Source organism: Saccharothrix coeruleofusca, from assembly GCF_017876325.1.
GTDB classification, from domain to species: Bacteria; Actinomycetota; Actinomycetes; order Mycobacteriales; family Pseudonocardiaceae; genus Actinosynnema; species Actinosynnema coeruleofuscum.
The window spans coordinates 7,211,219-7,319,747 of sequence record NZ_JAGINV010000001.1 but is presented as its reverse complement, the minus strand read 5'-3'; the positions used below and the strand labels follow the sequence as shown (position 1 = coordinate 7,319,747).

At 73.2% G+C, this 108,529-nt stretch carries 116 protein-coding genes (2 of these 116 cut by a window edge); 57 read left to right on the top strand and 59 right to left on the bottom strand.

Annotated elements, in window-relative coordinates:
* The 3 genes in view from JOF41_RS34045 to JOF41_RS34035 are tightly spaced (at most 18 nt apart) and all read left to right on the top strand, a layout consistent with a single transcriptional unit that may run on beyond the window.
* Positions 1 to 367: the 3' end of a class I SAM-dependent methyltransferase gene (locus JOF41_RS34045; protein ID WP_209623783.1), read on the top strand. The gene continues 506 nt to the left of window position 1, outside the view; only the last 367 of its 873 coding nucleotides appear in the window; the start codon falls outside the window, past its left edge; its stop codon occupies positions 365 to 367.
* A gap of 18 nt (positions 368 to 385) precedes the next feature.
* Positions 386 to 1,198 (top strand): DUF1684 domain-containing protein, encoded by an 813-nt coding sequence (locus JOF41_RS34040; protein WP_209623782.1) that lies wholly within the window; start codon positions 386 to 388, stop codon positions 1,196 to 1,198.
* On the top strand, positions 1,195 to 1,557 hold the full coding sequence (locus JOF41_RS34035) for a nuclear transport factor 2 family protein (protein WP_189221006.1): 363 nt from the start codon (positions 1,195 to 1,197) through the stop codon (positions 1,555 to 1,557). The genes JOF41_RS34040 and JOF41_RS34035 overlap by 4 nt, the downstream gene beginning before the upstream one ends.
* Positions 1,558 to 1,560: 3 nt before the next feature.
* Here JOF41_RS34035 and JOF41_RS34030 read toward each other — a convergent pair whose 3' ends face one another.
* Complete coding sequence (locus JOF41_RS34030; protein WP_209623781.1) at positions 1,561 to 2,544, bottom strand: GlxA family transcriptional regulator; 984 nt, start codon at positions 2,542 to 2,544, stop codon at positions 1,561 to 1,563.
* 102 nt (positions 2,545 to 2,646) lie between these two features.
* On the opposite strand from JOF41_RS34030, the gene JOF41_RS34025 reads away from it, so the two are divergent.
* Complete coding sequence (locus JOF41_RS34025; protein WP_209623780.1) at positions 2,647 to 3,312, top strand: HD domain-containing protein; 666 nt, start codon at positions 2,647 to 2,649, stop codon at positions 3,310 to 3,312.
* Positions 3,313 to 3,358: 46 nt separating this feature from the next.
* On the opposite strand, the gene JOF41_RS34020 is transcribed toward JOF41_RS34025, so the two are convergent.
* Positions 3,359 to 4,225, bottom strand: coding sequence for an alpha/beta fold hydrolase (locus JOF41_RS34020; protein ID WP_209623779.1), 867 nt, complete (start codon positions 4,223 to 4,225; stop codon positions 3,359 to 3,361).
* Positions 4,226 to 4,309: 84 nt separating this feature from the next.
* Between JOF41_RS34020 and JOF41_RS34015 the strand changes: the two genes are divergently transcribed.
* The 3 genes from JOF41_RS34015 to JOF41_RS34005 all read left to right on the top strand — a co-directional run bounded on the left by JOF41_RS34015 (position 4,310) and on the right by JOF41_RS34005 (position 5,668).
* Positions 4,310 to 4,903, top strand: coding sequence for a CGNR zinc finger domain-containing protein (locus JOF41_RS34015; RefSeq protein ID WP_209623778.1), 594 nt, complete (start codon positions 4,310 to 4,312; stop codon positions 4,901 to 4,903).
* 79 nt (positions 4,904 to 4,982) lie between these two features.
* Entirely contained in the window at positions 4,983 to 5,279 is a 297-nt protein-coding gene (locus JOF41_RS34010; protein WP_189221011.1) for an ArsR/SmtB family transcription factor, read from the top strand.
* A complete protein-coding gene (locus JOF41_RS34005; protein ID WP_276530085.1) occupies positions 5,276 to 5,668 on the top strand; it encodes a VOC family protein in 393 nt (130 codons plus the stop codon). The genes JOF41_RS34010 and JOF41_RS34005 overlap by 4 nt, the downstream gene beginning before the upstream one ends.
* A 42-nt stretch (positions 5,669 to 5,710) precedes the next feature.
* Here JOF41_RS34005 and JOF41_RS34000 read toward each other — a convergent pair whose 3' ends face one another.
* The gene (locus JOF41_RS34000; RefSeq protein ID WP_189221012.1) at positions 5,711 to 6,121 is read right to left on the bottom strand and encodes a VOC family protein; all 411 of its coding nucleotides are present in this window, start codon (positions 6,119 to 6,121) and stop codon (positions 5,711 to 5,713) included.
* A gap of 5 nt (positions 6,122 to 6,126) precedes the next feature.
* On the bottom strand, positions 6,127 to 6,615 hold the full coding sequence (locus tag JOF41_RS33995; RefSeq protein ID WP_209623777.1) for a helix-turn-helix transcriptional regulator: 489 nt from the start codon (positions 6,613 to 6,615) through the stop codon (positions 6,127 to 6,129).
* A 45-nt stretch (positions 6,616 to 6,660) separates the two neighbouring features.
* On the opposite strand from JOF41_RS33995, the gene JOF41_RS33990 reads away from it, so the two are divergent.
* Both JOF41_RS33990 and JOF41_RS33985 read left to right on the top strand, forming a co-directional pair.
* A complete protein-coding gene (locus tag JOF41_RS33990; RefSeq protein WP_189221014.1) occupies positions 6,661 to 7,293 on the top strand; it encodes an RNA polymerase sigma factor in 633 nt (210 codons plus the stop codon).
* Positions 7,286 to 8,527, top strand: a complete 1,242-nt coding sequence (locus JOF41_RS33985) for a hypothetical protein (RefSeq protein WP_209623776.1) — start codon at positions 7,286 to 7,288, stop codon at positions 8,525 to 8,527. Before JOF41_RS33990 ends, JOF41_RS33985 begins: the two co-directional genes overlap by 8 nt.
* A gap of 76 nt (positions 8,528 to 8,603) precedes the next feature.
* On the opposite strand, the gene JOF41_RS33980 is transcribed toward JOF41_RS33985, so the two are convergent.
* The 3 genes from JOF41_RS33980 to JOF41_RS33970 all read right to left on the bottom strand — a co-directional run bounded on the left by JOF41_RS33980 (position 8,604) and on the right by JOF41_RS33970 (position 10,738).
* Positions 8,604 to 9,776, bottom strand: a complete 1,173-nt coding sequence (locus JOF41_RS33980; protein ID WP_209623775.1) for an alpha/beta hydrolase family protein — start codon at positions 9,774 to 9,776, stop codon at positions 8,604 to 8,606.
* 82 nt (positions 9,777 to 9,858) lie between these two features.
* Positions 9,859 to 10,263, bottom strand: a complete 405-nt coding sequence (locus JOF41_RS33975) for a MarR family winged helix-turn-helix transcriptional regulator (protein WP_306344634.1) — start codon at positions 10,261 to 10,263, stop codon at positions 9,859 to 9,861.
* 136 nt (positions 10,264 to 10,399) lie between these two features.
* Complete coding sequence (locus JOF41_RS33970; RefSeq protein ID WP_229794849.1) at positions 10,400 to 10,738, bottom strand: helix-turn-helix domain-containing protein; 339 nt, start codon at positions 10,736 to 10,738, stop codon at positions 10,400 to 10,402.
* A 95-nt stretch (positions 10,739 to 10,833) separates the two neighbouring features.
* On the opposite strand from JOF41_RS33970, the gene JOF41_RS33965 reads away from it, so the two are divergent.
* Positions 10,834 to 11,064, top strand: a complete 231-nt coding sequence (locus JOF41_RS33965; protein WP_189221018.1) for a transcriptional regulator — start codon at positions 10,834 to 10,836, stop codon at positions 11,062 to 11,064.
* Positions 11,065 to 11,756: 692 nt separating this feature from the next.
* Here the strand turns inward: JOF41_RS33965 and JOF41_RS33960 are convergent.
* The 3 genes from JOF41_RS33960 to JOF41_RS33950 all read right to left on the bottom strand — a co-directional run bounded on the left by JOF41_RS33960 (position 11,757) and on the right by JOF41_RS33950 (position 13,298).
* Positions 11,757 to 12,059 (bottom strand): hypothetical protein, encoded by a 303-nt coding sequence (locus JOF41_RS33960; protein WP_189221019.1) that lies wholly within the window; start codon positions 12,057 to 12,059, stop codon positions 11,757 to 11,759.
* Positions 12,043 to 12,282, bottom strand: a complete 240-nt coding sequence (locus JOF41_RS33955) for a DUF397 domain-containing protein (protein WP_189221020.1) — start codon at positions 12,280 to 12,282, stop codon at positions 12,043 to 12,045. The genes JOF41_RS33960 and JOF41_RS33955 overlap by 17 nt, the downstream gene beginning before the upstream one ends.
* A gap of 134 nt (positions 12,283 to 12,416) precedes the next feature.
* On the bottom strand, positions 12,417 to 13,298 hold the full coding sequence (locus JOF41_RS33950) for a Sco1979 family transcriptional regulator (protein ID WP_189221021.1): 882 nt from the start codon (positions 13,296 to 13,298) through the stop codon (positions 12,417 to 12,419).
* 189 nt (positions 13,299 to 13,487) lie between these two features.
* On the opposite strand from JOF41_RS33950, the gene JOF41_RS33945 reads away from it, so the two are divergent.
* On the top strand, positions 13,488 to 14,321 hold the full coding sequence (locus JOF41_RS33945) for an SAM-dependent methyltransferase (RefSeq protein ID WP_189221022.1): 834 nt from the start codon (positions 13,488 to 13,490) through the stop codon (positions 14,319 to 14,321).
* On the opposite strand, the gene JOF41_RS33940 is transcribed toward JOF41_RS33945, so the two are convergent.
* The gene (locus JOF41_RS33940; RefSeq protein WP_189221700.1) at positions 14,285 to 14,647 is read right to left on the bottom strand and encodes a winged helix-turn-helix transcriptional regulator; all 363 of its coding nucleotides are present in this window, start codon (positions 14,645 to 14,647) and stop codon (positions 14,285 to 14,287) included. The genes JOF41_RS33945 and JOF41_RS33940 overlap by 37 nt on opposite strands.
* 70 nt (positions 14,648 to 14,717) lie before the next feature.
* Here JOF41_RS33940 and JOF41_RS33935 point away from each other — a divergent pair, with 70 nt between their 5' ends.
* Positions 14,718 to 15,344, top strand: a complete 627-nt coding sequence (locus tag JOF41_RS33935) for an NAD(P)-dependent oxidoreductase (RefSeq protein ID WP_189221023.1) — start codon at positions 14,718 to 14,720, stop codon at positions 15,342 to 15,344.
* Positions 15,345 to 15,354: 10 nt separating this feature from the next.
* On the opposite strand, the gene JOF41_RS33930 is transcribed toward JOF41_RS33935, so the two are convergent.
* The 4 genes from JOF41_RS33930 to JOF41_RS33915 form a co-directional block, all read right to left on the bottom strand.
* A complete protein-coding gene (locus JOF41_RS33930) occupies positions 15,355 to 15,492 on the bottom strand; it encodes a hypothetical protein (RefSeq protein ID WP_189221024.1) in 138 nt (45 codons plus the stop codon).
* A gap of 99 nt (positions 15,493 to 15,591) precedes the next feature.
* Positions 15,592 to 16,389 carry an alpha/beta fold hydrolase gene (locus JOF41_RS33925; RefSeq protein ID WP_189221025.1) on the bottom strand — a complete coding sequence of 266 codons (798 nt, stop codon included), beginning with the start codon at positions 16,387 to 16,389 and terminating at the stop codon, positions 15,592 to 15,594.
* Positions 16,386 to 17,105: an SRPBCC family protein gene (locus JOF41_RS33920; RefSeq protein WP_189221026.1), complete on the bottom strand. Its 720-nt coding sequence runs from the start codon at positions 17,103 to 17,105 to the stop codon at positions 16,386 to 16,388. The genes JOF41_RS33925 and JOF41_RS33920 overlap by 4 nt, the downstream gene beginning before the upstream one ends.
* A gap of 1 nt (position 17,106) precedes the next feature.
* A complete protein-coding gene (locus JOF41_RS33915; RefSeq protein WP_189221027.1) occupies positions 17,107 to 17,694 on the bottom strand; it encodes an ArsR/SmtB family transcription factor in 588 nt (195 codons plus the stop codon).
* A 105-nt stretch (positions 17,695 to 17,799) separates the two neighbouring features.
* Between JOF41_RS33915 and JOF41_RS33910 the strand changes: the two genes are divergently transcribed.
* Positions 17,800 to 18,486, top strand: a complete 687-nt coding sequence (locus JOF41_RS33910; RefSeq protein WP_209623774.1) for a DUF2306 domain-containing protein — start codon at positions 17,800 to 17,802, stop codon at positions 18,484 to 18,486.
* Here the strand turns inward: JOF41_RS33910 and JOF41_RS33905 are convergent.
* Positions 18,476 to 18,955 (bottom strand): methylated-DNA--[protein]-cysteine S-methyltransferase, encoded by a 480-nt coding sequence (locus JOF41_RS33905; protein WP_189221701.1) that lies wholly within the window; start codon positions 18,953 to 18,955, stop codon positions 18,476 to 18,478. The two genes, JOF41_RS33910 and JOF41_RS33905, sit on opposite strands and share 11 nt — an antisense overlap.
* Positions 18,956 to 18,973: 18 nt before the next feature.
* A complete protein-coding gene (locus JOF41_RS33900) occupies positions 18,974 to 20,437 on the bottom strand; it encodes a DNA-3-methyladenine glycosylase 2 (RefSeq protein ID WP_209623773.1) in 1,464 nt (487 codons plus the stop codon).
* A gap of 492 nt (positions 20,438 to 20,929) precedes the next feature.
* On the opposite strand from JOF41_RS33900, the gene JOF41_RS33895 reads away from it, so the two are divergent.
* On the top strand, positions 20,930 to 24,979 hold the full coding sequence (locus JOF41_RS33895) for a WD40 repeat domain-containing protein (RefSeq protein WP_209623772.1): 4,050 nt from the start codon (positions 20,930 to 20,932) through the stop codon (positions 24,977 to 24,979).
* Here JOF41_RS33895 and JOF41_RS33890 read toward each other — a convergent pair.
* Complete coding sequence (locus tag JOF41_RS33890) at positions 24,958 to 26,838, bottom strand: S53 family peptidase (protein WP_307867638.1); 1,881 nt, start codon at positions 26,836 to 26,838, stop codon at positions 24,958 to 24,960. The genes JOF41_RS33895 and JOF41_RS33890 overlap by 22 nt on opposite strands.
* 300 nt (positions 26,839 to 27,138) lie before the next feature.
* On the opposite strand from JOF41_RS33890, the gene JOF41_RS33885 reads away from it, so the two are divergent.
* Positions 27,139 to 27,672 (top strand): DUF2165 domain-containing protein, encoded by a 534-nt coding sequence (locus tag JOF41_RS33885; protein WP_209623770.1) that lies wholly within the window; start codon positions 27,139 to 27,141, stop codon positions 27,670 to 27,672.
* A 118-nt stretch (positions 27,673 to 27,790) separates the two neighbouring features.
* On the opposite strand, the gene JOF41_RS33880 is transcribed toward JOF41_RS33885, so the two are convergent.
* The 4 genes from JOF41_RS33880 to JOF41_RS33865 form a co-directional block, all read right to left on the bottom strand.
* Positions 27,791 to 29,281, bottom strand: coding sequence for a carboxylesterase/lipase family protein (locus tag JOF41_RS33880; RefSeq protein WP_244989762.1), 1,491 nt, complete (start codon positions 29,279 to 29,281; stop codon positions 27,791 to 27,793).
* Complete coding sequence (locus JOF41_RS33875; RefSeq protein WP_244989761.1) at positions 29,278 to 29,850, bottom strand: TetR/AcrR family transcriptional regulator; 573 nt, start codon at positions 29,848 to 29,850, stop codon at positions 29,278 to 29,280. The genes JOF41_RS33880 and JOF41_RS33875 overlap by 4 nt, the downstream gene beginning before the upstream one ends.
* A 127-nt stretch (positions 29,851 to 29,977) precedes the next feature.
* The gene (locus JOF41_RS33870; protein WP_189221034.1) at positions 29,978 to 32,356 is read right to left on the bottom strand and encodes a helix-turn-helix transcriptional regulator; all 2,379 of its coding nucleotides are present in this window, start codon (positions 32,354 to 32,356) and stop codon (positions 29,978 to 29,980) included.
* 8 nt (positions 32,357 to 32,364) lie between these two features.
* Entirely contained in the window at positions 32,365 to 33,648 is a 1,284-nt protein-coding gene (locus JOF41_RS33865; RefSeq protein ID WP_189221035.1) for an Hsp70 family protein, read from the bottom strand.
* A 247-nt stretch (positions 33,649 to 33,895) separates the two neighbouring features.
* Between JOF41_RS33865 and JOF41_RS33860 the strand changes: the two genes are divergently transcribed.
* The 4 genes from JOF41_RS33860 (at position 33,896) to JOF41_RS33845 (ending at position 38,945) form a co-directional block, all read left to right on the top strand.
* Entirely contained in the window at positions 33,896 to 34,801 is a 906-nt protein-coding gene (locus JOF41_RS33860; RefSeq protein ID WP_209623768.1) for an IniB N-terminal domain-containing protein, read from the top strand.
* 94 nt (positions 34,802 to 34,895) lie between these two features.
* Positions 34,896 to 36,704, top strand: coding sequence for a dynamin family protein (locus tag JOF41_RS33855; protein ID WP_189221703.1), 1,809 nt, complete (start codon positions 34,896 to 34,898; stop codon positions 36,702 to 36,704).
* Positions 36,701 to 38,071, top strand: a complete 1,371-nt coding sequence (locus JOF41_RS33850) for a hypothetical protein (RefSeq protein ID WP_209623767.1) — start codon at positions 36,701 to 36,703, stop codon at positions 38,069 to 38,071. The genes JOF41_RS33855 and JOF41_RS33850 overlap by 4 nt, the downstream gene beginning before the upstream one ends.
* A 46-nt stretch (positions 38,072 to 38,117) precedes the next feature.
* Positions 38,118 to 38,945: a PhzF family phenazine biosynthesis protein gene (locus JOF41_RS33845; protein WP_209623766.1), complete on the top strand. Its 828-nt coding sequence runs from the start codon at positions 38,118 to 38,120 to the stop codon at positions 38,943 to 38,945.
* Positions 38,946 to 38,953: 8 nt separating this feature from the next.
* Here the strand turns inward: JOF41_RS33845 and JOF41_RS33840 are convergent, their stop codons facing one another.
* Entirely contained in the window at positions 38,954 to 39,766 is an 813-nt protein-coding gene (locus JOF41_RS33840) for an SDR family oxidoreductase (RefSeq protein ID WP_209623765.1), read from the bottom strand.
* 95 nt (positions 39,767 to 39,861) lie between these two features.
* On the opposite strand from JOF41_RS33840, the gene JOF41_RS33835 reads away from it, so the two are divergent.
* The 4 genes from JOF41_RS33835 to JOF41_RS33820 all read left to right on the top strand — a co-directional run bounded on the left by JOF41_RS33835 (position 39,862) and on the right by JOF41_RS33820 (position 42,988).
* Entirely contained in the window at positions 39,862 to 40,236 is a 375-nt protein-coding gene (locus JOF41_RS33835; protein ID WP_189221040.1) for a winged helix-turn-helix transcriptional regulator, read from the top strand.
* Between the two features lie 153 nt (positions 40,237 to 40,389).
* A complete protein-coding gene (locus JOF41_RS33830; RefSeq protein WP_189221041.1) occupies positions 40,390 to 41,454 on the top strand; it encodes a gamma-glutamylcyclotransferase family protein in 1,065 nt (354 codons plus the stop codon).
* Positions 41,455 to 41,560: 106 nt separating this feature from the next.
* Positions 41,561 to 42,196, top strand: a complete 636-nt coding sequence (locus JOF41_RS33825; RefSeq protein ID WP_209623764.1) for a DUF4232 domain-containing protein — start codon at positions 41,561 to 41,563, stop codon at positions 42,194 to 42,196.
* Entirely contained in the window at positions 42,197 to 42,988 is a 792-nt protein-coding gene (locus JOF41_RS33820; protein ID WP_189221043.1) for an alpha/beta fold hydrolase, read from the top strand.
* A gap of 34 nt (positions 42,989 to 43,022) precedes the next feature.
* On the opposite strand, the gene JOF41_RS33815 is transcribed toward JOF41_RS33820, so the two are convergent.
* On the bottom strand, positions 43,023 to 43,769 hold the full coding sequence (locus tag JOF41_RS33815; RefSeq protein WP_209623763.1) for an SDR family NAD(P)-dependent oxidoreductase: 747 nt from the start codon (positions 43,767 to 43,769) through the stop codon (positions 43,023 to 43,025).
* 33 nt (positions 43,770 to 43,802) lie between these two features.
* On the bottom strand, positions 43,803 to 44,537 hold the full coding sequence (locus JOF41_RS33810; protein WP_189221045.1) for an ESX secretion-associated protein EspG: 735 nt from the start codon (positions 44,535 to 44,537) through the stop codon (positions 43,803 to 43,805).
* 480 nt (positions 44,538 to 45,017) lie between these two features.
* Between JOF41_RS33810 and JOF41_RS33805 the strand changes: the two genes are divergently transcribed.
* The 7 genes from JOF41_RS33805 (at position 45,018) to JOF41_RS33775 (ending at position 51,636) form a co-directional block, all read left to right on the top strand.
* Entirely contained in the window at positions 45,018 to 45,926 is a 909-nt protein-coding gene (locus JOF41_RS33805) for a hypothetical protein (RefSeq protein WP_209623762.1), read from the top strand.
* A gap of 150 nt (positions 45,927 to 46,076) precedes the next feature.
* Complete coding sequence (locus JOF41_RS33800; protein WP_189221047.1) at positions 46,077 to 46,337, top strand: hypothetical protein; 261 nt, start codon at positions 46,077 to 46,079, stop codon at positions 46,335 to 46,337.
* A gap of 1 nt (position 46,338) precedes the next feature.
* Positions 46,339 to 46,590, top strand: a complete 252-nt coding sequence (locus JOF41_RS33795; RefSeq protein WP_189221048.1) for a hypothetical protein — start codon at positions 46,339 to 46,341, stop codon at positions 46,588 to 46,590.
* 1 nt (position 46,591) lies between these two features.
* Positions 46,592 to 49,360 (top strand): FtsK/SpoIIIE domain-containing protein, encoded by a 2,769-nt coding sequence (locus tag JOF41_RS33790; protein ID WP_209623761.1) that lies wholly within the window; start codon positions 46,592 to 46,594, stop codon positions 49,358 to 49,360.
* A complete protein-coding gene (locus JOF41_RS33785; protein WP_189221050.1) occupies positions 49,360 to 49,749 on the top strand; it encodes a hypothetical protein in 390 nt (129 codons plus the stop codon). Before JOF41_RS33790 ends, JOF41_RS33785 begins: the two co-directional genes overlap by 1 nt.
* A gap of 150 nt (positions 49,750 to 49,899) precedes the next feature.
* A complete protein-coding gene (locus JOF41_RS33780) occupies positions 49,900 to 50,625 on the top strand; it encodes a GNAT family N-acetyltransferase (protein WP_209623760.1) in 726 nt (241 codons plus the stop codon).
* 9 nt (positions 50,626 to 50,634) lie between these two features.
* Positions 50,635 to 51,636 carry an NADP-dependent oxidoreductase gene (locus tag JOF41_RS33775; protein ID WP_189221051.1) on the top strand — a complete coding sequence of 334 codons (1,002 nt, stop codon included), beginning with the start codon at positions 50,635 to 50,637 and terminating at the stop codon, positions 51,634 to 51,636.
* Between the two features lie 42 nt (positions 51,637 to 51,678).
* Here the strand turns inward: JOF41_RS33775 and JOF41_RS33770 are convergent, their stop codons facing one another.
* Genes JOF41_RS33770 through JOF41_RS33760 form a run of 3 tightly spaced genes read right to left on the bottom strand, consistent with a single transcriptional unit; the run spans position 51,679 to position 54,277 of the window.
* Entirely contained in the window at positions 51,679 to 53,511 is a 1,833-nt protein-coding gene (locus JOF41_RS33770) for a WXG100 family type VII secretion target (RefSeq protein WP_209623759.1), read from the bottom strand.
* Complete coding sequence (locus JOF41_RS33765) at positions 53,508 to 53,816, bottom strand: type VII secretion target (protein WP_189221053.1); 309 nt, start codon at positions 53,814 to 53,816, stop codon at positions 53,508 to 53,510. The genes JOF41_RS33770 and JOF41_RS33765 overlap by 4 nt, the downstream gene beginning before the upstream one ends.
* 17 nt (positions 53,817 to 53,833) lie before the next feature.
* Complete coding sequence (locus tag JOF41_RS33760) at positions 53,834 to 54,277, bottom strand: YbaB/EbfC family nucleoid-associated protein (protein WP_189221054.1); 444 nt, start codon at positions 54,275 to 54,277, stop codon at positions 53,834 to 53,836.
* A gap of 193 nt (positions 54,278 to 54,470) precedes the next feature.
* Between JOF41_RS33760 and JOF41_RS33755 the strand changes: the two genes are divergently transcribed.
* From JOF41_RS33755 to JOF41_RS33745, 3 genes are read left to right on the top strand one after another with little or no spacing between them, the layout of a single operon-like run.
* Positions 54,471 to 54,731, top strand: a complete 261-nt coding sequence (locus JOF41_RS33755) for a helix-turn-helix transcriptional regulator (RefSeq protein ID WP_189221055.1) — start codon at positions 54,471 to 54,473, stop codon at positions 54,729 to 54,731.
* 19 nt (positions 54,732 to 54,750) lie between these two features.
* Positions 54,751 to 55,662, top strand: a complete 912-nt coding sequence (locus JOF41_RS33750; protein WP_372448507.1) for an ABC transporter ATP-binding protein — start codon at positions 54,751 to 54,753, stop codon at positions 55,660 to 55,662.
* Positions 55,659 to 56,849 (top strand): ABC transporter permease, encoded by a 1,191-nt coding sequence (locus JOF41_RS33745; protein WP_209623758.1) that lies wholly within the window; start codon positions 55,659 to 55,661, stop codon positions 56,847 to 56,849. Before JOF41_RS33750 ends, JOF41_RS33745 begins: the two co-directional genes overlap by 4 nt.
* A 66-nt stretch (positions 56,850 to 56,915) precedes the next feature.
* On the opposite strand, the gene JOF41_RS33740 is transcribed toward JOF41_RS33745, so the two are convergent.
* From JOF41_RS33740 to JOF41_RS33730, 3 genes are all read right to left on the bottom strand, one after another.
* Positions 56,916 to 58,229, bottom strand: a complete 1,314-nt coding sequence (locus JOF41_RS33740) for a citrate synthase (protein ID WP_189221057.1) — start codon at positions 58,227 to 58,229, stop codon at positions 56,916 to 56,918.
* 267 nt (positions 58,230 to 58,496) lie between these two features.
* Positions 58,497 to 59,435: a carbohydrate kinase family protein gene (locus JOF41_RS33735; RefSeq protein WP_209623757.1), complete on the bottom strand. Its 939-nt coding sequence runs from the start codon at positions 59,433 to 59,435 to the stop codon at positions 58,497 to 58,499.
* Positions 59,432 to 60,031 (bottom strand): TetR/AcrR family transcriptional regulator, encoded by a 600-nt coding sequence (locus JOF41_RS33730; RefSeq protein ID WP_189221059.1) that lies wholly within the window; start codon positions 60,029 to 60,031, stop codon positions 59,432 to 59,434. The genes JOF41_RS33735 and JOF41_RS33730 overlap by 4 nt, the downstream gene beginning before the upstream one ends.
* A gap of 83 nt (positions 60,032 to 60,114) precedes the next feature.
* Here JOF41_RS33730 and JOF41_RS33725 point away from each other — a divergent pair, with 83 nt between their 5' ends.
* A complete protein-coding gene (locus JOF41_RS33725; protein ID WP_209623756.1) occupies positions 60,115 to 61,257 on the top strand; it encodes an acyl-CoA dehydrogenase family protein in 1,143 nt (380 codons plus the stop codon).
* Positions 61,258 to 61,632: 375 nt separating this feature from the next.
* Here the strand turns inward: JOF41_RS33725 and JOF41_RS33720 are convergent, their stop codons facing one another.
* Positions 61,633 to 62,826 (bottom strand): amidohydrolase, encoded by a 1,194-nt coding sequence (locus JOF41_RS33720; protein ID WP_209623755.1) that lies wholly within the window; start codon positions 62,824 to 62,826, stop codon positions 61,633 to 61,635.
* A 19-nt stretch (positions 62,827 to 62,845) separates the two neighbouring features.
* Positions 62,846 to 63,718, bottom strand: coding sequence for an aldose 1-epimerase family protein (locus JOF41_RS33715; RefSeq protein ID WP_209623754.1), 873 nt, complete (start codon positions 63,716 to 63,718; stop codon positions 62,846 to 62,848).
* Positions 63,719 to 63,774: 56 nt separating this feature from the next.
* Here JOF41_RS33715 and JOF41_RS33710 point away from each other — a divergent pair, with 56 nt between their 5' ends.
* Complete coding sequence (locus tag JOF41_RS33710; protein ID WP_209623753.1) at positions 63,775 to 64,344, top strand: TetR/AcrR family transcriptional regulator; 570 nt, start codon at positions 63,775 to 63,777, stop codon at positions 64,342 to 64,344.
* Positions 64,341 to 65,156 (top strand): MBL fold metallo-hydrolase, encoded by an 816-nt coding sequence (locus JOF41_RS33705; protein WP_209623752.1) that lies wholly within the window; start codon positions 64,341 to 64,343, stop codon positions 65,154 to 65,156. Before JOF41_RS33710 ends, JOF41_RS33705 begins: the two co-directional genes overlap by 4 nt.
* Before the next feature lies 1 nt (position 65,157).
* Here JOF41_RS33705 and JOF41_RS33700 read toward each other — a convergent pair whose 3' ends face one another.
* Positions 65,158 to 66,540, bottom strand: a complete 1,383-nt coding sequence (locus JOF41_RS33700) for an APC family permease (RefSeq protein ID WP_209623751.1) — start codon at positions 66,538 to 66,540, stop codon at positions 65,158 to 65,160.
* A gap of 70 nt (positions 66,541 to 66,610) precedes the next feature.
* A complete protein-coding gene (locus JOF41_RS33695) occupies positions 66,611 to 66,850 on the bottom strand; it encodes a hypothetical protein (protein ID WP_209623750.1) in 240 nt (79 codons plus the stop codon).
* A gap of 94 nt (positions 66,851 to 66,944) precedes the next feature.
* On the opposite strand from JOF41_RS33695, the gene JOF41_RS33690 reads away from it, so the two are divergent.
* Both JOF41_RS33690 and JOF41_RS33685 read left to right on the top strand, forming a co-directional pair.
* Entirely contained in the window at positions 66,945 to 67,784 is an 840-nt protein-coding gene (locus JOF41_RS33690; RefSeq protein ID WP_276515726.1) for a helix-turn-helix domain-containing protein, read from the top strand.
* A gap of 12 nt (positions 67,785 to 67,796) precedes the next feature.
* Positions 67,797 to 68,006 carry a DUF397 domain-containing protein gene (locus JOF41_RS33685; protein WP_209623748.1) on the top strand — a complete coding sequence of 70 codons (210 nt, stop codon included), beginning with the start codon at positions 67,797 to 67,799 and terminating at the stop codon, positions 68,004 to 68,006.
* A 58-nt stretch (positions 68,007 to 68,064) separates the two neighbouring features.
* Here the strand turns inward: JOF41_RS33685 and JOF41_RS33680 are convergent, their stop codons facing one another.
* Both JOF41_RS33680 and JOF41_RS33675 read right to left on the bottom strand, forming a co-directional pair.
* Positions 68,065 to 68,586: a transposase gene (locus tag JOF41_RS33680; RefSeq protein ID WP_209615493.1), complete on the bottom strand. Its 522-nt coding sequence runs from the start codon at positions 68,584 to 68,586 to the stop codon at positions 68,065 to 68,067.
* Entirely contained in the window at positions 68,583 to 69,119 is a 537-nt protein-coding gene (locus JOF41_RS33675) for a winged helix-turn-helix domain-containing protein (RefSeq protein WP_189223275.1), read from the bottom strand. Before JOF41_RS33675 ends, JOF41_RS33680 begins: the two co-directional genes overlap by 4 nt.
* A gap of 733 nt (positions 69,120 to 69,852) precedes the next feature.
* Here JOF41_RS33675 and JOF41_RS33670 point away from each other — a divergent pair.
* Positions 69,853 to 70,608: a hypothetical protein gene (locus JOF41_RS33670; RefSeq protein WP_189221068.1), complete on the top strand. Its 756-nt coding sequence runs from the start codon at positions 69,853 to 69,855 to the stop codon at positions 70,606 to 70,608.
* A 7-nt stretch (positions 70,609 to 70,615) separates the two neighbouring features.
* Here JOF41_RS33670 and JOF41_RS33665 read toward each other — a convergent pair whose 3' ends face one another.
* The gene (locus JOF41_RS33665) at positions 70,616 to 71,875 is read right to left on the bottom strand and encodes an MFS transporter (protein ID WP_189221069.1); all 1,260 of its coding nucleotides are present in this window, start codon (positions 71,873 to 71,875) and stop codon (positions 70,616 to 70,618) included.
* Between the two features lie 72 nt (positions 71,876 to 71,947).
* On the opposite strand from JOF41_RS33665, the gene JOF41_RS33660 reads away from it, so the two are divergent.
* Complete coding sequence (locus JOF41_RS33660) at positions 71,948 to 73,549, top strand: polysaccharide lyase family 8 super-sandwich domain-containing protein (protein ID WP_209623747.1); 1,602 nt, start codon at positions 71,948 to 71,950, stop codon at positions 73,547 to 73,549.
* A gap of 48 nt (positions 73,550 to 73,597) precedes the next feature.
* Here the strand turns inward: JOF41_RS33660 and JOF41_RS33655 are convergent, their stop codons facing one another.
* The gene (locus JOF41_RS33655; protein ID WP_209623746.1) at positions 73,598 to 74,398 is read right to left on the bottom strand and encodes an SDR family NAD(P)-dependent oxidoreductase; all 801 of its coding nucleotides are present in this window, start codon (positions 74,396 to 74,398) and stop codon (positions 73,598 to 73,600) included.
* Positions 74,399 to 74,460: 62 nt separating this feature from the next.
* Here JOF41_RS33655 and JOF41_RS33650 point away from each other — a divergent pair, with 62 nt between their 5' ends.
* Complete coding sequence (locus JOF41_RS33650; protein ID WP_209623745.1) at positions 74,461 to 75,051, top strand: TetR family transcriptional regulator; 591 nt, start codon at positions 74,461 to 74,463, stop codon at positions 75,049 to 75,051.
* A 63-nt stretch (positions 75,052 to 75,114) separates the two neighbouring features.
* Here the strand turns inward: JOF41_RS33650 and pdxH are convergent, their stop codons facing one another.
* Entirely contained in the window at positions 75,115 to 75,771 is a 657-nt protein-coding gene (gene pdxH / locus JOF41_RS33645) for a pyridoxamine 5'-phosphate oxidase (RefSeq protein WP_189221073.1), read from the bottom strand.
* A 142-nt stretch (positions 75,772 to 75,913) separates the two neighbouring features.
* On the bottom strand, positions 75,914 to 76,660 hold the full coding sequence (locus JOF41_RS33640) for an urease accessory protein UreD (RefSeq protein WP_209623744.1): 747 nt from the start codon (positions 76,658 to 76,660) through the stop codon (positions 75,914 to 75,916).
* 77 nt (positions 76,661 to 76,737) lie between these two features.
* Between JOF41_RS33640 and JOF41_RS33635 the strand changes: the two genes are divergently transcribed.
* Entirely contained in the window at positions 76,738 to 77,265 is a 528-nt protein-coding gene (locus JOF41_RS33635) for a DUF4232 domain-containing protein (RefSeq protein ID WP_209623743.1), read from the top strand.
* Here the strand turns inward: JOF41_RS33635 and ureG are convergent.
* The 7 genes from ureG to JOF41_RS33600 all read right to left on the bottom strand — a co-directional run bounded on the left by ureG (position 77,235) and on the right by JOF41_RS33600 (position 82,346).
* Positions 77,235 to 77,930: an urease accessory protein UreG gene (gene ureG, locus JOF41_RS33630; protein WP_209624617.1), complete on the bottom strand. Its 696-nt coding sequence runs from the start codon at positions 77,928 to 77,930 to the stop codon at positions 77,235 to 77,237. The genes JOF41_RS33635 and ureG overlap by 31 nt on opposite strands.
* Positions 77,931 to 77,934: 4 nt before the next feature.
* A complete protein-coding gene (locus JOF41_RS33625) occupies positions 77,935 to 78,588 on the bottom strand; it encodes an urease accessory protein UreF (protein WP_209624618.1) in 654 nt (217 codons plus the stop codon).
* Between the two features lie 29 nt (positions 78,589 to 78,617).
* Entirely contained in the window at positions 78,618 to 80,327 is a 1,710-nt protein-coding gene (locus JOF41_RS33620; protein WP_209623742.1) for an urease subunit alpha, read from the bottom strand.
* Entirely contained in the window at positions 80,324 to 80,632 is a 309-nt protein-coding gene (locus JOF41_RS33615) for an urease subunit beta (RefSeq protein ID WP_372448539.1), read from the bottom strand. Before JOF41_RS33615 ends, JOF41_RS33620 begins: the two co-directional genes overlap by 4 nt.
* A 58-nt stretch (positions 80,633 to 80,690) precedes the next feature.
* Positions 80,691 to 80,993, bottom strand: a complete 303-nt coding sequence (locus JOF41_RS33610; protein ID WP_189221077.1) for an urease subunit gamma — start codon at positions 80,991 to 80,993, stop codon at positions 80,691 to 80,693.
* Positions 80,994 to 81,081: 88 nt separating this feature from the next.
* Positions 81,082 to 81,570: a nitroreductase/quinone reductase family protein gene (locus tag JOF41_RS33605; RefSeq protein ID WP_189221078.1), complete on the bottom strand. Its 489-nt coding sequence runs from the start codon at positions 81,568 to 81,570 to the stop codon at positions 81,082 to 81,084.
* Entirely contained in the window at positions 81,567 to 82,346 is a 780-nt protein-coding gene (locus JOF41_RS33600) for a glucose 1-dehydrogenase (RefSeq protein ID WP_209623741.1), read from the bottom strand. Before JOF41_RS33600 ends, JOF41_RS33605 begins: the two co-directional genes overlap by 4 nt.
* Before the next feature lie 145 nt (positions 82,347 to 82,491).
* On the opposite strand from JOF41_RS33600, the gene JOF41_RS33595 reads away from it, so the two are divergent.
* Positions 82,492 to 83,136 (top strand): TetR/AcrR family transcriptional regulator, encoded by a 645-nt coding sequence (locus JOF41_RS33595; protein WP_189221080.1) that lies wholly within the window; start codon positions 82,492 to 82,494, stop codon positions 83,134 to 83,136.
* 104 nt (positions 83,137 to 83,240) lie between these two features.
* Here the strand turns inward: JOF41_RS33595 and JOF41_RS33590 are convergent, their stop codons facing one another.
* A complete protein-coding gene (locus JOF41_RS33590; RefSeq protein ID WP_189221081.1) occupies positions 83,241 to 83,735 on the bottom strand; it encodes an RICIN domain-containing protein in 495 nt (164 codons plus the stop codon).
* Positions 83,736 to 83,912: 177 nt separating this feature from the next.
* Between JOF41_RS33590 and JOF41_RS33585 the strand changes: the two genes are divergently transcribed.
* The 3 genes from JOF41_RS33585 (at position 83,913) to JOF41_RS33575 (ending at position 86,067) form a co-directional block, all read left to right on the top strand.
* Positions 83,913 to 84,191: a helix-turn-helix domain-containing protein gene (locus tag JOF41_RS33585; protein ID WP_189221082.1), complete on the top strand. Its 279-nt coding sequence runs from the start codon at positions 83,913 to 83,915 to the stop codon at positions 84,189 to 84,191.
* Positions 84,192 to 84,370: 179 nt separating this feature from the next.
* On the top strand, positions 84,371 to 84,802 hold the full coding sequence (locus JOF41_RS33580; RefSeq protein WP_209623740.1) for a DUF5980 family protein: 432 nt from the start codon (positions 84,371 to 84,373) through the stop codon (positions 84,800 to 84,802).
* Positions 84,803 to 84,948: 146 nt separating this feature from the next.
* Positions 84,949 to 86,067, top strand: a complete 1,119-nt coding sequence (locus JOF41_RS33575; RefSeq protein WP_189221084.1) for a citrate synthase 2 — start codon at positions 84,949 to 84,951, stop codon at positions 86,065 to 86,067.
* A gap of 47 nt (positions 86,068 to 86,114) precedes the next feature.
* Here JOF41_RS33575 and JOF41_RS33570 read toward each other — a convergent pair whose 3' ends face one another.
* Genes JOF41_RS33570 through JOF41_RS33560 form a run of 3 tightly spaced genes read right to left on the bottom strand, consistent with a single transcriptional unit; the run spans position 86,115 to position 88,854 of the window.
* Positions 86,115 to 86,771 (bottom strand): hypothetical protein, encoded by a 657-nt coding sequence (locus JOF41_RS33570; RefSeq protein WP_189221085.1) that lies wholly within the window; start codon positions 86,769 to 86,771, stop codon positions 86,115 to 86,117.
* Positions 86,772 to 86,810: 39 nt separating this feature from the next.
* Positions 86,811 to 88,094, bottom strand: a complete 1,284-nt coding sequence (locus JOF41_RS33565; RefSeq protein WP_209623739.1) for a hypothetical protein — start codon at positions 88,092 to 88,094, stop codon at positions 86,811 to 86,813.
* On the bottom strand, positions 88,087 to 88,854 hold the full coding sequence (locus tag JOF41_RS33560; protein WP_244989758.1) for an ABC transporter ATP-binding protein: 768 nt from the start codon (positions 88,852 to 88,854) through the stop codon (positions 88,087 to 88,089). The genes JOF41_RS33565 and JOF41_RS33560 overlap by 8 nt, the downstream gene beginning before the upstream one ends.
* Positions 88,855 to 89,479: 625 nt before the next feature.
* Between JOF41_RS33560 and serC the strand changes: the two genes are divergently transcribed.
* The 4 genes from serC (at position 89,480) to JOF41_RS33540 (ending at position 92,613) form a co-directional block, all read left to right on the top strand.
* Positions 89,480 to 90,613, top strand: a complete 1,134-nt coding sequence (serC, locus tag JOF41_RS33555; RefSeq protein ID WP_209623738.1) for a phosphoserine transaminase — start codon at positions 89,480 to 89,482, stop codon at positions 90,611 to 90,613.
* Positions 90,614 to 90,844: 231 nt separating this feature from the next.
* Positions 90,845 to 91,702: a septation protein SepH gene (sepH, locus tag JOF41_RS33550; RefSeq protein WP_189221089.1), complete on the top strand. Its 858-nt coding sequence runs from the start codon at positions 90,845 to 90,847 to the stop codon at positions 91,700 to 91,702.
* Positions 91,703 to 91,781: 79 nt separating this feature from the next.
* The gene (locus JOF41_RS33545) at positions 91,782 to 92,192 is read left to right on the top strand and encodes a hypothetical protein (RefSeq protein WP_209623737.1); all 411 of its coding nucleotides are present in this window, start codon (positions 91,782 to 91,784) and stop codon (positions 92,190 to 92,192) included.
* Positions 92,185 to 92,613, top strand: coding sequence for a hypothetical protein (locus tag JOF41_RS33540; protein WP_209623736.1), 429 nt, complete (start codon positions 92,185 to 92,187; stop codon positions 92,611 to 92,613). Before JOF41_RS33545 ends, JOF41_RS33540 begins: the two co-directional genes overlap by 8 nt.
* Before the next feature lie 19 nt (positions 92,614 to 92,632).
* On the opposite strand, the gene JOF41_RS33535 is transcribed toward JOF41_RS33540, so the two are convergent.
* Positions 92,633 to 92,860 carry a hypothetical protein gene (locus tag JOF41_RS33535; RefSeq protein WP_209623735.1) on the bottom strand — a complete coding sequence of 76 codons (228 nt, stop codon included), beginning with the start codon at positions 92,858 to 92,860 and terminating at the stop codon, positions 92,633 to 92,635.
* Between the two features lie 108 nt (positions 92,861 to 92,968).
* Between JOF41_RS33535 and JOF41_RS33530 the strand changes: the two genes are divergently transcribed.
* Both JOF41_RS33530 and JOF41_RS33525 read left to right on the top strand, forming a co-directional pair.
* Positions 92,969 to 94,732 (top strand): ABC transporter ATP-binding protein, encoded by a 1,764-nt coding sequence (locus JOF41_RS33530; protein ID WP_229794860.1) that lies wholly within the window; start codon positions 92,969 to 92,971, stop codon positions 94,730 to 94,732.
* On the top strand, positions 94,729 to 96,606 hold the full coding sequence (locus JOF41_RS33525; protein ID WP_209623734.1) for an ABC transporter ATP-binding protein: 1,878 nt from the start codon (positions 94,729 to 94,731) through the stop codon (positions 96,604 to 96,606). The genes JOF41_RS33530 and JOF41_RS33525 overlap by 4 nt, the downstream gene beginning before the upstream one ends.
* A 10-nt stretch (positions 96,607 to 96,616) precedes the next feature.
* Here the strand turns inward: JOF41_RS33525 and JOF41_RS33520 are convergent, their stop codons facing one another.
* Complete coding sequence (locus tag JOF41_RS33520) at positions 96,617 to 97,261, bottom strand: DUF2537 domain-containing protein (protein ID WP_209623733.1); 645 nt, start codon at positions 97,259 to 97,261, stop codon at positions 96,617 to 96,619.
* Between the two features lie 39 nt (positions 97,262 to 97,300).
* On the bottom strand, positions 97,301 to 98,086 hold the full coding sequence (locus JOF41_RS33515; RefSeq protein WP_209624613.1) for a TrmH family RNA methyltransferase: 786 nt from the start codon (positions 98,084 to 98,086) through the stop codon (positions 97,301 to 97,303).
* A 195-nt stretch (positions 98,087 to 98,281) separates the two neighbouring features.
* On the opposite strand from JOF41_RS33515, the gene JOF41_RS33510 reads away from it, so the two are divergent.
* From JOF41_RS33510 to JOF41_RS33495, 4 genes are all read left to right on the top strand, one after another.
* Entirely contained in the window at positions 98,282 to 99,778 is a 1,497-nt protein-coding gene (locus JOF41_RS33510) for a glutamate-cysteine ligase family protein (RefSeq protein ID WP_209623732.1), read from the top strand.
* Positions 99,779 to 100,103: 325 nt separating this feature from the next.
* The gene (locus JOF41_RS33505; RefSeq protein WP_189221098.1) at positions 100,104 to 100,772 is read left to right on the top strand and encodes a hypothetical protein; all 669 of its coding nucleotides are present in this window, start codon (positions 100,104 to 100,106) and stop codon (positions 100,770 to 100,772) included.
* A 187-nt stretch (positions 100,773 to 100,959) separates the two neighbouring features.
* On the top strand, positions 100,960 to 102,546 hold the full coding sequence (locus tag JOF41_RS33500) for an ABC-F family ATP-binding cassette domain-containing protein (RefSeq protein WP_443705770.1): 1,587 nt from the start codon (positions 100,960 to 100,962) through the stop codon (positions 102,544 to 102,546).
* Between the two features lie 4 nt (positions 102,547 to 102,550).
* Positions 102,551 to 102,961 carry a hypothetical protein gene (locus JOF41_RS33495; protein WP_189221100.1) on the top strand — a complete coding sequence of 137 codons (411 nt, stop codon included), beginning with the start codon at positions 102,551 to 102,553 and terminating at the stop codon, positions 102,959 to 102,961.
* A gap of 39 nt (positions 102,962 to 103,000) precedes the next feature.
* Here the strand turns inward: JOF41_RS33495 and JOF41_RS33490 are convergent, their stop codons facing one another.
* The 3 genes from JOF41_RS33490 to JOF41_RS33480 are packed head-to-tail and all read right to left on the bottom strand — an operon-like array spanning position 103,001 to position 106,252.
* Positions 103,001 to 104,317, bottom strand: coding sequence for an MFS transporter (locus tag JOF41_RS33490; RefSeq protein ID WP_209623731.1), 1,317 nt, complete (start codon positions 104,315 to 104,317; stop codon positions 103,001 to 103,003).
* 4 nt (positions 104,318 to 104,321) lie between these two features.
* A complete protein-coding gene (locus JOF41_RS33485; RefSeq protein WP_189221102.1) occupies positions 104,322 to 104,753 on the bottom strand; it encodes a MarR family winged helix-turn-helix transcriptional regulator in 432 nt (143 codons plus the stop codon).
* A gap of 47 nt (positions 104,754 to 104,800) precedes the next feature.
* Positions 104,801 to 106,252, bottom strand: a complete 1,452-nt coding sequence (locus JOF41_RS33480; protein WP_189221103.1) for an NCS2 family permease — start codon at positions 106,250 to 106,252, stop codon at positions 104,801 to 104,803.
* Between the two features lie 76 nt (positions 106,253 to 106,328).
* On the opposite strand from JOF41_RS33480, the gene JOF41_RS37535 reads away from it, so the two are divergent.
* Entirely contained in the window at positions 106,329 to 106,604 is a 276-nt protein-coding gene (locus JOF41_RS37535) for a DUF2530 domain-containing protein (protein WP_229794861.1), read from the top strand.
* A 67-nt stretch (positions 106,605 to 106,671) separates the two neighbouring features.
* Here JOF41_RS37535 and JOF41_RS33470 read toward each other — a convergent pair whose 3' ends face one another.
* Positions 106,672 to 108,529: the 3' portion of a sacsin N-terminal ATP-binding-like domain-containing protein gene (locus JOF41_RS33470; RefSeq protein ID WP_209623730.1), read on the bottom strand. 962 nt of this gene lie beyond the right edge of the window; only the last 1,858 of its 2,820 coding nucleotides appear in the window; the start codon falls outside the window, past its right edge; the stop codon is at positions 106,672 to 106,674.

Sequence of the window (108,529 nt, the reverse complement as noted above, 5' to 3'; positions counted from 1 at the left end):
CGAGGACGCCCCCGAGGAGCGCCCCGGCCTGGAGGAGCGCTGCCACGCCGTGACCGAGGGCCGCCACGCCGAGCGGATGCCCCACCGCGGCGCCGACTGGGGACCGAGGCTGACCGCGGCCGGCTTCACCGTCGAGGGCGAGCGCACCCTCAGCGTCCACATCGAGCAGTCCCGGTCCGAGGCCGTGGCCCGCTACGCGCTCAACGGTTTGCGGCGAATCCGCGAGGTCGTCGCCGACGCGCTGCCCGCCGACGACCTCGCCGCGCTGGACCGGCTGCTCGACACCGACGGCCCGCACAGCCTCCTGCGCCGCGACGACCTCGCGGTGCGCACCGAGCGGACCGTGTGGGCCGCACGCCGAATCTGAGAACGGAGAAGGGGAACCATGAGCGGGACCGAGCAGGCGAGCCGACCGCCCGCCGAGCACGAGGCGTGGCGCAGGAGCAGGTGGGAGGAGATCGCGGGCCCCAACGGCAAGGCCAAGGTGGTCGCCAACGGCCGGGTGGCGGGCCGGGAGCCGCGGACCGTCGCCGGTGTCCCGGGGCGGTGGAGCGTCACCGAGGCGGGCGCGCTGACCGTGACGGCCACCGCCGGGGACGGCCTGCGGGTCAACGGCGAGGTGGTGGACGGGACGGTCGAAGTGCCCTCCGGCAGCTCCCTGGAACTGCCCGAGGGACGCGCGGGCTTCGCGGGCGGCGCGGACGGGTTCTACGGGCTGGTCGTGATGGACCCGCTGGCGCTCGAGCGCTCCGGCCTCAGCGGCGTCGACGCCTACCCCTACGACCCGGCCTGGGTCTTCGAGGGCCGGTACCGCGCGGCTCCGGAGGGCCGCCGCGTCGAGGTGGGGCGTCTGACGAGCCCCCGCAGCACGGAGGCCGTCCTGGCCCCCGTCGACCTCGTCGTCACCATCGACGGCACCGAGCACGTGCTGACCGTGCTGGAGGACATGCCGGGCCAGCGGCTGGTGGTCTTCACCGACGAGACCAGCGGGGACGGCACGCCCGAGATCGGCCGCTGGCTGGTGCTGCCCCCGCTCGACCCCGGCAGCGCGGTGACCGTCGACTTCAACCGGGCGACGCTGTCGCACCACCACCTGTCCCCCACCGTTTTCACCTGCCCGCTCGCGCCCGCCGGCAACCACCTGCCGATGCGGGTCGAAGCGGGAGAACGCGCTCTCACCCGAGGAAGTGACGCATGAGCCAGGAGCTCGAGGACAAGGCCATCACCTACCTGCGCCACCTGGAGGCGCGCGACTGGGCGGCCGCGCGGGCGATGTGCGCCGACACGGCCACCGTCTGGCACAACGACGGCAAGGGCGACGAGACCATCCAGGACAACATCGGCGGGATGGAGGCGCAGATCGGCTCGATCGAGTCGATGCGCTACGAGGTCGTGCGGCAGTTCGCCCGGCCCGGCGAAGTCCTCCAGCAGCACGTGATCCACGTGTCCACTGTGGACGGCACGCGCGGGCAGGTGCACGCCGCGGTGTACTTCCGCTTCGAGGACGGCCTGATCACCCGCATCGAGGAGTACGCCAACTTCGTGCCCGCGTCCTGATCGTCAGTCCGCGGGTGCGCGGCCTTCCAGCGGCTGGGCGCGGAAGGTCCTGCGGTAGGCGTGCGGCGAGGTGCCGACGATCCTGCCGAAGTGGTGGCGCAGGGTGTTGGCCGCGCCCAGCCCGGCCTCCCGCGCCACCTGCTCCACCGGCAGGTCGGTGGTCTCCAGCAGCTGCTGCGCGCGCCGGACGCGGGCCCGCAGCAACCACCGCATCGGCGCGCTGCCCACCTCCTGCTGGAACCGGCGGCTCAGGCTGCGCTGGCTCAGCCCCGCGTGCCGGGCGATGCCCGCCAGGGTGAGCGGCTGGCTCAGGTTGGCCTCCAGCCAGGCCAGGGTGGGCTGGAGCGAGGCGTCGGGCTCGGAGGGGTCGACGTGGCGGAGGAACTGGGCCTGGCCGCCGTCGCGCTGCGGCGGCATCACGATCACCCTGGCGACCTCGGCGGCCAGCGCCGCGCCGTGGTCGCGGCGCAGCAGGTGCAGGCACAGGTCCAGGCCCGCCGCCACGCCCGCCGAGGTGAGCACCGCCCCCTCGTCGACGAACAGCACCGACGGGTCCACCTCGACCTCGGGGTGGCGGCGGGCCAGCTCGGCGGCGTGCTTCCAGTGCGTGGTCGCCCGCTTGCCCGCCAGCAGGCCGGTGCGGGCCAGGTCGAACGCCCCGGTGCAGATCGACGCGACCCGCGCGCCCCTGGCCGCCGCCGCCCGCACCGCGTCCAGCGCCTCCTCCGGCGGGTCGTCGAGGAAACCGGTGCGGGCCAGGAGGAACACCGTGTCGGCGGCCTCCAGCCCGGCCAGTCCCTCCAGGCCCCACGGGGCGCGGAAGGCCAGCCGCCCGGACTCGACGTGGACCGGGTCTTGGGGGGAGCAGACGCGCACCTCGTAGGGAGGTCCGCCGACCCAGCCGGTGGCCGTCTCGAACACCAGGCACGGAATCGTCAGCTCGAACCCCACGGTGCCGTCGAGGGCCAGGACAGCGATCACGGTCATGGCAAGATGTTAGCGACATACGGCCTTCTGGCCACTGGTTGCGCCGGGGCGGACCGGACACGATCAGCGGTGTCCGGAACGACCACACCGCTTGGAGCGCCGATGTCCGCCCTGCGCGAGAACGCCTTGCACGAGAAGTTCGACCTGCCGGGGACCGACCTGGCCCGCGCCGCCTGCCAATTCGCCGAGGAGCAGGAGGAGCCCTACCTGTTCAACCACAGCGTGCGCAGCTACCTGTACGGCCGCGCCCTCGGGGAGCACCGGGGGCTGCGCCCCGGCGCCGACTACGACGACGAGCTGCTGTTCCTCAGCTGCGTGCTGCACGACCTCGGGCTGAGCGCCCAGGACCGGGGCGACCAGCGGTTCGAGGTGGGCGGCGCGGACGCGGCGGCCCGGTTCCTGCGCGAGCGGGACGTGCCCGAGGAGCGCGTGGAGGTCGTCTGGGACTCCATCGCCCTGCACACCAGCCTGGGCATCGCCTCCCGCAAGCGGCCGGAGATCGCCCTGCTGCACCTGGGCGCGGGCGCCGACGTCGCCGGGGACGGCCTGGACCTGGTCCCCGCCGACCTGGTGACCGAGGCGGAGGACCTGCTGCCCCGGCTCGACCTCATCACGTCGATCACCGACGCCATCGTCGAGCACGCCAAGGCCGACCCGCGCCGTGCCCCGCTGGGCACCTTCCCCTCCCTGCTGGTGGCCGAGTTCGCCCCCGAGCACGCCCGGTCGAGCTGGCGGCAGGTCGTGGCCGCGCACACCGCGTCCCACTGAAAGGGGCGCAGGGAAGGGGCGCCGGGAAGGGGTGCAGGGAAGGGCGCTACCGGCTCGCCGCGGTGTCGAGGAAGTCGGCGATCAGCGGGGCGATGGCGGGCAGGTGGTCCTCCAGGGCGAAGTGGCCGGTGTCGAACAGGTGCAGCGCGGCATCCGGCACGTCGCGCAGGTAGGCCCGCGCCCCGGCCTCGGTGAAGAACGGGTCGTTGACGCCCCAGGCGATCAGCGTCGGCGGGCGGTGCTCGCGCAGCCACGCCTGCCAGTCCGGGTAGGACTCGACGTTGCGGTGGTAGTCGTAGGCCAGGGCGAGCTGGGCCCGCTTGCGCCCCGGCTGGTCGAGGAAGAACTGGTCGAGCAGCCAGCCCTCCGGCGCGACCAGCGCGGGGTCGGCGGTGCCGCCCTCGTACTGGGCGCGGGTCGCGTCGAGGGTGAACAGGTCCATGATGGTGCGCTCGGCGCCGGGGGTGTCGGGGGTGAGGGCGATGAAGTCCCGCGCCGCGTCCGACAGGCCCTCGGCGTAGGCGTTGCCGTTCTGCACGACCAGCCCGGTGATCCGCTCCGGCGCGCGCAGCGCCAGCCGGAAGCCGACGGGTGCGCCGAAGTCGAACAGGTACAGCGCGAAGCGGGTCAGGCCCAGGCGGTCCACGAAGCCCTCGACGACGTCGGCGAGGCGGTCGAACGAGTAGGTGAAGCCGTCCGGGGCGCGGGTGTGGCCGAAGCCGGGGTAGTCGGGCGCGATCAGCCGGTAGCGCGCGCCGAGGGCGTCGAGGAGTCGGCGGAACTGGTGCGAGGCGGACGGGAAACCGTGCAGCAGCAACAGGACCGGCGCGTCCGGCCGGTCCGGCAGGGACTCCCGGTAGAAGACCTCCACCCCGTCGACGAGGACGTGGCGGTGGGCGACGCGAGCGAGCATGTCACATGCCTCCTTGGCGCGATGATGCGTTAGTTATAGCTCTGTTGATCTAACGGGTCAATCGCCCTTGGTAGCATTAGTCACATGAGTGACGCCGAACCGCTCACCGGTGAACCCCTCGCGCTGGACCTGGTCAACACCCGTCCGGCGACCGAGGACGGCCGCGCCGACCTGCTCGACACGCCGGAACGGCTGGCCGCCTGGGTGGCCCGACAACCCGCGCTCCACGTGGAGGCGGGCGACGCCGCACCGACGGCGGCCGACCTCGCGCCCGTGCACGCCGCGCGGGAGCAGGTCGACGCGGTCGTCCGGGCGCTGCTGGGCGGCGGCAGGCCGCCGGAGGCCGCCCTGCGCGGCCTGACCGAAGCCCAGCGCGCCGCGCCCGCCGTGCGGGAGTTGGCCTGGGACGGCGCGACCGTCACCGCGACCGCCCGGCGTGACGGCGGGCTCGGCGTCCGACTGGCCGCCCGGCTCGCCGAAGCCGCCGCCGACCTGCTCACCGACCCCGCGATCGGCCGCCTCAAGGAGTGCGAGGCGGACGGGTGCGTGATGCTCTTCCTGCCCGCGCACCCCCGCAGGCGCTGGTGCTCCCCGACCCGCTGCGGCAACCGCGCCCGCGTCGCGCGCTACTACCAGCGCCAGAAGTCGCGAACCGAGCGTTCGGACACCACGAACTGAGCGTTCGCGCGTCACGAACCGAGCGTTCGGGACGAGCTACCCTTGACAGGCAAGTGGGGACTTGCCTATAACTGGACCGGTGGACGCCGACGCCGAACTGTTCAAGGCCATCGGTGACGCGACTCGGCGCACCATCCTGGACGAGCTGACCGAGAAGGACGGTCAGACGCTGTTCGAGATCTGCAGCAGGTTGACCATGAAGCACGGCTTGGGCTCCTCGCGGCAGGCCATCTCGCAGCACCTCGCGGTGCTCGAACAAGCAGGGCTGGTGCGCACCCGGCGGCAGGGCCGGTACAAGTTCCACCACCTCGACACGAGCCCGCTGCGCTCGATCGTCGAGCGGTGGCCCATCGACAGGGAGGCACCGAACCCGTGATCCGCGTCAGCATCACCAGCGTGTTCGTCGACGACCAGGCCAAGGCGCTGGCCTTCTACACCGAGAAGCTGGGCTTCACCAAGAAGACCGACCAGCCCGCGGGCGAGTTCCGCTGGCTCACCGTGGTCTCCCCCGCCGACCCGGACGGCGTCGAGCTGCTGCTGGAGCCGGACGCCCACCCGGCGGCCCGCCCGTTCAAGGAGGCACTGGTCGCCGATGGCATCCCGTTCACCCAGTTCACCGTGGACGACGTGCACGCCGAGGTCGAGCGGCTCAAGGGGCTGGGCGTGGAGTTCACCCAGGAGGCGACCGACCTGGGCCCGGTGGTCACCGCCGTGCTCGACGACACCTGCGGCAACCTGATCCAGCTCGCCGCGCTGAAGGAGTAGCCGCTCGTGGGGCACCGGGGTCCTGCCCCGGTGCCCCACCGCTCAGCGCAACTCCTGGATGCGGACCAGGTTGCCCGCCGGGTCGCGGAAAGCGCAGTCCCGCACCCCGTACGGCTGCTCGGTCGGCTCCTGGACGACCTCCGCGTCGCCCGCCTGCACCTTCTCGAACGTGGCGTCGAGGTCCTTGGTGGCCAGCAGGATCCAGCCGTAGGTGCCCTTGGCCATCATCTCGGTGATGGTGCGGCGCTCGTCCTCGGTCATGCCGGGGTCGGCGTCGGGCGGCGCGAGCAGGATGGAGGTGTCCGGCTGACCGGCCGGGCCGACCGTGATCCAGCGCATCCTGCCCTGCCCGACGTCGCTGCGGACCTCGAAGCCCAGGACGTCCCGGTAGAAGGCCAGCGACGCCTCCGGGTCGTCGTGCGGCAGGAAGCTCGTGTGGATGGTGATGTCCATGGCGGTCACGCTAGGCGCGGCCAGGCGGCCCGCGCTTCTCGATTCCTGACCGGTCTGGTCACCTGCTTGGCCACGCACGACGGCAGCCCCTCGGTCGCGCGCGCGGCCTCGCGCCGGTAGGCGCTGGGCGACATGCCGACCAGCTCGGAGAAGCGGGTGCTGAAGGTGCCCAGCGACGAGCAGCCGACCGCGAAGCAGACCTCGGTGACGCTGAGGTCGCCGCGGCGCAGCAGCGCCATCGCGCGCTCGATGCGCCGCGTCATCAGGTAGGAGTACGGCGACTCCCCGTAGGCCAGCCGGAACTGGCGGCTCAGGTGCCCGGCGGAGATGTTCACGCCGCGGGCGAGCGCCTCGACGTCCAGCGGCTGCGCGTACTCGCGGTCGATCCGGTCGCGGACGCGACGCAGCAGCGCCAGGTCGCCCAGGCGCTGCTCGGCGGTAGGTCTGCTGGTCACCAGCGCATCCTGCCACGTCAAAGGTGTGACCCAAGGCATACGGCCGCGCCGCAGCACTGCCCGCCGCGCGCCCTCATACAGTGCATGACGCAAGCTTCGACGGAGTCGAGCGGGGTGTCGGCATTGGACAGCGCCCCCGGCACAGGCCCCCCTCCCGAGTCCGACGCCGACCTGTGGAACCGCGTCGCGGCGAGCGGGCCGGAGGCGCACGCCGCGTTCACCGAGCTGTTCCAGCGGCACGCCGAGGCCGTGTGGAACTACGCCTACCGGCTCACCGCGTCCTGGTCGCAGGCCGACGACCTGCTCTCCACCGCGTTCCTCAACGCCTGGCGCACCAGGGGAAGGGCGGTGCTGACCAGGGACTCGGCCCGCCCGTGGCTGTTCACCGTCACCGCCAGGCTGGCCCGCGACGAGCGGCGGGCCGTCGCGCGGCGAGCAGCGCTGCGCCAACTGCTGTCCCGCACCCCCGCCGAGCGCGACCACGCCGACGCGGTCGCCGAGGGCGACCTCGCCGAGCGCCGCCTGCGGCGCGTGCTGGCCGCCGTGGACCGCCTGCCGCGCGCCGAGCGGGAAGTCGTCCGGCTGTGCCTGCTCGGCGAGGTCTCCACGGCCGACGCGGCGCGGCTGCTCGGCATCGCCGAGGCCAGCGTCCGCTCCCGGACCTCGCGCGCCCGCGCCCGGCTGCGCGCCATGATCGAGGAGGACCCCGATGACTGACCTGGACCTGCCGCCCGGCAGTCCGCTGCCCGACGGCGTGCGCGACGCCGCGCTCACCCGCCTGCGCGCCGGTTTCGACGCGCCGCCCCCGCGTCGGCTGCCGCTCAAGGTCGCCGCCGTCGCGGTGGCCGTGGCCGCCACGACCGCGCTGGCGGTGCAGCTCGTCGACCGCGACGGGACGGCGTCGACCGCCGCGAGCCGCGCCGACATCCCGGAACTGGCGCTGTCCGACGCCGGCTCCGACTACGACCTGCGCACCGGGTCGGTTCCGGAGGGCGCGGCGTGGCGCTGCCACGCCGGGGGCACCGGGCTGCCGCCGGTCGAGGGGTGGACCCCGGTCGCCACGGCCTCCCGCCACGGCGTGGACGTGATGGCGTTCGGCACCGGGGCGGGGACCGTGTTCTGCGAGACCACCCCGGCCTCGGTCACCGTGTCGCCGCCGGTGGCCGATCCGGGCGCGCTCACCCTGGCGTTCACCACGTCCACCGGCTCGCTGGCCGGGTTCACCGGGGACGACCCGCGCCCCTTCACCCTCGCCGGGGACCGGGCGGCGGACCGGCGGGCCGTCGCGGCGCGGTCCGGCCGGATCTTCTTGGTGCCCAACGGTTTCCTCCCGACGGGGCCGGTGGTCGCGCAGCCCGAGGTGACCGGCGCGGCCGACTTGGTCCAGCGGTTCGAGCTGGCCACGCCGCCGCCGTCCCCGGCGGTCGTGGACCGGCCTCGCGCCCCCGAGGAGCGCGACAGCGCCGAGGGACGCCGGTTGGGCGAGTGCCTGGACGGCAGGCCGGTGCCGGACCCCGCCGCCTGGCGGGCCGGGCAGGCGGTCGCGCTGGGCGCGGCCGAGTCCGCGCAGCTGGGCCACTACGGCGACCTCCTGCTGCTGTGCCACCAGGACCGGACCGTCCAGGTGCACGACCTGGGGAGGAAGCCTCAGGTGTCCGGCGCGACCCTGCGCGGCGTGCGGGTCTTCCACGGCTTCGTCGACTCCCGCGACGAGAGCGGAACCGCCTACACCAGCTCGAACACCGTGGCCGTGATCGCCGTGCCCACCGACCCGCGCGTCGCGTCGGTGACCGTCGAGGGCCCGGACGACGCCGATGTGACGGCCGCTCCGGTGGCGGGTTCGGTGGTCCTGCCGGGGATCACGCTGAACGAGGCGGGCTCGACGGTGGTGCGGCTCGTCGTCCGGGACGCCTCCGGCGCGGTGCTGGAGGAAGTTCGGCAGGAGCTGTGAAACCCGCTGTGAAACCGGTTCTGTGAAACCGGTTCTGTGAAACCGGTTCTGTGAAACCGGTTCTGGAAACCGCCGCTCACCCGAGGAATCGCACGTCCGGGTGAGCGGCGGACGGGCCGTCCAGCAGCCGCTGCGGCTTGTGCCGCAGGTGCTGGTCGAAGAACGCGGTCAGGTAGGCCCGCTGGGCCGCAAGAGCGCGCACCGGGTCCACGGTCCCGATGATGGGGTGGACCACGGCCGGGTCCAGTCCGAGGCGCGCGACCAGGCCGGGCAGCAGCGCCTGGTGGTCGGTGTAGGTGAAGTGCTCCCCCGCCGGAATGTGCAGCTGGCGGCTCCACCCCCGATGGTTGCGCAGGAACTCCTGCCAGGAGGCGTCGGAGGCGGCGCTGTGGTCACCCGCGCTCATGAACAGGAACGGCCGGTCGAGCCCCTCGTCGGCGACTCGGCCGAAGTCGCGGTCGGACTGGGAGTAGCCCATGCTGCCGTCGAGGTCGGCCCCGGCGTCGATCCGGCGGTCGGACACCATGGTCTCCCCGGCGGTGAACCCGCCGCCGGAGTGGCCGAACATGCCCACCTCGGACAAATCCAGCGCCAGCCCCAGCCCGCGCGGCAGCGCGCGCCGCGCGGCGTCGGGGTTGCCTCCCCCGGCCAGGACCTCGAGCTGGTCGAGGACGAACCGGGTGTCCTGGACGCGGGTCGCCATGATCCGCTTGGACACCTCGACGCTCGACGGCGGCAGGGCGCGCCGGGCCACCCTGCCGTCGGGGAACGCCACGGCGGGCGCTTCGTGGGTGTGGTCGAGGGAGACCACCACGTAGCCCCGGCTCGCCAGCTGCTCGGCCAGCGCGGTGCCGAACGCGCGGGACACGCCGCGACCGGGTGAGTAGAGCACGACGGGGTGGCGGCCGATCGCGGGCGTGCCGGCGGAGGAGTGCGTGGGGAAGGTGTAGTCCAGCTCGCCGGGGTCGACGCCCACCACCGCGGCGTCCTCGGCGGCCACGACCTCGGCGACGGGCGGCGGCGTGAACCGGGCCGGTTCGCCGGTGCGCGAGGACGGGTAGCGGATGTCGACCACCAGCTCCCGCACCGCGCCGGGCACCCACGGGTCCTGGCGGGTGTGGTCGACCAGGTGCAGTTCGGTGATCCCGACCGGGTGCGGACCGGTCGGCTCCGGCAGGGTGGCGGTCGGCGCGGCGGGGGCCGGTGCGGCCACCAGCGCCGCCAGAGCGAGAGCGCCCAGGGAGTTCATGCCCCGAAGCCAAGCAGCGGGTGGGCGCCATCGCATCGGGACGATCACCCAGCGCAGCCCTGAACCCGCCGTCCAGTCCCGGTCAGGGGCCGCTCTCGTCGGAGGTCGCGAAGACCGCGGGCACCCGGTTGTCCGCCACCACCCGGCTCAGCAGCTCCGCCAGCCTGCGCCGGTCGTCCTCGTCCAGGCAGGCGGGCAGCGCCTCGATCCGCCTGCGCGCCTCGGCGTGGAAGTTGCCCGCCACCCCCGCGCCCTTCGCGGTCAGCGCCACCCGCACCGCGCGGCCGTCCAGCGGGTCCTGCTCGCGGCGCACCAGCCCGCGCTGCTCGCTGCGGTCGACCAGCCCGGTGAGGCTGGACTTCGCCAGTCCGAGCACCTCGCCCAGCTCGCCCATCCCGTAGGGCTGGAGCATCAGGACGCACAGCAGTTGCCCCTGCTGCGCGGTCAGCCCGAGCCTGCGGCCCACGTCGGCGTACGCGGAATTCACTAAAAATGCGGAGCGCACCAGGGCGGCAGCGAGTCCCAGTTGATCTCCCGCGCCTTTTCGCACGCGGTCAGGGTACGACAACCGACGCAAGCGCGCGGGAAATTCGCCTGGAGAAGTGAATTTTCCAATTACCCGCTCAGACTTTGCCGTCCGCGCGCCGGAGGCGGCGGCCCAGCTCGGCCAGCAGCTCCTCGTCGGTGAGCGCCGCCGGGTCGGGCCGGGTGCGGCGCAGCTGGGCCTCCTGCTCGGTGAGCAGGCCCGCCGCCACCATCACCTCCAGCGGGCTGGCGCCGAAGACGCGGGCGATCGTGCGCGCGTTCTCGATGGAGACGCTGCGGCCCCGCCGCCAGTCGGTGAAGCGGCTGCGGTCGATGCCGGTGTGCCGCGCGAGGTCGCCGGTGGTCCAGCCCTGGTTGTCCAAGTTGGCCTGGACGTACTGCCACCAGGACGACGGGGTGCTCTCCTCTGCGGCCACGGGCCGACATGTTACGTGCGCGCACGCAACGTCCACCATGCGCTACTGTCCGCGCACACACCGGACGTTGGGTGTCCACACAGCACGGGACGGCAATGCCGAACACCATCAAGCTGCGCGCCGAGGCGTTCACCGAGGCCGCGCGACGGGCGGGTTTCCGCTCCGATTACGCCCTGGCCAAGGCGATGGACGTCAACCGGTCCACGGTGACGAGAGTGGTCGACGGCTACCTCAAACCCGGCCCGGCGTTCATCGGCGGCGCACTGGTGGCGCTGGCACCCCTGCGCTTCGAGGACCTGTTCGAAGTCATCCCTTCGGGGGAGTGATCGCGGGCGCGGGCGCTCGGCGGACGGGCGCTCCCCCGGCGCGGCTCGGCTCGCCACCGCCCACGCGCGCGACGCGCGGGTGACGTGCCCGCCCGTGGACGGCGACGCATTCACCGGACCGCCTGCGAGGGCCTCCCCCGGCGGTCCGGGGCGCTCGACGCCGCGTCGACGATCCTCGACGCGGGGTGCGGACACCGGGCGGCCCAGCGGCGCGGAGCCCCGCGCGGCCAGCGGATCGGCGACCCCGCGGCGGCGGCCCGGCGCGCGGCGGCGCGACGGGAAAGGGCGGTCCATGGCGGCAGCATCCACCAGGCGAAAGCGCTTGGCAATCCGTTCCGGCTGCCGATCAAATGGCCATCGTGATTACCGGTGGATTAATTCCAAAATACCAACCCGATGAGATTCCCACTGCGGCGACTTCTCACGGACGGTGCGCGAACGGACGATCAGGTTCACCCGAACGGGGCGACACGCTCCGGTCGAACGCCTGTTCGATCCTTCCACAGCTGTGGACAGGGCTGTGGACAACTCGACTTCCGCCGCAGCGGTGGTCGTCACCGCGAGCGGGGCCCTGGGCGGAGCAGGACCGGCGACGACCACCGCCGCGGCCGCGACGAACGGGGAGCACGGGACGGGCCGGAGCGCGGTGGGCCCGTCCCCTGACGCCTCTCCCCAGGTCGGTTCGTCGGAGATCAGGGGGTGCGGTCGTCCGGGAGCTCCAGCAGCTCCTCCAGCACCGCGGCGGCCGGGCCGCGCCTGCGCCAGGCGAACCGCGTGGGCGAGAACAGGTTCGCCTCGTCCTCGGGCACCCGCATGGCCAGCGCGTCGTCCTCGGTGTGCAGTCGCACCACGTCGATGACGGTGCCGTGGGCTCGCACGCCGACCACGGCGGTCAGCTCGCCGCGCGCGTTGCGCGGGTGCAGGAACTGGAAGCCCCGGTTGATCAGCTGGCGCAGCTGCCAGGTCGTGCGGGAGGCATCAGCCGATGAGGTCATCGAACTCACCGTCCTTGGCGCCCGCGACGAAGGCGGCGATCTCGGCGCGGGTGTAGACCAGCGCGGGCCCCTCCGGGAAGCGGGAGTTGCGCAGGGCGATGGCGTCGTGATCGACTTCGGCGAGCTCCACGCAGTTGCCCACGGCGCCGCTGTGGGTGCTCTTGCGCCAGTCGACTCCGCGCAGCTCGGTAGCGGACACACCGTTGCGGGCCTTGGTGATCATCAACACCCACCTACCTCGGTCGAGGTTGCATCTGCACGTGCATTTGAGCGTGCACGGACGCTAGCACCGGTGGGTGCACGGGTAAACGCACGTGCAACCGCAGCGGCGGAATCTCCCCCTCAAGGAGGAAAACGCTAAAGCTCAGCGCGTCGCTTCGCGAGCAGCTGCCTGCTCCGATCGGGCGTCTCGGCGTCCACGGTCAGCCGATCGAACACCCGGCCGTACATCTCCAGCTCCTCGCGCTTGTCCAGGTAGAGCGCGCCCGCCAGGTGCTCGACGTAGACGATGTCGGGCAGGTCCGGCTCGCCGAACCGGAGCACGGAGAACGGCCCCTCCGCGGCGTACCCGCTCAACTCGTACGGCACCACCTGCAGGGTGACCTGCGGCTGCTCGGTGACCTCCAGCAGGTGGTCCAGCTGCTCGCGCAGCACCCGCCTGCCGCCGATCGGCCGGTGCAGCACCGACTCGTCGATCACCGCCCACAACCGCGGCGCGGTCGGCCGCCACAGGATCTTCTGCCGGTCCATCCGCAGCTTGACGCGCCGCTCGACCTCCGCCGTGGCCAGCTCCGCCCGGCCGTGGCTGGCGATGGCCCTGGCGTAGTCCTCGGTCTGCAGCAGGCCGGGCACGAACTGCGTCTCGTAGGTCAGGATGCGGGCGGCCGCCTCCTCCAACCCGACGTAGTCCTGGAACCAGTCCGGCATCAGGTCGCTGTAGCGGTGCCACCAGCCGGGCTCGTTGGACCGGCGGACCATCGCCAGGAACTTCTCCCGCGCGTCCTCGTCGGTCATCCCGTACATGGTCAGCAGGTCCGTCACGTCGCGGACCTTCAGACCGACCCGGCCCAGCTCCAACCTGCTGATCTTGGAGTCGGAGCCGCGGATCTGGTAGCCCGCCTCGGCGCGGGACAGGCCCGCGGCCTCCCGGAGCCTGCGCAGCTGGGCGCCGAGCACGATGCGCAGCGCGGTCGGGCCGGTGTCCCGATCACCCGAGCGGGAGGGGTCATCCGTGGTCATGGCAGATCCTCCCTCTGGACTACTCCCACCCGAACAGCGGTTGCGGTGGTGAAGGGTGAAATCGCATCGTCGCCGAACGTACACCCACGACCGCTCGTCCAGCGCCGCTCGACAGGTTCCTGCCCGATGGACTCCGCGGTCGTCCCGTGGTGCACAGCTGCCGCCCCGAACGCTCTGAGAGGTCACCTCATGCGCGGTCCGTCGTCGGACGCTCCCGCTCCCGCCTACATCGACACCTCGAAAGCCAGCATCGCCAGGGTCTACGACGCCTTCCTCGATGGCAAGGACAACTACGAGATCGACCGGGAAGTGCTGCGCCGGGTGCGGCGGGTGGCGCCCGAGGCGTCCACCCTGGCCGTGGACAACCGGCAGTTCCTCATCCGCGCCACCAGGTTCCTGGCCGCCCGCACCGGCATCACCCAGTTCCTCGACTGCGGCTCGGGCCTGCCGACCGCGGAGAACACCCACCAGGTGGCGCAGCGGATCAACCCGGAAGCGCGGGTGGTCTACGTGGACAACGACCCCGTGGTGCTCGCGCACGGCCGCGCGCTGCTGGAGGAGAACGACCGGACGCACTTCTCCGCGGCGGACATCTTCAACCCGCGCGAGACCCTGGAGGACCCGGTGGTGCGCGAGCACATCGACTTCAGCGAGCCGGTGGCGCTGCTGCAGATGGGCACGCTGCACCACTACAACGGCGAGTCGCCCACCGTGCGGGAGATCATGGCCGAGTACATCGAGGCCCTGCCCTCCGGTTCCTACGTCGGCATCAGCCACTTCTTCGACCCGGAGACCGAGGAGCACAGCGCCATCGCGCGGCGCATGGAGGAGACCTTCCTGCACAGCCCGATGGGCAGCGGCCGGTTCCGCACCCGCCGGGAGCTGGAGGAGCTGTTCGAGGGCCTGGAACTGGTGCCGCCCGGCCTGGTGATCTGCGCCGACTGGTGGCCGGACGGCCCGAACCTGACTCCGCTGGACGCGGTGTCCTACTGCATCGCGGGCGCGGTGGGCCGCAAGCCCTGATGCCGCTCGCGGGCGCGCAGCAGCGCGTCGAGGTTGTTCTCGCACCACGTCCCCACGGCGTCGATCAGCGGCAGCAGGCCGCGCCCCAGCCCGGTCAGCTCGTACACCACCCTCGGCGGGTTCTCGTCGTGGGCGGTGCGCGTGACCAGGCCGTCGCGCTCCATCGCCCGCAGCGTCTCGGTGAGCACCTTCGGCGTGACGCGGCGCAGCGGCACGCGCAGCTCGCCGAAGCGGCGCGGTCCGCCCTCCAGGCAGCGGATCACCATGCCGGTCCACTTGTCGCCGATCCGGACCGGCACCGACGACGGGCAGTACGAGGGGAACATGTCGGGGTCGAGGCTCACCCGGCCCAGTTTCCTTGAAGTGACCGGCGGGGGTGGCCCTAGCGTCCGTCCCATGGGACGGATCGTGGTCTTCGGCGCGGGCGGGCGAGCCGGTCGCGCGGTGGTGGACGAGGCGAGGGCGAGGGGGCACGAGGTGACGGCCGTGGTGCGCGACCCGCGGCGGCACCCCGGCGTGCGCGGGGACGTCACGGACCCGCGCTCGGTCGCGGAGCTGGTGGCCGGGCACGACGCGGCGGTGCAGGCCGCGACCCCCGTCACCGGTCCGCACCAGGTGGCGGGCGACTGGGACCGGGCCTTCTTCACCAAGGCGGCCGACGCGCTGCTGGCCTCGGGGGTGCCCAGGCTGGTGGCGGTCGGGCTCTTCGCCGACCTGCGCGCGCCCGGTGGCGGCCTGGTGATGGACGACCCGGCGCTGTTCCCGCCGGAGCTCAGGGCGTTCGCGCAAGCGCACGCCGACGGGTTGGCGCGGTTGCGCGCCTCGGCCACCGGGGTGGACTGGGTGGTGCTCACCCCGCCCGCCGAGCTGTTCACCGGCGAGCGGACCGGGCGCTACCGCCTCGGCGGCGAGGAAGCAGGCGGCGCGGCACTGTCCTATTCGGACTTGGCGGTGGCGGTGGTGGACGAGGCGGTCCGGCCCCGCCACCACCGCGAGCGCGTCGCCGCGCGCGGGGCGCGGTGAGCGGGGGCGGTCACCGGTGGGCGCCGCCGCCCGCGGGCGCGCCGGGCTCGCGGAACAGGCCCTCGTAGGAGCGCGGCTGCTCGACCTGGGCGATCGGCGCCTGCGGCTCGGGGGTCTCCAGGTGGCTGAACAGCTCCTCGGTCGTCAACGACCCGCTCCGTTCTCGTGCTGGGGATGGCAGGACGGAGACAGGATCGGCTCCTCGCGCACCGCCGAAACCGCCGATTCCGCACCCGGTAGGGGGTTTTCAGCGGGCGAGGAAGTCGACCAGGACCGGCCCCAGGACGTTCGCCTTCACCATGTGCGTCTGGCCGGGCAGCACGCGCAGTTCCGCGTCCGGCAGCACTTCGGCCAGCTGGGCCTGGGAGTTGCGCATGTACTCCGGGCTCTTGCCGCCCGCCAGCACCAGCACGGGCGCCTTCACCCCGTCCCACCGGCCCGCCGGGATCGGCTCGCCGTGCTGGAACTCCGACACCAGCGCGATGTCGTGCGACAGGGTGGGCGCGGCGGCGGTGAGCTTCTTCCACGGCGGCATGATCGGCAGCACGGCGGTGACCAGGGCGGGCGTGCCGACCCAGCGCATGAAGGTCTTCACCGCCTCACCTCGGCGGTCGGCCGCGATGAGGGCCGCCATCCGCGCGGGCAGTTCCGGGTCCATCGGCTCGTGCGTGCCGTCCACGACGAGCGGCGCCTCGTAGAGGGCCAGCTTGTCCACCGGCACGCCGCGGTGCGCGGCCTCCAGCGCCAGCACCGCGCCGGAGGACACGCCGACCAGGTGCGCCCGGCCACCCGCCAGTTCCACCAGGGCGGCGAGGTCCTCGACCTCGCGCTCGACGGCGTAGGGCCGGGTGTCGCCGCTCTCGCCGCGACCGCGCCGGTCGTAGGTGTGGACGGTGAAGTGCGGCGCGAGCGCTTCGGCGAGCTTGGCGCTCGGGCCGAACCCGCGCGAGCACAGGGCACCGTCCACGATGATCACAGCCGGGCCGGAACCCGTTGCACCGCAAGCGATCCGGGTGCCGTCCGCGGACGTGGCGAAGGTGGTCACGACAGGTCTCCGATCCAGGAAGCCCACACCCGCTCGGTGTCGGCGTCGACGGGGGTGAAGAAGTGGTGCATGGCGGTCAGGCCGCCTTGCGCGCCGCGGAAGAACCGGTAGAGGGCGTCCTCGGCGCGCACGCCGACGGTCTGCGCGTTGGCGAAGTAGACGACCCCGTCCGCGCCGTCGAGCCGGACGCGGTCGCCGGTCTCGGCGGGCCGGTCCAGGCCCAGCGCGCGGCCCAGCGCGGTCCAGGTGGCCGCCCAGTCGGCCACCGGCGGGCCGAACGCGGTGACGGGCGTGGCGGCGCGGCCCGCGAAGTGCCGCAGGTACTGCACCAGGGTGGCCCAGAACATCTCGCCGCCCGCCAGCATCGCCTCGTACTCGTCCTCCCAGTCGTCGCCGGGGAGGAAGCCGCTGGTGACCATGCGGAGCACGGTGCTGCCGCGGTCGCGGCCCTCGACGAGGAACTCGTAGGCGACGAACCGCCCGTCCGGGGCCTTCTCGCCGCCGTAGGCCAGGTGCTCCCCCGGTTCCCAGGCGGTGATCGGGTGGGTCGGCTGGTAGCCGCCGAACGCCGAGCGCACCGCCACGCCCGGCTCGACCTCGTTGCGCCCCATGAACCACGAGTCGATGCCCGGCCCGGTGGCGATGGCCTGCCACACCTGCTCCGGTGTCACGCCGTCCAGCTCGACCTCGTTGACGGCCTCGAACTCCCGCCCCATGTCAGCGCTCCTTGCCGGTGCTCGGGTGCACCGCGACGACGACGCGGTGCGCGCGTCCCCCCGCGGCGGATTCGTCGTGGTACTTGGCCACCAGGGCGGTGACCGACGCGGCCAGCTCCTCGGCGAACGCCGCCCGGTCGGCCGCGGAGGCGAAGCGGACCTCGCCGTCGAGCGCGAACGTGGCCACCCGCTTGCCCGCCCTGGCTGCCCCGGTGACCAGGTCGCCGACGTCGCGCACCAGCCGCGCGGCCACGGCCAGCAGCCAGCGCGCGGACAGCCGGTCCGGCGAGCGGGCCGGGTCGGGCTGGACGGCGGCCAGCGCGACCGGGGAGATCACGTAGGAGGCCGCCGTGGCGCGCATGACGCGCTCGGTCACGTTGCCCCGCCGCCGCTCCTCGGCCAGCTCGACCAGGCCGTGCCGCTCCAGGGCGCGCAGGTGGTAGTTCACCTTCTGCCTGGGCAGCCCCACCTTGGCCGCCAGCGCCGTCGCCGACGCCGGTTCGGCCAGCTCGGCCAGCAGCCGGGCGCGCACCGGGTCCAGGGAGACCTCGGCCGCGGCCGGGTCCTCGATCACCGCAACGTCCATCACGCGACACAGCCTGCTACCGACAATTTTATTTGTCAAGACAGCGCTTGTTGTCGGTGGTCAGCGCTCGGTGCGCGCGCGGTCAGCGCCGCCGACGACCGTGGCGGCATGAGGACCAAGTGGTACCGGCGCCCGTGGGTCGCGCCGTTCGCGTTCGTCGTGGTGGCCTTCGTGGCGTTCTCGCTACCCCCTTACCTGTCGCTGGACCGGGCCCAGTCGCGCGTCCCGCAGCCGGGCGACCACACGTGGCACTACCCCGCCCTGGTCGGCCACGTCGTCTTCGGCGCCATCGCGCTGACCACGTGCGTGGTCCAGGTGTGGCCGTGGTTCCGGCAGCGCTTCCCGGTGGCGCACCGGCGGATCGGCCGCGCCTACGTCCTCGCGGGCGTGCTGCCCGCCGGGGTGCTGGCGGTGGCGGTCGGCTCGGTCAGCCCCTTCGGACCCAACACCCAGGTCAGCAACGTGCTGATGGGCCTGCTGTGGCTGGCCTTCACGGTCGCGGGCTACCGGGCCGCCCGGCGACGGCGGTTCGCCGACCACCGGCGGTGGATGATCCGCAGCTTCGCGCTCACCGCGTCGATCATCAGCAACCGGCTGTGGACCGCCGTGGGGGTCATCGTGCTCTCGCCAGGGCTGGAGACCACCTTCGGCGGCAGCGAGGTCGCGCTCACGCAGGCGATCGCGGGCCTGTCCGCGTGGGCGGGCTGGGTGATCCCGCTGCTGGTGGCCGAGTGGTGGCTGCAGCGGCCGGGCAAGCGCGGCCCCCGGCCCGCCGCGCAGCCGGTCAGCGCCTGAGGGAGCGCTCGAAGTCCAGCAGGTGCCGCTTGCGGTCCAGCCCGCCGCCGTAGCCGGTCAGGCCGCCGGTCGAGCCGATCACCCGGTGGCACGGCACGATGATGCCGATCGGGTTGCGCCCGTTGGCCAGGCCGACCGCCCGCGCGGCGGTCGGCCTGCCCATGCTCCGCGCCAGCTCGCCGTAGGACACCGTCTCCCCGTAGGGGATCTCGCGCAGCGCGGACCACACGGTCCGCTGGAACGGCGTGCCGCGCAAGGACAGCGGCAGGTCGAACGACGTGCGCTCGCCCGCGAAGTACTCCGCCAGCTGGGCGACCGCTTCGCCGAACGGCTCGGCGTCCGGCTCGCCGAACGTCGCGTCGTCCGGCCGGTAGCGCTGGTCGGTCATGTAGAGGCCGGACAGCGCGCCGTCCGTCGCGACCAGCGTCAGCGGGCCGACCGGGCTGTCGACCGTGGTGTGCGTCATCAGTGGCTCCCTGGAGGTCCTTCAGGCGGGCAGCCGGTTGACCGCGTGGTCACCGGTGGCCCAGAGGTGTTGGACGGCGTAGGCCCGCCACGGGCGCCACGCCCTGGCGCGCCCGGTCAGCGCCGCGGGCGTGGCGGGCAGGCCGAGGGCGCGCGCGGCGGCGCGGACGCCCAGGTCCGACGGGATGAAGGCGTCCGGGTCGCCCAGCGCCCGCATGGCGATCACCTCGACCGTCCACGGGCCCAGGCCGGGCAGCGCGGCCAGCCCGGCCCGCGCCTCGGCCCAGTCCGCGCCCGCCCCCAGGTCGATCCGCCCCTCGGCCAGCGCCCGCACCAGCCCGGTGAACGCGTCCCGCCGCGCCCCTGGCACCGCCAGCGCCGACGGGTCCAGCTCCAGCAGCGCGGCGGGCGTGGGGAACAGGTGGGTCAGCCCGCCGTCGTCGGGCACCGGCTCACCAGCGGCGAGCACCAGCCTGCCCGCGTGCGTGCGCGCCGCCGCGGTGGACACCTGCTGCCCGAGCACCGCGCGCACGGCGAACTCCTCGGCGTCCGCCGTGCCCGGCACGCGCCTGCCCGGCGCGCGGCGCACCAGCGGCCGCAGCAGCGGGTCCGCCGCCAACTGCTCGTCCACCGCCACCGGGTCGGCGTCCAGGTCCAGCATCCGCCTGCACCGGGCGATCGCGATGGACAGGTCGCGCAGGTCGGCCAGCGCCAGCAGGCAGGCCACGTGGTCGCCCCCAGGGCGCAGCGACACCACGCCGTGCCCGTGCGGCAGCCGCAGCGTGCGGCGGTACGCGCCGTCCCGCCACTCCTCCACGCCTGGCACCGCGGTCGCGGCCAGGTGGCCGAACAGGTTGTCCGGGTGCAGCGGCGCGCGGAAGGGCAACCGCAGCGGCAGCACCCCCGGCACGCCGCCCGCCGGACCCCGCCGCCGCGCGCGCAGCTCGGTCGGGGACAGGCCGAAGACCTCGCGCACCGTCTCGTTGAACGCCCGGACGCTGGCGAACCCGGCCGCGAGCGCGACCTCGGCCATCGGCAGCGCGGTGGTCTCGATCAGCAACCGGGCGGTCTGCGCGCGCTGCGCCCGCGCCAGCGCCAGCGGCCCCGCGCCCAGCTCGGCCACCAATTGCCGCTCGACCTGTCGAACGCTGTAACCCAGCCGCGCGGCCAGACCCGGCACCCCTTCCCGGTCGACCACGCCATCGGCGATCAACCGCATCGCCTTGGCCACCGAATCGGCGCGGTGGTGCCACAGCGGAGAACCGGGGCTGGCGTCCGGGCGGCATCTCTTGCAGGCGCGGAATCCGGCCTGCTGGGCCGCCGCCGCACTCGGATAGAAACGCATGTTCTCGACTTTGGGCGGCGCCACCGGACAACTCGGGCGGCAGTAGATCCGGGTGGTCACGACGGCGGTGAAGAACCACCCGTCGAATCGGGCGTCCCTCGCCTTGACCGCCCTGGCGCAGCGTTCCGCGTCTTCGTGCACGGCACCAGCATCGGGCAGGCGGACGCCGGTGGCCGGCGGAAATGCGACAGGGAGGGGAACGAGGTGATCACCGCACCGCGCCGTGCGGTGATCACCCGGTCTCGCGGGGCCGCGGACCCCGCCGCGCCGGGCCACTCCCGGCTGTCACGGATCGTCACCGGCGGGAAGCCGGTCGATCCCCCTTACCCCCGGTGGGCGAGGAAGGTCGCCGCACCGTTCCAGCGCGCGGGCCGGTCCGGTGCGCACCGCCGAGAAGACCCCCAGGACTCCTCGGCGAACGATGAACCCCTCGCCGTGATAGTTGCCTGCGAAACCACTTTGTCCGGTCCCTTCGCACAACCCGACGACGTCAGCACGCCGTCAGGACCACCTTGGCAGCGCGAGTCGTTAGGGTGGTCCCAAGGGGGTACCGCCGGTCGGCAAACGACCAGTTCATGCGCTCACACCCGGTTTTCCGGTCCGGAAGGCCGGACGCGAGGAGGCCAGCTGCGGATGGCGAGTTCCGGTCGGGGGTCGGGGTCGCGGGCGGTTTTCGCGGAGCGGTTCGCGCTGCTCTACGCCGAGGCGGGCGATCCTCCCCTGAAGCGGGTGACCGAGTCGGTGGCCCGCGCCCGGCGCGCCGACGAGCGCGGCCGACCGGTCAGGGCGAGCGCCCAGCGGGTCAGCGACTGGCGGCGCGGGCGCAACGTCCCGGCCCGGTTCTCAGCACTCTCGGTAGTCCTCGAAGTCCTCATCGGCGAGGCCCGCAAGACCCACCCGCAGCCCGCCGCGCCCGGCCTGTACGACCTCGAAGCGTGGCACTCGCTGTGGGAGCAAGCGCTGTCCAGCCCGGTCGCCGCGGCCGAGGAGGAAGAGCCTCCCAGCACCGGGGAAATCGGCGTCTGCCCCTACCGCGGATTGGCCGCCTTCCAATCCGAGGACGCCAACTGGTTCTTCGGCAGACAACGCAGCACGGCCGCCCTGGTGTCCCGCCTGGGCAGCGCCGCGGAAACCGGCGGAATCGTGATGCTGGTCGGCGCCTCGGGCGCCGGGAAATCATCACTGGTGCGCGCCGGGGTGATTCCCGCGATTCGTGAGGGCGCCCTTCCCGTGACCGGTTCGGAGAAATGGCCCGCGGTGGTCATGACGCCCAGGGCCGATCCCCTCGCGGAATTGTCCAGGCACATTCCCGAACTGGCCGACGTCCTGCGGGTGGCGCTGCGCGCCGAGGGCGCGGACCAGGAACCCGCCGGGGCGGAGTCGTTCCCCGGCCAAGCGCTGCTGGGGGTGCTGCGCTACGCCGGGCGCATCCGCGCCGCGTTCGCCGCCTACGCCGCGCGGCACGGCGCCGAGCGGGTCGTGCTCGTGGTCGACCAGTTCGAAGAGGCGTTCACGCTGTGCGGCGACGAGAGCCTGGTGCAGGTCTTCGTGCACGCCCTCAGCGCCGCCAGCACCCCGGCGGTGCCCGGCGGCGCCCCGCCCGCGCTGGTCGTGCTCGGCGTGCGGGCCGACTTCTACGGCCGCTGCCTGGCCTACCCGGAACTGGCCGACGCGCTGCAGGACCGGCAGATGGTGCTCGGCCCGATGACCTCGGCCGAACTGCGCGAGGCGGTGTCGCGCCCGGCCAAGGCCGCGGGCCTGCACCTGGAGCCGGGGCTGGTCGAGCTGATGCTGCGCGACCTGGGCGTGCGCAGCGGACGCGCCCCCACCCGCGGCCAGGGCGCCTACGACGCGGGCGCGCTGCCGCTGCTGTCGCACGCGCTGCTGGCCACCTGGCAGCGCAGGCAGGCGGGCAAGCTGACCATCGCGGGCTACCGCGCGGCGGGCGGCATCCAGGGCGCGGTGGCGGCCACCGCCGAACGCGCCTGGGCCGACCTGGACCCGTCCGCCCAGCAGGCCGCCCGCCCGCTGCTGCTGCGGCTGGTGCGCGTCGGCGAGGACACCCAGGACACCCGGCGCCGGTCCACCCGCAACGAGCTGGTCGAGCAGGCCGCCAACCGCGCCGCGGGCGAGGAGGCGCTGGAGGTGCTGGCCAGGGCCCGGCTGGTGACCCTGGACGCGGGCTCGGTGGAGATCACCCACGAGGCGCTGCTGCAGGCGTGGCCCCGGCTGCGCGGCTGGATCGACCAGGACCGCGAGGGGCAGCTGCTGCGCCAGCGCCTGGAGGAGGACGCGGCGAGCTGGGCCGCGCACGACCGGGACTCCTCGCTGCTGTACCGGGGCGCCCGGCTGGAGACCGCGCGGCACTGGGCCGACGCGGTCGGCCCCGGCGGGCTGACCGGCACCGCGCAGGACTTCCTGGCCGTGTCCACCCAGCACCGCAAGCGGGCCACCTGGGGCAGGCGCAGCGCGGTGGCCGCGGTGGTGGTGCTGGCGCTGATCGCGGCCACCGCCGCCGTGGTGGCCGTGCGGCAGCGCGACGACGCGGTGTTCCGCCAGGTCGTGGCCGAGGCCGACCGGCTGCAGGAGACCGACCCGTCGCTGTCGGCGCAGCTGGCGCTGGCCGCGCACCGGATGCGGCCGCAGGACCAGTCGGTGGTCAAGCGGCTGCTGTCCACCCAGGTCACCGCGCTGGCCACCCCGCTGGCGGGGCACCAGGGCGCGGTGTACCTGACCACGTTCAGCCCGGACGGCAGGACGCTGGCCACCGCCAGTTACGACAACACCGTGCGGCTGTGGGACGTGCGCGACCGGGACGACCCCAAACCGCTGGGCCAACCGCTGGTCGGGCACCGCGAGTGGGTCAGCTCCGCGGTGTTCAGCCCCGACAGCAGGACCCTGGCCACCGCGGGCAACGACGGCACGGTGCGGCTGTGGGACGTCACCGACCCCGCCGCGCCCCGCGCGCTGGGCCCGCCGCTGGAGGGCCGCGGCGGCACCATCTACCTGCTGGCGTTCTCCCCCGACGGCCGCACCCTGGCCACCGCCCAGGAGGACCACAACGCCCGGCTGTGGGACGTCACCGACCCGGCCGCGCCCCGGCAGCTCGGCCAACCGCTGGGCCTGCACTCGGCACCGGTCCGCTCGATCGCGTTCAGCCCCGACGGCGCGCTGCTCGCGGTCGGCGGCGACGACACCACCGTGGTGCTGTGGAACGTGCTGGACCGCGACCGGCCCCGGCCCACCGGCACCCCGCTGACCGGGTTCGACGGGACCGTGCACTCGGTGGCGTTCAGCCCCGACAGCCGCACCCTGGCCGCGGGCAGCGAGGACCGCACGGTGCGGCTGTTCGACGTCTCGGACCCGGCCTCCCCCCGGCCGGTGGGCAAACCGCTGACCGAGCACAAGGGCGGGGTGTGGTCGGTGGCGTTCAGCCCCGACGGCAACCTGCTGGCCTCCGGCAGCGAGGACGGCACCACGCGGCTGTGGAACGTGACCGACCCGGCGCAGGTGCTGTCCCTGGGCACACCCATGGCGGGCCGCAACGGCATCGTCTACGCGGTGGGGTTCAGCCCGGACGGCCACACCCTGGCCACCGGCAGCCAGGACCACGTGGTGCGGCTGTGGTCGCTGCCCAAGACAGTGCTGGTCGGCCACTCCGCGCGCACCATCGGACCGCGCATCACCCCCGACGGCAAGACCCTGATCTCCGGCAGCGAGGACCGCACGCTGCGGATCTGGGACGTGTCCGACCCGACCTCCCCTCGCGGCGTCGAGCCCGGCGCGCCGGAGCAGGACGACGTGGTGTGGGCGCTGGCGATCAGCGACGACGGCCGCACCATGGCCAGCGCCAGCGACACCAGCGTGCGGCTGTGGGACCTGACCGACCCCAGGTCGCCGACACCGCTGGGCGACCCGCTGCGGCTGCGGACCCGCTACAGCTCGCCGATCGCGTTCCGCCCCGACGGCCGCGTGCTGGCCACCGGCGACGACGACACCTCGGTGCGGCTGTGGGACATCAGCGACCGCGCCCACCCGCGCGAACTCGGACCGCCGCTGCTGGGCCACCAGGGCTACGTGCACTTCGCGCAGTTCACCCCGGACGGCCGGACCCTGATCACCGGCAGCGCCGACCAGACCATCCGGCTGTGGGACGTCACCGACCCGGCCGCCGCCAAGCCGCTGGGCGACCCGCTGGAGGGGCACACCAGTCCGGTGCGCTCCGGCGACATCCGCCCCGACGGCCGCGTGCTGGCCACCGGCAGCGACGACAAGACGATCCGGCTGTGGGACATCGGCGACCCGGCCCACCCCCGGCCGCTGGGCGACGCGCTGACCGGGCACTCCGAGGCGGTGGTCGCGCTCGCGTTCCACCCCGGCGGGCACACCCTGGCCAGCGGCAGCGCCGACCGGACGCTGCGGCTGTGGAACCTGGCCACGCCCTCCCGCGCCGAGTCGCTGGACCAGGTGCTGGAGGGGCACGAGGGTGCGCTGCGGGACCTGGACTACAGCCCCGACGGCAAACTGCTGATGTCCACCAGCACCGACAGCACCGTCCGGCTGTGGGACCTGGACCAGCAGCGCACCATCGACCGGATCTGCGCCAAGACCAAGGGCGTGATGACCGAGGAGGTCTGGCGCAAGCACCTGCCGCAACTGGACTACGAACCGCCCTGCGGCTGAGGCGTGCCCCGGAACGAGTCGATCAGCTCTCGGGTCGGTGAGCCGAGGCCGGTCGCCGTGTTGTAGCCGGGGGCGAAGTCGAGGTTGGCGTTCTCGTACTGGCCGGGGGTGACCAGCCTGACGGAGCCGTGGCGGTTGACGGCGAACGCGATCGTGTCCGGTGTTCCCGCCGGGTTGTCGTGGACGCGGCGGAACTGGTGCCCGCGCGCGTAGAGCGCCGGGTTCGCGAAGCCGAGCGGACCCCTGGCCTGCACGATGAGGGCCGCGACGCCCGCGAACAGCGGAGACGCCAGGCTGGTGCCGCCACCGTTCTCCTCGACGTAGCCCAGGCTGCCGTCGAGGTGGTACTGGGTCAGCCCGATGAGCAGACCGAGGTCCGGGTCGGCGAGGGCGGAGACGTCGGGAATGGCGCGCCCCCGCGGGCTGCCCGCGAAGGTCGCGGGCACGACACCGCGCTGGTAGAAGGGTTGGCCGAACACGGTGCTGACGCCGCCGCCGGTCGCCTTCTCCTGGTGGCCGGGTGGTTCGGGGTCCCAGCGCGTGCCGTCCGCGGACAGGTCGGTGTACTCGGTCGCCCAGACGACTTCCCACAGGTGGCTGTTCCGCGGGCCGATGGCCAGGGTGGTGCCGCCCACCGCGGTGACCCAGGGGCTGGACGACGGGTACTCGACGGTCCGCACACCGTCGACGAGGCCACCGCCCGAGTCGCCGCTGGCGAAAGCGAACGTGATGCCCTCGACGGCCGCCTCCTGGAACAGGCGCTCGTACGCGGCGATCGCGTCGGGCGCCCAGCCGGGGGTGAAGCCGCTGAGGACCGAGCCCGACACGACATCCGCCAGCCGCCGGTCCACGATGGTGGCGATCGCGTCCAGCACCGGATCTCCCCACTGAGTCCTCGAACCGACCACGTAGGCGATGTTCGCCTCCGGCGCCATCGCGTGCGCGGCCTGGATGTCCATGGCGAACTCGCCGCTGACATCGGCCGTGCTCGCGCCAGGCGCGACGTGCGCGGTGAACTGCCCCGGCGCGAGGGTGGGCTCACCGTGCTCGGCGGCGAAGCGGTTCGCGTCGGCCAGCGCGTTGACCTCGTAGCTGGAGCCGATGATGCCGATGGTCGCGCCTCTGCCGGTCAGCCCGGTGCCGGTGATCCCGTAGGCGTCGCGCACCTGCTTCGGCGTGTAGCCGCACGGAGCCCACTGGGCGGGACGCCCGTAGGCGGGCGGGAGGTCGGTGGCCGGGGTGTCGCCGAAGTGGGCGGGGCAGGGGTTGGTCGGCGCGGCGGTTCGGCGCGCGGCTTCGTCCGGCGTGCGCGTCCGGTTCGCCGGGAGGGCACCGCTGGACACGGGGATGTCGGGCTTGCCGGGCTTGCCCGCGGTGAGCCCGGTGACGGCGAGGACGTCGGCCGCCACGTCGGCGGGCACGGTGATCGGGTCCACCGCCGCGCGGTACGGCGTCCCGCCGAGGGTGTAGTTCGCGAACCGCGTGCCGAAGGCGGCGGTCGCCTGGGCGACGGTTCCGCTCACGACGACGCCCAGGGAGCTGACCGCGTCGACGGCCAGACCGGTGTCGCGCAGCCAGGCGGTGACCGCGTCGATCCGCTGCCGCGCGGGACCGAAGCGGGCACGTGTCCGCTCGGGTGTCAGGAACCGGCCGTAGCGGGGGTCGGCCGGGTCGGACACCGCGCGCGCGTAGTCGGCCAGGCCGTTGGCATCGCCCCTGAAGAACACCTGGGCGGTGAGTCGCGTGGCCGGATCGGTCGGCCCGGTGTGGGTGCCCTCGCGGAGCACCCGGTCCGACCTGGTGTCGGTCAGGCGTTCCACGGGCACCCGATCCGGCTGGTCCGCTCGCGCGGCGCTCACCCCCGGAAGGCTGACGAGCGCGGCGGTGAGACACCCCAGCACCGCGTAGAGGCGACGTTTTCTCCGCATTTCTCTCCTCTGCGTGACAACACTGCGACGCCTGGTACACGCGAGGGGTCGCACGGAGGTTGCTCCGGGCGACTTGGCTGGGGGGCAGCGTCCGCCACGGTGCCCGAACGCTCGGTTCGCGGTGCCCGAACGCTCGGTTCGCGGGCGGGGCCTGCGTCAACCCGCAGCGCCGGACCGGGTCCTGGCACTGGTCCTCATGGATTTCCCGACCGGAGTGACTAAGTTCCGACCATGCGTTTTTTGGCACGGGTGGGGAGCCCGGAGACGGCGATCGCGGTGGTCACCGCGATCACCGCGCTGTACATGAGCCTCGTGGTGCTGGGCAACGTCACCGACTACGAGACCAACCGCGCGTTCGTCGAGCACGTGTTCGCGATGGACACCACGTTCAAGTCGTCGAACACGATGTGGCGCGCGATCACCGCGCAGGGTCTGGTCACCGCGGCCTACCTGCTGATCATCGCCTGGGAGGCGTTGACCGCGCTGGTGCTGCTGGCGGCGCTGGTGGCGTGGCTGAGGGGCCGGGTGACGACCGCGCGGCGGCTGTCCTCGGCGGGCTGGGTGATGCAGGTGCTGCTGTTCGGGGGCGGGTTCATCGCCATCGGCGGCGAGTGGTTCCTCATGTGGCAGTCGTCGGACTGGAACGGGCTGAACGCGGCTCTGCAGAACTTCCTGATCGCCTCGGTCGGCCTGATCCTGGTCCACGCGACCGGCAACCGCGCCGCGACGCGGGAGGGCCTGGCGCGGGAGGACCTGGCGGGCTGAGCACGGTCGAGGTCGGGACGGTGAGCGGTCACCGCCCCGACCTCGACACCCCCAGTCACCCAACGCGCCCGCTCAGGGTGGCGGCCCGACTTGGGAGAAACCTTGAGCGGAACTGGCCTCAGCGTCCCTCCCAGAACCCGAGCCGGTGCGTGGTCCGGTAGTCCACCCCCTCGATGGCGTTGGGCGCCAATGACTGGACGTGCCCGCCGTGGTCGAAGCGCGGCCATGCGGGCAGTCCGTCGCCGTTGGGATCGCCGCTGCGGGCGAAGTTGGTCCAGTACCGGATCATCTGGTCGGACAGCTCGCACTGCTCGGGGGTGAACTTGTTGCCCGGTTCGACGAACAGGTAGCCGATGTCGGAGTTGTGCCCGGCGCCGTCGGCGGAGGCGCGCGGGTCGGCGAACTCGAAGGCGTACACCGGGTTGTGGGCGGACAGGAACCGGTGCTGCTGCCACGTCGGCCGCGCCCACACGCGGTCGGTGAGGACCTGCGCCCAGGCCCGAGTGGCGTCGGGGTAGTCCGACAGCGGGTACTCGGCCAGCACGTCGGGCGCGTGCGCGCCGAACGCGGCTTCGAGTAGGTGCGGGTACTCCTCGCGGGCGACCTCGCCGCGGAACACGCGGACCAGGGAGCGGTGCTCGTCCTTGGTGTTCCCGGCCAGCACGGGCACCTCGGCGAACTCCCCCCGGCCCAGCACCTCGTCCGGCGGGCCGCCCTGGAAGGGCATGGCCTGGAAGATGTTCATCACGTCGGGGTGGTCGAGCACCCGCTCCACCGGCTGGGCGCGCAGGCACGCCACGTCCGCGCAGTTCAGCTCGGCGGCGACCGCCGCGCCCAGCGCCTCGATCTCCGCCGGCGGCCGCCACGCCAGCCAGGGCAGCGCGGGCAGGTTCGGGAACCACGCCCCGGCGGGCAGGTCGACCAGGGTGAACGAGCTGTGCAGGGCAGCCTTGTCGAACAGGCCGCGCGAGTGCGGTGACATCAGGTGCGCGGCGACGGCGGTGGCCCCGTAGGAGACCCCGAACAGCGTCACGTTGTCCGCGTCGCCGCCGAACGCGCCCGCGTTGCGCCGCACCCAGGCCAGCGCGGCCCGCTGGTCCATGAGCCCGAACTCGCCCGAGCCCGCCAGGCCGGGCATCCCGAACCCGCCGAAGACGCCCAGCCGGTAGTTGACGGTCACCACGACCGCGTCGCCGAGCACCGCCAGCCGCGCGGCGTCGAAGAAGTGGCCCGCGCCGATCGCGCCGTCGCCGTGCAGCCACACCAGCACCGGCCTGCGGCCTCGGGTGGAGGGCGTGGTGACGTTGAGGAACAGGCACTCCTCCTCGGTGGAGCGCAGCTCCGAGTAGGGCGAGCCCACCTGTGGGCACGGGCTGCCGGGCGCGGTGGCGTCCAGCACCCCCGGCCACGGCCGCGCCCGGTGGGGCGCCTCCCAGCGGCCGGGCTTGGCCGCGTACGGGATGCCCTGGAACAGCAGGTGGTCGGCTTTCCGCAGGCCGCGGACCACGCCGGTGTCTGTTTTGGTCGTGTGGTCGTCCATCGCTTGCCCTCCGCTCGTCGCGCCCAGCAGCAGCACCAGTGCCAGTGCGAGCGCGAGGTGGCGCGTCATCTTCTGGTGGCGAGCTCGACCGCGATCAGCAGTTCGCGCTCGCACAGCTCGATGTCGACCGCCGCGTCGTCGGCCGCCCTGGTCAGCACACCGGTGCGCAGGGCCAGCAGGAAGATCGACATGATGTCCGGGTCGAAGTCGCGGAACTCGCCCGCCGCCTGACCCGCGCGCAGCAGGTCGGCCATCTTGCGGTGGTCCCCCTCCGCCACCTCGCGCTCCGACACGTGCGGGCGCAGCCGCAGGAAGGCGACCGCCTCCGCCCGGTGGGCGGCCATGAACCGCAAGTTGGCCGACAGGAACGCCCGCAGCTCGCCCGCGGCGGTGTCGGCCCGGTCGAGCCGTTCCAGCACGAAGGTGGTGAACCGCCGCAGCACCTCCGCGAAGACCTCGTCCACCAGCTCCTGCTTGCCCTTGAAGTGGTAGGAGATCAGGCCGGTGCTGCTCAGCCCCGCCCGCTGGGCGATCCGCTTGAACGAGGTGGCCTGGTACCCCAGTTCGGCGACGACTTCGATGGCCGCGGCGATGATCTGCGCCCGCCGGGCCTGTTCCGTCACCGATTTTGCTCGCATGAGCAAAATTTAGCACGACCGAGCAAGACAAGGCCAGGACCAGCGGGTACAGCAGCAGGGCAGGAGTGATCATGCCGTCCAGTGTCGAACAGGTGTTCGACACCCGGCAAGATCACGATCGAGTGGTCTACCCCAGCAGCTGGCGGAGCTGGTCGAGCAGCTCGGCCCGGCTGGAGCAGCCCAGCCGCTGGCGGATGCGGGCCATGTGGTGCTCGACGGTCTTCGCCGAGATGAACAGCCGGTCGCCCACCTGCTTGTAGGTCAGCCCGCTGAGCACCAGCTCGGCCACCTCGCGCTCGCGGTCGCTGAGCTTGCCCACCTCCGCCGGGCCCTCCGCGCCCGCCTCGGCGGCCCGCTTCGCGCCGACCGGCCGCCCCTGCAGCAGCCGGGCGCAGTCCAGCAGCCGCACCATGGCCTGCCGGTCGGAGGTGCGGATCGCGGCCTGCCCTGCCAGCCGGGCCGCGTCCCACCACTGCCCCGCCACGTGCAGCCCGCGCGCGGCCCGCTCCACCCGGTCCGGGTCGACCTTGCCCGCCAGCACGTCCAGCCAGCTCTCCGCGGCGGCCGAGACGATCGCGCAGTACCGGCCGCGGTCGCGGTTGGCGGCCAGCTCGGCGGCGTGCTCCTCGGCCGCGCCCGCCTCCTCGGCGATGATCGCCGCGTGCAGGCCGCTCCAGTGCAGCGGCACCGACCACAGCGGCGGGTCGCCCAGCTGCCGCAGCAGCTCCCGCGCCCGCGCCAGGTGCGGGGCCAGCCGGTGCTGGTCGCGCAGCCGGGCCGCCGCGGCGGCGAACTCGCCCAGCGGCAGGAAGGTGAACAGGTCCACCGGGTGCCGCAGCACCGCCTCGCACGCCTGCTCCCAGGTGCGCTTCAACGCCGCCAAGTCGCTGTTGCGGCGCGCGATGCCCACCTCCAGCGCCACCGCGAACACCCAGTCCCTCGGCTCCAGCGGCCGACCGACCTTGCGCAGGGCGACCAGCACCTCCCTGGCCCGCACCAGGTCCCCGCGCAGCATCGCCGCCCACGCGCGCAGCAGCCGGTGCCGCACCGACATCAGCCCGCCGCCCAGCGAGGTGGCGATCGCGCGGTCCAGCACCGATTCCGCGACGCCCAGCTCCCCGCTGTGCAGCGCGACCAGCGCGGCCAGCGCGGCGGGGGTGTCCGGCAGCAGCACCGCGCCGCCTGCCGGTTCCAGCAGCCCGGCAGCGCGGACCAAAGTGGACAGAGCGGTGGTCGGCTCCTCGGTGACGGACTCCAGAACTCCTTGCGCCATCAGGAAAGCGCCGCCCTCGAGCATCGTCGGCGGCGCCACCGGCAGTGCGGCGGCGGGCAGCCTGCCGGTGCCGATCTGGCCGACCACGGCGAACGCGGTCGAGGTCGCGCTGGGCGACCAGCGGTGCAGCTCGGTGCTGCGGGCCAGCTGGCCCCGGTGCGCCAGCGCGATCGCGGCGACCTCGGCGGCCGGGCCGCGGTGCTGCCGGTCGCCCGAGGAGATCACCTGGTCGGCCAGCCGCAGCGCGGCGTCCAGGTCACCGGCCATGGCCGACGCGGTGGCCCGGTGGACCGCCGCCTCCGGCGACGGCGAGCCCGCCGCGCCGAGCAGCCGGGCGGCCAGCGCGGGGTCGGTGGGAAGCGCTTCCCGCGCGGCGGCCTGGAAGGCGGCGGCCACCGAGGGGCCGCCCGCGCCGGAGCCGAGCAGCGGGCGCACCAGCTCCAGCACCGGGCCGCCGGAGCGCAGCTGGATCTCGGCCAGCCGCTGCCGCACGGCGATGCGCCGGTCGGTGCGGCTCAGCGCCGCCACGGCCGCGCGGGCCACCGGCAGCAGCGTGCCGTCCTGGGCCAGCAGCCCGGTCGCCCGACCGGCCTCGATCACCTCGCCGACCGCGTCGAAGTCCTTGTCCAGCAACGCGGCCAGCAGGTCCAGCCGCAGCGCCGCGCCCGCCTCGGCGGCCAGCAGGAACTTCTGCACGTCGGTGTCCAGCCAGTCCAGGTCGGCCCGGAACCGCCCGATCACCTCGGCGGTGAGCTCGGGCGCGGTCAGCGCCGCCAGCCGCGCCACGAACCGGGGCACGCCGCCGGTCTGCTGGTGCACGAAGTCCACCACCGCCCGGCCCGCCGAGGCGGGCAGCGCCTGGCGGACCTGGTCGCGGCTGAACGGGGCGGGCGTCAGCGCGGGCCGCGCCCGCCCCAGCGACTCCGCCAGCGCGGCCAGCGCGCGGGAGCGCGGCCACGGCCGGTAGGCGACCACGACGCGACCTCCGCCGCGCTCGACGGCCGAGCGCAGGGCCAGCAGGTCGGCCTCGGGCAGCAGGTGCGCGTCGTCGACGATGGTGACGTCCACGCCCGCCTGCGCGTACGCGCGTTCGACCTCGCCCAGGACCGTTGTCTTGCCGTAGCCGCCGGGGGCCAGCACGCCCAGCCTCATGGGCGCCGCCGGGTCGGCGGCGATGGCGTCCAGCAGCTGCCTGGTCGCCTGGTCGAGCACGGGCCTGGTGGGGATCGTCATGCGGTGGCTCAACGGCCGTCCTCGTCGTCGGGGGAGCGGGAACCGCGGGACCGGCCGCTGACCGCGAAGCCGCGCACGACGCGCTTGACCGAGCGGCGTTCGGGCAGGTCCAGCGGGGTGATCTCGACCGGGGGGCGGGGTGGCGGCGCGGCGATCTCCGCGTCGTCCAGCTCCAGCGCTCCCACGGGGAAGCGCAGCCGCGGGTCGTCGCCGCGCGCGAGCACGGAGGTCTCCACGGGTTCGGGCTCGTCCTCGGGGCCGACCAGCAGCCGCCGGGCGGCCAGCGCGGCGCCCTTGACCACCGAGGTCTCCGGGGCGGCCTCCAGCGCCACCCGGCCGGGGACGGACGCGGCGATCAGCGGGATGCGGGCGCTGCCGCCGACCAGGACCACCGCGTCCGGGGTGGTGCCCCGGCAGGTCCGCCGCAGGGACTCCACCGCCTGCTCGACGGCGGGGCGGATCAGCTCCTCGAACCGCGCCCTGGTCAGCACCACCTCGACCGGTCCGGTGGGCAGGTGCACCGGGACGGCCGTCTCCGGCGTGCCGGACAGCACCCGCTTGGCGGCCTCGCAGTCGCGCCGCAGCCGGGCGAGCAGGCTCAGCGCGCGCGGGTCCTCGGCGTCGAGCTCGCCCAGCGCGCGGCCGAGCTCGGTGCGCACGTGGGACAGCACGGCGTCGTCGAAGTCGGCCCCGGCGTCCTGGTCCACGCCCTCGGTCCAGGACAGCAGCTCGAAGCCCCGGTCGGGGGCGCGGCGCACCAGCGCGGCGCTGAAGGCGTGGCTGCCCATGCTGAACACGCCGACCGTGCTCGCCGGGCCGCGCGCGAAGACGTGGTTCTCCGCGGCGGCGAGGGGTTCGGCGAGCAGCGTCACCTCGGGCAGCCCCATCGCCCGCAGCGCCCCGTGCACCAGCCCCTTGGCGTGCGGCCCCCACCCAGGGGGGTGAGTCAGGACGACGTGCGAGGCCCGCTCGCCCTCCCGGTCGGCGACCTGCCTGGCCACCCAGGCGACCATCAGGGCGGTCAGCTCCTCGGGCGCGCACAGCTCGGAGCCGAGCACGACCGGCACCTCGTCGCCGACCCGGCGCAGGAACCCGGTGGCGGTCCGGCGGGGGTCGCCCGGCTCCCCCACCGCGATCGTGCCGTCGGGGGTGAGCTGCAGGAACGAGGCCACGCCGCCGCCCGGTCCGCCGAGGCCGACCACCTCTGGCTCGGCCCGCCCGGCGCCGCCGAGCCTGCACACGGCCGCCGCGGTGCGCGTGGTGCCCACGTCGACCCCGAGGACGTACGGCAACTCGGAGCCTCCTTCGGTCACCTGTTCGCAGTAGGGCTCCCACTACCTACACGCGGGATCGGGGGGTCACAACTTCAGCCCCTAATCCCCTAGGGAGTGAACGAGAACCACCCCAACGTGGTTTCGGCATCTACTGGGAGCAATCCCCGATGGCCCGGTCCGCCACTCTCCGTACGTTGGGACCAACCCGCCGGGCCACCCCTGCCGGCCTGGCACCCGCGCCCCATCTGACCAGGAGAGTTTCCACATGGGCACCAGCCCCAACACGCTGCACGACTTCGTCCTCGAGCTGCTCAGCGACCCCAAGGCGCTGGAGGCGTTCCAGGTCGACGCCGAGGGCTCGCTGGCCGCGGCGGGCCTGAGCGACATCAGCGCCCTGGACGTGCAGGAGGTCATCCCGCTGGTCCTGGACTACGCGCCGACCGCGGGCCTGCCCGCCCTCGACGGCGTCGTGCTCAACGACCTGCCGCTGGACGTGGTGGAGGACGGCACCGCGGGCGCCATCACCCAGCTCCAGGCCGTGGCCCAGCAGCTGTCCCTCGCGGGCGTGCCGAGCACGTCCGACGTGAACCTCGCGGTGGCGGGCGCGCTCACCGCCGACGCGAACGGGCTGGACGCCTTCGGCGGCCTGTCCAGCTGGGGCCTGGTCGACGCGGTGGCCTCGGTGGACGCCACCGTCGCGGGGGACTTCTCCGCGGTGGGCGACGTGACCGACACCCTGGACGGCACGCTGCACACCACCACCGGCCAGGTCGACGACCTCGCCGACACGGCGACCGCCGCCGCCCACGGCGCGGTCGCCTCCGTTGGTGGGGTCACCGGTCCGCTGCCCGGCACGGAGGGCCTGACCAGCCACGTGTTCGGCACGGTCGACACGCTCAACGGCGTGGTCGACGGCGTGACCGGTGACCTCACCGGCAACCTGGGCGTGGACCAGACCCTGGGCCACGTCACCTCCCACGTCACCTCCCACGTGACCTCCCACGTGACCGAGGTGACCTCCGCGGCGCCGGTGGCGCCCGTGGTGGACACCGTGGCCGAGGTCGCCAACCACACCGGCGTGGACGACGTGGTGGGTCACGTCACCGGCAAGGTGGACGCGCTGGACGTCCCGGTCGTCGACTCGCTCGGCGTGGACGACCTGCTGTTCTGAGCTCGGTCGAGCCTCGGGAGGGCCCGCTCGTCCACCGGACGGGCGGGCCCTCCCCTTTCACCACGGACGGTCAGCAGGCACACTCTTTCGGGTGATGTCTGCGCCTTGGCTCGACGTGCTCGACGACACGATCAGGGCTTGCGCCGCGCACAACAGACCCGACCTGGCCGCCCGGCTGCGCGAGAAGCGGGCCAGCCAGCTCGACCCCAAGCTGCGGGTGCTGGTCGTCGGTGAGGCCAAGCAGGGCAAGAGCCAGCTCGTCAACGCGATGATCAACGCCCCGGTGTGCGCCGTGGGCGACGACGTCACCACCACCGTCCCCACCTTCGTGCAGCACGCCGAGACGCCCTCCGCCGCGCTGGTGCGCGGGGTCTCCATCGCCAACACCCCCACCGAGCGCATCCCGGTGCCCATCGACCAGGTCGCCCAGCAGGTCAGCGCGGGCCGCCCCGGCGAGCTGCTGGCCGCCGAGGTCGGCATCCCCCGCGCCCTGCTGACCTCCGGGCTGGTGCTGGTGGACACCCCCGGCGTGGGCGACCTGCGCTCGGCGCGCACCGCGAGCACGTTCACCGCCCTGCTCCAGGCCGACGCGGTGCTCATGGTCTCCGACGCGACCACCGAGCTGACCGCCTCCGAGCTGGAGCTGCTCAAGCAGGTGATGACCTCCTGCCCGAACGTCACCGTGGTGCTGACCAAGATCGACATCGCGGCGCAGTGGCGGCGCGTGGTCGAGCGCAACCGGGCCCACCTGGCGCGGGCGGGCGTCACCGCCAAGCTCATCCCGGTCTCCTCCGCGCTGCGGCTGCGCGCGGCCAAGACCGGCGACCGCGAGCTCAACGCCGAGTCGGGGTTCCCCGAGCTGCTGGCGTGCGTGCAGCAGGACATCGTGGCCGCCGCCGACGTGCTGGCCCGCCGCACCGTCGCGGTGGCCGCCGCCTCGGCCATCAAGCAGCTGGTCGCGCCGCTGCGGGAGGAGCTGTCCAGCCAGGGCTCGCGCGGCACCCAGGACACCATCGCGGCGCTGCACGAGGCCCAGCGCCGGGTCGACGAGCTGCGCCGCCGCTCCGCCCGCTGGCAGACCGTGCTCGCCGACGAGATGGCCGACCTGGTCTCCGACATCGAGTACGACCTGCGCGACCGCACCCGCAAGATCCTGCGCGAGGTGGACCGGACCTTCGAGACCGCCGACCCGATGCTGGGCTGGGACCGGTTCGAGCGCTGGCTGGAGGACAACCTCACCGAAGCCGCCACCACCAACTTCGCCTGGCTGCTGGACCGCTCGGAGTGGGTGGCCGAGAAGGTCGCCCGCAGCTTCCCGGTGCACCGCGAGGACCTGCTGCCCGAGTCGGTGTTCCCCGACGACGTGCTGGACCGGGTGTCCAAGATGGACCGCCCGGTGATCGAGAAGTTCAGCATCAGCCAGAAGTTCTTCACCGGCCTGCGCGGCTCCTACGGCGGCCTGCTGATGTTCGGCCTGGTCACCAGCCTGGCCGGGATGCCGCTGATCAACGCGATCTCGCTGGGGGCGGGGGCGCTGTTCGGCGGCAAGTCCATCATGGACGAGGGCGACCAGCGGCTCAAGCGCCGCCAGGCCGCCGCCCGCCAGGCCGCGCAGCGGCACGTGGACGACTTCTTCGTCAAGTTCAGCAAGGATTGCCGGGACGCCGCCCGGCACATCCAGCGCAGCCTGCGCAACCACTTCAGCACGCTGGCCGAGGAGATGCAGGAGACGCTGCTGGAGTCCGCCCGCAGCGCCCGCCGTGCGGTCCAGGACGACGCCACCGAGCGCGAGCGCCGCACCAGGGAGGCCAAGCGCGAGCTGGACGCGCTGGTCCAGCTCTACCAGCGGGTCCAGGCACTGGCGGCGGCGCCGGGCCAACCGCCGCTGGGGATCAGCGCGTGAACCTGGAGGATCGGGTCCAGGCCCTGCTCACCGAGGCGCTCGGCGTCTACCGCGACAGCCCTCGGGCGACCGCGTGGCTGCGCGGGCACCTGGCGCGGTTGGCCGAACCGGTGCGCGTCGCCGTCGCGGGCGCGCCGCTGGCGGGCAAGTCCACTGTGGCCAGTGCCCTGGTCGGCGAGGAGTTCGCGCCGCGCGCCGCGTTCACCTGGTACCGCGACGGCCCGCAGCCGCGCGCCCAGGCCGGACCGCACGAGGTGCCCGTGGTGCGCCGCGACGGCAAGGTGTTCGTGGAGGCCCCGACGGCGGACCGGGTGGTGGTCGACTGGCCGTCGCGGTCGCTGCGGGACGTGGTGGTGATCGACGCGCCCTCGGGGGCGCCGGTGGAGCAGGTCTACGGCGAGGCGGACGCGGTGCTGTACCTGACCCGGCACCTGCACACCGCCGACCTGCACTACCTGCAGGCCGCCCACGACCACCCCATCGCGCGGGCCACCCCGGTCGGCACGGTGCTGGTGCTGGCGCGCGCCGACGAGATCGGCGGCGGGCGGATCGACGCGCTGTCCTCGGCCAAGCAGATCGCCCGCCGCTACCGGCGCGAGCCCCGGATCAGGCCGCTGTGCCAGAACGTGGTCGCGGTCGCCGGGCTGCTCGCCGTGGCCGCGCGGACGCTGCGCGACGACGAGTTCGCCGCGCTGGCGGCGCTGGCCTCGCTGCCGCGCGCGGAGCTGGACGACCACCTGCTGTCCGCGGACCGGTTCGTCGGCGAGGACTTCCCGGTGCGGCTGGCCTCCCCGGTGCGGCAGCGGCTGCTGGACCGGTTCGGGCTGTTCGGCGTGCGGCTGACCAGCACCCTGGTGCGGCAGGGGTTCGACACGCAGGTCAAGCTGACCGGGCAGCTGGTGCAGCGCAGCGGCCTGGGCGAGCTGCGCGACTCGATCGGGCAGTACTTCACCGAGCGGCGCGAGGTGCTCAAGGCGCGCTCGGCGCTGCTGGGCCTGGACGTGGTGCTGCGCGCCGAACCCCGGCCCGCCGCGCGGGCGCTGGTCGCGGCGGTGGAGCGGGTGCTGGCCTCGGCGCACGACTTCCGGGAGCTGCGGCTGCTGGCGGCGCTGCAGGGCGGGCGGACCCGGCTGCCCGCCGAGCTGGACGCCGAGGCGGCGCGGCTGGTCGGCGGGCTGGGCACGAGCCTGCCCGCACGGCTGGGGATGGAGCACGAGCCCACCCCCGGCGAGGCGCGGCAGGGCGTGCTGGAGGCGTTGGGGCGCTGGCGCGAGCAGGCCGCCAACCCGGCGCTGGACCAGGCGCAGCGGCGCGCGGCGGAGGTGGTCGTGCGCAGCTGCGAGGGGATGCTCGCGGCGCTGGCGTGACGCCCGACTCCTGGACTCGGCCGACCGCGCCGGTCAGGCTGTGCGCATGACCGAGCGCACGACCGAAGTGCTCCGCTACGCGGCGTTCACCACCGACCCGGCGGGAGGCAACCCCGCCGGGGTGGTCCTCGACGCCACCGGCCTGGCCGACGAGGACATGCTCTCGCTGGCCGCATCGGTGGGCTACTCCGAGACCGCGTTCCTGCTCCCCACCGACGACCCGCGCGCGTTCGGCGTGCGGTACTTCAGCCCGCTGGTGGAGGTGCCGTTCTGCGGGCACGCCACCGTGGCGGCGGCGGTGGCGCTGGGCGGGTCCGGCGTGGTGCGGTTCGCCACCCGCGCGGGCGAGGTGGAGGTGGCGGCGGCGGCGGGCCGGGCCACGCTGACCAGCGTGGCGACCTCCTCCCGCGCCGCCTCCGAGGAGGACGTGGCGCGGGCGCTGCGGGCGCTGGGCTGGTCCGCCGACGACCTCGACCCGCGCTACCCGGTGCACTGGGCGTTCGGCGGGTCGCACCACCTGGTCGTGGTGGCCGGGACCAGGCAGCGGCTGGCCGACCTGGACTACGACTTCGACGCGCTGGCCGACCTGCTGCGGGAGCGCGACGCGGTGACCGCGCAGCTGCTCTTCCAGCGGGCCGAGGACGTGTTCGACGCGCGCGACCCGTTCCCGGTCGGTGGCGTGGTCGAGGACCCCGCCACCGGCTCGGCCGCCGCCGCGTTCGCGGGCTACCTGCGGGAGCTGGGCCTGGTGGACCGGCCGAGGGCGATCACCCTGCACCAGGGCGAGGACATGGGCCGGCCCAGCCTCCTGCTGGTGGAGGTCTCCCCCGACGACCCCCGCGCCCGCGTCTCCGGCTCCGCCGTCCGCCTCTGACCCCGCCCCTACAGAGCCTGCTGGATGCTCCTGGGGGTGCGGCCCAGGAGCTTCTCCAGGTCGGGGCGGACCTCCGACAGCACGCCCTTGGCGATGTTGGCCTCGATGTCGGCCAGCAGTTCCGCGAGGAACTCCGGCAGCCCGAAGGAGGCCAGCTGGGCCTGCCGCTCCTGCGGCGTGATCGCGCGGTGCTCGACGCCGCCCAGCTCGGCCAGTTCCGCGAAGCTCCAGGCGGTGGGCCCGGTCAGCTCGTAGGTGGCGTTGTCGTGGCCGTCGGAGGTGATCACGACGGCCGCCGCCTCGGCGAGGTCGTCGCGGGAGGCGCTGGCGATCCGGCCGTCACCGGCCGCGTGCACCAGCGCGCCCTGGGCCAGCGCGGGCGTGTAGTTCTCGTGGTACATGCCGTTGCGCAGGAAGGCGTGCGGGATGCCGGTGGCGCTGATGGCCTCCTCGGTCGCCTTGTGGACCTTGGCCAGGATCAGCGGGGAGGTGTCGGCGTCGGTGACGCTGGTGTAGGCGATGAAGGACACGCCCGCTTCCTTCGCGGCGGCGACGGCGGCCCGGTGGGCTTCCACGCGCTCCTCGTCGGGGCCGTCGATGGAGACGAGCACGAGCTTGTCCACGCCCGCGAAGGCAGTGCGGAGGGTTTCGGGGCGGGTGAAGTCGCCGTGCCGCACGTCCACCCCCCGCGCGGCGAGCGCGCTCGCCTTCTCCGGGTCGCGCACCGAGACGGCCAGTTCGGCGGCCGGGATGCGGTTCAGGACGTGCTCGACGATCAGGGAGCCGAGGTGGCCGGTCGCGCCGGTGATCAACGTGGTCATGGCGGACACGTTAGGAAAACCGCTCACTATTCGTAAGTACCCACCTTGAAGTGGGGTACTTACGAATACGAAAGCATCCAGCTAGGCTGCCCTTCATGGCCCTGACAGGTGACGTGTACGACCACAACTGCCCCTCCCGCGTGATCGCCGACCACGTGACCGGCCGGTGGGGCAGCCTGGTGCTGGGCAAGCTGCTGGAGGGCACCCTGCGGTTCTCCGCGCTGCGCCGCGAGGTGCGCGGGGTGAGCGAGAAGATGCTGGCCCAGACGCTGCAGGCGCTGGAGCGCGACGGGCTGGTGCGGCGCGTGGTGCACCCGGTGATCCCGCCGCACGTGGACTACTCCCTCACCGAGCCGGGCAGGCAGATCGCCCTGCGGATCAAGGGCATGTTCGAGTGGATCGAGCAGAACCTGCCGACCCTGCTGGCGGCGCAGCGGGAGTACGACGACCGGCGCATGGCGAACGTGTGACAGGTCACATGGACCCCTCCGAGCTTTGCTGGGCCGAATTGGGCAATTTCTCCTGAGCTGACCCGACTCGGACCGCCCACAGATCGGAGGGGTTGCCGAAGGGGTCGGTCCGGCAAAAGGTGAATTCCCTGTGAGCTTTGCCAGAATGAAGGGATGACGCAGCCGTTCACCGACGACCGGCACCCGGCGGAGCCCTATCCGGGAGCCCGGCCGGGGCACTGCTTCGTGCACCTGGACGGGGCGGGGTGGCCGGTCACCCCGGACCCCGGCGCCGACTCGGGGTGGCGGGTCGCCCCCGACGGGGTGGACCTGGACGAGTGGCTGGCCCGGCACGGCGAGCCGCCGCTGGCGGGCCGGATGCCGGTGCTGGCCTACGGGTCCAACGCCAACCCCGCCAAGGTGACGTGGCTGCGCGAGGAGCTGGGCCTGCCCGGCCCCGCCGTGGTGCTGCGCGCCCGCTGCGAGGGCATCGCCGCGGTGTGGGCCGCCGGCCTGCGCAAGACCGACGGGCAGCGGCCCGCCACGCTGGCCGCCGCGCCCGGCGTCGAGGAGGAGCACGCGGTCTGGTTCGCCACCGCCGAGCAGCTGCGCGTGCTGGACCGGTGCGAGGGCCGGGGGCTGCGCTACCAACTGGTGCGGTTGCACACCGGTCGGGTGACGTTGTTCAACGGCGGGGTGATCGACTCCGTGCTGGCCTACACCGGGGCGGGCTCCCGGCGGATGCCGCTGCTGTCCGGCGGGCGGCCGGTGCGGTGCGCCGAGGTGGACCAGCGGGGCGCGCGCAGGCTGGCGGGCCGGGCCGCGCTCACCGACGGCCTGGACGTGTCGCCGGTGCGCGGCGCCCCGTCACCGGACGACTGGCCGGACCGGCTCTTCGTCTACGGCACGCTCCAGCCCGGCCTGAGCGCGTGGTCCCTGGTGGAGCCGTTCACCTCGGGCGAGCCCGAACGGGTGATGTTGCCGGGCGTGCTGCACGACACCGGCCTGGGTTACCCGGCGCTGCGCCCCGGCGGCGACGGCGCGGGCGTGCCGGGGCACCTGCTGCGGCTGGAGACGCCCGAGGCGGCGCTGCCCGTGCTCGACGAGTACGAAGGCCCTGAGTACCGGCGGGTTCGCGTCACGCTGCCGGACGGCCGGGTGTGCTGGACCTACCTGTGGGCCGCCGAGGTGACCGGGATGCCGGTGCTCGCGCGGGGCTGGGTCGAAAAGCGACCGTGATACCCCCGATCAAGTGAAATCCTGTCCACCCCACCCAACCGGTCGTCGCGCGGGCACGTCCTCTGGGTAGACCACGGGAGACCACAGGCCCGACCAGGAGGTGGACATGAGGCGACGGACGCTCGTCGCGTGCGGTGTTCTCGCGGCTTCGCTCACCGCGTGCGGCGATGCCCAGACGGCAGCCGACCAGACCGCCCTGTCGACCACGGCGTCACCGCCCGCCACGTCGTCATCGACGTCGCAGGCTGGCACAGCGGCGGGCACAGCGGCGGGCACGCCACCTCCCCCGCCCTCCTCGGCCGCGCCCCCGGCGGCGACGGACCCCGGCCGCTGCTCGGCGGCGGTGCTCGACGGCAGGGTCGAGCCCACCGACGCCGGGGCGGGCAACCGCTACGGCAAGCTGCTGGTCACGAACACCGGCGCCGGCCCGTGCACCCTCAACGGCTACAGCGGCCTGCAACTGCTGGCCGCCGACGGCAGCCAGGTGCCGACCCAGCTGGAGCGCACCGCCGACCCCGGCCCCTCCGCGGTGACCCTGCCCCCCGGCGGCACCGCCGTGGCGAACCTGCACTGGACCGTCGTGGCCACCGGCGACGAGCCGGTGGACCGGCCGTGCGAGCCGGAGGCCCCCAGCGCCGCGGCGGTCCCGCCCGACGAGACCGAGCCGATGCGGCTGAACTGGGGCCTGGGGCCGGTGTGCGGCGGCGGGAAGATCTACATCAGCGCGTTCTACGCTGCTTAGGTGATCGAGTCCAACGTCCCCGGCCACTCGGGGGAACTCGCGGTCCGCACCTGGCCCAACCTGGAGGCCACGTGGCTCGCCGTGCTGGTGCACGGGTACGGCGAGCACTCGGGCCGGTACGGCCACGTGGCCGAGGCCCTCGTCGCGGCGGGCGCCCTGGTGGTGGCCGCCGACCAGGCGGGCCACGGCGGCTCGGAGGGGCCCCGCGCGCTGATCACCGACGTCGACGGCCTGGTGGCCGACGTGGACGCGGCGATCAGCTCGGCCGCCTCCGACCTGCCGATCGTCCTCATCGGACACTCCGTGGGCGGCCTGGTCGCCGCCAAGTACGCGCAGGAGCACCGCGAGCGGCTGGCCGCGCTGGTGCTCTCCGCGCCGGTGCTGGGCACCTGGCAGGGCTTGGACCTGCTGTCCGAGCCGGAGATCCCGGACGAGTCCATCGACCCGAAGCTGCTCTCCCGCGACCCCGAGGTGGTCAGGGGCTACGCCGCCGACCCGCTGGTCTGGCACGGACCGTTCCAGCGCGCCACGCTGGAGGCGCTGGAGCGGGCGCTGGAGGAGGTCAACTACGGGCCCGCCCTGGAGGACCTGCCCACGCTGTGGCTGCACGGCGACGCCGACGAGCTGGTTCCGCTGGCCGACACGCGCACCGGCACCGATCGGCTGCGCGGGCTGCTGTTCGAGGAGCGGGTGTACCCCGGCGCGCGGCACGAGGTGTTCAACGAGACCAACCGGGACGAGGTGCTCGCCGACGTGGTCGAGTTCGTGCGGCGGGTGCTGGAGCTGGGCTGAGCGGCGGTCCCGCCGGGCCGCCGCCCCTCGCCCCTCACCAGCCCTGGTCGGTTGGCCGCACCAGGATCTCGTTGACCGCGACGTGCTCGGGCTGGGTCACCGCGTACACCACGGCCGCCGCGACGTCCTCGGGCTGGAGCTGCCGCATGGCCGCCGCGGTGCGCTCCATGTTGGCCTTGGCCTCCTGGTCGGTGATGTGGTCGCGCAGCTCGGTGGCGACCACGCCGGGCTCGACCACGATGACGCGCACGCCGCGCTGGGTGACCTCCAGGCGCAGCGACTCGCTGAAGGCGTTGAGCCCGAACTTGGTGGCGTTGTAGACGCCCCCGCCCGCCCGCACCACCCGGCCCGCGGTGGAGGACACCTGCACCACCGCGCCCCGGCGCTCCAGCAGGTGCGGCAGCGCGGCGTGGGTCAGGTACATCACCCCGAGCAGGTTGGTCGAGACCATGCGGGTCCAGTCGGTGGTGTCCGCGCCCTCGATCTTGCCCAGCAGCATCACGCCCGCGTTGTTGACCAGCACGTCCAGCCCGCCGTAGGTGTCGGCGACGCGCTGGACCGCCGCCCGGCAGGCGGCCTCGTCGGTCACGTCCAGCTCGACGGGCAGCACGCGGGCGCCCTCTTCGGTCAGCCGCTCCTCCAGCGCCTTGAGCCGCTCGACCCGCCGCGCCGCGATGGCGACGGCGGCCCCCGCGCGGGCCAGCGCGACCGCCGTGGCCTCGCCGATGCCCGACGACGCGCCGGTGACGAGGGCGACCTTGCCTTGCAGGTGGTTCGTCATGGCTCCACTCAACACCGCTGGACCTGCTCAAGGTCAAGCCAGTGGTTCGGTGCTGCCGCGGGTCTCGTCGACCAGCTCGGCGATCGCGGCGGCGACGGCGGCCCGGTCCGCGGGCAGGCAGGTGGTCCGGTCGGGTCCGCGCAGCACCAGCAGCCTGCCGAGCCCGGTGTCGTGGAAGGCGACCACGCGCCCGGAGCGCCGCCCGCCCGCGGTGACCGCGAACCGGCCGTGGTGGCCCGCGTCGCGCAGCGCCCGCGCGCACCGCTCGGCGGCGGACCGGGGTTCGCCCCGCGCGGCCAGCGCCGCGGCGAGGTGGTCGCGGTCGGCTTCGTCCAGCGCGGTGGCGCGCACGCTGACCGGCGGCAGCGGCGCCGGGTCGACCGGGGCCAGCCCGGCCAGCAGCTGGCCGGGCACGGCGTAGTGCGGGACGCTGACCAGCACGGCGTGGTCGGCCCGCAGCACGGCCAGCACGCCGACCGGCCCCGACAGCGCCGCCCGCAGCCGCACCGGCTCGTCCAGGAACTGCCACGAGTCGATCCGGCACTCGCCCCCCGCCAGCGTGCGCAGTTGCCGCTCCAGCTGACCGCCCCGCGGTGCGACGCCGCGCCCGCGCAGCCCGGTCAGCACCTCGCGGACCGAATCGCGCGGCTGGACTGCGGCCGGGTCGAGCACCCGCGGCAGCGCGCCCAGGCCCAGGTGCGACCAGCACACCGCCAGCTCGACCGGGGACAGCCGGACCGGGGACCACAGCACGGTGTGGCCGGTCACCGGTCGGCCACCGGCCGGACGCGCGCGAATTCGCCGTGTCGTTGCCCGCGCACCCCCACCCCTACCCCCGGAAACCCGCAAAAGGGCGATTTCCGACGCCTTTGCCCGCTGTTCCCGCAAGGTTGCGGCAACAGTCGGTGCGGGCGCGGCAGCGCGACCGGATGCGCCCGCCCCGAACGCCGCCCGCCCGCCGGGCACGCACGTGATCAGGCCGGATGATCCGGACCGCCGCCGATGCCCACCCATTCCACGGCTATTGTTCAACACCTCCGAATGGTTCACCGGAGCGACACGGCAACCATTCCGGGATATCTTCTCCCGGTCGCTCCGAGGAAACCAGGGCGACTCTCCGGCCACCATCGGGTAACCGAATGAACCGCACTGCGAAAATCCTTCGGGTGATTCGCGCGGCCGCCGCCCGCCCGGCCTGGTGGGAGCGCGTGCCGGGGCAGGACCCGCCTGGTGGACAATCGCCCCGCGATGGCTGGAGATGACCTGGAGCTGTTGATCACACTGGTGGTCGCGGCCGACGACGAGCGGCAGGCGCTGACCGCCTGCGCCGGGTTGCTGCGGCGGGTAGGCGGGTCGGTCCTCCAGGCCCGCGACTGCTCGGACGAGGAGCCCGGCTGCTGGTCGGTCACCATCAGCCGGACCAGCGGCGAGCCGACCACCGGTGACGCCGCCCGGCACAGCGCGGGCGCGCTGGCCATGGCCGTGCGCGGGTTCGTCCGGGCGCTCGGCGACGACTTCCCCCTGCCGCGGATCGCCTGCGACCCGCCCGCCGCGTGGGCGGTGATCGAGGACCCGGCGCTGCTGGACGGGCTGGTGCCCGGCGCGGAGCGGCTGCTGGTCGAGGCGTGGGCCGGGGGCGACCCCTACCGGCGCGACGTCGGGGCGGCACCCGAGCCGGAGCCGGAGCCGGAGCCGGAACCCGCGCCCGAACCCCCGCCCGAACCCCCGCAGGCCCCCGAACCGGTCCCCGAACCCGAACCCGAACCGGGGCCCGAACCCGCGCTGACGCCCGATCCGGACTCGACCGTTCGGCTGCTTCTGCGGGTGGACGTGGCGGCGGACCGGCCCGCCGGGGCCGAGTGGCAGGCGCGGGCGGTAGCCAGCCGGGTGGGTCGGGATGGCAAGATCACCCGTGTGGCTCCCCTCGGGCACCTACTGAGCGTGCACTTCGACCTCGGGATGAGTGTGGGGTCGACCACGTCGGTGCTACTCGACGCAGTGTCCTCGCTGGGCCGTTCGGGGTGGTCCGCGCCGGAGTGGTCGGGCGAATCGGCCACGGTCCGCTGGTCAGCGACACCACCCCCGATAACGGGGGTCACCGCATTGGAACTCAACGCGACGCCGACTTCGGCATTGGTGTGGACGGAGCCCGAGTGAGCGTTCGCGCGCTCTAACCCAAAAGGGTGGACTTGCAATACACTCCACCAGCGGCGGGCACTCTTAAACTGTGAATTTTTGGGCAGAAGTTCAACGCGCGGCTGGGTAACCATAAGCGCGGGGGCGGTTCAGAGGGAGACGGGATTCGACATGGCCAGCATCGAAGAGGTCCGTGCCGCGATCGCCCAAGCCATCGAGAAGGCGGGCCAGAGCGCCGCCGCGCTGCAGCAGGCCGCCGACCTCGCCGAGGACGCGCAGGCGCTGCTCAACACGGCCACCCAGGGCAGCGTCCAGTCCGACGTGGAGCAGGCCAACGCCCAGTTCGCCGAGGTGGTCAGCGGCGTCAACGACTTGCAGAAGTTCCTCGGCGCGGGCATCTCGCAGGCCGAGAGCATCAATTCGAGGCTCTAGCGTGACGTCGGTCGCGGAGGTCAAGCTCGCCCTGGAGCAGAGCTGCGAGTTCCTGCGGGACGCCTACCGCAGCGTGCGGGAGGCGGAGAGCGCGCTGGACGACGCGCTGGAGGTGCTGGCGGAGGCCGACGCCAACCACCAGGACGCGCTGGTGCCGCCCGGTTTCCTCAAGGCCAAGGAGGGCTTCGCCGCTCAGCTGGAGCTGATCGTGCGCAGCCTGGACCTGGTCCAGCGGTTGACCGCGGAGCTCTGACGTGAGCAGGCGCGACGAACGCCGGAGGAAGGTCCAGGCCGCCCTGGAGGAGTTCCGCCGCTCGGTGGCCGCCGCGCTGGGCAACGCCGCGCGCGAGCACCACCGGCTGGCCGAGGAGCGGGCCCGCGACATGTTCGAGGTCATCCTGCGCGGCGACGGCGTCGACCGGGCGCTGGAGGACCCGGCGCTGGCCGGGGCGCTGGCCAAGCCCCTGTTCGACGCGCGGCTGGCGAGCGCGCTGATCGACCGGGTGGAGGCGTTCCGCGAGTGGTCCGAGCACGGCCCGGACCAGCTGACCGCCCTGGTGGGCGAAGTGGCGGACGGCCCGGCGTCCTGGCCGCCCGAGGCGTGGCTGGGCAGCGCGGGCACCGCCGACGGCAGCGAGGGCGTGCCGGAGCTGTGGCGCATCGGCACGGGCGTGGTGCGCACGGCGCCCGAGCCCCAGCGGTTCCCGGTGGCGGTCCCGCTGCTGGACCAGGCCCACCTGCACGTGGCGTCGGTGCCGGACAGCCGCGCGACGGCCGAGGCGCTGGTGGAGAACCTGCTGCTGCGGGTGCTCAGCCACTTCCAGCCCGGTCTGGTGCACGTGCACGTGTGGGACGTCAGCCAGCTCACCGGCTCGCTGCCCGGCCTGTACCCGCTGACCCGCGCGGGCCTGCTCACCGTGCACGACCCGGCGCGGCTGCACGAGATGCTCGACGAGCTGTCCGACCACATCCGCCGGGTGCACACCGGGGTGCTGGTCGAGGGCCACCAGTCGGTGCGCGCGGTCAGCGCGGGCGGCAGGCGCACCGAGCCGTGGCACGTCGCGGTGCTGTTCGGCAACCGGCAGCCGCTGCGCGAGGAGCACCAGCAGCAGTTGCAGCGGGTGGCCCGCAACGGCTTGGCGGCGGGCGTGCAGCTGTTCATCGTCGACATCCCGATCACGGTGAACTCGCCGGTGGAGACGGTGACCGTGCACGCCGACCAGAGCGCGAGCTGCACGATGACCGGCAAGCACGTGGCGGTGGCGCTGGACCCGCCGCTGCCGCGCGCCCAGGTGCCCAGGGCGTGCGCGGTGATCGCGGACAAGCGCGAGGAGCGGCGCACCCGGTTCGGCGCGTTCGACGACCTGCTGCCCGAGCACCTGTGGACCGAGAGCTCGGCCGCGGGCGTGGTCACCCCGGTCGGCTACCACGACGGCGAGCCGGTGCACGTGGCGCTGGGCGACACCTCGCCGCACGCGCTGGTGGGCGGGCCGAGCGGGTCGGGCAAGACGAACTTCCTCTACGCCATGCTCGGCGGGCTGGCCGCCCGGTACTCGCCGGACGAGCTGGAGCTGTACCTGCTGGACTTCAAGGAGGGCGTGTCGTTCGCCCAGTTCGCGCCGGGCCGCAAGGACCCGACGTGGCTGCCGCACGCGCGGCTGGTCGGGGTGAACGTCAACACCGACCGCGAGTTCGGCGTGGCGCTGCTGAAGTTCCTGTCCGACGAGATGCGCAGGCGCGCGGACGCGGCCAAGCAGCACGAGGTCACCAAGCTGGAGCAGCTGCGCGAGGAGGACCCGGAGGGCCGGTGGCCGCGCATCGTCGCGGTGGTCGACGAGTTCCAGTACCTGTTCGGCGAGCGCGACCAGGTCACCCAGCAGGCCACCCAGCTGCTGGAGGACGTGGCCCGGCGGGGCCGCTCGCAGGGCATCCACCTGGTGCTGTGCAGCCAGGACGTGGCGGGCATCGAGGGCTTCTGGGGCAAGTCGGCGATCTTCGAGCAGTTCACCGTGCGGATCGCGCTGCCCAAGGCGCGCCGGGTGCTGGCCGAGCCGCACAACGACGCGGCGGTGGAGCTGCCGCGCTGGCACGCGGTGGTCAACCACGAGTCGGGGGTGCGGCCGGGCAACGAGGTCGCCCGCATCCCGGACGCGACCCGCCGGGGCACCTTCGACGTGCTGCAGGCGGAGCTGTTCCGGCGCAGGCCCTCGGACCTGCCCGAACCGGTGCTGTTCGACGGCGGCCGGGTGCCCGCGCTGCGGGCGCTGCCGGACTTCCGGGCGCTGCGCGCCGGGGAGGTCAACCCGACCGTGCTGCTGGGCCAGGTGATCGACGTGGCGGGCAGCGCGGCCGGGGTCCGCTTCCCCCGCACGCCGGGCCGCAACATCGCGGTGCTGGGCTCGCTGGCCGAGGACGCCGCGGGGGTGCTGGGCAGCGCGGCGCTGTCGCTGGCCCGCCAGCACGAGCCCACGGCGGCCAGGTTCACCGTGATCTGCCTGGCCGAGGACGCCCAGCCGCACGCCGACCGCCTGGTCAAGCAGCTGCGCAACACAGACCACGAGGCGAACCTGCTGGGCCTGGAGGGGATCAGGGGGCTGCTCGGCGAGACCGCGCAGCAGCTCAGGGCGGCGGCCACCAGCGCGCTCGCCGCCCCGCAACCGCACTACGTCGTGATCTACGCGGTGGACGCGGCGCACACGGCGCTGGAGGAGAAGGACCCGGCGACGCGCACGTCCGGCCTGGACCACCTGCGCACCGTGCTCAAGCACGGGCCGGAGCACCGCACCCACGTGATCGGCTGGTGGCGCGGCGTGCAGCGGCTGAAGAACAGCCTGCCGCCGGGCGTGTACGACGACATCGGCGCGTGGGTCGCCTTCGACGTGCAGGGCAAGGAGCTGCTGTCGTTCGGGCCGGAGCAGGTCATGGCGTGGTCGCCGAGGCCGCGCCGGGGGCTGTTCTTCGACCGGTTCGAGCACTCCCGGCCGCAGGTGCTCATCCCGTTCGACACCGGGGAGGAGTCGTGATGGGCCAGCACAGCGCCGACCCGCACCAGCCGTCCGCGGTCGAGCGGTACAAGGAGACCATCGCCATGGTGGGCGAGTCCGTGGAGCGGATGCGGGCGCGGGACCGCGCCGTGGTCCGGCAGCTGCTGGAGCGGCTGGCGGAGTCCCAGGAGCGCATGGCCGCCGCGCTGGAGCAGGAGAAGGCGGTCAAGGCGGACGTGGAGCAGTACTGGGAGGCGGCGGTGAAGGCGCTGTGGGACGAGCGGTGGACCTCCATCGGCTCGCGCCCCACCCCGGACGAGGCCGTGCCGCCCCGCCCCCAGCAGGAGTACAACGCCGCGATGGACGCCGCCTTCCACGCCCTGGAGGAGGCGCTGCAGAAGCGCTCCCTGCTGCGCCGCAAGCCCTGACCCCGCGAGCCGAGCGTTCGGACACCGCGAACCGAGGGTCCAAGCACCGCGAACCGAGCGTTCGCGACGCCGGGTAGTGGTTACCGGCCGCCGGAGGCGTGCCGGGTAGTACTTGCCGACGCGGGGGGCGGGGCGGGCGATGATGCGGGGATGCGTCGACTGCACAGCCCCGCCGACCTGGCCGACCGGAGCACCATGATCCGCTGGGCCGCCCAGGCGCTGGCCTGGGGCGGCTCCGCCTGGGCGCACGGCGGCGCGGTCGCCGTGCTGGCCCCCCGGCTCAACCGCCACGACCGGCTGGTCCTGGACGGGCCGCCCGGCGACGTGGACGCCCTGCTGGAGCACCTGGCCGCCCCGCACCTGCGACCGCTGGTCACCACCGACCTCGCCGCGCGGCTGAGCACCCCGGCCAGGGTGGTCTTCGGGTGGATGGAGCGCGGTGGCGAGCTGGCCCCCGGCCCAGGAAGATGGCTCGCGGAGTCCGAGTGGGACGAGGTGGAGGCGTTGCTGCGCGAGGCGAACCCGAACTCCTACGTGTGGCCGCGCGAACCCGGCCCGACGCGGTGGGCGGGGCTGCGCGTGGACGGCGGGCTGGTCGCGGTCGCCGCCGACGCCTGGTCCGCGCCGACCGCGGGCTTCCTCGCGGGCGTGGCCACGCACCCCGACCACCGCGGCCGGGGCCTGTCCACCGGGCTCTGCGCGTTCGTCGCCAGTTCGCTGCTGACCCGCCACGGCACCTGCGCCCTCATGGTCGACGCGGGCAACGCCGACGCCATCGCCGTCTACCGCAAGCTCGGCTTCGACTACCGCGGCGTGGCCGTGCTGGAGTCGCCGCGCCAGTCCACTCCAGGAAGTCCACTCGAGACAGTCCGCTGAGGAGCGCCGATGACCGCCCGTGAGATCCGCCTGGCCGCCCGGCCGAAGGGCTTGCCCACCCCGGAGGACTTCGAGCTGGCGGAGGTCCCCGTGCCCCGGCCCGGTCCGGGCGAGCTGCTGGTGCGCAACGTGCTGATGAGCGTCGACCCGTACATGCGCGGCCGGATGAACGACGTCAAGTCCTACGTCGAGCCGTTCCGCCTCGGCGAGCCGCTGGACGGCGGGGCGATCGGCGAGGTCGTGGAGTCCGACGCGGAGGGGTTCGCGCCCGGCGACAAGGTGCTGCACGGCCTGGGCTGGCGCGAGTACGCCGTGCTCGACCCGCGCCACGCGGTGAAGGTGGACCCGGACGCCGCCCCGCTGGGGGCCTACCTCGGCGTGCTGGGCATGACCGGGTTGACCGCCTACGCGGGCCTGCTGGAGGTGGCCGCGTTCAAGGAGGGCGAGGTCGTCTTCGTCTCCGGCGCGGCGGGCGCGGTGGGCCAGGTGGCCGGGCAGGTGGCGAAGCTGCGCGGTGCGAAGCGGGTGATCGGCAGCGCGGGCTCCGACGACAAGGTCGCCTTCCTGACCGGCGAGCTCGGCTTCGACGCGGCGTTCAACTACAAGAGCGGCAAGGTGGCCGACCTGCTCGCCGAGGCCGCGCCGGACGGCATCGACGTGTACTTCGACAACGTCGGCGGCGACCACCTGGAGGCGGCCATCGCCTCGTTCAACGACTTCGGCCGCGCGGCGCTGTGCGGCGCGATCTCGGTCTACAACAGCACTTCCGCGCCCACCGCGCCGCGCAACCTGGGCCTGGCGGTGGGCAAGCGCCTGACGCTGCGCGGGTTCCTGGTCCGCGACCACGGCCACCTGCGCGAGCGGTTCCAGCGGGAGGTGGGCCGCTGGGTCGCCGAGGGCAGCCTGCGCTACCGGGAGACGGTCACCAGCGGCGGCCTGGACAAGGCCCCCGAGGCGTTCATCGGCATGCTGCGCGGGGAGAACCTGGGCAAGGCGCTGGTGGAGCTGTGAGGCCGCCGGGGCCGCCCCGCGTGGGACGGCCCCGGCTCCGCGTCACTCGCCGATGACCGGCTTGGCCGCCCTGGGCGGCTCCTCGATCAGCGGGTCGCCCTCGATGCGGACCTTGCGCTGGTGGTCCTTGGCGTCGCCGCCCTGCGGGGGCATCCCCGCCATCGGCGCGCCCATCATGCCCATGCCGCCACCCGCGGCGGGCCGACCACCCGCCGCGGCGGCCGCAGGGCCGCCCGTGGCGGGGCCGCCGCCGGAACCGGGGGGCAGGACGCCGGACGCGCCACCCGCCTGCGGCATCGGGTTGCCGCCCGCGCCACCGCCGCCGGAACCGCCGATGCCCGCACCCGCGCCACCGCCGCCGAAGCCACCCGCGCCGCCACCGCCGAAGCCACCGGCGGCACCACCACCACCGCCGCCGCCGAAGCCGCCCGCGCCGCCCGCCTTGTCGAGGTTGAGGTCGGGCGCGCTGAACGACCGCGCCGGGGGCGCGGTGGGCGTGCCGCCGCCGTCCGCCGTGGTGGCGTGCGTGGTGTCGGCGCCGCGGCTCGCGGGCGGGGTGTAGGCGGGCGGGGTGTAGACCGGCGGCGTGTAGCCCGACGGGGGCGGGGTGGTACCGCCCGGAGTGGTGCCGCCGGGGGTGTTCGGCACCCAGCGGCCCGGCTCCCAGTGCCCGCCGGTGCTGCCACCGGAACCACCGGAACCACCGCTGCCGCCGCCAGGAGCGCCCCCTGGAGTGCCACCGGGCGCACCGGGGCCGTAGCCGGGGGTGCCGACCCGCGGCGGCTGGGCCACCGGACCGCCGGAGTTGCCGGGGTACGGGTACGGCTGCGCCCGCACCCACTGGTCGGTGCCTCCCACCTGCGGCGGCGGGCTGACCACCGGCCCGCCCGGCTGACCGGGGTGGGGCTGCGGCGAGGTCCACCCGCCGGTGCCGCCGACCTGCGGCGGCTGGTTGACCACCGGCCCCGCGCCGTGGCTGCCGCTGGGGTTGGTCGCGCCGCCGGACCCGGAGGTGTACCGGTCGCGCGCGTTGCGGTCCATCTGCGCCAGCTGCTCCTGCGTCAGCCCGACCCCGCCCTGGCTCAGCCGGGGCCCGCTGCCGCCGCCCGTCCGGTTGGAGTTGGTCATCGCGGTGATGGCCTGCAGGATCTGCTTGGCGGTCTGCGCGATCTGCGCGACCGAGCGGATCAGCTCGATCAGCTTCTTCAGCGAGTTGGCCAGCTTCTGCAGGAAGTCCGCGAGCTTCTTGGCGTAGTTGCAGGCCATCTGCACGATGTCGGCGATGGCCGCGCCGATGGCCGCGCCGAAGGTCAGGAACGACGCCGACAGCCACTGGATGATCCGCATGACCATGTCCGACACGGCCTTGCCGATCAGGTCCATGATGGCCTTGCGGACCGTGGCCACCAGCTCGCCCGCGCCCTTGGCCGCGCGCGAGATGCCCTGCGTGGCCTTGGCCAGCGTCTCCAGGCCGCTGGCGTGCTTGGCGGCCGCCGCGCGGTAGCCGTCGGCGGAGCGGCCCGCCCAGCCGCGGGTCTCCTCCACGGCGGTGCGCCGGTAGTCCGCGACCACGCTCTCGACCTGCTTGGCCGCCGAGGCCCAGCTCTCGGACATCCTGGCGATGGCCTGCGGGTCGCCCAGCAGCGCGTCGAACGGCTCGCGCAGGAAATCCACGTGCTGGACGGCCCAGCTGAACCCGGCCGACAGGAAGCCCGACAGCGGGTTGGCGGCCAGCCCGACGATGCCCATGGCGGTGTTGGCCATGCCCAGCCCGGCGGAGACCCAGTCGCCGCGCTCGACCGCCGCGACCGTGCCCTGCACGTCGTTGACCAGGTAGGCCGGGTCGCGGCCCTGAGTGGTGGCCTGGGTGCTCATCCGCGCGCTCCTCCGGTGAACCCGAACGCGTTGTCCAGGTCGACGTTCTCGTAGAGGTCGGCGACCTCCTTGAGGCCCTGGCACATGTCCGCGACGGTCTCGGTGGCCTGGCCGAGGATGTCCTGGGACGCGCCGGCGGTCTTGAGCAGGAACTGCGCCAGGAAGGAACCGAAGACGCCGAAGGCCTCGGTCGACAGCGAGGGGTCGGCGGTCCGGGTGGCCGCGAGCATCCGCTGGGTCAACTGGTCGACGGTGCCCGCGTGCGCCCGGATCTGCTCCGGGCTGACGTGGAACGAGTGGAACATGTCCCTCTACCCCCTGCTCAGGCCATCACGTCGGGTGGGTTGGTGAAGTACTCGTCATCGGGCCTGGTGTCTCGACGCTGCAGCTCCGGCTGCGGTTCCACGGCGTCCGTGCCGTCACCCGAATAGCCGTTGGGCATCTTCGCCTTGACGAACTCCAGCGCCGGGCTGTCGCCCACGAACTCAGTCATGATCTCGACCACCTGGCCCGCCGCGGCGCGCTGCGCCTGCGCGGCGGCGGCCATGACGGCGCTGGCGATGCGCTCGGGGTCCTCACCGCGCAGGCCGGGCCGCAGGATCAGGTCGGTCAGCGCGCCCGAGGCGTTGACCGACACGGTGACCAGGCCGTCCGGGGAGGTCGCGCTGCCGCCCACCCCGCCGAGGCGGGTCTCCACCTCCGCGGCGCCGCGCTTGGCCTGCTCGATCTTCTGCCCGTACTGGGCGAGCCACTGGTCCGGCTCCATGTCCACCCCTCACCGCAACGGGCTGGCTGCCCTGGTGCGCATTCGACTCGTCGAGAGTTCGTTTCGGTTCCGGGCTGCGGATCGTTTCACCGAATCGTGATTTGGGGTACCGGCGCTGCTCATGCTGGGCCGTTCAGCGCAATCGCCAGGTTGTTTGCTTGCCGATTCGTTGGGTTTTCGCAACACTTCGTCCATGAGTCCGGTTCGCCGGGGGTCCGAACAGCGCATCCACAACCGGATGCAGGTCCTGCGCGCGGAGCGCGGTATGACCAGAGCCGCGTTGGCGGAGGCCGTCGAGGTCAACCCGCAGACCATCGGGGCGCTGGAGCGGGGCGACCACTACCCCAGCCTGGACCTGGCGCTGCGCATCTGCGAGGTGTTCGGGCTGCCGGTGGAGGCGGTGTTCAGCCGCACCCCCTTCGAGCCGCTGTCGACGCAGGTCTACGGCGGTTGACGACGTGAGGAGAGCGACCGTGGCACACGGGGTGCTGGAGATCGACCGCGTCTCCAAGCGCTACGGGGACGTCGTGGCCCTGCGCGAGATGACCTTCCAGGTCCACCCCGGCGAGCTGTTCGGCTTCGTCGGCAGCAACGGCGCGGGCAAGACCACGACCATGCGCATCGCGCTGGGCGTGCTGGCCGCCGACTCCGGCGAGGTGCGCTGGAACGGCGAGCCGATCACCCTGGAGACCCGCAGGCGCATCGGCTACATGCCCGAGGAGCGCGGCCTCTACCCCCGGATGAAGGTGCTGGAGCAGCTGGTCTACCTGGCCGAGCTGCACGGGCTGTCCCCCGCCGAGGCGCGGCGCTCCGCGGAGGCGTGGATCACCCGGCTCGGGGTGCGCGAGCGGCGCGGCGACGAGGTGCAGAAGCTCAGCCTGGGCAACCAGCAGCGGGTGCAGCTGGCCGCGGCGCTGGTGCACCAGCCGGAGGTGCTGGTGCTCGACGAGCCGTTCTCCGGGCTGGACCCGGTGGCCGTGGACGTGATGAGCCAGGTGCTGCGGGAGAAGGCCGCCGAGGGCGTGCCCGTGGTGTTCTCCAGCCACCAGCTGGACCTGGTGGAGCGGCTGTGCGACCGGGTGGGCATCGTGCGCGGCGGCTCGCTGGTGGCCTGCGGCACGGTCGACGAGCTGCGCGCGGGCGGCGACTCGCGGCTGGTGGTGCACGCGCCCGCCGCGCCGCCGGGCTGGGCCGACGGGCTGGCGGGCGTGCGGTCCGCGCACGTCAGCGGCGGCCGGACGGTGCTCGAACTGGCCCCCGACGCGGACGACCAGGTGGTGCTGCGCGCGGCGCTGGCCACCGGGCCGGTGCACGAGTTCACCCGGCAGCGGCCGTCGCTGACCGAGCTGTTCCGCAGCGTCGTGACGGAGGAGAACGCCGCATGAGCACCCTCACCCCCGGCCGCGCGGTGTTCCTGGTCGCGCGCCGGGAATTCCTGACCCGAGTGCGCGCCAAGTCGTTCCTGTGGGGCACGGTGGTCATCGTGGCCGTGCTGGTGGGCTACGTGCTGCTGCAGGCGGTGCTGTTCGACCGGGTGGGGCGCGACGTGGTGGCGTTCAACGGCCAGGCCACCGCGCTGGCCGGGGCGGTGGAGCAGACCGCGCAGTCGCTGAGCTACGACATCGAGGTGGTGGACGCGGCCGACGTGGCCGACGCCGAGCGGCGGGTGCGCGAGGGCGAGCTGGACGCGCTGGTGACCGGCGCGGCGGACGCGCTGCGCGTGGTGGTCAAGGACCGGCTCGACGAGCAGCTGCGCACCGCGCTGGACCTGGTGGTCAAGCAGCAGGTGCTCAGCGCGCAGCTGGCCGAGGCAGGGCTGGACCCGGCCACGGTCACCGCGAACGTGGCGCGGGCGCAGACCGCCGTGGTGGCGCTGGAGCCCGAGGACGACCAGGAGGGGCCGCGGCTGGCCATCGGCCTGGTGATCGCCGGGCTGCTGTACTACTCGCTGCTGGTCTACGGGACGATGGTGGCCCAGGGCGTGGTGGAGGAGAAGTCCAGCCGGGTGGTGGAGCTGCTGCTGGCCACGCTGCGGCCGTGGCAGCTGCTGCTGGGCAAGGTGGTCGGGCTGGGCGCGGTCGGGCTGGTCCAGCTGCTGCTGATCGGCGGGCTGGGGGTGCTGCTGTCCTCGCTGTCGGGCGTGCTCGACGTGGCCGGGCTGGCGGGCGGGGCGCTGGCCACCGGCGTGCTGTGGTACCTGCTCGGGTTCTTCCTCTACGCCACGGTGTTCGCCGCGGCGGCCTCGCTGGTGTCCCGCCAGGAGGAGCTGCAGTCGGTGCTCACGCCGATCAGCATGGTGATCATCATCGCCTTCGTGGTCGGCATCAACCTGATGATCCAGGACCCGTCGGGGACCGCGGTGACGGTGCTGTCGCTGCTGCCGCCGTTCGCGCCGATCATGATGCCGGGCCGGATGGCGGTCGGTGTGGCGCCCGCGTGGCAGGTGCTGCTGGCGGTGCTGCTGGCGCTGCTGGCGATCGCGGCCATCACGTGGCTGGGCGGCAGGGTCTACGCCAACGCGGTGCTGCGCACCGGCGCGCGGGTCCGGCTGCGCGACGCGCTGCGCCCCTGACAGTCCACAGAGGATGGAAAAGGCCCGCACCCCTTGGGGCGCGGGCCTTTCTCGTCGCGGAACCGGTCAGCGCTGGTCCATCGGCACGAAGTCGCGCGACGGCGAGCCGACGTAGACCTGGCGCGGGCGGCCGATCTTGGTGGCCGGGTCCTTGATCATCTCGCGCCAGTGCGCGATCCAGCCCGGCAGCCTGCCCAGTGCGAACAGGACGGTGAAGAACTTCGTGGGGAAGCCCATCGCCCGGTAGATCAACCCGGTGTAGAAGTCCACGTTCGGGTACAGCTTGCGCTCGATGAAGTAGTCGTCCGCGAGCGCGGTCTCCTCGAGCTTCTTGGCGATGTCGAGCAGCTGGTCGTCGCCGCCCAGCTTGCCCAGGATCTCGTCCGCGGTCTTCTTGATGATGGCGGCGCGCGGGTCGTAGTTCTTGTAGACCCGGTGGCCGAAGCCCATCAGGCGGACGCCGTCCTCCTTGTTCTTCACCTTGCGCACGAAGGCTTCCACGTCGCCGCCCTCGTCGCGGATCTTCTCCAGCATCTCCAGCACCGCGCTGTTCGCGCCGCCGTGCAGCGGGCCGAACAGGGCGTTGATGCCCGCGGAGATGGAGGCGAACAGGTTCGCCTCGGAGGAGCCCACCAGGCGCACCGTGGAGGTGGAGCAGTTCTGCTCGTGGTCGGCGTGCAGCACGAACAGCAGGTCCAGCGCGCGGACCAGGTCCGGGTCGACGTCGTAGGGCTCGGCCGGGAAGCCGAAGGTCAGCCGCAGGAAGTTCTCCACCAGGCCCAGCGAGTTGTCCGGGTAGAGGAACGGCTGGCCGACCGACTTCTTGTAGGCGTAGGCGGCGATGGTCGGCACCTTGGCCAGCAGCCGGATGGTGGAGATCTCCACCTGCTTGTCGTCGAAGGGGCTCAGGCTGTCCTGGTAGAAGGTGGACAGCGCGGACACCGCGGAGGACAGCACCGGCATCGGGTGCGCGTCGCGCGGGAAGCCGTCGAAGAACCGCTTGAGGTCCTCGTGCAGCAGGGTGTGCCTGCTGATCTTGGAGGAGAACTCGTCCAGCTGCGCCTGCGTGGGCAGCTCACCGTAGATCAGCAGGTAGCTGACCTCCAGGAAGTTGGACTTCTCGGCGAGCTGCTCGATGGGGTAGCCCCGGTAGCGCAAGATGCCCGCGTCACCGTCGATGTAGGTGATCTCGGACGCGCAGGAGGCGGTGTTGACGAAGCCGCTGTCCAGGGTTACCAGGCCGGTGTTGGCCAGGAGTTTGCCGAGATCGATGCCGGGCGCACCCTCGGTGGCGGGCACCACCCTCATCTCGTGCTCTCCGCCCTGGTGGCGCAGCGCGACGGTACGGGTGTCGTTCGGCGCAGTCGTCGCGTCGGGCATACGGAGTCCCTCTCACGCTAGGCGGGGTGGCGCGTGCGGATCTCGCACAACGGCACTGCCGGACCTGACGGCCCCGTACCGCAGCACCACCCCGTTGGGGTCCTGACAGTTCCTGCCACGCTAGTCGGCGGGCAACCCCGCTCCACAGCTGTGGCGTGACCGGTTCTGCCAGATGGGACCGGCATCACACAGGGATGCAGTGGTGGCTAGCGCGCGTGTCCACCGTAGCCCTTGCGGGGGGTTCCTCCACCTCGGGAGAGGTGAGACCTAGGTCATCTCCAGCTCTCGCCGCAGCGGCGGCTCGGCGCCCGCGCGGGAGCAGGTGATCGCCGCGGCGGCCCCCGCGCGCGACAGCGCGGCCACCCAGTCCTCGGCGTCCAGCCCGCGCACGGCCTCTGCGGACAGCGCGTCCCGCTCGTGCAGCCACGCCAGCAGCGCCCCCTGCACGGTGTCGCCCGCGCCGATGGTGTCCACCACGTCGACCGGGGTGGGTGGGACGCGGATCACCTCGTCCGCGCCGGTCAGCGCGGCCAGGCCGTCGCCGCCCCTGGTGAGCACCACCGCGGCGGGGCCCGCCGCCCGCCACTCGCCCGCGGCGGCCAGCACGTCGTCCTCGGGGGCGTCCTCGGGCAGGTCGGCCAGCCAGCGGGCGTCCTCCACCGACACCTTGAGCAGGCCGACGTGGGGCAGCCAGCCCCGGAAGCGCGCCCGGTAGGCGTCCGGGTCCGGGATGAGCGCGGCGCGGATGTTCGGGTCCAGCGCGGTGAGCGCGCCGCGAGCCGCCTCGCGGCGCAGCACCGCCTCGTAGGCGCTCGCGCCGGGCTCCAGCACCAGCGACAGGGTGCCGAAGGACACCGCCCGCACCCCGTCGGGCAGCGGGCCGGGGTCGGCGAACAGGCGGTCGGCGGTGCCCTCGACGTAGAAGGAGTAGCGCGCGGACCCGTCCGGGGTCAGCCCCACCAGCGCCAGGGTGGTCGGCTCGTCGCCGCGCGAGACCAGGTCGGTGCGCACGCCCGAGTCGCGCAGCCGCGCCACCAGCCGGTCGCCGAACAGGTCGCGGGAGACGCGGGACAGGAAGGCGGTGGGCGCCCCGAGCCGCCCGGCGGCGATGGCCACGTTGTACGGCCCGCCGCCCAGCCTCGGCGACAGGTCCCCCTGCGGGGTGGGCACGAGGTCGACCAACGCCTCACCGGCAACGACGATCACGCCTGACTCCGTTCTCTCCGCAACCCGTCGAGCAGAAGTTCACCCAGTGCGGTGAACGCCTCGGCGTCGGACACCCCGGCCCGCCGGGGCAGCACACCGCTCTGGATGCCCTCGATGAGCAGGCCGGCCATCTCCGCGACCAGCGTCGCGTGGACCTCGCGGAAGACGCCCTCCCGCACGCCGTCCTGGATGAAGGACCTGATCCGCTCGGCCGCCGCGCGGGCGTTGCGCTCGTAGGTGGCGCGCGTGGGCGCGAACGCGGCGACGTCCTCGATGAACGTGGCGCTGGCCCGGCGCAGCTCCTCGGCCGCGCCCGCCAGGTAGGTGCCGATCCTGGCCCGGACGTCGGCGACACCCTCGATCCGCCGCTCGATCCGCTCCGAGGCGCCCTTGAAGTAGTGGCCGACCACGCGCACCGCGAGCTGCTCCTTGCTGGCGGCCAGCGCGTAGAGGGTCGACTTCGAGCAGTGCAGCCGGGCGGCCAGGTCGTCGAGGGTGAAGCGCGCGAACCCCTCGGCGAGCACCAGCGCCTCCAGCCTGCCGAGCAGCTCGGCCTGCCGGGGCGTCGGCGGGCGACGCGCGAGCGGGGAGGTCATGGTCGAACTCTGTCACACTTCCCGGTGACAGTACTAGCGTACGTCCCACAGTACTGACGGCAGTACCACCCAGGAGGTCGACGATGCCCGCCGAAAGGCTGCTGCCCACCACCGAGGCCGAGGACCTGATCGCGCTGGTCCGCGAGATCGCCCGCGACGAGCTGGCCCCCCGCGCGGCGCGGGCCGAGGAGGAGGCGCGGTTCCCGCGTGAGGTGTTCCGGCTGCTGGGCCGCAGCGGGCTGCTGGGGCTGCCCTACCCCGAGGAGTACGGCGGCGGCGCGCAGCCCTACGAGGTCTACCTCCAGGCGCTGGAGGAGATCTCCTCGGCGTGGATGTCGGTCGGCGTGGGGCTGTCGGTGCACGTGATGTCCAGCTACGGGCTGGCCGCGTTCGGCACCGAGGAGCAGAAGGCGCGGTGGCTGCCCGACGCCGTGGGCGGTGAACTGCTCGGCGGCTACGCGCTGTCCGAAGCGCACGCGGGTTCCGACGCGGCGGCACTGTCCACTCGGGCCGTCCGGCGCGGGGACGAGTACGTCGTCAACGGCACCAAGGCGTGGATCACGCACGCGGGCGCGGCGGACTTCTACACGCTGATGGCGCGCACGTCCGACGACGGCGGCCGGGGCATCAGCTGCTTCTTCGCCCCCGGCGTCGCGGACGGCCTCTCCGCCGCGCCCCCCGAGCGGAAGATGGGCCTGACCGGGTCGATCACCGCGCAACTGCGCTTCGAGGACGTGGCCCTGTCGGCGGACCGGCTGGTCGGGGCCGAGGGCGACGGGCTCAAGATCGCGCTGTCCGCGTTGGACTCCGGCAGGCTGGGCATCGCCGCCACGGCCGTGGGGCTGGCGCAGGCGGCGCTGGACGAGGCGGTGGCCTACGCCAAGCAGCGCACCCAGTTCGGCCGGGCCATCATCGACTTCCAGGGCGTGGAGTTCATGCTCGCGGACATGGCCGCCGCCGTCGACTCGGCCCGCGCGACGTACCTGCAGGCCGCGCGGCGACGCGACCGGGGTTTGCCGTTCACCCGGCAGGCGGCGGTGGCGAAGCTGGTGTGCACGGACGCGGCGATGAAGGTGACCACCGACGCGGTGCAGGTGCTCGGCGGCGCCGGGTACACGCGCGACTTCCCGGTGGAGCGCTACATGCGCGAGGCGAAGGTGCTGCAGATCTTCGAGGGCACCAACCAGATCCAACGCCTGGTCATCGCCCGCCACCTCCGCCGCTGACCACCCGACACGCCCACCACGCCCGCCCCCCAGCGTCACCCACCTATGGGCGTGTCGGGCGTGTCGCCCCCGCGAGTCGAACGCTCAGGTACCCCGAACTGAACATTCGCGCACCCCGACCGGCACCCTCGCGCCCCAACCCGCGCCTCCGTGCTCTCACCCGCGCTTTCGCGCACCCCAGGTAGTACTTACCGGCCCCCGCACACCCGTCGGGTAGTACTTGCCCACGCATCAGGGGTGCGCGCGGAGCGCGCGCAGCGGGGCGACCTGCCGCGCGGCGAGCGCATGCCCTTGACCCACCCCGAACGTAGAACTCAGGGGTTCTGAGCGTTCGACTCGCGGTACCTGAGCGTTCGACTCGCGGGGAGGGGAGGGTCAGGACCCGGTGTAGTAGGGGTTGGCGACGACGGGCTCGCCGTCGGTGTAGGCGTACACCTCGCGGCCCTGGATGAACACGCGCTGGGCGCGGCTCATCACGTCCAGCGGGTCGCCGGACCAGATGACCACGTCGCCGTCCAGCCCCGGCCGCAGCGAGCCCACGCGGTCGTCCAGGCCCATCATCCGGGCCGGGTTGACGGTGATGGACTCCAGGGCGGTCTCGCGGTCCAGCCCCTCCTTCACCGCCAGGGTGGCCTGGTGCACCAGGAAGTTGATCGGCACCACCGGGTGGTCGGTGGTGATGGCGATCTCCACGCCCGCCCGCGCCAGCACGCCGGGCGTGCGCAGGCTGCGCTGCCGCAGCTCCACCTTGGACCGGGTGGCGAACAGCGGCCCGATGACCACCGGGATGCCGCGCTCGGCGAGCAGGTCGGCCACCAGGTGGCCCTCGGTGCCGTGGTTGACGATCAGCTTGTAGCCGAACTCGTCGGCCAGCCGCAGGGCGGTGGCGATGTCGTCGGCGCGGTGGCAGTGCTGGCACCAGGGCAGCTCGCCGGAGAGCACCTTGGCCAGCGTCTCCAGGGTGTTGTCGCGCTGGAACGGCCCGTCGGCGGCGTCCCGCCTGGCCACGTAGTCCTGGGCGGCGGTGAAGGCGTCGCGGATCACCGCGGCCACGCCCTGCCTGGTGGAGGGCAGCTTCTTCTGGTCGCCGTAGACGCGCTTGGGGTTCTCGCCCAGCGCGCTCTTCACGCTCACCGGCTGCCGCACCAGCATCTCGTCGGCGGTGCGGCCCCAGCACTTCACGGCGACGGTCTGGCCGCCGATGACGTTGCCCGAGCCGGGCTTGATGACGGCCGTGGTGACGCCGCCGGACAGCGCGTCGGCGAAGCCCAGGTCGGCGGGGTTGATGGCGTCCAGCGCGCGCAGCCGGGCGCCGTTGGGGTCGGTCATCTCGTTGGTGTCCTGACCGGCCCAGCCCTCGCCCTCCTCGTGCACGCCGAGGTGGCCGTGGGCCTCCACGAAGCCGGGCAGCACCCACGACCCGGTCGCGTCCACGGTGGGCACGCCGTCCGGCACCTCGACCGAGGCTCCGACGGCGGCGATCCGACCGTCCCGGATCAGCACCGTCCCGCCTTCGACCGGCTCACCGGAGACCGGCACGACGTACCCACCCGTGATCGCGACATCCATAGTTAGCAAGCCTAAACATCTAGTCCAGGGGGCGCAAACCCCACCGACCCGCCCACGAGTCGCCGGGGTTGAGCCAGATCAGGTCCACCCCCGAGTTCAGCGCGTCCGGCGGGCACGTCATGGGCTCCACGGCGACCGCCCGGCCCCGACCGGGGTAGTCGTCGGGCGTGTAGACCTGCACCCACTTGAAGTCCGGGTCCGCCCACAGCTCGACCGCGCCCTCCGGCCCGCGCAGCACGTGCCGCACCAGCCCGTCGACCGGCTCGCAGCCGCCGAACGCGGTGTCCAGCTTCACCCCTTCGAGCAGCCGGGCGACCCGGAAGTCGTAGTCGCCGGACACCGGCTCGGCCGGACCGGTGGGGATCATGCTGTCCGCGTCCACCGGCAGCACGGTGGTGGCCGCCAGGGACAGGCTGGTCTCGTCGGTGGCGGAGTTGCCCGCCCTCGGGTACGGGTGGGTGCCGACGCCGAACGGGGTGCGCGCCGAGCCGATGTTGTGCACGCCGTGCGACACGGTCAGGCCGTGGTCGTCCAGGGCGTAGGAGATGGTCGTGCGCAGCGGCACCGGCCAGCCCGGCCCGGCCGCCTCGGCCTCCAGCACCACCAGCGAGCCGGTGTGCTCGACCACCGTCCACGGCACCCGGCGCACCAGGCCGTGGATGGCGTTGTCGCGCGCGGGCTCGGTCACCTCCAACTGCTGCTCGACACCGTCGAGGACCCACTTGCCACCCGCCGTGCGGTTGGGCCACGGCACGAGCACCGCGCCGCTGCCCATCGGGGGTTGGTCGTCGTAGGTCTCGACGTAGGGCACTCCGGCCACTTCGTAGGACTTCAATCCGGCGCCATCGGGCGTGATGACGGCGCGCGCGGCGCCGCGGGCGATCTCCAGCATGGGTCAGCAGCCTACGGCCCCCACTTGCTCAGTAGACCAGTCTGTATAGTGATCTCGTGGCTCGCCGTAACGACACTCGCGATCGGGTGGTGCGCACCGCCGCCGCCCTGTTCCGGTCGCAGGGCTACCACGCGACCGGCCTGAACCAGGTGCTCGCCGAGGGCGGCGCCCCCAAGGGCTCGCTGTACTTCCACTTCCCCGGCGGCAAGGAGCAGCTGGCCGCCGAGGCGGTGGCGCACGCGGGCCAGGAGCTGGGCGACGCGCTCAGGGAGGTGCTGGCGCGGCAGGAGGACCCGGTCGAGGCGCTGCGCTCGGCGCTGTGGCTGCTCAGCGAGGGGCTGGCGGCCTCGGACTTCCGCGACGGCTGCCCGGTGGCCACGGTCGCGCTCGACGCCGCCGCCCAGAGCGAGACGATCCGCCGCGCGTGCGCGGGCGTCTACGACGGCTGGCGGTCCGCCATCGCCGAGCACCTGCGCACCCGGTTCCCCGACGCGGACGAGCTGGCCACCGTGGTCCTCGCCGCCATCGAAGGCGCGCTGCTGCTGGCCCGCACGCGCCGCGACCTGTCCCCCGTCGACGCCGTGGCCGCCCGGCTCGGCGCCCTGCTCGGAAAGGCGACGCCATGAAGGCGCACCACCTCAACTGCGGCACCATGCGACCGTTCGGCGGCAGGCTGGTCAGCGGGCGCGGCTCCGCGTTCGCCACGGCCGAGCTGGTCTGCCACTGCCTGCTGCTGGAGACCGACGACGGGCTCGTGCTGGTCGACACCGGCATCGGCCTGGAGGACATCCGCGACCCGTCGCCGACGCTGCCCTGGTACTGGCGGGCGGTGGCCCGCCCTTCGCTGGACGAGTCGGAAACCGCCCTGCGGCAGGTGGAGCGGCTCGGGTTCCGCGCCGAGGACGTGCGGCACGTCGTCCTGACGCACATGGACCTCGACCACGCGGGCGGCCTGCGCGACTTCCCGCACGCGGAGGTGCACGTGCTGCGGGAGGAGCTGGACGGCCTCCTCGAACCGGCCGCGAAGGCGCGCTACCCGCTGGGCCAGCGGGCGCACGGCCCGAAGTGGCGGCCGTACGAGCCGACCGGCGAGCGGTGGTTCGGCTTCGACGGGGTGCGCGAGTTCCGCCCGGACGTGCTGCTGGTGCCGCTCATCGGGCACACCCGAGGGCACACCGGCGTCGCGGTGCGCACCGGCGGGAAGTGGTTGCTGCACGCGGGCGACAGCTACTTCTTCCACGGCCAGCTGGAGGAGCGGCCGAGCTGCCCGCCCGGCTTGGCCTTGCTGGAGAAGGGCATGGAGACGGTGCGCGATCTGCGACTGTCCAATTTGGAGCGACTGCGGGAACTGGTCCGCGACCACCGGTCCGAGGTGGACGTCTTCAGCGCCCACGACCCGGTGGAGCTGGCCAGGCACCAGCTCCACCGGACGCGGTGACCTACTTGGCCAGCTTCTGCGCGTCGAACTCGGTCTTGCCGTGCACCACCCGGTTGATGCCCCACAGCACCACACCGGCGCCCAGCAGGTAGAGCGCGATCTTGTAGTCGTCGGCGGGCCTGCCCGACAGCGGGCTGGCCAGGTAGGCGCAGGACAGCGCGCCGAGCACCGGCACCCAGGTCGGCGCGCGGAAGTGCTCGTGGTCGGCCTTCTCCTTGCGCAGCACCAGGACCGCGATGTTGACGATGGTGAACACGATCAGCAGCAGCAGCGCGGTGGTGCCGCCCAGCTTCGCGATGTCGGTGGTCATCACCAGGATGATCGCCACACCGCTGGTGAAGATGATGGAGATCCACGGCGTGCGGCGGAACGGGTGCACCACGCCGAAGGCCCTCGGGATGATGCGCTCGTTGGCCATGCCGTAGACCAGCCTGCTGGCCATCAGCATGTTGATCAGCGCCGAGTTGATCACCGCGAACAGGCCGATCAGCGAGAACACCCACAGCGGGAAGGACGGCGCGCCGACCTTGACCACTTCCAGCAGCGCGCTGCTGCCCGCCTTGGCCAGCCGGTCGGCCGGGATCAGCAGCGAGGAGGTGATGGCGACCAGCACGTAGATGGTGGCCGCCACCACCATCCCCCACAGCATCGCGCGCGGGAAGATCTTCACCGGGTCGCGGCACTCCTCGGCCATGTTCACCGAGTCCTCGAAGCCGACCATGGCGAAGAACGCCAGCGCGGTGGCCGAGGTGACGGCCACCAGCGCGGACTGCCCCGGCGCCGGGTCGACCTGGGTGAGCCTGCCGGGGTCGCCGTCGCCGACCGCCACCGCGTACACGCCGATCGCGATGACGATCACCAGACCGGACAGCTCGATGCAGGTCAGCACCACGTTGGCCTTGACCGACTCGGACACGCCGCGGAAGTTGACCGCGCCCAGCCCGATGATGAACAGCACCGCCACCAGCGTGGCGGAGATGGTGAACGTGTCGGAGAAGAACTCCTTGACCACCGACTGCAGGTAGGTGCGCCCGAACGCCAGCGCGGCGGACGAGGCCGAGGTGATGCCCGAGCTCATCACCGCGAACGCCACCATGAACGTCAGGAACTGGATCTTGAACGCCCGGTTGGTGTAGAGCGCCGCGCCCGCCGCCCTGGGGTACTTGCCGACGAGTTCGAGGTAGCTGAACGCGGTCAGGAACGCGACCGCGAACGCGATCAGGAACGGCAGCCACAGCGCCCCGCCGACCTTGCCCGCGACGTTGCCGGTGAGGGCGTACACGCCGGTGCCGAGGATGTCACCGACCACGAAGAACAGCAGCAGCTTCGGACCGATGGCCCGTTTCAGTTCCGGCTGCGCCGGTGCGCCAGTCGCTTCCACCATGCCGTGGGAGTGTGCCGGATCACAAGGGGTCGTGGACAGCGGATCGGGGGCGTTTGGGCAAAGCTTGAGGTTACGACTCCACGGCGGCCCGCAGATCGGTCTCGGCGCGCTCGATCGCCTCGTCCAGGACCGCCCGGAACTCGGCGATCTGCGACTTCTCCAAGTGGACGCAGTCGAGGTGCTCGGGCGGGTGGATCTCCACCGCGCCGCGCGAGACGTTCACGGAGAACACCTCGTCCTCCTCTCCCTCGCAGCGCAGCAGCCACTCCCGCTTGGGCCTCCTGGTCCTGATGATCGGTTCATCGTTCATGGGCACAGCGTGCAGCGCTGCATACCGGCCAGCAATTACACCTTAGTGTGAACGGACTGGCTGTTTTGTTTGCGGCGACCATACTGTTGCCGCCATGGCACGCCGTTCCGGACGTTCGGTCCGATCCCGCCGACTCGCCCACGTCCTCCGCAGATTGCGCACCGCCACCGGTCTCAGCACCGATGCCACCGGTGAGGCGGTGGGCATGTCCGGCAGCAAGATAAGCCGCATCGAGACCTCCGAAATCGGCATCTACCTCGACGACCTCGAAAAGCTGCTGGACTTCTACGAAGTCGACCGCGCGCAGCGGGTGGAACTGCTCGACCTGGCGCGCAACGCCGAACAGCGCAACCTGCTGCGAATGCACAACTCCAACCTGCCCGAGGACTGGCAGACCTGGGCCGACTTCGAGGACGAGGCCGGCTCCCTGCTCTTCTACGAGCCGTTGATGATCCCTGGTCTTCTCCAGACGCCCGAATACGCGAGGGCAATCATCCACGCGACCGGCCACGACCTCACCGAGGAGCGGATCGACGCCTTGGTCTCAAGCAGGATGGGCCGCCAAGGCCTGCTCACCCGGAGCAACCCGCTCAAGCTCGAAGCGATCGTCGAACAAGGCGTCTTCGAACGCCCCTTCGGCGAGCCGGGGGCCCACGCTCGACAGCTCCGCCACATCGCCGACATGTCCGAACGGCCCAACGTGACAGTTCGGGTGCTCCCCTCCGGGGCCGGACTGCACGCCGGGTTGAACGGCGCGTTCGTGATTCTGGAGTACGACGAGGAGCCGAGCCTCGTGCTGCTGGAGAACAAGATCGCAAGCCTCTTCCTCGACGAGCCGGAGCAGATCGAGGTCTACGAGGCGGTCTGGTCGGAACTGCGCAAGTTGGCGCACGAGCCAGGGGAAACAGCGGAGTTGCTCCGGCAGTTCGCGTGAAACCATGGGGGCATGACCCTGTGGCGCAAGAGTTCCCACAGCGCGAGCAGCGCGAACTGCGTCGAGGTCGCGTGGCGCAAGAGCACCCGCAGCGCCGACTCCGCCAACTGCGTGGAGGTGGCGTTCGGCGGGCGGCGGGTGCTGGCCCGCGACTCCAAGAACCCCGCCCCCACCCTGGAGTTCCCCGAGTCCGCCTGGCGCCGCTTCCTGCACACCCCCTGACGCCTGCAAGTACTACCCGTGTGGTTCGCGGGGGCCGGTAACTACTACCGGGGTTTGATTATGGGGTTGATGGGGTGGGGTCGAGGGTGAGGCCGGTGTGGGTGAGGAAGCCGGCGAGCAGGGCGGGGTGGCGTTGGATGTGGCGTAGTCCGCGGCGGGCGGCGTGGGTGAGTTCGGGGAGACTGCGGGCGGCCAGGTTGGCCAGGCTGGTGTTTTTCAGGTGTGCCCAGACGCCTTCGGTGGGGTTGAGGTCGGGGGCGTAGGCGGGCAGTTGGACCACGGTCAGCCAGGCGGTGTTGTCCTTGGTGTATTGCAGGGTCTTGCCCGACAGGTGTGCCGAGAGGTTGTCCCAGATCAGCACGATGGGGGCGTTGAGGCGGCGGTGCAGTCGGGTGAGCAGGGCGGGGAAGGTGGTGTTGGTGAAGCTGTGCTCGCGGGTGGCGTAGAGCAGTACCGGTGCCCGGTCGGGGTGGTAGCAGCAGATGCCGGCCAGGCTGATGCCGTTGCGATGTCGTCCGGCGATGCGCAGTTCGGGGGTGCGGCCCACCGGGGACCAGGTGCGTCGGGTGGGTGGGGTCATCGAGGCGCCCGCTTCGTCCTGGAAGCAGATCCACGCTGTCTGGCCCGCGGATGTTTTACCCGCGGCCACACCTCGGTGCGCCAGGCGGTGATCACCTCCTCGTTGCGTTCCAGGGCGCGGGTGCGGGGCATCTGCCAGGACCAGCCGATGCGGCGCAGCAGGCGCCAGATGCCGTCGGGGGCGGCATAGACCACGCCGGTGGTCTCGGTGATCACCCGGCCGATGCGGGCCAGGGTCCAGCGCTGGTCGGCCCAGCCGTGCGCGGCCGGGCCCTTGTCCAGTTCCCGCAGCACCGTGCGGATCTGCTCGTCGTCGAGGTAGCACCGCGCACCCGACGGGCCTGCCGAGAGCAGCCCGTCGACACCGTGTTCGGTGAAGTGTTTGCGCCACTGCGACACCGCCTGCGGGCTCACGCCCAGCAGGCGGGCGATATCGGCCTGGGACATCCCCTGGTCGAACAGGTCCGCCGCCCTGAGCCGGACCTGTTCACGCTCCTGACGCTCCGGGCCGGTCAGACCACCACCCAGCCTCATCGTCCCGGCTTAACACACCGACGGCCATTCCGCGACCGCAACCAGCCACATCAACCCCAAAAACAAACCTCAGTACCCGGCGCGCCTTGAGCCGGGTAGTAGTTACCGGCCCTTTGGCGGGGGTCGGGTAGTACTTGCAGGCGCGGGCGGGGCGGAAGAATGCACCGATCTGGTGAACCGGATGTCCCACGCGGGCGAGCGGGGCGTGGTTAGTCTGGGGGAAATCCCGACTACCGACCGGAAGCGCGGATGGCGAAGATTCGATCATTCCTGTTGATCGGCGGACTCGCGTTGCACGGTGTCCTTGCCGGTTGCGACCGGGCGGAGGAACCGCACGGCGAGACCATCCCCGGTGTTCGGGAATACCCCACTTCCGCGCAGGCCCCGTCCACTCCGGGCACCACGGCGAAACCGCCGGTCAGCACGTCGCACACACCACCGGCGGTGCGGACCGGGGGCGTGCTCCCGCCGGTCGCGCCTGCGCGGACCGACCAGCGGACCGGCCAGCGCGCTCCCGCGCCGGAATCCGCGCCCGAACCAGCGCGGGAACCGGCCCCGGCGGCGCCGACGCGGGAAGTCCCGTCCTCGGCGCGGGAACAGGAATTCACGTCGACCCCCGATGCCCCGGCAAACACGAATTCTGCTCCGGAAACCACCACGCCGACGGGTGATATCCCCGGCGGCCCCTACACCCCGGAGTGAACCGGACCACGCGCGCACCGCGCTGGAACTGGTGGGGCTGGTCGCCGCGCCGCTCACCGCGCTCACCTCGGTGGTGCTGTACTTCGGCTGGAACCGGCAGACCGCCATCTACGGCTACTTCGGCCTGGACCAGGCGGCGCTGAAGTTCAGCGTGCAGGACTACCTGCTGCGCGGGGTCGGGGTGGTGTTCCGGCCGCTGGCCTTCCTGCTGTGCGGCCTGGTGCTCCTGCTGCTGGTCAACCGCTGGGCGGCGCGGTTCACCCCGCCCGGCCCCCTGGTCCCCGCGCTGCGCGCCGTGCTGGCGCTGGGCCTGGCGGTGTGCGCGGGCGCGGCGCTGGCGGGCCGCTTCGAGCCGCTGCTCGGGGCGCTCGCGCTGGCCGCCGCCGCGGTGCTCGGCGGTCCCCTGCTGCACCGGGACCGGCGGGCGTTCGCCTGCCGCGCGGTGGTGGGGGCGGTGGTCGCGTTCGCGGTGTTCTGGGCGACCACGGTGCACGCGACGCGCAGCGGGCTGGCGCTGGCCGCGCACGTCGACCGCCACCCGGCCAGCAGGCCCGCCCTGGTCGTGCACAGCGCCGCGAAGCTGGACCTGCCCGCGCCGCTGGTCGCCGAGACCCGCCTGGTGGACCCGGACGGGAAGGTGTCCTACCGGTACACCGGGCTGCGGCTGTTCGCCTACGCGGGCGACCGGTGGGTGGTGATCGTGGGCCGTGAGCCGGGGCGGCGCAAGCTGACCATCACCACGCTCAGGGACAACGACTCGATCCGGGTGGACGTGGTGAACGGGTGAGCCGGGGTCAGCTCGCCACGCGCTCGGGCGTGAACCGGTAGCGCCAGATCGCCGGGATGGCCAGCACGGCCAGACCAGTGGCCAGCACGACCAGCGCGCCGCCCACGGCGGTGGCTACTCCGGGTCCGACGAGCGCGCCGGTGGTGCCGTGCAGCAGGTCCGCCAAGCGCGGGCCGCCCGCGACGACGACGATGAACACGCCCTGCATCCGGCCGCGCATGTCGTCGCTGGCGGCGGTCTGCAGGATCGCGCTGCGGAACACCATGCTGATCATGTCCGCCGCGCCGCCGACGGCCAGGAAGACCACCGCGAGCCACAGGGCGTGCGAGAACCCGAACCCGATCACCGCCACGCCCCAGGCGACGACGGCCAGCACCACGCCCACGCCGTGCCGCGCCACCCGCGAGGTCCACCCGGACACCAGCCCGCACAGCAGCGCGCCCAGCGGGATGGCGGCGAACAGCCAGCCCAGCGCCAGGCCGCCGCCCGGCGGGTCGCCGAAGGTCTTCTCGGCCATCTCCGGGAACAGCGCGCGCGGCATCCCGAAGACCATCGCGATGATGTCGAGCAGGAACGAGGCCAGCAGGACCCGTTGCAGGGCCAGGTAGCGGAAGCCGTCGAGCACGTCCTTCAGGCCCGCCCGCCGGGAGGGCGCGTTGAGCGGGGGCAGCGGCGGCAGCCGCCACACCGACCAGATGGTCGCGGTCAGCGCGACCGCGTCGACCAGGTAGAGCGTGGGCAGGCCGACCACCGGCATCAGCGCGCCCGCCAGCATCGGGCCGAACACGCCGCCGAACATCATCACCGTGGAGCCCAGCGCGGTGGCGGCGGGCAGCTGCTCGGCGGGCACCAGTCGGGCGATGGAGGCGGTGCGGGCGGGAGAGTTGGCGGCGAAGAACACCTGTTGCAGGCCGAGCAGGACGATCACCAGCCACACCGAGCGCACCGGGAAGGCGGCCTGCAGCCACAGCAGCACCGAGGTGACCGCGATGCCGGTGTTGGTCACCAGCAGCAGCTTGCGGCGGTCCACCACGTCCGCGACCGCGCCGCCGTAGAGGCCGAAGACCAGCAGCGGCACCAGCGCCACGCCCGCGGACACGCCCACCCAGCCGGAGGAGCCGGTGAGGTCGTAGACCTGCTTGGGCACGGCGACGGCGGTGAGCTGGCTGCCGATCGCGGTGACCACGGTGGACAGCCACAGCCGCCGGTAGGCCGGGATCCTCAGGGGGCGGGTGTCGATCGCGACCTTGCCCAGCAGACGCCTCACAACCCGTTAGCGTACGACAACTAACATCTACTTCACCTGAACGTCACGCAGGTCACCAGCACACTGATCACCATGCGCGACCTCGACGTCGTCCGCGAGCGCCTGCGCGCCCACCACCCGCCGAGCCGACCGCCGGGCCCCGACGGCACCTGGCCGGACATCGACTACGCCGACCGCGACGGCGGGCTGTTCCGACCGCTGGAGCACCTGCGCCGCGCGCTGGGCCTGCCCGCCCCGGACCGGCTGCGCGCGCTGGAGGCGTGGCGGCGACTGGCCCCGCGCAGCCACAACCGGTGGTTCAACGAGATCGGCGCGCCCCGGCTGGTCGGCGACGCCCTGCTGGACCTGGACCTGACCCCCGAGCAGCGCGCCACCTGGGGCCGCTGGCTGGCCGCCAGCGCGGGCCCGGTCGAGCCGACCGGGCTGGACCTGGTCCGGGCCCAGGGCGTGGTGCTGCGGCGCGGCCTGGTCGAGGACGCCCCCGAGCTGGTCGCGCGGGCCGTGGACCGGATGTCCGAAGCGCTGCGCCGCACCGGCGGCGAGGGCATCCAGGACGACATGAGCTTCCACCGGCACGGCCCCGTGCCGCACGCAGGCGGCCACGGCCACGCGCTGGCCTGCGAGCTGGCCCTGTGGGTGCACGCGGTGCACGGCACGCCGTGGGCGTTCGGCCCGCGCGAGGTGCGGCGGCTGGTCGACTTCCTGCTCGACGGGCAGCAGTGGGCGGTGCACGGCGGCGGCTTCGACTTCACCGTGATGGGTGACGACGTGGGCCGCGCCGAGGCCCACCGCGCCACCGCGGACCTGCGCACCACCGTGCTGCGGCTGCTGGAGGCCGACGCGCCCCGGCACGGCGAGCTGGTGGCGTTCGACGACCGGTTGGCCGGGCGCGGGGCGCCGCTGGTGGGCACCCGCTACTACCCGCGCTCGGGCTACCTGGTGCACCGCCGCCCCGGCTGGTCGGTGTCGGTGCGCATGTCGTCGCCGCGCACCGCGACCTCCGACACCGCGACCTCCGGCGGCGCGAGCGGCGGGAACCCGCGCGGCAGGCACCTGGCCGACGGGGTGGCCGCGGTCCGCGTCGGTGACCAGGCCGAGGACGGCTACCGGGCGGTGCTGCCGGTGTGGGACTGGGCGCGGCTGCCCGGCGTGACCGCGGAGCTGGGCCGGAGCCTGACCCCCCGCCCCGCCGGGGCGCGCGGCGCGGGCGAGGCCACGGGCTGGAGCGACGGCAGGCACGGCGTGGCGGCGCTGCGCCTGGCGGGCGTGGACGGGTTCACCGAGGGCTGGAAGGCGTGGTTCTGCTTCGACGACGTGGTGGTCGCGCTGGGCGCGGGCATCACCGCGCCGGACGCCCGCAACCCCGTGGTGACCACCATCGACCAGCGGTTGGCCGACCACGGCGGGATCGTCTACCTGCCGCTGTCGCCGGGGCACTTCTCCGGGGTGGAGCAGCGCACCGGCAGCTGGCGGGACATCGGCGGCACCGGTTCGCCCCGGCCGCTGGAGGCCGACGTGTTCACCATCGGGTTCGACCACGGCCCCGGCCCGCGCGACGCCTCCTACGCCTGCGCCATCGTGCCCGGCCCGCACCTGCCGGAGGTGGAGGTGCTGGCCAACACGGTGGCGCGGCAGGCCGTGCGGTGCGGCGGGGTGGTGCTGGAGCGGCCATGACACGCCGGGATCGAGGCCGCCTCCGGGCAGGCCCGGTGCGGCGACCGGTCAGTTCGCCCGCGCGGTGATGGCGCCCATCATCGTCACGGCGCGGCGGCGGGAGAAGAAGCGGGCTGAGTGCGACAGCAGGGCGTTGAGCCTGCCGGAGACCGCGCTGGGCGGCGGGTTGCGGCGGTCCAGCGCCTTCATGGCGGTGGCCACGACCTGCTGCGGGGTCTGCCGCCCAGGGCCGCGGTCCACCTCCTGCGAGCCGAGGACGTCGAAGAACTCGGTGCTGGTCGCGCCGGGTGAGAGCGTCAGCACGCGCAGCCCGGTGCCCAGGGACTCGTACCACAGCGCCTCGGTGAAGCTGAGCACGAACGCCTTGGTCGCCGCGTAGACGGCCATGTTGGGCGCGGGCTGGTAGGCGCCGATGCTGGCGACGTTGACCAGCACGCCGGTGCCCGCGTCGCGCAGCCGTTCGATGAACGCCCGGCTGGTGTCGACCAGGTTGGCGACGTTGACGTTGATCTCCTCGGTCAGCCGCCGCGGGTCCTCCCGGTGGAAGGGGCCGTGGGTGCCGAAGCCCGCGTTGTTGATCAGGCTGGTGACCTCCAGGCCGCGGTGGTCGACCTGCTCGGCGAGCGCGCGCCCGGCCGCCGGGCGGCTCAGGTCCAGCGGCAGCGCGGTGACCCGGACGCCGTGCGCGGCGGTCAGCTCGGCGGCCAGCGCTTCGAGGCGGTCCGCGCGGCGGGCCACGAGCACGAGGTGCGAGCCGCGCCGGGCCAGCTCGCGTGCGAACGCGACGCCGATGCCCGCGCTGGCACCGGTCACGAGGGTGGTCTGACCGCGGTAGTCAACAGGTGTCATACGTGCACTATAGGCCACTTCTGACACTGAGTGCCACAACGGCGGGTGCCTAAGCTGTGGCCATGGACGCGAGCAGGCCCGGACTGCGGGAGCGGACCCGGCGGGTGATGCGGGCCGAGATCGGCGCGGTGGCCGAGCGGCTGTTCCTCGACCAGGGCTTCGACGCCACGACGATGGACCAGGTCGCCGCCGAGGCCGGCATCTCCCGCCGGACGCTGTTCCGCTACTTCGACACCAAGGAGGACATCGTCCTGGACGGGCTGGTGGAGCGGGGTCACGTGCTCAAGGAGGCCCTGGAGTCCCGGCCCGCCGACGAGCCGCCCTGGCAGGCCCTGCGCGCCGCCTTCCTCGCGCAGCGGGACGACCCGCGCAACGCTCCCGAATCGCTGGCCAAGATGTCGAAGATGCTGGAGACGCCGTCGCTGCGCGCCCGCATGGTGGAGAAGCAGCGCCAGTGGGTGGCGCTGCTGGCGCCCGAGGTCCAGCGGCGCCTGGGCGCGCCGCCCGGCCCGCAGCCGGACCCGCGCGCCGAGGCCCTCGTGCTCTGCGCGCTGGTCTGCCTGGACGTCGCGGTGGAGACGTGGGTGCGGGCCGGCGGCGAAGGCGACGTGGCGCGGATCTACGACGAGGTGGCCGCCGCGGTCCGGGGGTGAGACGGCGGAAGGCCCCGCCGAAGCGGGGCCTTCCGGACGACGGGCTCGCGGGACTCGCGGGGCTCACGGCGCGATGCGCTTGACCTCCCAGCCGTCGCGGCCGAGGGTGAAGCGCAGCCGGTCGTGCATCCGGTCGCGCCGCCCCTGCCAGAACTCGACCTCCTCGGGCCGGATGCGCCAGCCGCCCCAGTGCGGCGGCACGGGTACCTGGTCGGCGTCGGCGAACTGCCGCTCGATCTTGTGCAGCGCGCTCTCCAAAGTGGACCGCCCGGACACCACGCGCGACTGCGGCGAGGCCCACGCGCCCAGCTGCGAGCCGCGCGGGCGGCTGGCCCAGTAGGCGGCCGTCTCGGCGGGGCCGACCTTCTCCACGGTGCCGCGCACGTGCGCCTGCCGCTGCATGGCGAACCACGGGAACGTGGCCGAGGCGTAGCGGGTGGCCATCAGGTCGTGGCTCTTGGCCGAGGTGTAGTTGGTGAAGAACACCAGGCCGCGCTCGTCCAGGCCCTTGGCCAGCACGGTCCGCGAGGACGGGCGGCCCTGCGGGTCGGCGGTGGCCAGCACCATCGCGTTGGGCTCCGGCAGACCCGCGCCCGTGGCCTGGTCCAGCCACAGCTGCAGCTGCTCGTGCCACGTGCCCGCCAGGTCGGCCTCGGTCAGCGCCCCCTGTTCGTAGGACACGCGCATGGACGGCAGCGCGATGCTCGTCGACTCCGACATCCCGACCTCCCTGGAGTTGGCACTTGTGGCACCACGTGGTCCAGCGACCGTACGGGTTTCCACGCTCGGGGGGAACCGCTCGCGCGGTGAGATGGCTGGTCGGTGGTGTGACTCTGTGCACGGAATCGTGATCGAGATCGAATCAGAACTCACCCGATCCGGGATGGTGTTGTCTTGCCCGGTCCAAGGCGTGGCCGACGGTGACCGCATCGTCGGCCAGCGCGGTGGCCAGGCTGCCGCCGCGCGCCAGCGGGACCAGCGACCACCACGGCCGCGACACCGGCTCCGCCGGGTCGTGGCCCCAGCACAGGACTTCCGCGCCGAGCACCCGCCGCCCGGCCAGGCAGGCCGGGCTGCTGTCCACTTCGGGCGCTCCCACCGACACCGACTGGCGCAGCAGCGGCCCGCCGCGCCGCACCGACAGCGTGCTGACCAGGTGACCCGGCCGCTCCCCCACCCGCCCCAGGACCAGCACCTCGCGCGCCCGCAGCCGCGCGTCCCCGGCCAACTCGGCCTCGAACACCGCTTCGTGCCGCGCTCGCGCGGTCACCACCGTGGGCTCGGGCAGGTACTGCAGGCTGCCGCCCTCGGCCACCTCCACCCGCACCAGGGCGCGGCTGCCGCCGGGCCGGTGGCCGGGCAGCGCCACGGTCGCCGCCACGCCGCGCAGCACCAGGTGCGCTCCGGGGCCCACGCGCACGGTCAGCGCCAGGTCGTCCCCGCCCAGCGGGGCGGTCGTGGCACTGACCAGGTGCACCAAGGCGTGGTCCGCCCGGCGCAACCGCCCCCGGTGCGGTACCAACTTCAGGGGGACCGCCGACCGCATTTCTCGGACCGACGTACGGCCGTTCGGGTCGCGTTCCACGACCAGGCGGGCGCGGGCCCTCACCAGCGCAACCCTTGTGGACGGCGACACGTCCACTGCGCGGGCGGACCTCCCGCCCCGCACGGCAGGGGGAGAGGGCGATGATGGGTTTGACGGGGATCGGCTCGGTCACCGCGGTGACCGCGGCGCTGCTGGTCGGCGGCGCGACCGGAGCGGACGCGGTGGTGGACGCGGCGGCGGGGGCGGCCACGTGCCGGTCGGTCGGGCTGGACGTCTCCTTCGGGAGGGAGGAGGGCGCGGCGGGCACGGTCTACCGGGAAGTGCTGCTGACCAACCGGGGGGTGCGGCCGTGCGTGCTGCGCGGCTTCCCCGGCGTGTCCTACGTGGACGGCGACGGCGCCCAGATCGGCGGCGCCGCCGAACGGGTGGGTGACCGGGGTCCGCAGCTCACCCTGCGGCACGGCGAGACCGCCGCCTCGGACGTGGGTTTCGCGCAGGTGCGCAACTTCGACCCGGACGTGTGCCAGCCGACGCCGGTGTGGGGCGTGCGGGTCTACCCGCCGGACGAGACCGAGCCGCTGTACCTGGACATGGACCAGCAGCTGGGCTGCGCGGGCGACGCGAGCCGGGTCGGCGCTCACCTGACCGTGGCCAGCGTGCGCAGCTGAGCCCGCACCCACGCGGCCACCTCGGGGGCGTCCGGGGTGGCCACCAGTGACTGGGCGACCACCGGGAGCCCGCCGCGCACCCGGTGGGCATCGGCCGCCATGACGCCGAGGTCGGCGCCCACCAGCGGCGCGAGGTCGGTCTTGTTGATCACCAGCAGGTCGGCGGTGGTCACGCCGGGGCCGCCCTTGCGGGGCACCTTGTCCCCGCCCGCCACGTCGACCACGAAGACCTGCCGGTCCACCAGGCCGCGGCTGAACACCGCGGTCAGGTTGTCCCCGCCGCTCTCCACGATGACCAGCTCCAGGCCGGGGAAGCGGTGCTCCAGCAGCTCCACCGCGTCCAGGTTGGCGGTGATGTCGTCGCGGATCGCGGTGTGCGGGCAGCACCCGGTCCGCACCGCCTCGACCCGCTCGGGGGCCAGCACGCCCGCCTTGCGCAGGAAGTCGGCGTCCTCGGTGGTGTAGATGTCGTTGGTCACCACCGCGAGGTCGATCTCGTCGCCGAGCGCGCGGCACAGCGCGGCGGTCAGCGCGGTCTTGCCGCTGCCGACCGGGCCGCCGATGCCGATGCGCACCGCGCGGCGCCGGTGGCCGCCTTGGTGGTCGTGGTCGTGGTCGTGCGGGTCGTGGCCGGTGTCGGCGGGGTCGAAGTTCACCGGGTGCACGTGGTCAGCTGGCAAAGAGACGCACCTCTTCCCTGTGGTGGCGGTCGTGGGCCTCGGCCAGCAGGTCGAGGGCCGGTGATCCGGGCGCGGGCAGGTCCTCGGGGGCAGTCCCGGCGTGCCGCGCCGCGTCCGCCGCCACCGCGTCGACCTCGCCCGCCAGGCGCGCCAGGACCGCGTTGACGCCGAGCGGGTCCAGGCCCAGCAGGCGGACCGCCGCGCTCGCCGGACCCGTCACCGCCAGGTAGGCCACGACCCGCGCGGCGTCGCGGGGGTCGCGCACGAGCAGGCCCACGATCACCGGGTGGTGCGGCCGGGGTTGCGCGGCCAGCAGTGAGTCCAGCCGCGCGGACGGCCAGGCCCTGCGCGCGGCGCGGGCGACGCCCCCGCCCTGCGCGCGGGAGGCCGCCCGCTGCGCGGGCGAGGGGGTGCGGGCGTCGAACTCGGCGTCCAGCGCCCCGAGGTCGCCGCCCCCGGTGGCCGCCGCGGCGAAGGCCGCCGCCAGCGCCCCCGCCGTGCGCAGCCTGCCCAGCAGGAACGACGCCAGGCTCGGCTCGTCGGTGACCAGCCCCCTGGCGGCGGCCTCCTCCAGCCCGCCGGAGTGCGCGTGGCCGCCGCCGGGGAAGCGGGAGTCGGCCAGCAGCAGCGCGGTGGCGTCCATCGGAGCGGCGTCCATCACAACAGCGCCCGTCAGAACAGGAAGTAGCGCTGGGCCATGGGCAGCTCCTCGACCGGTTGCGGCTCGACCAGCTCGCCGTCGACGCGCACGGCGAAGCTGTCCGGGTCCACCCGCACCCGCGGCATGGCGTCGTTGAGCACCATGTCCGCCTTGCCCACCGCGCGGGTGTCGCGCACCGGCACCAGCGGGCGGGACAGCCGCAGCAGGTCGGCCAGGTCGGCGCCGACCGCCTGCCGCGAGACGAAGTGCACGCTGGTGCGGGCCCCCGCGTGCGCGCCGAACATCGGCCGCGCGAGCACCGGTTGCGGCGTGGGGATGGAGGCGTTGGCGTCCCCCATCGCCGCCCACGCGATGAAGCCGCCCTTGAGCACGACCGACGGCCGCACGCCGAAGAACTTCGGCTCCCACAGCACCAGGTCGGCCAGCTTGCCCACCTCCACCGAGCCGACCTCGTGGTCGATGCCGTGCGCGATGGCCGGGTTGATCGTGTACTTGGCCACGTACCGGCGGGCGCGCAGGTTGCCGGGCAGCTCGCCGCGCCTGCGGTGCATGACGTGCGCGGTCTGCCAGGTGCGGATGACCACCTCGCCCACCCGGCCCATCGCCTGCGCGTCCGAGCTGATCATGGAGATCGCGCCCAGGTCGTGCAGCACGTCCTCGGCGGCGATGGTGGTCGGCCGGATGCGGCTCTCCGCGAAGGCCAGGTCCTCGGGCACCGACGGGTTGAGGTGGTGGCACACCATCAGCATGTCCAGGTGCTCTTCGAGGGTGTTGACGGTGTGCGGGCGGGTCGGGTTGGTCGACGAGGGCAGCACGTTGGGCTCGGACACCACCTGGATGATGTCCGGCGCGTGCCCGCCGCCCGCGCCCTCGGAGTGGTAGGCGTTGATCGAGCGGCCCGCGATGGCGTCCACTGTGGACTCCAGGAAACCGGCCTCGTTCAACGTGTCGGTGTGGATGGCCACCTGCACGCCGGACTCGTCGGCCACGCGCAGCGCCGTGTCGATCGCGGCGGGCGTGCTGCCCCAGTCCTCGTGCAGCTTGAACCCGCCCGCGCCGCCGCGCAGCTGCTCCCACAGCGCTTCCTCGCGGGTGGTGTTGCCCTTGCCCAGCAGCAGCACGTTGACCGGCATGTGGTCCATCGCGGCCAGCATCCGGCCCAGGTTCCACGCGCCCGGCGTGACCGTGGTGGCCTTGGTGCCCTCGGCCGGGCCGGTGCCGCCGCCGATGAGCGTGGTCAGGCCGGAGGCCAGCGCGGTGTCCACGATCTGCGGGCAGATGAAGTGCACGTGGCAGTCGATGCCGCCGGCGGTGAGGATCTTGCCGTTGCCCGAGACGATCTCCGTGGTGGGGCCGATGACCAGCGCCGGGTCCACGCCGTCCATCACGTCCGGGTTGCCCGCCTTGCCGACGGCCACCACGCGCCCGTCGCGCACGCCCACGTCGGCCTTGACCACGCCCCAGTGGTCCAGCACGACCGCGCCGGTGATGACCAGGTCCGGCGCGCCCTCGGCGCGGGTGGCCCGGCCCTGGCCCATCGACTCGCGCACCACCTTGCCGCCGCCGAAGACCACCTCGTCGCCCGCGCCCGCGCCGCGGCAGCGGTCCTCGGTGACCTCGATGGTCAGGTCGGTGTCGGCCAGGCGGATGCGGTCGCCGACCGTGGGGCCGAGCAGCTCGGCGTAGCGCTCGCGGCTGATCGCCGGGTTGGACTCGGTCACCGGTCCAGCTCCCCCGCCCACTCCGGCCGCAGGCCCGGCACCACCCGGTTGCCCGCCAGCGGCACCAGCACCACCTCGCGCTCCACGCCCGGCTCGAACCGCACGGCGGTGCCCGCGGGCACGTCCAGCCGCTTGCCCCACGCGGCCTCGCGGTCGAACGCCAGCGCGGGGTTGGCCGCGGCGAAGTGGTAGTGCGAGCCGACCTGCACCGGCCGGTCGCCCCGGTTGACCACGACCAGCGCGGTGCGCGGCCTGCCGGGGTTGAGCTCCACCGGCTCCCGACCGGGGATGATCTCCCCTGGGATGACCTCCCTGGGGATGATCTGGCCCGGAATGATCCCCTCCGGCCGCACGGGCGCCTCCTCAGGCGATCGGGTCGTGCACGGTCACCAGCTTCGTGCCGTCCGGGAAGGTCGCCTCGACCTGCACGGACTCGATCATCTCCGGCACCCCCGCGAGCACGTGGGCGCGGGTGAGCACGTGCCTGCCGCTCTCCATCAGCTCGCCGACCGAGCGGCCGTCCCGCGCGCCCTCCAGGACGTGGTCGGTGATCAGCGCGACCGCTTCGGGGTAGTTGAGCGCCACCCCGCGCTCCAGCCGCCTGCGCGCGACGTCGGCGGCCACGTGGACCAGGAGCTTGTCGCGCTCGTGCGGGGTCAGGTGCATCTCCGAGGTCTACCACGCGAAACACGCGGTCCGCGTCGGCGAAACGAGCGCTTAACCCGACCTTCAAGCCGCGCGGCGGCCGTTCGGCCTACCGCTCCGGCGACGCCTTCCCGCAGAAGCTGATGCGCATCAGCCTGCTGTCGGCCCAGTCTTCGAGCCGAGTCGGCCGAATGGTGCCGGGGTCGTGGGGCTGGTTGAGATCCGCGACGATCTCCGCCAGCACGGCCTGGCGTTCGGCCGGGTCGGTGACCGGCGTGGCCCGTGCGGGCAGATCCGCGCGAACCCCGTTCTTGAGGTGGAAGGTGAAGTCGGGATTGGCGAGGAGGTTCGCGTGCCAGTCGGTCGCGGCACCGCCCGCGCCGCTGCACAGGTAGGTGGCGCCCGCCGCTCGGTAGAAGAAGATCTCGATGCGGTGCGGCCTGCCGGTGCGGCGCCCCAGCGTCGTGATGTCGATGATCCGTTCCCTGGTGCCTGCGGCGGGGGTGATCTCGACGGCTCGCCGGATGTGGTCGGGCAGGTGGGACAAGGACGTGTCCCGTGCCGGGGCGTTCCACCCGGTCGTGCCTGGAGTGCTCATGCGGCCTCGGTCCGGAGGGCGGGGCCGAGGAGGAGTCCACCGTCGATGACGTACTCCGACCCCGTGATGAACGACGCCTCTGACGACGTGAGGAACAGCAGAAGCCGGGTGACGTCGGTCGGCTCTCCCAGTCGGGGGATGGCGAACGGCTCGGGTGAGTAGAAGTCGGCGATCGCCGCGGTGGCGCCTGCCGCCGGTTCGTGGATGAAGGGAGTCGCGATCACACCGGGGTGGATGGCGTTCACGCGGATGTGGTCGCGGCCGAGTTCGAGCGCTGCCGTCCGGGTGAGACCTCGCACGGCCCACTTGCCGGCGACGTACGGCGCGTAGTGAGCCGTGCCGCCCAGGGCCATCGTCGAGGCGATGTTGACGATGACTCCCCCTGCCGCGCGGCGCAGGGCGGGGACGGCGGCCTTGATGCCGAGGAAGGTCCCGGTGAGGTTGATGTCGAGGACGCGCGACCACGTGGCCTGGTCCGTGTCCTCGATGGTCGCGGGCGGGTTCTGCACGCCCGCGTTGTTGACGAGCACGTTCAGGGCCCCGAAGGCGCTCTCGGTGGCCAGCACAGCGGCGGACCACGAGCTCTCGTCGATGACGTCGAGGTGGGTGAAGCGGGCGCGGGGCCCGAGCTCGTCGGCGAGAGCGGCGCCGCGTTCGGCGTCGATGTCGCCGATCACCACGTTGGCCCCCTCCGCGTGGAAGGCGCGCACGTGGCTCGTTCCCTGGCCACCGGTCCCACCGGTCACGAGCACGGTCTGGTTGTCGAAGCGGGGCATCAGAAGTTCCTTCAATACGTGGATCACCGACCGGGATCACCAGTGGTGAACGGCGGTCAGTGGTGAGTCGATTGACTCACCATGCTTTCGACACTAGGTCGGCGACAGTGGTGAGTCAAGCCACTCACCTCGTATGCTCACCGCCATGAGCAGGGGCGTGACGACGTACCACCAGCGCATCGCCAGGGAGAAGCGCGCGCTGATCGTGACGGCCGCGACCGAGCTGTTCCTCGAGTTGGGCTACGACCGGACGTCGCTGGCGCGGATCGCGGAGCGCTCGGGCGTTTCGCGGGCCACCTTGTTCAAGCAGTTCCCGAGCAAAGCCGCCCTGTTCGACGCCATCGTGACCGAGTCGTGGTCGACCGAGGGCGAGGAGGACCCGCCGCGGCCGGGCAACCTCGTCGAAGGGCTCGGCACCATCGGCCGCCGCTACGCCGAGCTGTTGCGCCGCGCCCAGATGACCGACCTGTTCCGGATCGTCATCGCCGAGCTGCCGCGGTTCCCCGAGCTGGCCCACGCGCAGTTCGCGCACGGGAAGATGCCCTACTTCGAGTCCGTGCGCGGCTACCTCCTGGCCGAGCAGGAGGCGGGAACGGTGCGGGTCGAGGACGTGGACCTCGCGGCCACCCAGTTCCTGGGCATGATCTCCAACTACGTCTTCTGGCCGACACTCCTGGTGCCGGGCTGGGAGGTGAGCGCCGAACGCGCCGCCCAGGTGGTCGACGAGGCCGTGCGCACCATCGCCGCCCGGTACGCCGTGACCGGACCGGGGGCGTCCACCAACGACTGAACCCCGCCACCACAGGAGCCGGTGTCCTGGCAATCCAGGGCCTTCCCGACGCGGCCGTGCGCCGGAACCCGGCGGGGTTCCGGCGCACGGCCCGGTGGCTGTTACTAGTGGCGCCAGCCCTGGTTCGTCCAGCCGTTGCACTCCCACATCTGCACCTTGCTGCCGCTGTGCGTCGGCGTGGCCACGTCCAGGTCCAGGCAGCGGGCGTCGTAGTGGCTGAGGATCCTGCCGTCGTCGTAGATCGTCCACTTCTGGTTGCTCCGGCCGTTGCAGTCCCAGACCTGCACCTTGGTGCCGTTGTGCGTCGGCGTGGCGACATCGGCGTCCAGGCAGCGGCCGTCATGGGTGCTGCGGATGGTGTGGTCGGCCAGGTAGGTCCACTTCTGGTTGTCCCGGCCGTTGCAGTCCCACAACTGCACCTTGGTGCCGTTGTGCGTCGGCGTGGCCACGTCGACGTCCAGGCAGCGGCTGTCGTACAGGCTGTAGATCGGCGAGTTCGGAGTCCGCACGTCGGCCGGTCCGGCCGACGCCGCGCCGGGTGCGGCGAAAATCGCCACGAACACCAGCGCCACCCCGGCGAGCACGTTGAAGAACTTCATCGGAATCCCCCTTGCGATCCCATTCACGGTTGCGGTGGGACGACTTTGACAGCGCACCACTCGCCGTCCCAGCCCACCGTGAGATATCACCGTGCAATGGTCCCGTAACAGGGCGTGCACAACCGTCGACTTCATCAGCGGGACGTCCAAGGGGGGTGGGCTTTGGCACGCTGGCCGATGCGTGTTCCGGAGGGCGTGTGGCACCGGGACGACGTGGTCGAGGCGCTGGAGAGTCGCGACATATCGCGGTTGCTGGTGCTGATCCGGCGCTACGCCGGGTACAGCCAGACCGACCTGTCGGTGGTCACCGGCATCGCCCAGGGGCGGATCAGCGAGTACATGCGCGGCGTGCGGCAGCCGACGCTGGACACCATCGAGCGCATCGCCACCGGCGTGCGCATGCCGCCCGACTGCAGGTGCAGACTCGGGCTCGCCCCCGCGCGCAGCTGCGGCTGAACCGCCAGTCGAGACGGCGGAGGGGGCCGTTGGACCGCGCGGGTGAAGGGGTTGGGGACATTCCGCCGGGTAATTAAGCGCAATACCGGAGCGGGGCCGTTCCACGGTATGTGCAAATACCCGGAACATTGGTAGACCGAGTGCCGGAGGGCATCACCCGCACCGAACCGGAGGAAGACATGGGACGAATTCGTCGCGCGACATCCCGGACGCTCGGTCTGACCGCCGCGCTGGCGCTGGTGGGCGCCGCACCGGCGGTGGGCGCTCCCACGGCGGAGCACCCGTCGAAGTGGGAACTGGTCGACATCGGGCAGCGGACGTGCGTCACATCCGACTTCGGCCACCCCGGTCAGTACTTCCTGGTCCCGCTGCGCGGGTACTGGACCACGCCGCTGGAGGTCGGGACGCGGAACCTGCCCCCCGGCTCGTCCCCTCAGCCCACCACGATCGCGCCCGCCGAGCGGTACCACGAGGACCACGTCCTCGAAGGGGTCATGTCGCCGCTGGCGCCCGCCCCGGTCGGCGTCTACACCGCCGAGGTGTGGGCCTCCGACGGCAGGACCACCCAAGCCGTCCCGATCACCATCACCTTCGAGGAGCGGTGCTACTGACCCGGCGGATCGGCGTTTCCGAACCGGTGTCCGATCGTGACCGACAACACGGGTGAGGGCGATTGCCACGGAGTTCCGGCAGGAGCAGGGTTCATCCAACCCTGAATTTTCCCTGGACTTCGTGGACTCGCTAAGGAGCGCACAACGTGGTGCAGCAGACCGACGACGACGGCTTCCGACCCGGCCTCGAGGGCGTGGTCGCCTTCCGCACCGAGATCGCCGAGCCGGACCGCGACGGCGGTGCGCTGCGCTACCGCGGCGTGGACATCGAGGACCTGGCGGGCAAGGTCACCTTCGGCAACGTGTGGGCGCTGCTGGTCGACGGCCGCTTCGGGTCGGGGCTGCCGCCCGCCGAGCCGTTCCCCATCCCGGTGCACACCGGGGACGTGCGGGTGGACGTGCAGGCCGCGCTCGCCATGGTGGCCCCGATCTGGGGCTACAAACCGCTGCTGGACATCAGCGACGAGCTGGCCCGCGAGCAGCTGGCCCGCGCGTCGGTGATGGCGCTGTCCTACGCGGCGCAGTCCGCGCGCGGCATCGGGCGGCCCGCCGTGCCGCAGAAGCGGATCGACGAATGCCGCACCACCACCGAGCGGTTCCTGACCCGGTGGCGCGGCGAGCCGGACCCGGCGCACATCAAGGCGCTGGACGCCTATTGGGTCTCCGCCGCCGAGCACGGCCTCAACGCCTCCACGTTCACCGCGCGGGTGATCGCCTCCACGGGCGCGGACGTGGCGGCGGCCATGTCGGGCGCGATCGGAGCGATGTCCGGCCCGCTGCACGGCGGCGCGCCCGCCCGCGTGCTGCCGATGATCGCGGAGGTGGAGCGGACCGGTGACGCCCGCTCGTTCGTCAAGGGCATCCTCGACCGCGGCGAGCGGCTGATGGGCTTCGGGCACCGCGTCTACCGGGCGGAGGACCCGAGGGCGCGGGTGCTCCGGCGCACCTGCCAGGAGCTGGGCGCGCAGCGCTACGAGGTGGCCTCGGCGCTGGAGCAGGCGGCGCTGGCGGAGCTGCGCGAGCGGCGGCCGGACCGGGCCATCGAGACCAACGTCGAGTTCTGGGCGGCGGTGATCCTGGACTTCGCCGAGGTGCCGCCGCACATGATGCCCGCGATGTTCACCTGCGCGCGGACCGCCGGGTGGGCGGCGCACATCCTGGAGCAGAAGCGCACCGGGCGGCTGGTCCGGCCATCGGCGTCCTACGTCGGCCCCGGCCCGCGCAAGCCGTCCGAGGTCGAGGGCTGGGACGAGATCTCCCACTAGGCCCTGGGCGAGCCCGCCGCTCGTACGTCGCGCTCGACCGGGCCGTGTCAGTCGTGGTCGCGCTCCCGCTGCGTCCAGGCGGTCGCGCCACGAGTGCGAGCGTGGACGACCGCGGCCGCCGCGGTGAGGACCAGCGCCGCCGTCCAGTGCGTGCCGGGGCCGGGATACGGGCTGACCGGGATGATCCGGCTCGCGGTGGGCCAGACGTTGTTCACCACGGCGACCGCGAAGTAGAGCAGCAGCGTGGCCCCGGCGGCTGGACCAGGACCGACCACCGGGGCCAGGCAGAAGACCAGGGCGGAGTAGAGCAGCGCGTTGCACGCCACCCACGCCCAGGGGGTGCCCGGCGGGAGGTTGACCGACCCCGCGACGACGATCAGTTGCGGGGCGAGCGTGCCGACGACGGCGCAAGTGGCGGCCACCACGGCCGCCCTGCGCGTGCCGACGCGGTCCCACTGCCAGAACCGGGGGCGCAGCAGCCAGGTCCCGGTCGAGGCGGCCACCACGGCGCAGAGCTCCGAATAGGGCAGGCGGTTGGCGCGGTTGAGCGTGGACAGCGCGATCGCGATGGTGCGGTTGCCCAGCGCCAGGCAGAGCACGCCCAGTGCCACCAGCATCACGGCATAGAGGTGTGCGCTGCGGGACGATGCGATGATCGCGGTGATCCGCGGCGGGGTGGCGTCCGATGGCACGGGCGATGACATCCTGGGGCTCTTCGGTGGCTGTTGTGGCGAGGGTCGGTGTCAGCCGGGGAGGTCCGCGGCGGTGAGGACGCAGGTGTCCAGCCCGGTCCTGTGCGCGGACATCCAGTCGCGGAGCGCGTGCGGCGCGATGCCGCTCAGCGGACCGGAAGACGCGGCACGGCCACCGTTCTGCAACCAGAGGGCCAGTTCCACGGTCAGCGCTCGTTCCTCATCGGTGGTGTCGGACCGCGCGGCGCAGGCTGTGGCGCCCGCCAGCAACCAGGCGACTTCGCGTCCGGTGTGGTCAGTGGGGCTCATGGGTTGCACGGCGACCCACACGACATCCTGGTGCGCTTCGGTGTTGCCCGAGGCGGCGTCGTCGACCGCCGTCGCCCAGCGCAGCGATTCGTCGTAGACCCGGCGTACGCGGCCCGAGGTGTCGTCACCGTAGGCGGTGAGAACCGCGGCGGTGGCCTGTTCCATCACCGGCAGCCTGCTGCGGTGCGCGGCGTGCACGCAGTGCTCGATTCCCCGTTGGGTCCGGCACACCCGCTGGACGTCCTGCTCGACCGCGAACAAGGCCGGTGTGCTGACCACCGCGGGCACGGCGAGCACCACCGGCACCAACAGCGGTGCCATCGCCCGAACGGGGCGGTGCCCGGTGCGGTGCCTGCGCAGCACGGCGGTGGCCGCGACCACCGCCGCGACCGCGACCAGCAGGAAGAACGCGACGCGGTAGACGGTGAACGGCAGAGCCTCCACCCGGCCCGCGGCGGGAGCGACGTGCAGGACCGGCACCAGGGCCGAGAACGTGTCACCGCCGGTTCCCAGCACGACCACGGCGAAGACGGCCACGAAACTGATCGGCGCCCACAGCGCTCCCCTGCCGACGACGCCGATGAGGTAACCGACCGCGATCGACGCCCACAGGCCGAGCAGCCCGGTGGCGATCGGCAGCGGATCCGGGCCGCCGTGCTCGGCGTGTTCGACGGTGACGGCCGTCAGCGGAGCCATGCCCACCAGGTAGGCCAGGGTGAACGTGACGGCGAGCAGCCCGAGGTGGCGACGGGCGCTGTCCCGCCCCGCACGAGGGGCTGAGGGCAGTGCGAACACGCGGTCGGGTCTGGTCAACCGGCCCGCGTAGTACGTGGCGGCCGCCGCGGCGATGGGACCGGCGAAGGCGTTCTGCTGGTGGAACTCCGCCGAGGTCCGGACCCATTCCTGGTAGGGCCAGGAGCGCATGGCCGTGGTGGCCAGCACGGCAGCGGCGGCGATGGCGGCAGCGGGCAGCAGCAGCGGCCACGGTCCCAGCGGCCACAGGCGTCGGAGGACCGGATCAGTCACGTGCCGCTCCCAGACCGGTGATGAGCGCGTCGTAGGCGCGTTCGAAGCGCGACCCCGCCGAGGCCGCGGCGGTGGCGTCGGTGTCGTCGATGAGGGCGGTCAGCTCGCGTTCGGTGCCGTCGAACACCAAGCGGCCACCCGCGAGCACGCCGACCCGGTCGCACAGGTGACTGATGTCCTCGATCAGGTGAGTCGACAGCAGCACCGCCCTGGTGGCGCCGATCGCGGCCACCACCTCGCGCAGCCGCAACCTCTGGCCGGGATCGAGCCCTGCGGTCGGCTCGTCGAGGACGAGCAGTCTCGGCTGGTGGGCCAACGCGGCCGCGATGCCGACCCGCTGGCGCTGACCCCCGGACAACACGCGAACGCGTGTGCGTGCGTTGTCCGACAACCCCACCATCTCCAGGGCCGTCCCGGCTGCCTTCCCGCAGTCCTCGCGCGCCACTCCGTTGACCCAGGCCGCGTAGGCGACCGTGTCGAGCACGCGCATCTCGCCCGCCAGGGAGAAGCGCTGCGGCACGAACCCGACCGCGAAACCGGCAGCCCGATCACCGTCACGCATGGTGATGGTCCCGCCTGTCGGACGCGCCAACCCCACCAGGAGATTCAGGAGCGTGGTCTTACCGGCGCCGTTGGGCCCCAGCAGTCCGGTGACCCCGAGGCCAATACGCCAGTCGACACCACGCAGAATCTCGGTCCTACCATACGAGAAGCCAACTTGTTCAACATGGACAAGCAATGAGAGTCCACTCTCGGTCATATGACGGAACCTATTCGGGGGCATTCGGTGGCGGTGTCCCCGAATAGCTGGAGCAAGCGTCAGCAGGTCTCCACGCGGCCGGACTCTACCTCATTGCCGGTCGAACTGATCGTCCACGTGTAGTACAACGCGAACCCCGCAGTCGGCGCACCAGGAGAAATCACACCCAGGACAACCCCCTCGAACTGCTCGACCGAAGGGCACGGACACCCTGCCGAATCAGCGCCACGATCTCACCCCCAATAATCAATGCGCCAAACGGCCTGCCCACTTCACCCTTGGCTCAGCACTCACCCCCCGAGCGGCGAGGATCAGCGCCAAAGCTGGGCGCAAAACTCGCCCCGGCTCATTGCCGCCAAATATTCATCACCGAGCGTGACAACCATGGTTGTGCCCCACGCCACATCACCGTGAAGGCCCGCGTCCTCCATAGTCATGGATAACCGAGCCCGAGCGTTGAGTTCAGGGGTCCTGGGCGTTCGACTCGCGGGGCAACGCGCAAAGGCTCGCGGGCGGCGGTGACCGGCGACACCCGGCCGTCACCCGCCCGCCACCCGGCTGCAACACTGGTAGCCCCGGCAACGGCGCCGGTCACGGTTCTCCACCCCGCACCGGAGGCGTCGCGATGACCCAGACCGCCGACCCGACCACTCTCGTCCTGCCCGCCGACCTCAAGCCGTCCGACGGCCGCTTCGGCTGCGGGCCGTCCAAGGTCCGCCCCGAGGCGCTGCAGGCGCTGGCGGCCGAGGGCGCCGCGCTGATGGGCACCTCCCACCGGCAGAAGCCGGTCAAGTCGCTGGTCGGCAAGGTCCGGGCGGGCCTGCGCGAGCTGTTCTCGCTGCCCGAGGGCTACGAGGTGGTCCTGGGCAACGGCGGCACCACGGCGTTCTGGGACGCCGCCGCGTTCGGCCTGGTGCGCGAGCGCGCCCAGCACTTCACCTACGGCGAGTTCTCCTCGAAGTTCGCCAAGGTCACCAAGGACGCCCCGTTCCTGGGCGAGCCGATCGTGGTCAAGGCCGAGCCGGGCAGCGCGCCCGAGATCAGCTACGCCGAGGGCGCGGACCTGGTCGGCTGGGCGCACAACGAGACCTCCACCGGCGTCGCGGTGCCGGTGTCCCGGCCCGCCGGGTCCGAGGGCGCGCTGATCGCCATCGACGCCACCTCCGGCGCGGGCGGCCTGCCGGTCGACGCCGCCGACTTCGACGTCTACTACTTCGCGCCGCAGAAGTCCTTCGCCTCCGACGGCGGCCTGTGGCTGGCCCTGATGTCGCCCGCCGCGCTGGAGCGGGTGGCCGAGATCGGCTCCTCGGGCCGCTGGGTGCCGGAGTTCCTGTCGCTGACCACGGCGCTGGACAACTCCACCAAGGACCAGACCTACAACACCCCGGCGCTGGCCACGCTGTTCCTGCTGAACAACCAGATCGAGTGGATCCTCGGCAACGGCGGCCTGGACTGGGCGGTCGCCCGCACCGCGGACTCGTCGTCGCGGCTGTACGGCTGGGCCGAGAAGACCGAGTACACCACCCCGTTCGTGGCCGACCCGGCGCACCGCTCGCAGGTCGTCGGCACGATCGACTTCGCCGACTCGGTGGACGCCTCGGTGGTGGCCAAGGTGCTGCGGGCCAACGGCGTCGTGGACGTCGAGCCGTACCGCAAGCTGGGCCGCAACCAGCTGCGGGTGGCCATGTTCCCGGCCATCGAGCCCGAGGACGTGACCGCGCTCACCAAGGCCATCGACTGGGTCGTCGGCCAGCTCTGACCCCACCGGCCGACCTCCCGTCCCGGTCGGGCCCGATCGGGTCTGATCGGGACGGGAGTCTGCCCGCGGAGGTGAACGTCGCGCGAACTCCCGTAACGAACGTGCGGGCCGCCCCGACATACGGCAAGATCACACGTAGATATCGATGAGCCCGGCGAGTCGTCCCCGTCAAGGCGGCACGCCGGTTTACCGTCAGTGTCTGGCGAGGTGAATGTCATTCGGGAGGCCATGATGCGAGCGCTGCGAGTCATCGGGCTCGAAGAGGACGGCAGATCCGTCATCCTCGAGGACCCGGAACGCGGCGAGCGCTTCGTGCTGCCCGCTGACGAGCGGCTGCGCGCGGCGGCCCGCGGTGATCTGACCCGGCTCGGCCAGATCGAGGTCGAGACCGAGTCCCAGATGCGCCCCCGCGAGATCCAGGCCCGCATCCGCGCCGGTGAGTCGGTGGAGCAGGTCGCCATGGCGGCGGGCATCCCGAAGCACCGCGTCGAGCGGTTCGCCTACCCGGTGCTGCTGGAGCGCTCCCGCACCGCCGAGCTGGCCCAGCGCGCCCACCCGGTCCGCGAGGACGGCCCGGACGTGCAGACCCTCGGCGAGGTGGTCGCGCACTCCTTCGGCCTGCGCGGCCAGGAGTACGCCGACGTGAGCTGGGACTCCTGGCGCGGCGAGGACGGCCGGTGGGTCGTGCAGCTGCACTGGCGGGCCGGGCGCTCGGACAACCGGGCGCACTGGGCGTTCCACCCCGGCGCGCACGGCGGCACGGTGACCGCGCTGGACGACGCCGCCGTCGACCTGATGGACCCCAACCCCAACCGGGGCCTGCGCAGCCTGCGGCCGGTGACCCAGCTGGCCAGGGCGGCGATGGAGCTGGAGAAGCCGCCGGTGCCCGCGCAGGCCAGCGCGGAGCCGGAGATCCTCGTGCGCGAGGAGCCGGTGTCCTCCGCGGCCGAGCCGATCCCGGTGGAGCCGGAGGCCGTGCCCGTGGTGGACGAGGCCCGCAAGGAGCCGCCCAAGCGCGGCAAGAAGAACCACCCGATCGTCCCGTCCTGGGAGGACGTCCTGCTGGGCGTCCGGTCCAACCGGGGATGACCGGGGGATGACGCCCGAGGGCCCCGCCGAGGCGGGGCCCTTGGTTTACGCCGGGTGAGCACCGGGGAAACCGGGCGTCATGCTGGCACGGGTGATCGTCGGGGCCGCCCTGGGCGCGGGACTGGGCGCGGCGTGGTGGGGGCTGCGGGAGTTCATCGCCTCCGGCGCCGCCTGCTCGAAGGACGACTGGGACTGCCTGGGGCTCGGCCTCCTCGCGATCCCGGTCAGCCTGGTGGTGGGCGTGCTGGTCGGGTGGGTGGTGCTGGCCGCGGCGAAGGTCGAGCGCCCGCTGGGCATGGCCGCGGTCGGCACGGCGTTCACCGCCGTGCTGACGCTGCTGACCATCTGGTTCCCGGTGACCTCCGGGTCGGTGCTGACCGGGGCGCTGGGGTTCGCGCTGGCCGCGCCGGTGACCGCCCGCCACCCCGCCGTCCGCGCCGCGCGCCGCCCCGCGGGCTCCTCCGCCGACCCCGCCGCGAACCATGGCTGAGGCCACGCGCTCCCAGGGGGGCGCCCTCGCGTTCCGGGTGCTGCTGCGCGTGGTGATCTCCGGCGTGGTCGGCGCCGGGCTGCTCGCCGCGTGGGTCTCCGCCTACCGGGCGGGGGCGCTGGACCGGGTGGTCGACGAGACCTCGCTGAGCGAGTTCCTGCTGCTGGTCGTGGTGGGGCTGCCGGTGGCGCTGCTGGTCAGCGCGCTGCTGGCGGGGCCGCTGCTGTGGCTGATGCGGGTGCGCCCGGTGTGGCCGATCGTGCTGCTGGGGCCGGTGCTGCTGGGCGTGGCGTACTTCTTCCGGCTGGCCGAGCGGTTCCCCGGCCTGGACGAGTGGACCGCGCTGGCCGTGCTGGCGGGCCTGAGCTACGCGCTGGCCGGGCTCATCACCACCCCCGCGATGCTGCGCGCCAAGCGCTGACCCCCACGCCCGCTGACCCTCACTCCGGCAGCGGCACCCGGTCGAGCAGGGCCAGGTCCCAGCCCTCGTGCTCGCACCAGTCCTCGGCCTCCTCCCGGCTGATCGGCCGCGCGCCGTCGGGGCGCGGCCCGCCGACCACGTCCCAGCCGTCCGGGGCGAGCACGTGCAGCCTGCCCCCGCGCACGGCCAGCAGCCTGCCTCGGGGGAACGCCATCGCGGCCTGGGTGAGCAGGTAGCGGGTGTCCATCTTGACCTCCACCTCGGTAGAGCTCGCATGGTTCAGCCGGGAGAAAACCGGATGCCGCGACGGGCACGCCTTCGTACTGTCGGGGTGGACCTGAGGGGGACGACACTCGTGAAGGACCAACGTACTTCCACGGCCGCGACACTGCGCAGGCTGTGGCCGTACCTGAAACCCGTTCGCACACCGATCCTGCTCAGCACCGCGTCCGCCCTGCTGGCGATGCTGTGCGGGCTGGGCATCCCGCTGATCACCCAGCGCATCGTGGACGGCCCGGTGGCCCGGCGCGAGCTGGACGCGCTGCCCTGGCTGATCGGCCTGGTGCTGGCGCTGGGCTGCGCCGAAGCCGCCCTCTTCTACGCCCGGCGCAAGCTGATCGCCGGGCCCGCCGCCGACGTCGAGGCCCGGATGCGGGCCGACCTCTACCACCACCTCCAGCGGCTGCCGGTGGCCTTCCACGACCGCTGGCAGTCCGGTCAGCTGCTGTCGCGGGCCACCACCGACCTGTCGGCGGTGCGCCGCTTCGTCGCGTTCGTGGTGATCTTCCTGGTGGTCAACAGCCTGGTGCTGGTGGTGGGCCTGGGGGTGCTGTTCTGGCTGTCGCCGCTGCTCGGCGCGGTCGTGCTGGCCTGCACGCTGCCGATGGTGGCGCTGTCCTACCTGTTCGAGACCCGGTTCAAGGTGGTCGCCCGGCGGGCCCAGGACCAGGCGGGCGACCTGACCACCGTGGTCGAGGAGTCCGTGCTGGGCATCCGGGTGCTCAAGGCGTTCGGCCGCGGCCCGCTGCTGGCCCAGCGGTTCCTGCGGCAGGCCCGCGAGCTGCGCGCCACCGAGCTGGCCAAGGTGCGGATCTTCGCCGCGCTGTGGGCGGTGCTGATCATCCTGCCCGAGCTGGGCATCGCCGGGCAGCTGGCGCTGGGCTCGATGGGCATCGCGCAGGGCACCACCACGGTCGGCACGCTGGTCGCGGCCATCACGGTGAGCGCCTACCTGCGCTGGCCGACCGACTCGATCGGGTGGCTGCTGGCGGAGACCAACCAGACCGCCTCGGCCGTCGAGCGGTACTTCGAGGTGCTCGACGAGCCGGTGGCGATCACCAGCCCGGACCGGCCCCGACCGCTGCCGGTGCCGGTGCGCGGGCACGTCCGGTTCGAAGGCGTGCGCTTCCGCCACCCCGGCAGCGACCGCGAGGTGCTGCGCGGCGTGGACCTGGACATCCGGCCCGGTGAGACGGTGGCGCTGGTCGGCGCGACCGGCTCGGGCAAGACGACGGTGACCGCCCTGGTCCCCCGGCTGGCGGACGTGACCGCCGGGCGGGTGACCGTGGACGGGGTGGACGTGCGCGACCTGGACCTGGCCGAGCTGCGCCGGGTGGTCGGCACCGCGTTCGAGGAGCCGGTGCTGTTCTCCGCCGCGGTCACCGAGAACGTGGCGCTGGGCCAGCCCGACCTGGACCAGGCGCGGGTGCGCGAGGCGCTGCGGGTCGCGCGGGCCGAGGAGTTCGTCGACGCCCTGCCGTGGGGCCTGGACACCCGCATCGGCGAGCAGGGCCTGTCGCTGTCCGGCGGCCAGCGGCAGCGGCTGGCGCTGGCCCGCGCGGTGGTCGGCCGCCCGGCGGTGCTGGTGCTGGACGACCCGCTCTCGGCGCTGGACGTGCACACCGAGGCCGAGGTGGAGGCCGCGCTGCGGCGCGTGCTGTCCGGGGTGACCGCGCTGGTCGTGGCGCACCGGCCGAGCACCGTGCAGCTGGCCGACCGGGTGGCGATGCTGGTCGACGGCCGCGTCGCCGCGGTCGGCGAGCACCGGCGGCTGCTGGCGGAGAACGAGCAGTACCGGCACCTGCTGTCCACGCTGGAGGACGAGGAGGTCGCGGCGTGACCACCACCCCCGAGGAATCCGCCGAGCGAACCCCTGAGCGAGCCCCCGAGCGACCGCCCGCCGAGGAGTCGTGGCGGGGCGTCGCCGCCGAGGACGTCGAAGAGCTGGACCGGGCCACCGGGCTCAAGCTTCGCGGCAGGTCGCGCGAGCTGCTGGGGTCGCTGCTGCGCCCGCACTCCCGCGCGGCGGCGCTCGCGCTGGCGATCGTGGTCGTGGAGAACCTGGTCACCCTGGCGGGGCCGCTGCTGATCGCGGCGGCCATCGACCGGGGCGTGCCCGCCGCGCTGGCGGGCGACCCGAGCGCGCTGGCCTGGTCGGTCGGCGGGTACGCCGCCGCCGGGCTGGCCGCCACCCTGCTGCGCTACGCCTTCGTCCGGCTCACCGGGCGGATCGGCCAGGACGTGCTGCTGGACCTGCGGGAACGGGTGTTCCGGCACGCCCAGCGGCTGTCCGTGTCCTTCCACGAGAAGTACACCTCCGGCAAGGTGATCTCCCGGCTGACCAGCGACCTGGACGCGCTGCAGGACCTGGTCGAGGAGGGCCTGGACGGGCTGTTCACCTCGCTGCTGTCGGTGGTGGGCATCTCGGTGGTGCTGGTGGTGCTGGACCCGCCGCTGGCCGCGGTCGTGCTGTTCGGGTTCGTGCCGCTGATCGGGCTCACGCGCTGGTTCAACCGCCGCTCGGCGGGCGCGTACCGGGGCACCCGCGGCGCCATCGCCAAGATCATCGTGCAGTTCGTGGAGACCATGAACGGCATCCGGGCGGTGCAGGCGTTCCGCCGGGAGCGCCGCAACGAGCAGATCATGACCGACCTCAACGGCTCCTTCCGGGACGCCAACACCGAGGCGCTGGGCGTGATGGCGGCGTTCACCTCGCGGGTCCGGGTGATCGGCAACGTCTCGCTGGCCGTGGTGCTGGCGTGGGGCGCGTGGCGGGTCGCGGACGGGCAGCTGGAGCTGGGCGTGCTGGCCGCGTTCACCCTGTACGTGCGGCGGTTCTACGACCCGTTCGACCAGATCGCGGTGTTCACCAACGCCTACGCGGCGGCCGCTGCGGCGCTGGAGAAGATCTCCGGGCTGCTGGAGGAGGTCCCGTCGGTGCCCGAGCCCGCCGACCCGGTGCCGCTGGGCGAGGTGCGCGGCGAGGTCCGGTTCGACGGGGTGGAGTTCCGGTACTCGGCGGACACCCCGCTGGTGCTGCCCCGGTTCGACCTGCACGTGCCCGCCGGGCAGACGGTGGCGCTGGTGGGCGCGACCGGGGCCGGGAAGTCGACGCTGGCCAAGCTGGTGTCCCGGTTCTACGACCCCAGTCGCGGGACGGTGTGGCTGGACGGGGCCGACCTGCGGTCGGTGGCCGACGTGGACCTGCGCCGCGCCGTGGTGGCGGTGACGCAGGAGAACTTCCTGTTCGACGGGACGGTGGCGGACAACATCGCGCTGGGGCGGCCGTCGGCCACCCGCGCCGAGGTGGAGGCGGCGGCCGCGGCCGTGGGGGCGCACGAGTTCATCGCCGCGCTGCCCGACGGCTACGACACCGACGTGCGCAAGCGCGGCGGGCGGCTGTCCGCCGGTCAGCGGCAGATGGTGGCCTTCGCCAGGGCGTTCCTGGCCGACCCTGCGGTGCTGGTGCTGGACGAGGCCACGTCGAGCCTGGACGTGCCCACCGAGCGGGCGGTGCAGTCGGCGCTGGAGACGGTGCTGGCCGACCGGACGGCGTTCATCATCGCGCACCGGCTGTCCACGGTGCTGATCGCCGACCGGGTGCTGGTGCTCGACGGCGGCCGGGTCGTCGAGGACGGCACCCCGGAGGAGCTGATCGACGAGCGCGGCCGCTTCGCCGCCCTGCACACCGCGTGGCGCGACTCCCTCGCCTGACCCCCGCGGGTCAGAGGAGGGTGAGCAGGAGGGCGAACCAGGCGGCCGGGACGCCTGCCATGACGCCGTAGGCGACCCAGCGCCAGACCGGGACGGTGCGCGCCAGCCACACCGACGGGGCGATGCCGCCCACCACCAGCACGTTGGCGAGCAGGGCCAGCCAGCCGCTGGTCTCCCCCAGCCCCACCGACAGCGTCACCACGGTGAAGGTGACCACCGCCGCGGTGAACGCGGCGACCGTCAGGCCGGTGCCCCACGGGGTCGGCTCGCCCGGCGGTGGGGCCTGGGCGGCGGCGGGTTCGGCAGCGGCTTCGGCGGGTTCGGCGGCTTCCGGGGCGGGCTCCGCCGGTTCCGGGTCGGCCGGGGCGGCCACGAGGAACCGCTCGCCGCTGACCGGGTCGGTGAACTCCACCGGGGCGCCCATCTCGGCGGCCAGCCTGCCCGCCAGCTGGCGGCCCCGCCGGGTGACCAGCGCGCCCGCCACGCCCTCGGCCGGGGGCTCGGTCCGCAGCACCGCCTCGGCGACCTCGGCCCACTCGTGCAGCGCCTCGGCCAGGCCCGCCGCCAGCGGCAGGCTGCGCGGGTCGACCTCCCGCTCCCCCGCGTCGTCGCGCCCCGCGAGCACCGCACGGCCGCCCTGGACCCGCAGTTCCACGAATAGCCTCCTTCTCGCCCCGGCAAGAACGTAGCGCGTTCAGAGCAGCGCGTAGAAGGCGACGGCCGCGGCGGTGGCGACGTTGAGCGAGTCCACGCCGGGCGACATCGGGATGCGCACGGCCAGGTCGGCGGCCTGGATGGCCTCCTCGGTCAGCCCCGGCCCCTCCGAGCCGAGCAGCACCGCCACGCGCTCGCCGCGCAGCCCCGCGTCGGCCAGGTTCGCCGCCCCCGCCCTCGGGGTCAGCGCGGCCACCCGGAAGCCCTCGTCGCGCAGCATCCCCAGGGTGCCCGGCCAGTTGGGGGCGGTGGCGAAGGGCACGCGCAGCACGTGCCCCATGGAGACGCGCACGCTGCGCCGGTAGAGCGGGTCGCTGCACCCCGGACCGAGGATCACGCCGTCCACGCCGAGCGCGGCGGCGTTGCGGAACAGCGCGCCCAGGTTCTCGTGGTCGCCGACGCCTTCGAGCACGGCCAGCCGTCGCGCGTGCCGCGCCAGCCGCTCGACCGGCGGCTGCGGCGCGCGGTCGGCGGCGGCGAGCACACCCCGGTTGAGGTGGAAGCCGACGACCTCGGCCATCACCTCGGCGGAGGTGACGTAGGCGGGCGCGGGCAGCTCGCCCAGCGCCTCCACCCGGCGGCGCACGCCCAGCAGCGAGCGGACCGGGTACGGCGAGGCGAGCAGGCGCTCCACCACGACCACGCCCTCGGCGATGACCAGGCCGCGCCCGCCCGGCCGGTCCGGGCGGCGGTCCGCGGTCGACAGGTCCCGGAAGTCGTCCAGCCTGGGGTCGGCCGGGTCGTCGATCTCGATCACCTGGGCCACCGGGGGAGTCTCCCACCGCAGGGGGTACCCCCGGTCCACGGGGCTGAACGGCGCACCGCCCACCAGGCATACGTTGCTCATTGTTACGCCTAAGTGACTGAGAGCACCGATTTGGGCGCTGACGGGCGGCTCCCCGCTGTGTCACGGTTGGCCTCCGCTGGGCCCGCCGGAACACCCGGACGAAGGGGAGGCGGCATGGGTAGGGACGTGTCCCGTCGAACGTTCACCAGGCAGGACCGCCAGCGCTACCGCGAGCGGGTCCGGCGGTGCCTCGACGCGCTGGGGACCATGCTGGCGCAGCGCCGCTTCTCCTTCCCCCGCAGGCAGATGGGCCTGGAGATCGAGCTGAACCTGGTCGACTCCGCCTGGCAGCCCGCGATGGTCAACGGGGTGGTGCTGGAGAAGATCGCCGACCCCTCGTTCACCCTGGAGCTGGGCCAGCACAACCTGGAGGTCAACGTCCCGCCCAGGGAGCTGGCGGGCGACGGCACCCTGGGCCTGGAGCGGGAGCTGCGGTCCCTGCTGGGCACCGCCGACGCCAAGGCGCACGACGCGGGCACCAGCCTGGTGATGATCGGCGTGCTGCCCACGCTGCGGCACGAGCACTTCGACCGGCGCTGGCTGTCGCACCACCAGCGCTACGCGCTGCTCAACGACCAGATCTTCGCCGCGAGGGGCGAGGAGACGGTGCTGTCCATCGACGGCGTGCCCATGCCGGGTCGGGGGCGCGAGGAGCTGCTCAGCTACGCCGAGTCGATCCTGCCCGAGGCGGCCTGCACGTCGGTGCAGCTGCACCTGCAGGTCGAGCCGGAGGACTTCGCGGCGCACTGGAACGCCGCGCAGTGCCTGGCCGGGGTGCAGGTCGCCATCGCGGCGAACTCGCCGTTCCTGCTCGGGCGGGCGCTGTGGCACGAGACCCGCATCCCGCTGTTCCAGCAGGCCACCGACACCCGGCCGGAGGAGCTGAAGAACCAGGGCGTGCGGCCGAGGGTGTGGTTCGGGGAGCGGTGGATCTCCTCGATCACCGAGCTGTTCGAGGAGAACGTGCGCTACTTCCCCGCGCTGCTGCCCGACACCGGCGAGGAGGACCCGGTCGAGGAGCTGGCGGCGGGGCGCACGCCGTCGCTGCTGGAGCTGCGGCTGCACAACGGGACCGTGTGGCGCTGGAACCGGCCGGTGTACGACGTGGCCGACGGCGTGCCGCACCTGCGGGTGGAGAACCGCGTGCTGCCCGCGGGTCCGACCGTGCTGGACACCGTGGCCAACGCGGCGTTCTTCTACGGCGCGCAGCGGGCCCTGGTGGAGATGGACAGTCCACTGTGGACCCGGATGAGCTTCCACGCCGCCGAGGAGAACCTGTACGCGGGCTCGCGGCACGGGATGCGCTCCCGGCTGTACTGGCCGGGGGCCGGTTGGGTGTCGCCGGACGAACTGGTGCTGCGCGAGCTGCTCCCGCTGGCGCACGAGGGGCTGCGCGCCTGCGGCGTGTCCGACGAGGCCCGCGAGCGCTACCTCGGCGTGATCGAGGCCCGCTGCCTGGCCCGGCGGACCGGTTCGACGTGGCAGCGGGAGACCGTGGCGCGGCTGGAGGAGCGCGGCGCGGACCGGGAGGCGGCGCTGGCCGGGATGCTGGCGCGCTACGTGGAGCTGATGAACACCGGGGAACCGGTGCACACCTGGGCCGTGGAATAACCGAATACCGCTCGTCTTTTTCGGTTTTCCGAACAGAGCGTCTTCACTCCGATTTTTGCGGTTGACCATAGGCGAGTCACCGGTTCGGTGGGGTGGCACGTTTGCCCCGACACGGGCCGACCACGTCTTTCTACCCATAGTGTTCACGGTGACCTGCGCGTGTCCGAAAAGACCCCGGATCGTGGAAGGAATAACGCTCGAAAGAGGAACTTCCGAGTCGCTCCGACCGATTACCCAAGCGATCCTTGAATTTTCGACGACCGGGCCCGGTCCCGGCGCGCTCCCGCAGACTGCCGAGAACCACCACGAAGCGGAGGAAGACCCCGTGCCCGACGACTTCAGTCGACGTGTCCTGATCAGCGTGGACGCCGAGGCGTACAGCGCCCGCAACGACCGACAGCAGCTCCACATGCAGCACGCGCTGCTGGACGTGCTGGAGGTGGCCGCCGCGCAGGCCGGTTTCGACCGCACCCGCTGGGACGTGCAGCACGCGGGCGACAGCGAGCTGGCCGTGCTGCCCGCCGACACCTCCGAGCGGCAGGTGGTCGACGACTTCACCGGCTCGCTGGCGCACGCCCTGGGCGCGCACAACGACGAGCACCCCGACGAGCCCCGGCTGCGCCTGCGGATGGCCGTGCACCAGGGGCTGGTCTGCCCCTCCGTCGCCGGGTACGCCGGGCAGGGCGTGGTCACCGTGTCCCGCATGGTGGACAGCCGTCCGGCCCGCCGGGCGCTGCTGGCCTGCCCCGCCGCCGACGTGGTGCTGGCGCTGTCGCCGTCGCTGTTCGTCGAGGTGGTCGGCCAGGGGCACACCCGGCTGTCCTGGTCGGACTTCCGCGAGGCGACCATCCGCAACAAGTCCTTCGTCGGCACGGCGTGGCTGCACGTGCCCGGCCACGACCTGGGCGGGCTCCCGCTGGACGACGAGCCGTCGGTGCTCCAACCCCGCGCCGGGAGCCCGGACGGCGACCGGTGGCACCCCTTGTCCCGATAGCCAGGTTAGGCTAACCTAAGCGCGTCGCTTCGTGGTGGGAGCGGCAGTCAGTTCGGGAACATGACGAGGCCCCGCACCGGTCGTACCGCCGGTCGGGGCCTCGTCTCGCGCCGAAAATCAGGTGCTCCCCCGGCGACGCGCTGCCACCATCGGTGCCGTGTCCGCGCTGACAGCCAGGAAGGTCACGCTGTCGTTCGGTCCCCGGACCGTGCTCTCGGAGGTCGATCTCGATGTTCCAGCAGGCGAACGCGTAGGTCTCATCGCGCCCAACGGGGTGGGCAAGTCCACCCTGCTGCGCGTGCTGGCCGGTGAGCTGACCCCGGACCAGGGCACGGTCATCGCCCGCGGCCCGGTCGCCCACCTGACCCAGGAGACCGCGGTGCGCCCCGGCGAGTCGCTGCGCGACCACCTCGCCCGCCGCACCGGCGTGGCGCGGGCCGAGGCGCGGTTCGAGCGGGCCGCGCGGGCGCTCGCGGACGGGGAGCCGGGCGCGGAGGACGACTACGCGGCGGCGTTCGACCAGTGGACCGCCGTGGGCGCCGCCGACTTCGCCGAGCGCGCCGACGCGGTGTGCCAGCGCCTCGGCCTGCCCGCCGACCTGCTCGACCGGCGCGGCGCGCGGGAGCTGTCCGGCGGCCAGTCGGCGCGGCTGCGGCTGGCGTCGGTGCTGCTGGTGCGGGCCGACGTGCTGCTGCTCGACGAGCCGACCAACGACCTCGACCTGGCGGGCCTGGAGCTGCTGGAGTCGCACGTGCTGGCCGGCCGGGCGGCGATGGTGCTGGTCAGCCACGACCGGGAGTTCCTGGCCAGGACCACCACGGCCATCGCCGAGCTGGACGAGTTCACCAAGGACGTGCGCGTCTTCGGCGGCGGCTGGGACGCCTACGTCACCGAGCGGGCGCTGGCCGAGCGGCGCGCGCAGGAGGAGTACGAGGCGTACGCGGCCAAGCGCGACGCGCTGACCCAGCGGGCGCGGCAGGCCCGCGACTGGTCGCGGGCGGGCGTGCGGCGCAACGCCAAGTCCGACGAGAGCGACAAGTTCATCCGGTTCTGGCACAAGGAGGGCGCGGAGAACCTGGGCGCGAAGGCCGCCGCCGCCGACCGGGCGCTGGGACGGCTGGAGGAGGTCGAGCAGCCGCGCGAGCCGTGGCAGCTGCGGCTGACCCTGCCCAGCGCGGGGCGCGGCAGCCGGATCGCGTTCACCCTGCGCGGGGCCGTGGTGCGGCGCGGCGACGTGGTGCTCGGCCCGGTCGACCTGACCATCGGCGCGGGCGAGCGGTGGCGCGTCACCGGGCCCAACGGGTCGGGCAAGTCCACCCTGCTCGGCGCGCTGCTGGGCAGGCTGCCGCTGGCGGCGGGCGAGCGCGACCAGGGGGCGGGGGTCGTGGTCGGCGAGGTCGACCAGGTGCGGGCCTCGTTCACCACCGACACGCCCGCGCTGGAGGTGGTCGCCGAGGCCACCGGCCTGTCCGCCGTGGCGGCGCGCACCCTGCTGGCGAAGTTCCGGGTCGGCGCGGACGCGGTGCTGCGGCCCGCCCGCACGCTCTCGCCCGGCGAGCGCACCAGGGCGGCGCTGGCCGTGCTCCAGGCCAGGGGCACCACGTGCCTGGTGCTGGACGAGCCGACCAACCACCTCGACCTGGCCGCGATCGAGCAGCTGGAGCAGGCGCTCGGGTCCTACACCGGGACGCTGCTGCTGGTGACCCACGACCGCAGGCTGGCCGAAGCGGTGGGGGTGGAGCACACCCTGGACGTGCGAACCCTGGCAAGATAGGCGCATGGGCACCGAGGAGGACTGGCCGGTCGAGCAGACGTGGTCGCTGCGCAACACGCACTGGCACGCCTACGTGGAGCACACCTCGCTGGACCACGCCTCGCCGCGCTCGGAGCGCCTGGAGCGCACCCCCGAGGAGGTGCTGACCACCCCGGCCGAGGTCGCGGCGTGGCTGGAGGTCAACCTCCGCAGCGCCACCAAGCCGGAGGAGGTCGGGAAGAAGCGGACCAAGGACGACCGCGACTTCTCCGACTCCAACCGGGTGCACACGTCCCTGGCCTCGCGCGGCGAGTCGATCTACACCGGGGTGAAGGGGATGCTGACCCTGGCCGTGGAAGCGGTGACGCCGGACGAGTGCCGCAGCTCCCACGACGGCGCCGACGTGGCCCCGCTCAAGGCGGGCAGGCGACGTTAGCCCCGCGCGAACCGAGCGTTCGCGCAGCACGGGTAGTAGTCAGCGGCCCTCGCGAGCGCGTCGGGTAGTACTTGCCGACGCGCTGGGGAGGCGGGCCAGCACCGCGCCGCCGACCAGGGCCGCCACCACCGACACCACGCCGCCGAACACCAGCGGCGCCCGCGCGGTGAAGTGCTCGGCCAGCCAGCCCATCACCGGCCCGCCCACCGGGTTCCCGCCCAGGAACACCAGCATGTACAGCCCCATCACGCGCCCCCGCATGGCGGGCGCGACGGCCAGCTGCACGGTGGCGTTCGCGGTGGTGGTGAAGGTCATCATGGCGATCCCCAGCGGGATCAGCGACAGCCCGACCACCCACAGGCTCGGCATCAGCCCGGACACCACCTCCAGCACGCCGAACACCAGCGCGCCGCCGATCAGCAGCCGGGGCCGCGGCTTCCCCCTGGCGCTGCGCCGGGCGGCCAGCGTGGCCCCGGCCAGGGTGCCCACCGCCAGCATGGTCGACAGCAGGCCGTAGGCGTCGGCGTCGCCGCCGAAGGTGTTGCGGGCCAGCACCGCCAGGGTGACGTAGAAGTTCAGCCCGAACGTGCTGATGAAGAACACCAGGCACAGCAGCACGACCAGGTCGACGCGCTTGCGCACGTAGCGCAGGCCCTCCCGCAGCTGCCCCTTGCGCCTGGGCACGGGCTCGCCGCGGTGCAGCGCGCCGACGTCCATCAGCAGCAGCCCGGCCAGCACGCCGAGGAACGACACGGCGTTGACCAGGAACACCCAGCCGGTGCCCACCACGGTGATCATCACGCCCGCGACCGCCGGGCCGACCATGCGGGCCAGGTTGAACGTCATGGAGTTCAGCGCCACGGCGTTGGTGAGCTGGTCGCGGCCCACCATCTCGACCACGAACGACTGGCGCACCGGGGTCTCCACCGCGGAGACCCCGCCCAGCAGCAGGCACAGCAGGTAGACGTGCCACAGCTGGACCACGCCGGTCACGTCGAGCAGGCCCAGCGCCAGCGCGCACAGGCCCAGGCCGGTCTCCAGGACCAGCAGCAGCCTGCGCTTGTCCAGCCGGTCGGCGAGCACGCCCGCCCACAGCGACAGCAGCAGGGTCGGCGCGAACTGCAGCGCCGCGGCGACGCCCAGGGCGACCGGGCTGCCGTCGGACAGCTCCAGCACCAGCCAGTCCTGGGCGACGCGCTGCATCCACAGCCCGACCAGGGAGACGACCTGGCCGCCCGCGTAGAGCCGGTAGTTGCGGACCTTCAGCGAGGCGAACGTGCCGGTGCGCCGCGGCGGGGGTGGCGCTGTCCGCGGATCGTTCCGATCGCTTCCGGCACCACCCTCGTACGCAGGCACTTCGTTACTGCCCCGCCATCCTGTCGATGATCTCGGCGGCGCGCGAGAGCACGCCGCGCTCCTCCGGTGTCAGCTCGGCCAGCCGCTTGTCCAGCCACGCCTCCCTGGCCGAGACCTCTTCGTTGATGTAGTTCAAGCCCGCTTCGCTGAGCTCCACGATGGCCTGGCGGCCGTCGGTGGGGTGCGGTCGGCGGGTGGCGAACCCGTACTCCTCCAGCGCCGCGATGACCCTGGTCATCGAGGGCGGCTGGACGCCTTCCTTGGCGGCCAGCTCGCCGGGGGTCAGCGGGCCGCACTTGTGCAGCGTGGACAACGCGGACACCTGGGTCAGCGAGATCGTCGAGTTGACCCGCTGCGCGCGCAGCCTGCGGTTGAGCCGGACCACGGCCAACCTCAGCCTGCCTGCCAGTCCGGGGTCCGCGTCGCTGTCCGCCATGTAGTTAGCATACCTCACGATTTCCGGGTCCGCCGGGGGAAATCCCGTCACGCCCCGAGCAGCGCCTGGATCGGCCCGATGGCGAAGTAGACGACGAACGCGCCCGCCACCACCCACATCAGCGGGTGCACGCTGCGCGCCCGCCCGGTCAGCGCCCGCAGCAGCACGTAGCTGACGAAGCCCGCGCCGATGCCGTTGGCGATCGAGTAGGTGAACGGCATGACCACGATGGTCAGGAACGCGGGCAGCCCCACCGAGAAGTCGGCGAAGTCGATCTCCTTGATCTGCACGACCATCAGCGCGCCGACGATGACCAGCGCGGGCGCCGCCGCCTCCACCGGGATCACCGAGTACAGCGGGGTGAAGAACATGGCCGCCAGGAACAGCAGACCGGTGACCACGTTGGCCAGGCCGGTCCGCGCGCCCTCCGCGATCCCCGCCGCCGACTCGATGAACACCGTGTTCGACGACGAGGACCCGACACCGCCCGCGACCGCGCCCACGCCGTCGACGAACAGCGCCCTGCTCACCCCCGGCAGCTGCCCGTCCCGGCCGATCAGGCCCGCCTCCTTGCCCAGGCCGGTCATCGTGCCCACGGTGTCGAAGAAGTCGGTCAGCACCAGGGTGAACACCAGCAGCGCGGCGGTCAGCGCGGGCACCCGCGTCCACGCGCCGAAGGAGACCTCGCCCAGCAGCGACAGGTCCGGCAGCCCGAACACCTGCTCCGGCAGCGCCGGGTAGCCCAGGTTCCAGCCCTTGGGGTTGGTGCCCTGCGACGGACCCGCCTTGACCAGGGCCTCCAGGACGATCGACAGCACCGCGGCGGACAGCACGCCGATCAGGATCGCCCCGCGCACCCGCCGGGCCACCAGGATGCCGGTCAGCACCAAGCCGACCACGAACACGAACGTCGGCCACGACGCGATGGAGCCGCCGATGCCCAACCCGACCGGCACGGTGGTGCCCGCCTCGTCCGGCACGCGCCGCACGAACCCGGCGTCGACCAGGCCGATGAAGCAGATGAACAGGCCGATGCCGACCGCGATGGCCGCCTTCAGCTCGGCGGGCACCGCGTTGAACACGGCCGTGCGCACCCCGGTGACCACCAGCAGCAGCACCACCAGGCCGTTGACCACCACCAGGCCCATCGCCTCGGGCCAGGTCATCTGCGGCGCCAGGGTGACCGCCAGGAACGAGTTGATGCCCAACCCGGTGGCCAGCGCGAACGGGTAGTTGGCGACCAGTCCGAACAGGATGGTCAGCACGCCCGCGACCAGCGCGGTCACCGCGGCGACCTGCGGCACCGGCAGGATGTCGCCCAGCACGTCCTTCTTCGCGCCCGCGTCGTCGGCGGCGAAGCTGCCCAGGATCAGCGGGTTGAGCACCACGATGTAGGCCATGGTCACGAACGTGACCAGGCCGCCGCGCACCTCGCGGCCCAGCGTGGAGCCGCGTTCGGAGATCTTGAAGAAGCGGTCGAGGCCGGCGGAGGTGGCCATCACGTCTCCCTTGTCCAGTGACCGGTGCGGGCAAGAGCGTGCCGCACCGGTGTTTCGGGGAGGTAGCCTGCCTGACGTGGCCGAACAGTCGCTGACGCCCCCACCCGCACCCCCGCCCCCGCCGCTGCCGCCGCGCCTGCTCGACCCGGTGCCGGTGATCGTGGCCGGGACGGGGCTGTGGTTCCTCGCCTTCCTGGGGGTGCTGCTGTTCGCGCGGGACAACACCACCCTGCTGTGGACGTGCCTGTGCGGCGGGCTGCTCGGGCTGATCGGCTACGGCGTGTTCAGCTGGCAGCGCGCCGCGTCCCGGCGCGGCTCCCGCACCGCCCAGCGGGGGCTCGACCGGTCCTGAGTGGCCGGTCCTCGGGTGGCCGGTCCTCGGGTGGCCGGTCCTCGGGTGGCCGGTCCTCTCGCGACGGTCAGGCCAGCAGGACCGTCGGCGTCGGGTCGGCGATGAGCGCGGCGAAGGTGTGCCGGTCGGCCCACCGACCGGTGGTCCAGGCCAGGGCGCGGGCCAGTCCCTCCGGGGTGTCCGCGGCGTGCAGCTCGTCGCCGTCGACCCACCACGACACCTCGTGCCGCGCGCCCTCGGCGTCCACCAGCAGCACGTCGTGCACCACCAGCGAACCGGCGGGCAGCTCGACGCCGAGCAGGCCGCAGGCCAGCCGCACCGCGCCCAGCTCGGCCCACACCACCTCGTCCCCGGCGCTGGCCACGGTCCCGCCGACCTCCTCCGAGGCCAGCGGCAGCGCCAGCAGCTCGGCCAGCGCGGACGCCGCGCCGTCGGCGGCCAGCACCTGCTCCGGCGGCAGCACCCCCAGCAGCCACGGCAGGTCGGGCACCACCACGTCGTCGGCGGGCACCGCGGCCCCGGTCAGCACGCGCACCCGCTCCGGCGGCTCCACTCCGACCGACTCGGCGACCTCCGCCAGCGCGGCGTGCACCCGCAGCACCAGCGCGTCGGACAGCTCGCGCTGCGGGTCGCCCAGCCGGGCCACCAGGTCGGCCACGTCGTCCTCGTCCAGCACCGCCAGCCCGGTCCGCACCCCCGCCGCCGCCAGCACGTGCGAGGGCAGCCCCACGTCGGGCACCACGTCGTACAGGCCGTCCACCGAGTCGGCCTCGGGCAGCCGCCACGAGCCCAGCGGCTTGCCCTCCAGCAGCGCGTAGCGGGCCAGCCACCACCCGGTGTAGCCGTCGGGCTCGACCACCGCCCGCCACACCTCGGGCGAGGCCGACATCATCCGCAGCGCCTGGGGCCACTTGTCCCGCGCCACCAGGTCCAGGTCGCGGATGCCCAGCACGCGGGAGGGCGGCACCTCGGCGGCGTCCCACCAGTAGCCCTCGTCGGCCAGGTCGTGGTCGGGCTCGGTCGGCGAGTCATCCTCGACCACGGTGAACCCGTCGAGCACGCCGACGGCCACCAGCACCTCGCGCGGCCACTCGGCGGCCAGCTCCGCCGACAGCACGCCCACCGGGGCGTCGGCCTCCAGCACCTCGCGCAGCGGCGAGTCCGGCAGCACCAGCTCGTCGGCCCGCCGCCACTGGCCATCGGCGTCGGGCAGCGCCAGCTCGCCCAGCCACGGCCGCCCGCCCGCGCGGGACACCAGCCGCAGCACGGCCCGCGCCAGCTCGGGGTCGGGCTCGTCCGCGCTGTGCCGCACGGCCTCGCGGACCGCGTCGGAGTCCAGCACCTCGGCCGCGCCCGCCTCCACCGCGCCCAGCCGCAGCAGCAGCGGGTGGGCCGCGTCCGGGTGCGCCACCCGCAGGCCGGGGAAGTCGACCGGCTCGTCGGTCAGCAGCACGCCGCGCGGGCTGCTCACCAGCCGCCCGTCCGCCAGCGGCACCGGCAGGCTGCCCATCTCCTCGCGCGCCGAGGAGTCCACGTCCGCGATCGGCTCCAGGGCCGCGTAGACCTGCCGCCACCACTCCGGGTCGCCGCCGACGCCCGCCAGCGCGGCGACCACTTCGGACACCGGCAGCCGGGGAACCCCCAGCGCCGCCAACGCCTTCGCGTGCGCGGGCAGCGTCAGCTCGGCGTCGAGCAGGCCGGGGACGACGTCCTCCAGCAGCTCGACCAGCTCCTCCGACGGCGCGTCCAGGACCTTCGCGCGCTCCGGGGCGCCCCACTCGCCGTCGGCCAGCGGCAGCCACTCGGCGACCCGGAGCGCCGACAGCACGCCCTCGCGCAGCCGACCGTCCACTTCGGACAGCGGGAAACCGGGCAGCGGCACCAGGGACGTGCGCTCCACCGCGGGCAGCGCGGCCACCAGCTCC

What these genes read in the sequence shown, in the direction of transcription:
- JOF41_RS34040 (WP_209623782.1), top strand. Translation starts at nt 386, where the DNA reads ATGAGCGGGACCGAGCAGGCGAGCCGACCGCCCGCCGAGCACGAGGCG.
- JOF41_RS34035 (WP_189221006.1), top strand. Translation starts at nt 1,195, where the DNA reads ATGAGCCAGGAGCTCGAGGACAAGGCCATCACCTACCTGCGCCACCTG.
- JOF41_RS34030 (WP_209623781.1), bottom strand. Translation starts at nt 2,544, where the DNA reads ATGACCGTGATCGCTGTCCTGGCCCTCGACGGCACCGTGGGGTTCGAG.
- JOF41_RS34025 (WP_209623780.1), top strand. Translation starts at nt 2,647, where the DNA reads ATGTCCGCCCTGCGCGAGAACGCCTTGCACGAGAAGTTCGACCTGCCG.
- JOF41_RS34020 (WP_209623779.1), bottom strand. Translation starts at nt 4,225, where the DNA reads ATGCTCGCTCGCGTCGCCCACCGCCACGTCCTCGTCGACGGGGTGGAG.
- JOF41_RS34015 (WP_209623778.1), top strand. Translation starts at nt 4,310, where the DNA reads ATGAGTGACGCCGAACCGCTCACCGGTGAACCCCTCGCGCTGGACCTG.
- JOF41_RS34000 (WP_189221012.1), bottom strand. Translation starts at nt 6,121, where the DNA reads ATGGACATCACCATCCACACGAGCTTCCTGCCGCACGACGACCCGGAG.
- JOF41_RS33995 (WP_209623777.1), bottom strand. Translation starts at nt 6,615, where the DNA reads ATGCCTTGGGTCACACCTTTGACGTGGCAGGATGCGCTGGTGACCAGC.
- JOF41_RS33990 (WP_189221014.1), top strand. Translation starts at nt 6,661, where the DNA reads ATGACGCAAGCTTCGACGGAGTCGAGCGGGGTGTCGGCATTGGACAGC.
- JOF41_RS33985 (WP_209623776.1), top strand. Translation starts at nt 7,286, where the DNA reads ATGACTGACCTGGACCTGCCGCCCGGCAGTCCGCTGCCCGACGGCGTG.
- JOF41_RS33980 (WP_209623775.1), bottom strand. Translation starts at nt 9,776, where the DNA reads ATGAACTCCCTGGGCGCTCTCGCTCTGGCGGCGCTGGTGGCCGCACCG.
- JOF41_RS33965 (WP_189221018.1), top strand. Translation starts at nt 10,834, where the DNA reads ATGCCGAACACCATCAAGCTGCGCGCCGAGGCGTTCACCGAGGCCGCG.
- JOF41_RS33960 (WP_189221019.1), bottom strand. Translation starts at nt 12,059, where the DNA reads ATGACCTCATCGGCTGATGCCTCCCGCACGACCTGGCAGCTGCGCCAG.
- JOF41_RS33955 (WP_189221020.1), bottom strand. Translation starts at nt 12,282, where the DNA reads ATGATCACCAAGGCCCGCAACGGTGTGTCCGCTACCGAGCTGCGCGGA.
- JOF41_RS33950 (WP_189221021.1), bottom strand. Translation starts at nt 13,298, where the DNA reads ATGACCACGGATGACCCCTCCCGCTCGGGTGATCGGGACACCGGCCCG.
- JOF41_RS33945 (WP_189221022.1), top strand. Translation starts at nt 13,488, where the DNA reads ATGCGCGGTCCGTCGTCGGACGCTCCCGCTCCCGCCTACATCGACACC.
- JOF41_RS33940 (WP_189221700.1), bottom strand. Translation starts at nt 14,647, where the DNA reads ATGTTCCCCTCGTACTGCCCGTCGTCGGTGCCGGTCCGGATCGGCGAC.
- JOF41_RS33935 (WP_189221023.1), top strand. Translation starts at nt 14,718, where the DNA reads ATGGGACGGATCGTGGTCTTCGGCGCGGGCGGGCGAGCCGGTCGCGCG.
- JOF41_RS33920 (WP_189221026.1), bottom strand. Translation starts at nt 17,105, where the DNA reads ATGGGGCGGGAGTTCGAGGCCGTCAACGAGGTCGAGCTGGACGGCGTG.
- JOF41_RS33910 (WP_209623774.1), top strand. Translation starts at nt 17,800, where the DNA reads ATGAGGACCAAGTGGTACCGGCGCCCGTGGGTCGCGCCGTTCGCGTTC.
- JOF41_RS33895 (WP_209623772.1), top strand. Translation starts at nt 20,930, where the DNA reads ATGGCGAGTTCCGGTCGGGGGTCGGGGTCGCGGGCGGTTTTCGCGGAG.
- JOF41_RS33885 (WP_209623770.1), top strand. Translation starts at nt 27,139, where the DNA reads ATGCGTTTTTTGGCACGGGTGGGGAGCCCGGAGACGGCGATCGCGGTG.
- JOF41_RS33880 (WP_244989762.1), bottom strand. Translation starts at nt 29,281, where the DNA reads ATGACGCGCCACCTCGCGCTCGCACTGGCACTGGTGCTGCTGCTGGGC.
- JOF41_RS33875 (WP_244989761.1), bottom strand. Translation starts at nt 29,850, where the DNA reads ATGCGAGCAAAATCGGTGACGGAACAGGCCCGGCGGGCGCAGATCATC.
- JOF41_RS33870 (WP_189221034.1), bottom strand. Translation starts at nt 32,356, where the DNA reads ATGACGATCCCCACCAGGCCCGTGCTCGACCAGGCGACCAGGCAGCTG.
- JOF41_RS33860 (WP_209623768.1), top strand. Translation starts at nt 33,896, where the DNA reads ATGGGCACCAGCCCCAACACGCTGCACGACTTCGTCCTCGAGCTGCTC.
- JOF41_RS33855 (WP_189221703.1), top strand. Translation starts at nt 34,896, where the DNA reads ATGTCTGCGCCTTGGCTCGACGTGCTCGACGACACGATCAGGGCTTGC.
- JOF41_RS33845 (WP_209623766.1), top strand. Translation starts at nt 38,118, where the DNA reads ATGACCGAGCGCACGACCGAAGTGCTCCGCTACGCGGCGTTCACCACC.
- JOF41_RS33840 (WP_209623765.1), bottom strand. Translation starts at nt 39,766, where the DNA reads ATGACCACGTTGATCACCGGCGCGACCGGCCACCTCGGCTCCCTGATC.
- JOF41_RS33835 (WP_189221040.1), top strand. Translation starts at nt 39,862, where the DNA reads ATGGCCCTGACAGGTGACGTGTACGACCACAACTGCCCCTCCCGCGTG.
- JOF41_RS33830 (WP_189221041.1), top strand. Translation starts at nt 40,390, where the DNA reads ATGACGCAGCCGTTCACCGACGACCGGCACCCGGCGGAGCCCTATCCG.
- JOF41_RS33825 (WP_209623764.1), top strand. Translation starts at nt 41,561, where the DNA reads ATGAGGCGACGGACGCTCGTCGCGTGCGGTGTTCTCGCGGCTTCGCTC.
- JOF41_RS33815 (WP_209623763.1), bottom strand. Translation starts at nt 43,769, where the DNA reads ATGACGAACCACCTGCAAGGCAAGGTCGCCCTCGTCACCGGCGCGTCG.
- JOF41_RS33805 (WP_209623762.1), top strand. Translation starts at nt 45,018, where the DNA reads ATGGCTGGAGATGACCTGGAGCTGTTGATCACACTGGTGGTCGCGGCC.
- JOF41_RS33800 (WP_189221047.1), top strand. Translation starts at nt 46,077, where the DNA reads ATGGCCAGCATCGAAGAGGTCCGTGCCGCGATCGCCCAAGCCATCGAG.
- JOF41_RS33785 (WP_189221050.1), top strand. Translation starts at nt 49,360, where the DNA reads ATGGGCCAGCACAGCGCCGACCCGCACCAGCCGTCCGCGGTCGAGCGG.
- JOF41_RS33780 (WP_209623760.1), top strand. Translation starts at nt 49,900, where the DNA reads ATGCGTCGACTGCACAGCCCCGCCGACCTGGCCGACCGGAGCACCATG.
- JOF41_RS33775 (WP_189221051.1), top strand. Translation starts at nt 50,635, where the DNA reads ATGACCGCCCGTGAGATCCGCCTGGCCGCCCGGCCGAAGGGCTTGCCC.
- JOF41_RS33770 (WP_209623759.1), bottom strand. Translation starts at nt 53,511, where the DNA reads ATGAGCACCCAGGCCACCACTCAGGGCCGCGACCCGGCCTACCTGGTC.
- JOF41_RS33765 (WP_189221053.1), bottom strand. Translation starts at nt 53,816, where the DNA reads ATGTTCCACTCGTTCCACGTCAGCCCGGAGCAGATCCGGGCGCACGCG.
- JOF41_RS33760 (WP_189221054.1), bottom strand. Translation starts at nt 54,277, where the DNA reads ATGGAGCCGGACCAGTGGCTCGCCCAGTACGGGCAGAAGATCGAGCAG.
- JOF41_RS33755 (WP_189221055.1), top strand. Translation starts at nt 54,471, where the DNA reads ATGAGTCCGGTTCGCCGGGGGTCCGAACAGCGCATCCACAACCGGATG.
- JOF41_RS33745 (WP_209623758.1), top strand. Translation starts at nt 55,659, where the DNA reads ATGAGCACCCTCACCCCCGGCCGCGCGGTGTTCCTGGTCGCGCGCCGG.
- JOF41_RS33740 (WP_189221057.1), bottom strand. Translation starts at nt 58,229, where the DNA reads ATGCCCGACGCGACGACTGCGCCGAACGACACCCGTACCGTCGCGCTG.
- JOF41_RS33730 (WP_189221059.1), bottom strand. Translation starts at nt 60,031, where the DNA reads ATGACCTCCCCGCTCGCGCGTCGCCCGCCGACGCCCCGGCAGGCCGAG.
- JOF41_RS33725 (WP_209623756.1), top strand. Translation starts at nt 60,115, where the DNA reads ATGCCCGCCGAAAGGCTGCTGCCCACCACCGAGGCCGAGGACCTGATC.
- JOF41_RS33720 (WP_209623755.1), bottom strand. Translation starts at nt 62,826, where the DNA reads ATGGATGTCGCGATCACGGGTGGGTACGTCGTGCCGGTCTCCGGTGAG.
- JOF41_RS33715 (WP_209623754.1), bottom strand. Translation starts at nt 63,718, where the DNA reads ATGCTGGAGATCGCCCGCGGCGCCGCGCGCGCCGTCATCACGCCCGAT.
- JOF41_RS33705 (WP_209623752.1), top strand. Translation starts at nt 64,341, where the DNA reads ATGAAGGCGCACCACCTCAACTGCGGCACCATGCGACCGTTCGGCGGC.
- JOF41_RS33700 (WP_209623751.1), bottom strand. Translation starts at nt 66,540, where the DNA reads ATGGTGGAAGCGACTGGCGCACCGGCGCAGCCGGAACTGAAACGGGCC.
- JOF41_RS33695 (WP_209623750.1), bottom strand. Translation starts at nt 66,850, where the DNA reads ATGAACGATGAACCGATCATCAGGACCAGGAGGCCCAAGCGGGAGTGG.
- JOF41_RS33690 (WP_276515726.1), top strand. Translation starts at nt 66,945, where the DNA reads ATGGCACGCCGTTCCGGACGTTCGGTCCGATCCCGCCGACTCGCCCAC.
- JOF41_RS33685 (WP_209623748.1), top strand. Translation starts at nt 67,797, where the DNA reads ATGACCCTGTGGCGCAAGAGTTCCCACAGCGCGAGCAGCGCGAACTGC.
- JOF41_RS33680 (WP_209615493.1), bottom strand. Translation starts at nt 68,586, where the DNA reads ATGACCCCACCCACCCGACGCACCTGGTCCCCGGTGGGCCGCACCCCC.
- JOF41_RS33675 (WP_189223275.1), bottom strand. Translation starts at nt 69,119, where the DNA reads ATGAGGCTGGGTGGTGGTCTGACCGGCCCGGAGCGTCAGGAGCGTGAA.
- JOF41_RS33660 (WP_209623747.1), top strand. Translation starts at nt 71,948, where the DNA reads ATGCGCGACCTCGACGTCGTCCGCGAGCGCCTGCGCGCCCACCACCCG.
- JOF41_RS33655 (WP_209623746.1), bottom strand. Translation starts at nt 74,398, where the DNA reads ATGACACCTGTTGACTACCGCGGTCAGACCACCCTCGTGACCGGTGCC.
- JOF41_RS33650 (WP_209623745.1), top strand. Translation starts at nt 74,461, where the DNA reads ATGGACGCGAGCAGGCCCGGACTGCGGGAGCGGACCCGGCGGGTGATG.
- pdxH (WP_189221073.1), bottom strand. Translation starts at nt 75,771, where the DNA reads ATGTCGGAGTCGACGAGCATCGCGCTGCCGTCCATGCGCGTGTCCTAC.
- JOF41_RS33635 (WP_209623743.1), top strand. Translation starts at nt 76,738, where the DNA reads ATGATGGGTTTGACGGGGATCGGCTCGGTCACCGCGGTGACCGCGGCG.
- JOF41_RS33625 (WP_209624618.1), bottom strand. Translation starts at nt 78,588, where the DNA reads ATGGACGCCACCGCGCTGCTGCTGGCCGACTCCCGCTTCCCCGGCGGC.
- JOF41_RS33610 (WP_189221077.1), bottom strand. Translation starts at nt 80,993, where the DNA reads ATGCACCTGACCCCGCACGAGCGCGACAAGCTCCTGGTCCACGTGGCC.
- JOF41_RS33605 (WP_189221078.1), bottom strand. Translation starts at nt 81,570, where the DNA reads ATGAGCACTCCAGGCACGACCGGGTGGAACGCCCCGGCACGGGACACG.
- JOF41_RS33600 (WP_209623741.1), bottom strand. Translation starts at nt 82,346, where the DNA reads ATGCCCCGCTTCGACAACCAGACCGTGCTCGTGACCGGTGGGACCGGT.
- JOF41_RS33595 (WP_189221080.1), top strand. Translation starts at nt 82,492, where the DNA reads ATGAGCAGGGGCGTGACGACGTACCACCAGCGCATCGCCAGGGAGAAG.
- JOF41_RS33590 (WP_189221081.1), bottom strand. Translation starts at nt 83,735, where the DNA reads ATGAAGTTCTTCAACGTGCTCGCCGGGGTGGCGCTGGTGTTCGTGGCG.
- JOF41_RS33585 (WP_189221082.1), top strand. Translation starts at nt 83,913, where the DNA reads ATGCGTGTTCCGGAGGGCGTGTGGCACCGGGACGACGTGGTCGAGGCG.
- JOF41_RS33580 (WP_209623740.1), top strand. Translation starts at nt 84,371, where the DNA reads ATGGGACGAATTCGTCGCGCGACATCCCGGACGCTCGGTCTGACCGCC.
- JOF41_RS33570 (WP_189221085.1), bottom strand. Translation starts at nt 86,771, where the DNA reads ATGTCATCGCCCGTGCCATCGGACGCCACCCCGCCGCGGATCACCGCG.
- JOF41_RS33560 (WP_244989758.1), bottom strand. Translation starts at nt 88,854, where the DNA reads ATGACCGAGAGTGGACTCTCATTGCTTGTCCATGTTGAACAAGTTGGC.
- serC (WP_209623738.1), top strand. Translation starts at nt 89,480, where the DNA reads ATGACCCAGACCGCCGACCCGACCACTCTCGTCCTGCCCGCCGACCTC.
- sepH (WP_189221089.1), top strand. Translation starts at nt 90,845, where the DNA reads ATGCGAGCGCTGCGAGTCATCGGGCTCGAAGAGGACGGCAGATCCGTC.
- JOF41_RS33545 (WP_209623737.1), top strand. Translation starts at nt 91,782, where the DNA reads ATGCTGGCACGGGTGATCGTCGGGGCCGCCCTGGGCGCGGGACTGGGC.
- JOF41_RS33540 (WP_209623736.1), top strand. Translation starts at nt 92,185, where the DNA reads ATGGCTGAGGCCACGCGCTCCCAGGGGGGCGCCCTCGCGTTCCGGGTG.
- JOF41_RS33535 (WP_209623735.1), bottom strand. Translation starts at nt 92,860, where the DNA reads ATGGACACCCGCTACCTGCTCACCCAGGCCGCGATGGCGTTCCCCCGA.
- JOF41_RS33510 (WP_209623732.1), top strand. Translation starts at nt 98,282, where the DNA reads ATGGGTAGGGACGTGTCCCGTCGAACGTTCACCAGGCAGGACCGCCAG.
- JOF41_RS33495 (WP_189221100.1), top strand. Translation starts at nt 102,551, where the DNA reads ATGGGCACCGAGGAGGACTGGCCGGTCGAGCAGACGTGGTCGCTGCGC.
- JOF41_RS33485 (WP_189221102.1), bottom strand. Translation starts at nt 104,753, where the DNA reads ATGGCGGACAGCGACGCGGACCCCGGACTGGCAGGCAGGCTGAGGTTG.
- JOF41_RS33480 (WP_189221103.1), bottom strand. Translation starts at nt 106,252, where the DNA reads ATGGCCACCTCCGCCGGCCTCGACCGCTTCTTCAAGATCTCCGAACGC.